The organism is Roseateles sp. GW821-FHT09H11 (genome assembly GCF_059415845.1).
This window is the reverse complement of the sequence record NZ_JBWKOA010000004.1, coordinates 508,853-620,827: the sequence shown is the minus strand read 5'-3', so window position 1 is coordinate 620,827 and position 111,975 is coordinate 508,853. Positions and strand designations below refer to the sequence as shown.

Annotated in this window: 101 protein-coding genes and 1 pseudogene (2 of these 102 only partly in view); 43 read left to right on the top strand and 59 right to left on the bottom strand. The window is 69.4% G+C overall.

Annotated features, from left to right (window positions below):
* On the bottom strand, positions 1–28 hold the beginning of the coding sequence (rsmI, locus tag AC07PR_RS16755) for a 16S rRNA (cytidine(1402)-2'-O)-methyltransferase (RefSeq protein ID WP_495135944.1). 932 nt of this gene lie to the left of the window's left edge; 28 of the gene's 960 nt are visible here — the first part of the coding sequence; it begins with the start codon at positions 26–28; the stop codon falls past the left edge of the window.
* Here rsmI and AC07PR_RS16750 point away from each other — a divergent pair.
* The 4 genes from AC07PR_RS16750 to AC07PR_RS16735 all read left to right on the top strand — a co-directional run bounded on the left by AC07PR_RS16750 (position 27) and on the right by AC07PR_RS16735 (position 3,192).
* A complete protein-coding gene (locus AC07PR_RS16750; RefSeq protein WP_483108890.1) occupies positions 27–470 on the top strand; it encodes a YraN family protein in 444 nt (147 codons plus the stop codon). The genes rsmI and AC07PR_RS16750 overlap by 2 nt on opposite strands.
* A gap of 56 nt (positions 471–526) precedes the next feature.
* Positions 527–1,096, top strand: a complete 570-nt coding sequence (locus tag AC07PR_RS16745; RefSeq protein ID WP_483108891.1) for an SIS domain-containing protein — start codon at positions 527–529, stop codon at positions 1,094–1,096.
* 107 nt (positions 1,097–1,203) lie between these two features.
* Complete coding sequence (locus AC07PR_RS16740; RefSeq protein WP_377161572.1) at positions 1,204–1,851, top strand: BON domain-containing protein; 648 nt, start codon at positions 1,204–1,206, stop codon at positions 1,849–1,851.
* Positions 1,852–2,148: 297 nt separating this feature from the next.
* Positions 2,149–3,192, top strand: a complete 1,044-nt coding sequence (locus AC07PR_RS16735) for a sce7725 family protein (RefSeq protein WP_483108892.1) — start codon at positions 2,149–2,151, stop codon at positions 3,190–3,192.
* Here AC07PR_RS16735 and AC07PR_RS16730 read toward each other — a convergent pair.
* The 4 genes from AC07PR_RS16730 to AC07PR_RS16715 all read right to left on the bottom strand — a co-directional run bounded on the left by AC07PR_RS16730 (position 3,152) and on the right by AC07PR_RS16715 (position 8,590).
* Entirely contained in the window at positions 3,152–5,452 is a 2,301-nt protein-coding gene (locus AC07PR_RS16730) for a molybdopterin-dependent oxidoreductase (protein ID WP_495135943.1), read from the bottom strand. The two genes, AC07PR_RS16735 and AC07PR_RS16730, sit on opposite strands and share 41 nt — an antisense overlap.
* An 80-nt stretch (positions 5,453–5,532) precedes the next feature.
* The gene (locus tag AC07PR_RS16725; RefSeq protein WP_377157594.1) at positions 5,533–6,294 is read right to left on the bottom strand and encodes a LytR/AlgR family response regulator transcription factor; all 762 of its coding nucleotides are present in this window, start codon (positions 6,292–6,294) and stop codon (positions 5,533–5,535) included.
* Positions 6,291–7,400, bottom strand: a complete 1,110-nt coding sequence (locus AC07PR_RS16720) for a histidine kinase (protein WP_431101725.1) — start codon at positions 7,398–7,400, stop codon at positions 6,291–6,293. The genes AC07PR_RS16725 and AC07PR_RS16720 overlap by 4 nt, the downstream gene beginning before the upstream one ends.
* Entirely contained in the window at positions 7,397–8,590 is a 1,194-nt protein-coding gene (locus AC07PR_RS16715) for a sensor histidine kinase (protein WP_495135942.1), read from the bottom strand. The genes AC07PR_RS16720 and AC07PR_RS16715 overlap by 4 nt, the downstream gene beginning before the upstream one ends.
* A 144-nt stretch (positions 8,591–8,734) precedes the next feature.
* Here AC07PR_RS16715 and AC07PR_RS16710 point away from each other — a divergent pair, with 144 nt between their 5' ends.
* Complete coding sequence (locus AC07PR_RS16710; protein ID WP_377157588.1) at positions 8,735–9,583, top strand: alpha/beta fold hydrolase; 849 nt, start codon at positions 8,735–8,737, stop codon at positions 9,581–9,583.
* Between the two features lie 142 nt (positions 9,584–9,725).
* On the opposite strand, the gene AC07PR_RS16705 is transcribed toward AC07PR_RS16710, so the two are convergent.
* On the bottom strand, positions 9,726–10,091 hold the full coding sequence (locus tag AC07PR_RS16705) for a PilZ domain-containing protein (protein ID WP_377157587.1): 366 nt from the start codon (positions 10,089–10,091) through the stop codon (positions 9,726–9,728).
* A 24-nt stretch (positions 10,092–10,115) separates the two neighbouring features.
* A complete protein-coding gene (locus AC07PR_RS16700) occupies positions 10,116–10,544 on the bottom strand; it encodes a hypothetical protein (RefSeq protein ID WP_483108896.1) in 429 nt (142 codons plus the stop codon).
* 254 nt (positions 10,545–10,798) lie between these two features.
* Between AC07PR_RS16700 and AC07PR_RS16695 the strand changes: the two genes are divergently transcribed.
* Entirely contained in the window at positions 10,799–11,449 is a 651-nt protein-coding gene (locus tag AC07PR_RS16695; protein WP_431101731.1) for a DUF1134 domain-containing protein, read from the top strand.
* A 44-nt stretch (positions 11,450–11,493) separates the two neighbouring features.
* Here the strand turns inward: AC07PR_RS16695 and AC07PR_RS16690 are convergent, their stop codons facing one another.
* Positions 11,494–12,144 (bottom strand): hypothetical protein, encoded by a 651-nt coding sequence (locus AC07PR_RS16690; protein WP_377157580.1) that lies wholly within the window; start codon positions 12,142–12,144, stop codon positions 11,494–11,496.
* A 321-nt stretch (positions 12,145–12,465) separates the two neighbouring features.
* Between AC07PR_RS16690 and AC07PR_RS16685 the strand changes: the two genes are divergently transcribed.
* Complete coding sequence (locus tag AC07PR_RS16685) at positions 12,466–15,447, top strand: adenosylcobalamin-dependent ribonucleoside-diphosphate reductase (RefSeq protein ID WP_495135941.1); 2,982 nt, start codon at positions 12,466–12,468, stop codon at positions 15,445–15,447.
* Positions 15,448–15,577: 130 nt separating this feature from the next.
* Here AC07PR_RS16685 and AC07PR_RS16680 read toward each other — a convergent pair whose 3' ends face one another.
* Positions 15,578–16,024, bottom strand: coding sequence for a hypothetical protein (locus AC07PR_RS16680; RefSeq protein WP_431101735.1), 447 nt, complete (start codon positions 16,022–16,024; stop codon positions 15,578–15,580).
* Between the two features lie 257 nt (positions 16,025–16,281).
* On the opposite strand from AC07PR_RS16680, the gene AC07PR_RS16675 reads away from it, so the two are divergent.
* The 4 genes from AC07PR_RS16675 (at position 16,282) to AC07PR_RS16660 (ending at position 19,415) form a co-directional block, all read left to right on the top strand.
* Positions 16,282–16,872 carry a DUF3455 domain-containing protein gene (locus AC07PR_RS16675; RefSeq protein ID WP_377157576.1) on the top strand — a complete coding sequence of 197 codons (591 nt, stop codon included), beginning with the start codon at positions 16,282–16,284 and terminating at the stop codon, positions 16,870–16,872.
* A gap of 114 nt (positions 16,873–16,986) precedes the next feature.
* Positions 16,987–17,673, top strand: a complete 687-nt coding sequence (locus AC07PR_RS16670) for a class I SAM-dependent methyltransferase (RefSeq protein ID WP_377157575.1) — start codon at positions 16,987–16,989, stop codon at positions 17,671–17,673.
* A 61-nt stretch (positions 17,674–17,734) separates the two neighbouring features.
* Positions 17,735–18,784 (top strand): VTT domain-containing protein, encoded by a 1,050-nt coding sequence (locus tag AC07PR_RS16665; protein WP_495135940.1) that lies wholly within the window; start codon positions 17,735–17,737, stop codon positions 18,782–18,784.
* Positions 18,785–18,836: 52 nt separating this feature from the next.
* On the top strand, positions 18,837–19,415 hold the full coding sequence (locus AC07PR_RS16660) for a 3'-5' exonuclease (protein ID WP_377157573.1): 579 nt from the start codon (positions 18,837–18,839) through the stop codon (positions 19,413–19,415).
* Between the two features lie 45 nt (positions 19,416–19,460).
* On the opposite strand, the gene AC07PR_RS16655 is transcribed toward AC07PR_RS16660, so the two are convergent.
* The 5 genes from AC07PR_RS16655 to AC07PR_RS16635 all read right to left on the bottom strand — a co-directional run bounded on the left by AC07PR_RS16655 (position 19,461) and on the right by AC07PR_RS16635 (position 26,246).
* Positions 19,461–21,893, bottom strand: coding sequence for a diguanylate cyclase domain-containing protein (locus AC07PR_RS16655; protein WP_495135939.1), 2,433 nt, complete (start codon positions 21,891–21,893; stop codon positions 19,461–19,463).
* Positions 21,894–21,924: 31 nt separating this feature from the next.
* A complete protein-coding gene (locus AC07PR_RS16650) occupies positions 21,925–22,200 on the bottom strand; it encodes a cysteine-rich CWC family protein (protein WP_377157569.1) in 276 nt (91 codons plus the stop codon).
* Positions 22,201–22,222: 22 nt separating this feature from the next.
* Positions 22,223–23,791, bottom strand: a complete 1,569-nt coding sequence (locus AC07PR_RS16645) for a malonate--CoA ligase (protein WP_495135938.1) — start codon at positions 23,789–23,791, stop codon at positions 22,223–22,225.
* Between the two features lie 48 nt (positions 23,792–23,839).
* Positions 23,840–24,844 (bottom strand): Bug family tripartite tricarboxylate transporter substrate binding protein, encoded by a 1,005-nt coding sequence (locus tag AC07PR_RS16640; RefSeq protein ID WP_483108903.1) that lies wholly within the window; start codon positions 24,842–24,844, stop codon positions 23,840–23,842.
* A gap of 103 nt (positions 24,845–24,947) precedes the next feature.
* Entirely contained in the window at positions 24,948–26,246 is a 1,299-nt protein-coding gene (locus AC07PR_RS16635) for a malonyl-CoA decarboxylase domain-containing protein (RefSeq protein ID WP_495135937.1), read from the bottom strand.
* Between the two features lie 227 nt (positions 26,247–26,473).
* Here AC07PR_RS16635 and AC07PR_RS16630 point away from each other — a divergent pair, with 227 nt between their 5' ends.
* The 9 genes from AC07PR_RS16630 (at position 26,474) to AC07PR_RS16590 (ending at position 37,450) form a co-directional block, all read left to right on the top strand.
* Entirely contained in the window at positions 26,474–28,033 is a 1,560-nt protein-coding gene (locus AC07PR_RS16630) for a sigma-54 interaction domain-containing protein (protein WP_495135936.1), read from the top strand.
* 183 nt (positions 28,034–28,216) lie between these two features.
* A complete protein-coding gene (locus AC07PR_RS16625) occupies positions 28,217–29,842 on the top strand; it encodes a methyl-accepting chemotaxis protein (protein ID WP_495135935.1) in 1,626 nt (541 codons plus the stop codon).
* A gap of 329 nt (positions 29,843–30,171) precedes the next feature.
* Positions 30,172–31,374, top strand: coding sequence for a substrate-binding domain-containing protein (locus AC07PR_RS16620; RefSeq protein ID WP_495135934.1), 1,203 nt, complete (start codon positions 30,172–30,174; stop codon positions 31,372–31,374).
* A 56-nt stretch (positions 31,375–31,430) separates the two neighbouring features.
* Positions 31,431–32,945, top strand: coding sequence for an extracellular catalytic domain type 2 short-chain-length polyhydroxyalkanoate depolymerase (locus AC07PR_RS16615; RefSeq protein ID WP_495135933.1), 1,515 nt, complete (start codon positions 31,431–31,433; stop codon positions 32,943–32,945).
* 34 nt (positions 32,946–32,979) lie between these two features.
* Positions 32,980–33,735 carry an ABC transporter ATP-binding protein gene (locus AC07PR_RS16610; protein WP_377157557.1) on the top strand — a complete coding sequence of 252 codons (756 nt, stop codon included), beginning with the start codon at positions 32,980–32,982 and terminating at the stop codon, positions 33,733–33,735.
* Positions 33,732–34,511, top strand: coding sequence for an ABC transporter ATP-binding protein (locus AC07PR_RS16605; protein ID WP_495135932.1), 780 nt, complete (start codon positions 33,732–33,734; stop codon positions 34,509–34,511). The genes AC07PR_RS16610 and AC07PR_RS16605 overlap by 4 nt, the downstream gene beginning before the upstream one ends.
* A complete protein-coding gene (locus AC07PR_RS16600; protein ID WP_495135931.1) occupies positions 34,508–35,518 on the top strand; it encodes a branched-chain amino acid ABC transporter permease in 1,011 nt (336 codons plus the stop codon). Before AC07PR_RS16605 ends, AC07PR_RS16600 begins: the two co-directional genes overlap by 4 nt.
* A 22-nt stretch (positions 35,519–35,540) precedes the next feature.
* The gene (locus AC07PR_RS16595; RefSeq protein WP_483109336.1) at positions 35,541–36,608 is read left to right on the top strand and encodes a branched-chain amino acid ABC transporter permease; all 1,068 of its coding nucleotides are present in this window, start codon (positions 35,541–35,543) and stop codon (positions 36,606–36,608) included.
* Positions 36,605–37,450: an alpha/beta fold hydrolase gene (locus AC07PR_RS16590; protein ID WP_495135930.1), complete on the top strand. Its 846-nt coding sequence runs from the start codon at positions 36,605–36,607 to the stop codon at positions 37,448–37,450. Before AC07PR_RS16595 ends, AC07PR_RS16590 begins: the two co-directional genes overlap by 4 nt.
* 138 nt (positions 37,451–37,588) lie before the next feature.
* Here AC07PR_RS16590 and AC07PR_RS16585 read toward each other — a convergent pair whose 3' ends face one another.
* Positions 37,589–37,801 carry a hypothetical protein gene (locus tag AC07PR_RS16585; protein ID WP_495135929.1) on the bottom strand — a complete coding sequence of 71 codons (213 nt, stop codon included), beginning with the start codon at positions 37,799–37,801 and terminating at the stop codon, positions 37,589–37,591.
* A gap of 186 nt (positions 37,802–37,987) precedes the next feature.
* Positions 37,988–38,518, bottom strand: coding sequence for a response regulator (locus AC07PR_RS16580; RefSeq protein ID WP_377157548.1), 531 nt, complete (start codon positions 38,516–38,518; stop codon positions 37,988–37,990).
* 336 nt (positions 38,519–38,854) lie between these two features.
* On the opposite strand from AC07PR_RS16580, the gene uvrA reads away from it, so the two are divergent.
* On the top strand, positions 38,855–44,491 hold the full coding sequence (gene uvrA / locus AC07PR_RS16575) for an excinuclease ABC subunit UvrA (protein WP_495135928.1): 5,637 nt from the start codon (positions 38,855–38,857) through the stop codon (positions 44,489–44,491).
* A gap of 93 nt (positions 44,492–44,584) precedes the next feature.
* Here the strand turns inward: uvrA and AC07PR_RS16570 are convergent, their stop codons facing one another.
* Both AC07PR_RS16570 and AC07PR_RS16565 read right to left on the bottom strand, forming a co-directional pair.
* Positions 44,585–44,878 carry a hypothetical protein gene (locus AC07PR_RS16570; protein WP_377157546.1) on the bottom strand — a complete coding sequence of 98 codons (294 nt, stop codon included), beginning with the start codon at positions 44,876–44,878 and terminating at the stop codon, positions 44,585–44,587.
* A gap of 73 nt (positions 44,879–44,951) precedes the next feature.
* On the bottom strand, positions 44,952–45,551 hold the full coding sequence (locus AC07PR_RS16565) for a hypothetical protein (RefSeq protein WP_483108913.1): 600 nt from the start codon (positions 45,549–45,551) through the stop codon (positions 44,952–44,954).
* 213 nt (positions 45,552–45,764) lie between these two features.
* On the opposite strand from AC07PR_RS16565, the gene AC07PR_RS16560 reads away from it, so the two are divergent.
* Complete coding sequence (locus tag AC07PR_RS16560) at positions 45,765–48,446, top strand: S9 family peptidase (protein WP_495135927.1); 2,682 nt, start codon at positions 45,765–45,767, stop codon at positions 48,444–48,446.
* A gap of 170 nt (positions 48,447–48,616) precedes the next feature.
* On the opposite strand, the gene AC07PR_RS16555 is transcribed toward AC07PR_RS16560, so the two are convergent.
* From AC07PR_RS16555 to AC07PR_RS16540, 4 genes are all read right to left on the bottom strand, one after another.
* A complete protein-coding gene (locus tag AC07PR_RS16555; protein WP_495135926.1) occupies positions 48,617–50,116 on the bottom strand; it encodes a M48 family metalloprotease in 1,500 nt (499 codons plus the stop codon).
* Positions 50,117–50,219: 103 nt separating this feature from the next.
* Positions 50,220–50,831: a UPF0149 family protein gene (locus tag AC07PR_RS16550; protein ID WP_377157538.1), complete on the bottom strand. Its 612-nt coding sequence runs from the start codon at positions 50,829–50,831 to the stop codon at positions 50,220–50,222.
* A 68-nt stretch (positions 50,832–50,899) separates the two neighbouring features.
* A complete protein-coding gene (locus AC07PR_RS16545) occupies positions 50,900–51,142 on the bottom strand; it encodes a hypothetical protein (RefSeq protein ID WP_495135925.1) in 243 nt (80 codons plus the stop codon).
* Positions 51,143–51,147: 5 nt separating this feature from the next.
* On the bottom strand, positions 51,148–52,062 hold the full coding sequence (locus tag AC07PR_RS16540) for a DUF808 domain-containing protein (RefSeq protein WP_377157535.1): 915 nt from the start codon (positions 52,060–52,062) through the stop codon (positions 51,148–51,150).
* Positions 52,063–52,207: 145 nt separating this feature from the next.
* Between AC07PR_RS16540 and AC07PR_RS16535 the strand changes: the two genes are divergently transcribed.
* Both AC07PR_RS16535 and AC07PR_RS16530 read left to right on the top strand, forming a co-directional pair.
* The gene (locus AC07PR_RS16535) at positions 52,208–52,690 is read left to right on the top strand and encodes a thioredoxin family protein (protein WP_495135924.1); all 483 of its coding nucleotides are present in this window, start codon (positions 52,208–52,210) and stop codon (positions 52,688–52,690) included.
* A 226-nt stretch (positions 52,691–52,916) separates the two neighbouring features.
* A complete protein-coding gene (locus AC07PR_RS16530) occupies positions 52,917–53,747 on the top strand; it encodes a transposase (RefSeq protein ID WP_431101771.1) in 831 nt (276 codons plus the stop codon).
* Between the two features lie 2 nt (positions 53,748–53,749).
* Here AC07PR_RS16530 and AC07PR_RS16525 read toward each other — a convergent pair whose 3' ends face one another.
* The 7 genes and pseudogenes from AC07PR_RS16525 to AC07PR_RS16495 form a co-directional block, all read right to left on the bottom strand.
* Entirely contained in the window at positions 53,750–54,226 is a 477-nt protein-coding gene (locus AC07PR_RS16525) for a hypothetical protein (RefSeq protein ID WP_377157529.1), read from the bottom strand.
* 195 nt (positions 54,227–54,421) lie between these two features.
* Positions 54,422–55,804 (bottom strand): bifunctional UDP-N-acetylglucosamine diphosphorylase/glucosamine-1-phosphate N-acetyltransferase GlmU, encoded by a 1,383-nt coding sequence (glmU, locus tag AC07PR_RS16520; RefSeq protein WP_377157527.1) that lies wholly within the window; start codon positions 55,802–55,804, stop codon positions 54,422–54,424.
* Between the two features lie 130 nt (positions 55,805–55,934).
* Positions 55,935–56,576, bottom strand: coding sequence for a DUF4136 domain-containing protein (locus AC07PR_RS16515; protein WP_377157526.1), 642 nt, complete (start codon positions 56,574–56,576; stop codon positions 55,935–55,937).
* 255 nt (positions 56,577–56,831) lie between these two features.
* A complete protein-coding gene (gene ttcA / locus AC07PR_RS16510) occupies positions 56,832–57,836 on the bottom strand; it encodes a tRNA 2-thiocytidine(32) synthetase TtcA (RefSeq protein WP_377157524.1) in 1,005 nt (334 codons plus the stop codon).
* Positions 57,837–57,941: 105 nt separating this feature from the next.
* Complete coding sequence (locus AC07PR_RS16505; RefSeq protein WP_377161568.1) at positions 57,942–58,310, bottom strand: dihydroneopterin aldolase; 369 nt, start codon at positions 58,308–58,310, stop codon at positions 57,942–57,944.
* Positions 58,311–58,394: 84 nt separating this feature from the next.
* Positions 58,395–59,366: pseudogene (locus AC07PR_RS16500) on the bottom strand (NAD(P)/FAD-dependent oxidoreductase); the annotation flags it as partial.
* A gap of 71 nt (positions 59,367–59,437) precedes the next feature.
* Complete coding sequence (locus AC07PR_RS16495) at positions 59,438–60,391, bottom strand: LysR family transcriptional regulator (protein WP_483108917.1); 954 nt, start codon at positions 60,389–60,391, stop codon at positions 59,438–59,440.
* A 131-nt stretch (positions 60,392–60,522) separates the two neighbouring features.
* On the opposite strand from AC07PR_RS16495, the gene AC07PR_RS16490 reads away from it, so the two are divergent.
* Positions 60,523–61,299 (top strand): SDR family NAD(P)-dependent oxidoreductase, encoded by a 777-nt coding sequence (locus tag AC07PR_RS16490; RefSeq protein WP_377157521.1) that lies wholly within the window; start codon positions 60,523–60,525, stop codon positions 61,297–61,299.
* Between the two features lie 27 nt (positions 61,300–61,326).
* Here the strand turns inward: AC07PR_RS16490 and AC07PR_RS16485 are convergent, their stop codons facing one another.
* The 7 genes from AC07PR_RS16485 to AC07PR_RS16455 all read right to left on the bottom strand — a co-directional run bounded on the left by AC07PR_RS16485 (position 61,327) and on the right by AC07PR_RS16455 (position 68,950).
* Complete coding sequence (locus tag AC07PR_RS16485) at positions 61,327–62,157, bottom strand: APH(3') family aminoglycoside O-phosphotransferase (RefSeq protein WP_495135923.1); 831 nt, start codon at positions 62,155–62,157, stop codon at positions 61,327–61,329.
* An 82-nt stretch (positions 62,158–62,239) separates the two neighbouring features.
* Complete coding sequence (locus AC07PR_RS16480; RefSeq protein ID WP_483108919.1) at positions 62,240–62,761, bottom strand: GNAT family N-acetyltransferase; 522 nt, start codon at positions 62,759–62,761, stop codon at positions 62,240–62,242.
* A gap of 52 nt (positions 62,762–62,813) precedes the next feature.
* Positions 62,814–63,485: a protein-methionine-sulfoxide reductase heme-binding subunit MsrQ gene (msrQ, locus tag AC07PR_RS16475; protein WP_495135922.1), complete on the bottom strand. Its 672-nt coding sequence runs from the start codon at positions 63,483–63,485 to the stop codon at positions 62,814–62,816.
* A gap of 19 nt (positions 63,486–63,504) precedes the next feature.
* A complete protein-coding gene (msrP, locus tag AC07PR_RS16470; protein WP_495135921.1) occupies positions 63,505–64,497 on the bottom strand; it encodes a protein-methionine-sulfoxide reductase catalytic subunit MsrP in 993 nt (330 codons plus the stop codon).
* A gap of 174 nt (positions 64,498–64,671) precedes the next feature.
* Positions 64,672–66,093, bottom strand: coding sequence for a c-type cytochrome biogenesis protein CcsB (gene ccsB, locus AC07PR_RS16465; RefSeq protein ID WP_377157509.1), 1,422 nt, complete (start codon positions 66,091–66,093; stop codon positions 64,672–64,674).
* 1 nt (position 66,094) lies between these two features.
* Positions 66,095–68,233, bottom strand: coding sequence for a cytochrome c biogenesis protein ResB (locus AC07PR_RS16460; protein ID WP_483108922.1), 2,139 nt, complete (start codon positions 68,231–68,233; stop codon positions 66,095–66,097).
* Between the two features lie 126 nt (positions 68,234–68,359).
* Entirely contained in the window at positions 68,360–68,950 is a 591-nt protein-coding gene (locus AC07PR_RS16455) for a c-type cytochrome (RefSeq protein WP_377157507.1), read from the bottom strand.
* 610 nt (positions 68,951–69,560) lie between these two features.
* Between AC07PR_RS16455 and yihA the strand changes: the two genes are divergently transcribed.
* Positions 69,561–70,211, top strand: a complete 651-nt coding sequence (gene yihA, locus AC07PR_RS16450; protein ID WP_377161566.1) for a ribosome biogenesis GTP-binding protein YihA/YsxC — start codon at positions 69,561–69,563, stop codon at positions 70,209–70,211.
* Here yihA and AC07PR_RS16445 read toward each other — a convergent pair.
* The 15 genes from AC07PR_RS16445 to gspG all read right to left on the bottom strand — a co-directional run bounded on the left by AC07PR_RS16445 (position 70,208) and on the right by gspG (position 87,387).
* The gene (locus AC07PR_RS16445) at positions 70,208–72,568 is read right to left on the bottom strand and encodes a patatin-like phospholipase family protein (RefSeq protein ID WP_495135920.1); all 2,361 of its coding nucleotides are present in this window, start codon (positions 72,566–72,568) and stop codon (positions 70,208–70,210) included. The genes yihA and AC07PR_RS16445 overlap by 4 nt on opposite strands.
* Positions 72,569–72,667: 99 nt before the next feature.
* The gene (locus tag AC07PR_RS16440) at positions 72,668–74,764 is read right to left on the bottom strand and encodes a DUF1631 family protein (RefSeq protein ID WP_495135919.1); all 2,097 of its coding nucleotides are present in this window, start codon (positions 74,762–74,764) and stop codon (positions 72,668–72,670) included.
* Between the two features lie 291 nt (positions 74,765–75,055).
* A complete protein-coding gene (gene groL, locus AC07PR_RS16435) occupies positions 75,056–76,693 on the bottom strand; it encodes a chaperonin GroEL (protein ID WP_377157505.1) in 1,638 nt (545 codons plus the stop codon).
* A gap of 51 nt (positions 76,694–76,744) precedes the next feature.
* A complete protein-coding gene (groES, locus tag AC07PR_RS16430; RefSeq protein ID WP_297524612.1) occupies positions 76,745–77,035 on the bottom strand; it encodes a co-chaperone GroES in 291 nt (96 codons plus the stop codon).
* A gap of 199 nt (positions 77,036–77,234) precedes the next feature.
* Entirely contained in the window at positions 77,235–77,777 is a 543-nt protein-coding gene (locus AC07PR_RS16425; RefSeq protein WP_495135918.1) for a type II secretion system protein, read from the bottom strand.
* A complete protein-coding gene (locus tag AC07PR_RS16420) occupies positions 77,752–78,141 on the bottom strand; it encodes a type II secretion system protein (protein WP_495135917.1) in 390 nt (129 codons plus the stop codon). The genes AC07PR_RS16425 and AC07PR_RS16420 overlap by 26 nt, the downstream gene beginning before the upstream one ends.
* Positions 78,135–78,656 carry a type II secretion system protein gene (locus AC07PR_RS16415; RefSeq protein WP_495135916.1) on the bottom strand — a complete coding sequence of 174 codons (522 nt, stop codon included), beginning with the start codon at positions 78,654–78,656 and terminating at the stop codon, positions 78,135–78,137. The genes AC07PR_RS16420 and AC07PR_RS16415 overlap by 7 nt, the downstream gene beginning before the upstream one ends.
* Before the next feature lie 48 nt (positions 78,657–78,704).
* Positions 78,705–81,185: a secretin GspD/PilQ domain-containing protein gene (locus AC07PR_RS16410; protein ID WP_495135915.1), complete on the bottom strand. Its 2,481-nt coding sequence runs from the start codon at positions 81,183–81,185 to the stop codon at positions 78,705–78,707.
* Between the two features lie 35 nt (positions 81,186–81,220).
* Positions 81,221–81,823, bottom strand: coding sequence for a hypothetical protein (locus AC07PR_RS16405; protein ID WP_495135914.1), 603 nt, complete (start codon positions 81,821–81,823; stop codon positions 81,221–81,223).
* Positions 81,820–82,602, bottom strand: a complete 783-nt coding sequence (locus tag AC07PR_RS16400) for a GspMb/PilO family protein (protein ID WP_495135913.1) — start codon at positions 82,600–82,602, stop codon at positions 81,820–81,822. Before AC07PR_RS16400 ends, AC07PR_RS16405 begins: the two co-directional genes overlap by 4 nt.
* On the bottom strand, positions 82,599–83,189 hold the full coding sequence (locus tag AC07PR_RS16395) for a hypothetical protein (protein WP_495135912.1): 591 nt from the start codon (positions 83,187–83,189) through the stop codon (positions 82,599–82,601). The genes AC07PR_RS16400 and AC07PR_RS16395 overlap by 4 nt, the downstream gene beginning before the upstream one ends.
* Entirely contained in the window at positions 83,179–84,015 is an 837-nt protein-coding gene (locus tag AC07PR_RS16390) for a hypothetical protein (protein WP_495135911.1), read from the bottom strand. The genes AC07PR_RS16395 and AC07PR_RS16390 overlap by 11 nt, the downstream gene beginning before the upstream one ends.
* Positions 83,996–85,699 (bottom strand): GspE/PulE family protein, encoded by a 1,704-nt coding sequence (locus tag AC07PR_RS16385; RefSeq protein WP_495135910.1) that lies wholly within the window; start codon positions 85,697–85,699, stop codon positions 83,996–83,998. The genes AC07PR_RS16390 and AC07PR_RS16385 overlap by 20 nt, the downstream gene beginning before the upstream one ends.
* Positions 85,696–86,871: a type II secretion system F family protein gene (locus AC07PR_RS16380; protein ID WP_495135909.1), complete on the bottom strand. Its 1,176-nt coding sequence runs from the start codon at positions 86,869–86,871 to the stop codon at positions 85,696–85,698. Before AC07PR_RS16380 ends, AC07PR_RS16385 begins: the two co-directional genes overlap by 4 nt.
* A 51-nt stretch (positions 86,872–86,922) precedes the next feature.
* On the bottom strand, positions 86,923–87,387 hold the full coding sequence (gene gspG / locus AC07PR_RS16375; protein WP_495135908.1) for a type II secretion system major pseudopilin GspG: 465 nt from the start codon (positions 87,385–87,387) through the stop codon (positions 86,923–86,925).
* Between the two features lie 639 nt (positions 87,388–88,026).
* Here gspG and AC07PR_RS16370 point away from each other — a divergent pair.
* Complete coding sequence (locus tag AC07PR_RS16370; protein WP_495135907.1) at positions 88,027–88,536, top strand: hypothetical protein; 510 nt, start codon at positions 88,027–88,029, stop codon at positions 88,534–88,536.
* A 13-nt stretch (positions 88,537–88,549) separates the two neighbouring features.
* Here the strand turns inward: AC07PR_RS16370 and AC07PR_RS16365 are convergent, their stop codons facing one another.
* From AC07PR_RS16365 to AC07PR_RS16350, 4 genes are read right to left on the bottom strand one after another with little or no spacing between them, the layout of a single operon-like run.
* Entirely contained in the window at positions 88,550–89,053 is a 504-nt protein-coding gene (locus AC07PR_RS16365) for a DoxX family protein (RefSeq protein ID WP_495135906.1), read from the bottom strand.
* Positions 89,050–89,811, bottom strand: a complete 762-nt coding sequence (locus AC07PR_RS16360; protein ID WP_495135905.1) for an HvfC/BufC family peptide modification chaperone — start codon at positions 89,809–89,811, stop codon at positions 89,050–89,052. Before AC07PR_RS16360 ends, AC07PR_RS16365 begins: the two co-directional genes overlap by 4 nt.
* The gene (gene bufB, locus AC07PR_RS16355; protein WP_495135904.1) at positions 89,808–90,656 is read right to left on the bottom strand and encodes an MNIO family bufferin maturase; all 849 of its coding nucleotides are present in this window, start codon (positions 90,654–90,656) and stop codon (positions 89,808–89,810) included. The genes AC07PR_RS16360 and bufB overlap by 4 nt, the downstream gene beginning before the upstream one ends.
* A 13-nt stretch (positions 90,657–90,669) precedes the next feature.
* Positions 90,670–90,948, bottom strand: coding sequence for a BufA1 family periplasmic bufferin-type metallophore (locus AC07PR_RS16350; protein ID WP_377157499.1), 279 nt, complete (start codon positions 90,946–90,948; stop codon positions 90,670–90,672).
* Between the two features lie 179 nt (positions 90,949–91,127).
* On the opposite strand from AC07PR_RS16350, the gene AC07PR_RS16345 reads away from it, so the two are divergent.
* On the top strand, positions 91,128–91,673 hold the full coding sequence (locus AC07PR_RS16345; RefSeq protein WP_377157498.1) for a sigma-70 family RNA polymerase sigma factor: 546 nt from the start codon (positions 91,128–91,130) through the stop codon (positions 91,671–91,673).
* Entirely contained in the window at positions 91,670–92,311 is a 642-nt protein-coding gene (locus AC07PR_RS16340) for an NrsF family protein (protein WP_483108926.1), read from the top strand. Before AC07PR_RS16345 ends, AC07PR_RS16340 begins: the two co-directional genes overlap by 4 nt.
* Before the next feature lie 12 nt (positions 92,312–92,323).
* Here the strand turns inward: AC07PR_RS16340 and AC07PR_RS16335 are convergent, their stop codons facing one another.
* Positions 92,324–92,785 (bottom strand): Lrp/AsnC family transcriptional regulator, encoded by a 462-nt coding sequence (locus AC07PR_RS16335; protein WP_067283033.1) that lies wholly within the window; start codon positions 92,783–92,785, stop codon positions 92,324–92,326.
* Between the two features lie 103 nt (positions 92,786–92,888).
* Here AC07PR_RS16335 and AC07PR_RS16330 point away from each other — a divergent pair, with 103 nt between their 5' ends.
* Positions 92,889–95,159 (top strand): aminotransferase class V-fold PLP-dependent enzyme, encoded by a 2,271-nt coding sequence (locus AC07PR_RS16330; RefSeq protein ID WP_377157494.1) that lies wholly within the window; start codon positions 92,889–92,891, stop codon positions 95,157–95,159.
* Positions 95,160–95,250: 91 nt separating this feature from the next.
* Here AC07PR_RS16330 and AC07PR_RS16325 read toward each other — a convergent pair whose 3' ends face one another.
* Positions 95,251–96,261, bottom strand: coding sequence for an ArsR/SmtB family transcription factor (locus tag AC07PR_RS16325; RefSeq protein WP_495135903.1), 1,011 nt, complete (start codon positions 96,259–96,261; stop codon positions 95,251–95,253).
* A gap of 140 nt (positions 96,262–96,401) precedes the next feature.
* Between AC07PR_RS16325 and AC07PR_RS16320 the strand changes: the two genes are divergently transcribed.
* The 6 genes from AC07PR_RS16320 to AC07PR_RS16295 all read left to right on the top strand — a co-directional run bounded on the left by AC07PR_RS16320 (position 96,402) and on the right by AC07PR_RS16295 (position 103,515).
* Positions 96,402–97,574, top strand: coding sequence for a UDP-glucose--hexose-1-phosphate uridylyltransferase (locus AC07PR_RS16320; protein WP_495135902.1), 1,173 nt, complete (start codon positions 96,402–96,404; stop codon positions 97,572–97,574).
* The gene (gene galK, locus AC07PR_RS16315) at positions 97,571–98,809 is read left to right on the top strand and encodes a galactokinase (protein WP_495135901.1); all 1,239 of its coding nucleotides are present in this window, start codon (positions 97,571–97,573) and stop codon (positions 98,807–98,809) included. Before AC07PR_RS16320 ends, galK begins: the two co-directional genes overlap by 4 nt.
* A gap of 201 nt (positions 98,810–99,010) precedes the next feature.
* Positions 99,011–100,414, top strand: coding sequence for a glycoside hydrolase family 30 protein (locus AC07PR_RS16310; protein WP_495135900.1), 1,404 nt, complete (start codon positions 99,011–99,013; stop codon positions 100,412–100,414).
* 7 nt (positions 100,415–100,421) lie between these two features.
* On the top strand, positions 100,422–101,318 hold the full coding sequence (locus tag AC07PR_RS16305; RefSeq protein WP_495135899.1) for an MOSC domain-containing protein: 897 nt from the start codon (positions 100,422–100,424) through the stop codon (positions 101,316–101,318).
* Positions 101,315–102,622: an ABC transporter substrate-binding protein gene (locus AC07PR_RS16300; RefSeq protein ID WP_495135898.1), complete on the top strand. Its 1,308-nt coding sequence runs from the start codon at positions 101,315–101,317 to the stop codon at positions 102,620–102,622. The genes AC07PR_RS16305 and AC07PR_RS16300 overlap by 4 nt, the downstream gene beginning before the upstream one ends.
* A gap of 23 nt (positions 102,623–102,645) precedes the next feature.
* On the top strand, positions 102,646–103,515 hold the full coding sequence (locus tag AC07PR_RS16295) for a glycoside hydrolase family 16 protein (RefSeq protein WP_495135897.1): 870 nt from the start codon (positions 102,646–102,648) through the stop codon (positions 103,513–103,515).
* A gap of 7 nt (positions 103,516–103,522) precedes the next feature.
* Here AC07PR_RS16295 and AC07PR_RS16290 read toward each other — a convergent pair whose 3' ends face one another.
* On the bottom strand, positions 103,523–104,287 hold the full coding sequence (locus AC07PR_RS16290) for an SDR family NAD(P)-dependent oxidoreductase (protein WP_495135896.1): 765 nt from the start codon (positions 104,285–104,287) through the stop codon (positions 103,523–103,525).
* Positions 104,288–104,381: 94 nt separating this feature from the next.
* Between AC07PR_RS16290 and AC07PR_RS16285 the strand changes: the two genes are divergently transcribed.
* Together AC07PR_RS16285 and yddG are read left to right on the top strand one after the other, a co-directional pair.
* Entirely contained in the window at positions 104,382–105,323 is a 942-nt protein-coding gene (locus AC07PR_RS16285; protein ID WP_495135895.1) for an AraC family transcriptional regulator, read from the top strand.
* Positions 105,310–106,212, top strand: coding sequence for an aromatic amino acid DMT transporter YddG (gene yddG / locus AC07PR_RS16280; RefSeq protein WP_495135894.1), 903 nt, complete (start codon positions 105,310–105,312; stop codon positions 106,210–106,212). The genes AC07PR_RS16285 and yddG overlap by 14 nt, the downstream gene beginning before the upstream one ends.
* Before the next feature lie 91 nt (positions 106,213–106,303).
* Here yddG and ychF read toward each other — a convergent pair whose 3' ends face one another.
* Positions 106,304–107,395, bottom strand: coding sequence for a redox-regulated ATPase YchF (ychF, locus tag AC07PR_RS16275; protein ID WP_377157477.1), 1,092 nt, complete (start codon positions 107,393–107,395; stop codon positions 106,304–106,306).
* 179 nt (positions 107,396–107,574) lie between these two features.
* Here ychF and AC07PR_RS16270 point away from each other — a divergent pair, with 179 nt between their 5' ends.
* The 5 genes from AC07PR_RS16270 to AC07PR_RS16250 all read left to right on the top strand — a co-directional run.
* On the top strand, positions 107,575–108,687 hold the full coding sequence (locus tag AC07PR_RS16270) for an FAD-dependent monooxygenase (RefSeq protein ID WP_495135893.1): 1,113 nt from the start codon (positions 107,575–107,577) through the stop codon (positions 108,685–108,687).
* Between the two features lie 41 nt (positions 108,688–108,728).
* On the top strand, positions 108,729–109,502 hold the full coding sequence (locus AC07PR_RS16265) for a DsbC family protein (RefSeq protein WP_377157473.1): 774 nt from the start codon (positions 108,729–108,731) through the stop codon (positions 109,500–109,502).
* 35 nt (positions 109,503–109,537) lie between these two features.
* On the top strand, positions 109,538–110,008 hold the full coding sequence (locus AC07PR_RS16260) for a DUF3429 domain-containing protein (protein WP_431101815.1): 471 nt from the start codon (positions 109,538–109,540) through the stop codon (positions 110,006–110,008).
* Positions 110,009–110,120: 112 nt separating this feature from the next.
* On the top strand, positions 110,121–111,887 hold the full coding sequence (locus AC07PR_RS16255) for a M61 family metallopeptidase (protein WP_495135892.1): 1,767 nt from the start codon (positions 110,121–110,123) through the stop codon (positions 111,885–111,887).
* On the top strand, positions 111,872–111,975 hold the 5' portion of the coding sequence (locus AC07PR_RS16250) for a DUF3108 domain-containing protein (protein WP_495135891.1). The gene runs 1,135 nt beyond the window's last position; 104 of the gene's 1,239 nt are visible here — the first part of the coding sequence; its start codon is at positions 111,872–111,874; its stop codon lies beyond the right edge, outside the window. Before AC07PR_RS16255 ends, AC07PR_RS16250 begins: the two co-directional genes overlap by 16 nt.

Here is a 111,975-nt window from a genome sequence, read left to right as displayed (position 1 = left end):
TCAGCGAAGCGGACGGGGACGTCGACATGTTCAAGAAATTCTCCAGGGGAAGCACGGGCGCCACGGACGCCGTGGACAAGCAGGCGCGCGGTGCCGAGGCCGAGCAGCGCGCCCTCGACCATCTGCGGCGGCAGGGTCTGCGGCTGGTGGCGCGCAATTATCGGGTGGCGCGCGGACCGTCCGCGCGCGGCGGCGAGGTCGACCTGATCCTGCGCGACCGCGACGGCACGCTGGTGTTCGTCGAGGTCCGCGCCCGCGAGAGCGATGCGCACGGCGGCGCGGCGGCCAGCGTGACCCGGGTCAAGCAACGGCGTGTGATCTTCGCGGCGGAATGTTTCCTTCGCACGCAGCGCGTCGTGCCGCCGTGTCGGTTCGATGTCGTCGCGATCGACGGCGACCGCATCGAATGGCTGCGCGGCGCGTTCGACGCGGCATCGCCGTGGTCGCGGGACGGCTGGGCGCCCGATTGATGACGGTCGCGCCGGCGCCGGTGGCACCGCCGTCCGCCTTTATCATCCCCGCACCTATGTTGGAACAACGCATACAACAACAATTCTTCGAAAGCGCGGACCTGCTGTACCAGATCGCCGAGGGCCTGTCGCGCCCGCTGGCGGTCGCGGCGCAGATGATGGTGGACGCGCTGACGGGTGGCGGCCGCGTGCTGAGCGCGGGCCTGGGCATCTCGGCCGCGGACGCGACCTACATGGCCTCGCTGCTGTCCGGCCGCTTCGAGCAGGAACGGCCCGGCCTGGCCGCGATGGCGCTGGACGCGCAGGCGCAGGGGTATGCCGATCCGGCGTCGGCGTTGATGCGTCAGATCCAGACCTTCGGCCATCCGGGCGATCTGCTGCTGCTGTTCGAGGCGCAGGCCAGCGGCGCCGCCGCCGCGCTGCTGCAGGTGGCGCACAACCAGGAGATGAGCGTGATCGTGCTCAGCGGCACGCAGGACGACGAGTGGCGCGGCACGCTGCTCGACACCGACGTGCAGCTGCGCGTGCCGCACAGCCGCTTCGCGCGGGTGGCGGAGGCGCACCGTCTGCTCTCCCACTGCCTCAGCGACGCGATCGACCTGCAACTCCTCGGCGCGGGCGAATGATGCGGACGTCGATCCGGCACTCGACCCCGCGCTCGACCCCGATCCTGAACCCGACGGCGATGCCGACGACCCCCTCCGACCTCTCCGACATTTCCAAGGACCTCCGCATGACGACCCAGACCCGTTGGAACCGCCGCCTGATGCTTGCCGCCGCGCTCGGCGCCGCCCTGCTGCAGACCGCGTGCGTCCCGCTCATCGTCGGCGGCGCCGCGGTGAGCGGCGCCCTCGTGGCGACCGACCGCCGCACCTCCGGCACGCAGCTCGAGGACCAGGGCATCGAGCTCAAGACCTCCAACCGCATCCGCGAGCAGCTCGGCGACCGCGTGCACATCAGCGTCAACAGCTACAACCGCATGGTGCTGCTGACCGGCGAGACCCGCAACGACGAGGACAAGGCCGCCGTCGAGCGCATCGCGCAGGGCGTCGAGAACGTCAGCAGCGTGCTCAACGAGGTCGGTGTCGGCATGCTGAGTTCGCTGTCCAGCCGCGCCAACGACGTCGCCATCGCGGCCAAGGTCAAGGCCAGCCTGGTCGATGCGAAAGATCTGATCTCGAACGCGTTCTACGTGGTGGTCGAACGCGGCAACGTGTACATCATGGGCCGCGTGACCGAGCGCGAAGCGACCCGCGTGACCGACATCGCGCGCGGTGTGCGCGGCGTGCAGAAGGTCGTGCGCGCGATGGAGATCATCAGCGAGGCCGAGCTGGCCGCGATGGGTCAGGCGCAGCAGGCCAAGCCCAAGAGCAATCCTTGAACGGCCGCGCTTGAACAGCGCTGCTTGAACGGGACCGGCGGCGCGATCCGCCGACCGTTTTCTCTCCTCGCAGGGACCGCACACGCGGTCCCTTTTTCATGTCCGCGACGCCTCCCCGGAAAAAGGGGCGCATCAGTGTCGCGACCTCCGTGGGCGGTGCGATCTCGACTCGTCGCTTTCGAGCATTTTTGCGAGTCCTTTGACTTGCCTCACACATGAAGGCATTCGCTGCTGACGGATCGGTCAGTGCTCCCCATCATCGCGCCTCCCTCAACAGGCAAATCGGAGGCCGAGTCGATGTACTTTCCCTATCTCCATGGCAAACAGAAGGAGGTGCTGGCCTTGCGGCACCTCGCGCCGCTGCTCGGGTCGGAAGGCCGGGTGCAGCCAGTGCTGGAGCCGGTGCGCCAGGCGGCCACCTCGGTGCGTCACACGCTCGAGGCCTGCGAGACGCACCGGCTCCAGGTCTGGCTGGTGGTCAATCCCGTGCGGCAGGATTTCGAACTGCTGCCGCCGGCGCAATCCTTGGAATGGGGCCGTCAGCTGTTCACGTCGTTGCCGCAGCGGCAATGGATCCATCCGACCCTGATGCTCGGCCCGTCCCTGACACCGGCCGTGATGCGGCGCTTCGTGCAGCTGTTCGGATCGCGGCCGCTGGGCATCGTCGTCGGGCCGGATGCGCCGCCGCTGCCGGACATGATGGCGCTGCTCGGCGGCGCGCAGGTGCGGATGGTGTTCTTCAAGGACATCGAACCCACGTCGGCGGCGCGCGCGGCGGTGGGCGCCGCCGGATGCGTCTGGGTGGAAGACCGCCGGCTGCCGGAGAACCCGGAGCTGCGCGTCAGCGAGCGGCACCTGTTCACCGATCGCGCGCTGACCTTCCGCAGTGACGGGCTGGCCGGGTTCTCGGACTACACGACGCTGCCGTCGCGCCCGGAAGCGCCGGAGCTGCCGTCGCGGCTCGCGGCCTTCCGGCTCAGCTGCCTGCGCACCGCGCCCGCCTCCGGCGAGTTCTGGATCGAGCACTTCATGGGCGGGCGACTCGGTCCCGAGGAGGGCGGCGCGGATGCCCGCTTCCGCCAGGCGCTGCAGGCCTTCCATGCAGCGCTGGACCGGACCGACGTCAGCTTCGGCCCCACGGAGGCCGTGCGGCGCTACCTCACCGGCCTCATCGACGGCATCGTGCCGACGCGGGCGCTGAGCAAGCAGTGGGAGGTGATGCACCACCTCGAACTGGTCAGCGGCGTGCTGGCGGGACGCTTCCCGGCGACACCGGCGGCCGGTGTGCCGGACAGTCTGCTCACGACGCCGCCGCGCTCAGGCGCACTGGAATCCCGCTGAGCACCGAGGTGCCCGAGACCGGGTCCCGGGCCTCGTCGTCCAGCAGCAGATTCATGTTCACGCCCGGGTGCAGGGCCGCGACCGAGAGCCGGCTGCCGGTGAGGTCGTGGCCCCAGCCATGCGGCAGGCTCACGACGCCCGGTCGCATGTCCGCGCTGAGCGTGATCGGCGCGATCAGGCTGCCGCGTGCGTTGCTCAGGCGCGCGGACTGGCCGTCCGTCAGACCGGCGCGGGCGGCGTCGTCGGGGTGGACCAGCAGCGTGCAGCGGTCCCGCCCCTTCGCCAGCACTGGCAGGTTGTGCATCCAGCTGTTGTTGCTGCGGGTCTCGCGGCGGCCGATCAGCAGCAGCTCGTCGCCGGTCGGATGGCGCAGGGCGGCATCCGCGTGGACGAGGTCCGCCAGCAGCGCGGCCGGGGCCAGCTCGATGCGGCCCGAAGCCGTGCGCAGGACTTCGGGGATTCGCGGCTGCAGTTCGCCGAGGTCGATGCCATGCGGCGCGGCGCGCACGCGCTCGAGCGTGAGTCCGTCCGGCTTCGCGCCGAAGCCGTCGCCGTACGGACCTGAGCGAAGGCCCAGGTCAAGCCACCGCGCTGGACCCGAGCCGCCGTCCAGCATCGCGAAGATCGTGTCGGCGTGGTCGCCCGCCTGGCGCTTGAGCTCGCCTCGAAGCGCCGCGTCGTCGAAGGCTTGCAGGTCCGCGTCGGCCGGCTGGCCCGCGGCGATCGCGGCCAGTCGCAGGAGCGTCTGCCACTCGGCGCGGGGCGCCTCGGAGGGTGCGCTCCCGTTGTCGCGTGTGTCTGTATCGGCAGGCATCACCGGGCCGGACCAGCGCGCGTGATTGCGCCAGGACAGCTGAGCGAACACCATGTCGTAGTGCCAGTCCTCCAACGGCGAGGGCGGCGGCAGCACCAGGTCGGCATGACGGCTGGTCTCGTTGATGTACGGATCCAGGCTGACCATGAAGTCCAGGCTTTCGAGCGCGCGCGCGAGCCGTGCGCCGTTCGGCGACGAGAGCACGGGGTTGCAGGCCACGGTGATCAGCGCGTGGACCTGGCCGTCGCCGGGCGTCTCGATCTCTTGCGCGAGGCAACTGATCGGGAACTCGCCCATCACCTCGGGCGCCTTGGCGACGCGGCTCTGGCGGCGGCCGGTCGCGACGCCCTTGCCCTGGCCCGGCCGGCCCATCGTGTTGGCGGCGAAGGCTGCGGCCTTGGGGAACATCAGCCCGCCTTCGGTGTCGAAGTGGCCGGTGACGATGTTGAGCGCGTCGATCAGCCAGCTGTTCAATGAGCCGAAGCGCTGCGTGCAGGTGCCGAAGCGGCCGTAGAGGACGGCCTTGGGCGTCGTGGCGAACTCGCGCGCGAGCCGCCGTTGCGCGTCTGCGGAGATGCCGCAGTGCGCGGCGCCGCGTTCAGGCGGGAAGTCGGCGACGGCGGCGCGCAGCGCGTCCAGGCCCTCGACGTGATCGGCCATCCGGCCCAGGGTCACGAGTCCTTCCTCGAACACCGTGTGCAGCAGGCCGAGCAGCAGGAAGACGTCTCCGCCGGGGCGGATCGCAAGGTGCTCGTCGGCGGCCTGCGCGGTCTCCGTGCGGCGCGGGTCGATGACGATGATCCGCCCGCCGCGCGCGCGCATCGCCTTGGCCTTGCCGCGGTAGTCGGGGCTGGTCCACAGGCTGCCGTTGCTGACCATCGGATTCGCGCCGAGGCAGATGAACAGGTCGGTGCGCGGCAGGTCCGGCACCGGGACGCTGAGCCAGTGGCCGTACATCAGCCCGCAGGCGAGCTGCTTGGGCATCTGGTCCAGCGTCGAGGCCGAGAACAGGTTGCGCGTGCCCAGCGCGCGCGCCAGGTGGGGGAAGTAGCTGAACAGGCCGATCTTGTGCGAAGCCGGATTGCCGATCGTCAGCGCGACCGAGTCGGCGCCGAACTGCGCGCGCAGCGGCGGCAGGCGCTGCGCGATCTCCTCGAAGGCTTCGTCCCAGCCGATCGGGTCGAAGCCCGAGCGGTCCGCGCGGCGCCGCATCGGCTGGCGCAGGCGGTCGGGATCCTCGTGCAGGTCCTTCAGCGCGAAGCCCTTGGGGCAGATGTAGCCGTGGCTGAACGGGTCCGCGTCATTGCCGCGAATGGACACGATGGACGTGCCCTCGGCGGATTGGCGGGTGCGGATCTCGAGGCCGCAGCAGGCCTCGCAGAGCGGGCAGATGCGGGTGTGCGTGTGTTCGGTGGCGGTGGTGTCCGCGGCGGCGTCGATGGCCATGGCTGTCTCCCGTCGTTTGTGGACGATTGTGGGAGTCGTCGTGTGCCCTCGTGGTCATGTACGCGACAGCGGCGTGGCCATCACATCTGCCGGAACAGATGGGTGTAGCTCTCCGCGACGATCAGGGCGTCCTCGCTCTCCTTGAGCTTGACCTGCATGCGGCCGCGGAAGTCGCGCGATACGCCGGCGACCGCCGCCGCGTTGACCAGCGTGGAGCGGTGGATCTGCCAGAACTGCTGCGGATCGAGTTCCTCGACCAGTTCCTTGAGCGGCTTGCGGATCAGCGCCTCGCCCTGGCGCGTGGCGACCCGGGTGTATTTGCTGTCGGATTGGAAGTACAGCACCTCGTCGACGGTGATCAGCTTCAGCGTCTGCCCGACCGACGCGTTGATCCAGCGCAGGTACTGCCGCTTCGTGGTCGCGCCCGCCTGCGCGCCGAGCTGGCTCAGCACCGCGCTGAGGTCGGCGGGCGGACCCGCCAGGCGCTGCTTGATGCGCTGGATCGCGGTGAACAGGCGTGCCGGCTCGAGCGGCTTGAGCAGGTAGTCCACCGCGCCCTCGTCGAAGGCGGCGACGGCGTACTGGTCGTAGGCGGTGACGAACACGACGTGCGAGCGGCCTTGCACCTGGCGCGCCACGTCCAGGCCGGTCGCGCCGGGCATCTCGATGTCGAGGAACAGCACGTCGGGCTTGACCTCGTGCAGCAGGCGCAGCGCCTGCACGCCGTCGGCGGCCTCGCCGAGGATGTCCAGTTCCGGCCAGAGCTGCGAGAGGCGCTCGACGAGTTCATGGCGCAGCGTGGCCTCGTCCTCGGCGACGACGGCGGTCGGGTGCGGGGTCATGCGGGCAGCTCCAGCGTGAATTCGGTGTCGTCGGCATTGCTGCGGCACTGCAGCCGCGGCGGCGGCGTGCCGGGTGCGCGTTCGAGGCGCTCCAGCCGTTCGCCGAGCGCGTGCAGCGCGGCTTCCTCGCCGCCCAGCCCGCCGCGGTCGAAGGATAGTCGCAGCCGCAGGCCGCCGCCGGGCGCTTCCTGTGCGCTCAGCCGGGCCTGCGAGGGCAGCCGCGCGGTGTCGCGCAGCATCAGCTGCGCCAGCGGCAGCAGCAGCATCGGCGGCAACGGCCGCGTGGCGAGCCACGCGGACCACTCGGTCGACAAGGGCAGCAGCCGGCGATGGCGCCCCGCGACCACGGCGAGGTAGCTGTCCAGCAGCGCCGCCTCGGAGGCCAGCGTCACGCCGCGATCGCGCAGCCGGGGCAGGGCCACGCGCAGGTGGCGGATCAGACGCTCCATCTGATCGGGCGCCTCATGGTCGGCGCGTCCGTAGGCGCGTTCGATGTCGACCAGCGTATCGAACAGGAACTGCGGCTCCACCTGCGCCTGCAGCGCGGCCAGCCGCGCGGCGACCGCGTCGCGCTGCATCGCGCTCTGCTCGCGCAGCAGCGCCTCCAGCCGGGCGCGGGTGTGGCGACGCCGCATGACCATCTCGATCCAGGCCACGGACAGCCCGGCGTTCACGCAGATCGACAGGCTCTCGCCGATGAAGTTGAGCGAGCGGATCGGCAGGTACGGCCCCTCGCCCTTGCGTTCGCGCGCCAGTTCGGCGATCGAGGGCAGGTGCAGCAACGGCATCAGCTGGCTGTAGAGCAGCTTGGCCAGCAGCGCGCCGATCACCACCGCGGCGCCCAGTCGCGCAATGCGCCAGCGGTCGTCCAGCGCGCTGCGCGCCGCGGGCAGCCAGGTCAGCAGCAGCGCCAGCGCCACCAGCAGCGGCGTCGCCATCTGGTTGATCAGCGCCGCCGGCCAGCGCGGGTTGTCCATCACGTAGAAGATCGAGGACACGTCCAGCAGGCCGAAGAAGATGCCCATCAGCAGGAACCACGACAGTTCCTCGCGGCGCAGCGAGCGCCACGACCGCCAGACGTGGGGCAGCCAGGCGGCCGCGCTCATGGGGCGGCCCCGGCCGTGGCCGCGGCGCTCGCCAGTGCCGCTTGCGGCGGGTGCGACAGCGGCGACGCGCCGCCCAGCGGCACGCGCACCCGCGCGACCACGCCGCGCGGCGCCGCCGCCTCCAGCTCCAGGCAAGCCTCGCGGCCGTACATCGCCGTCAGCCGCGCCCGGGTGTTGGCCAGGCCCACGCCGCTGCCGCCGCTGGCGGCGAAGCCCTGGCCGGTGTCGCGCACCTCCAGGACCAGGCCCTGGCCGCCGGCGTCGCGCCGTGCGGAGATGTCGATGCGGCCGCCTTCGGGCAGCGGGGACAGGCCGTGCTTGATGGCGTTCTCCACCAGCGTCGGCAGCACCATCGGCGGCAGCGGCGTGGCGAAGAGCGCCGCATCGGCCTCGATGTCGAAGCGCAGCCGCTCGCCCATGCGCATCTGCAGGATGGTGAGGTAGCTGCGGGCGAGCTCGAGTTCCTGGCCGAGCGTGGACATGCCCTGGCGCATGCTGGGCAGGGCGGCCCGCAGGTAGGCGATCAGGCTGCCCATCATGTCGCGGCCGCGTTCGGGCGCGGTCTCGTAGAGACGCTTCACGTTGGCCAGCGTGTTGAACAGGAAGTGCGGCTCGATCTGCGCATTCAACGCGGAAAACTGGGCCTCCATCTGCTGGGCCTGGAGCCGGTCGTGCTGCCGGGCCAGTTCGGCGAGGCGGGCCTGGGCGCTGCGCTCCTCGCGCACGCCGTGCAGCAGCGCGGCGAAGAAACCGCCCAGCACCAGCCACAACAGCGAGGTGGACAACACCCAGTCCCAATGCAGCGGCGCATCGGGAGCACCCAGGTTGGCGACCTTGTAGCGCAGCAGCGTGCCGACGGTGGCGCCCGCGGTGATGGCGACGGCGCGAAAGCCGACCGGCCACTGGGTCCGCCAGCGGGTGAGCAGGGCCTCGGCCAGCGCCAGCGCGGCCAGCACGCTGAGGGCGGTCAGCAGCGTCTGCCGGGTGAAGCGCAGCCACTCCATGAGCCAGTCGGCGATGCCGTCGTCCTGCGTCATCCAGGTGAGCGATCGCGAGCCCGCCATCGCGAGGCAGAAATAGAAGCACGCCGCGATCATGCGCAGGTTGAACAGCTGCAACGCCGCGTCCCGCGCCGAGCGGCGGGGCTCGGACGGTTCACCTGCGGGCGGGACGGAGGACGCATCGGACATGGGCGGGATTCTGGCCGCCGGTCGCGGGAGCCGCCAGCGGGCGTGCGACGAAGCCGCCCAGGGTCGGACGAGTCCGGCATCCGTGGGGCGGACGCGGCGCGGATGAGGGACGGATGAGGGACGGACGCGGCATACTCGCCGCCCATGAAGATCCATATCGGCAATGGCGTCCGCCTGTTCGTGGACGTCGAGGGACCCGGCCTGGTGCCGGACGGGGCACGGATGCGGGAGAAGCCGACGCTGATCTGCATGCATGGCGGGCCGGGTTTCGACCATGCGGCGTTCAAGCCGGCGTTCAGCCAGTTGGCGGACCTCGCGCAGATCGTCTACTACGACCATCGGGGCCATGGCCGCAGCGATCCGCGTCCGTCGTCCGAGTGGACGCTGGACATGTGGGCCGACGACATCGTCCGCCTGTGCGATGCGCTGGGCATCGAGAAGCCGATCGTGCTGGGCCAGTCCTTCGGCGGTTTCGTCGCGCAGCGCTACATCGCGCGGCACCCGGGGCACGCCTCGAAGGTGATCCTGTCCAGCACCTCGCACCACATGGGGCTGGCGCGCAAGCTCGATGCCTTCGAACGGCGCGGCGGCCCCGAGGCCCGCGCCCTGGCCGAGGCCTTCTGGAGCCGTCCGACGCGCGAGACCTTCGAGGCCTACTGGGCCGGCGTGCGCCATCTCTACAACACGCAGCCCGCGGCCGATCCCGAGGCGGGCGGCCGCACGCTGTTGAACCTGGACATCCTGCTGCACTTCGTCAGCGGGGAGAAGCAGGACCTCGGGCTCCTCAAGGGGCTGGAGAAGGCGTTGTGCCCGGTGCTGGTGATGGTGGGCGAGGACGACCCGGTCTGCCCGCTCGAGGATGCGCTGGAGATCCACGACGCGCTGCCCGCGCAGTGGCGTCAGCTGGCGCGTTTCCCGGGTGTCGGGCACGGCGCGTGGCGGGACGACCCGGTCGCGGCCTTCGCGGTGCTGAGGAAGTTCATCGCCGGGTGAACCGGTCTTACTCCCTCTCCCGCTTGCGGGAGAGGGTGGGGGTGAGGGCCAGCGGACTCGGCAGTCAGAAAGAGGGCTTCAGCACTTCCACCGCCGCTGGCCCTCACCCCTGCCCTCTCCCGCAAGCGGGAGAGGGAGTGAATCAGGACGCCACCAGCGCCTTGAGGTCGCGCTCGGCCAGCGTCGCGTCGCCAAGGTTGAGCTCGATGACGCGGCGCAGGTGGGTGATGCTCTCGATGTCGATGCCCAGGCAGAGCAGCCCGGCGCGATCGCCCTCCACGTGCGCGAGCTGGGCCGCCATCGTGATGCGGCCGTCGTGCGGCGCCAGCGGCAGGTCCAGCAGGCACAGCGCGCCGGGCTCGACGTCCGAGCCGGGCGGCAGCAGCAGCAACGCGCCCTTGAGCGACAGGTCCAGCACCTGCACCGGCAGGCGTTGATCGACCGTCACCAGTTGCGCCGGACCGGCGAACGCGATGCGGGAGAAGTGACGGCGTTCGGCGGCGCTCATGGTGTCTTCCGGGTGTGCCGGCGGTCAGAGCTCGGCGTAGATCGTGCTCTTCTCGATCGCCTGGTGCAGGCGCGAGGGCGCGAGCGGTTCCAGGCCCATCGTCTCCAGCAGGTACCACGAGGCGCGCAGCAGCGCGGACGTGGCCTGGCGGAGTTCGGTCGATTCAGGCGTCTCCGCGCGGGACAGCATCGCCTGGAGCTGACGCGGCTGGTTGTGGCCGGCCACCTCCGGCACCTGCGACGGGACATGCGCCTGGGTCAGCCGGCCCAGCAGCTGCTGGACCTCATGGCCATGCTCGGGGGACTGGATCAGCCGCGCGAGGTCGCCCAGCAGGCGCTCGCCGGCGGCGGCCAGCAGCTGAGCGGAATGGTCCGCGCCGCCGCCCACGTAAAGCGCCGACGCCATGTCCAGGTACTCCAGCGCTCGCGCCAGACGGGGCAGATCACTGCTCACTGCATGTCCTCCTTGATGCACTCTTGTCACGACTGCGTTTTGCATGCATCGCCGCTCCTTGTTCTGGAAACCGGTTCCCTCTCGACGGCGTGAAGGGGAGTGTATCGGCGCGCCGCGGCGCTGCGCACACCGTTTGTCACGGCGGCGGGTAGCATCCATCCGTTCGGAGGGCGGGCACTTCCTTTGCCGTCCCACCCGACCCGGCGCGGGCGACGCCATCACCCGACGCCATTCAGACTTACCCGGAGATTCACATGGACCGTCATGACATCCCCACCGAGGGGCTGATCGATCTCAGCGAGGCGCCGTCGATGCGCACGCGCCGCGACGCGCTGGGACGGCTGGGCCGCTATGCCGCCGCGGGGCTGGTGCTGCCGCCTGGACTGGCCGTGCTGCCGGCGCTGGCCGCCGACAACGAGGATGACACCTACGACCAGGACTCGGTCCTGCATGAAGCGACCGAGTTTTTCGGCGAAACGACCGAAGGCCTGGCCAAGGTGATCGAGAAGGCCTTCAAGGACCAAGGGCGCCCGAACGCCTACATCAAGGGCCAGGAAGCCAGCGGCGCGGTGACGGTCGGCCTGCGCTACGGCGATGGCCAGCTGATCATGAAGCGCGGCGGCGGTGGCAAGGTCTACTGGGCGGGGCCGTCGGTGGGGTTCGACGTCGGCGGCAATGCGTCGAAGGTCTTCACGCTGGTCTACAAGCTGCCGAAGGCCAGCGCGATCTATCGCCGCTTCCCCGGCGTGGACGGCAGCCTGTACTACATCGGCGGCGCGGGCGTGAACTACCAGCGCGCCAACGGCATCACGCTGGCGCCGATCCGGCTGGGCGTGGGACTGCGCGCCGGGGCGAGCGTCGGCTACGTCCACTACCGGCGCGAGAAGTCGATCAATCCGTTCTGAGGTCGGAAGGCGGCCGGTGGCGGTCGCCGGCGCTCGGCCGGCGTTCAGCCGGTGCGCAGCGGCGCGCCTTCGCGCTGGCTGCGCGCGAGCGCCTGCTCGGCACGGCCGAGCAGGCCGCTGCCGGTATCGCCAGGGCCGCGCCAGGCCGTGAGGCCCATGCTGAGCGGACCGGCCGCCGGTTGCTGCTGCATCCACACCGCGCGGAAGCGCTCGCAGACCTTGCGGCCGGTGGGCAGGTCGACGTCGTGCAGCAGCATGAGCATGGCCTCGCCCTGCCCGAGCGCGAGCACGTCCTGTGCGCGGCACTGCTGGCGCAGCATGTGCGGCAGCGCGCCGGCGGGCGCGCGTGCCGCGCCCAGCGCCACCAGGCACCAGGCCATGTCCGGGGAGTTCTGCTGCTGGCGCTCGACGAGCCGCGCGAGCAACTGATCGCGCGAAGCCAGCGGCGAGGACGCGCCGGACTCGATGGCCAGCAGATGGAAGCGCTTGAAGTGGGCGAGGGCGACGTTGAAGTCGCCATGCGCCTCGGCCAGGGCGCTGAAGGTTTCCTGCACCGGCGCGTGGTTGTCGCCGTGGATCTTGCGCAGCTCGTCCAGACGAGAGCGCGCTGCGTCGAGTTGGCCGTCCAGGATCAGACGACGGGCATCGGCGCAGCCTTGTTCCAGATCGCCCAACGTGTTGGGGCTGGACCGCAAGACCTTATCGGGAGTCATAACCGAAAAGAATAGCGTCCGCTATCCGACCAAACTATGGGGCCAACCCGGGGAAACGTCGTTGCAGTCGCATCAAATGGTGTGCGCGCCGCAAGTGCGTGCTTACCGGTGGACACGTGGACCACTGCTTGGTGACGAGCGGATGTGGTGATCGCGACGGCTGAAGGATCGGTGCGGCAGGCGGAGCGGATGACGATCACGCGTCGAGGCCATGACGCATTCGTGGATGAGGGACAGGACGCTGGGCAAGGCGGGACTAGGATGGTCCGGGACCCTTGTGTTGACGCTGATGGAGACCCCCGCATGACCCAGCAGACCGTGCCCCCGTCCGTTCCTTCCACCGTGTCCGCGGCCTCGTCGCAACTGCCGTTGCAGGCGACCGCCGAGACGCTCCCGCCGCAGGACATCAGCGCCGAGGTCCTGCTGGAGAAATACGCGAAGGACGGCGAACGCAACCTCGAGGAGGTGCGGGCGCGCGTGGCGCGGGCGCTGGCGGTGGCGGAGTCGCCGGAGCAGCGCGCGCACTGGGAGGCGAAGTTCCTGGCGGCGCAGCGGCGCGGTTTCGTGCCGGCGGGGCGGATCGCCTCGGCGGCGGGGACGGCGCTGTCGGCGACCTTGATCAACTGCTTCGTGCAGCCGGTGGGCGACGCGATCGCGGAGGAGGAGGACGGTCATCCCGGCATCTACACCGCCTTGACCGAGGCGGCCGAGACGATGCGGCGCGGGGGCGGCGTCGGGTACGACTTCTCCCGGATCCGACCCAAGGGCGCGTACGTGAAGTCGACGCAATCGAGCGCGTCGGGGCCGGTGAGCTACATGCGGGTGTTCGACCGCAGCTGCGAGACGGTGGAATCGGCCGGCTCGCGGCGCGGCGCGCAGATGGGCGTCCTGCGCTGCGACCACCCGGACATCGAGGAGTTCATCCACGCCAAGGACCAGGGCGACCTGAAGAACTTCAACATCTCGGTGGGCGTGACGGACGCGTTCATGGAGGCGGTGGAGGCGGACGCGGACATCGAGCTCGTGCACAAGGCGGCGCCGGGCGACAAGCAGCGCGCGGCCGGCGCGACGCAGCGGGCGGACGGCGTGTGGGTCTACCGCCGCCTGCGGGCCCGCAAGCTGTGGGACCAGGTCATGCGGTCCACCTACGACCACGCGGAGCCGGGGGTGCTGTTCCTGGACCGGATCAATGCGGACAACAACCTGCATTACTGCGAGTCGATCAGCGCGACGAATCCTTGCGCGGAGCAACCGCTCCCTTCCTACGGCTGCTGCTGCCTCGGCTCGATCGACCTGACGGTCTTCGTCAAGGACGCGTTCACGGCGAGGACCTCGTTCGACGAGGCCGAGTTCGCCGATGTCTGCAGGACCGCCACCCGCATGCTCGACAACGTGCTGGACGTGACCCCGTGGCCGTTGCCGCAGCAGGCGCGCGAGGCCGCCAACAAGCGGCGCGTGGGGCTCGGCTTCACGGGCCTGGGCGACACGCTGGTGATGCTCGGCCTGCGCTACGACGGTGAGCCCGCCCGCGCGATGGCGCGGCGCATCAGCGAGATCATGCGCGACGCCGCCTATGAGGCGTCCGCCGACCTCGCCATCGAGCGCGGCGCGTTCCCGCTCTTCAACGCCGATCTCTACCTGTCGGGCGGCAACTTCGCGTCGCGGCTGCCGCCGTGGCTGAAGGACAAGATCCGCGCGCAGGGCCTGCGCAACTCGCACCTGCTGTCGATCGCGCCGACCGGCACGATCTCGCTGGCCTTCGCCGACAACGCCAGCAACGGCATCGAGCCCGCGTTCTCGTGGAGCTACACCCGCAGGAAGCGCATGCCCGACAACTCCTTCAAGGAGTACGCCGTCGAGGACCATGCCTGGCGGCTCTACCGCCACCTGTTCGGCGCCGACGCGCCGCTGACCGACGCCTTCGTCACCGCGCTCGAGCTGCAGGCGTCGGACCACGAGGCGATGGTCGCGGCCGTCGCGCCCTACGTCGACACCTCCATCTCCAAGACCGTCAATGTGCCGGCGGACTATCCCTACGCCGACTTCCAGGATCTCTATCGCCTGGCCTGGAAGAGCGGGCTGAAGGGCCTCGCGACCTATCGCCCGAACAGCGTGCTCGGCGCGGTGCTCAGCGTCGAGCCGATCGCCCGGCCGGAGCCGCTCAAGGCCGACATCGGCCCCAACCAGCGCTTGCGCGTCGAGCGCCTGCCCAAGCCGGTGCTTGCGTCGCTGCGCTGGCCGAGCCGGCCCGAGATGCCGGGCGGCAATCCGGCGTGGTCGACCATGATCCGCCACCCGCATGGCGACTTCGCGCTCTTCGTCGGCGAGCTGCCGGCGGAGGGGCCGGACGCGGGCCTCTTCGGCCGCACGCTGCCGTTCGAGGTCTGGGTCAACGGCGCGGAGCAGCCGCGCGGCCTCGGCGCGCTGGCGAAGACGCTGTCGATGGACCTGCGCGCCAATGACGCGGCCTGGCTGCGCCTGAAGCTCGACGCGCTGGCGACCGTCGCCGAGGAGCGCGCGTTCGAGATGCCGATGCCGCCGCTCGGCGAGCCGCGGCTGTTCCCGGGCGTCGTCGCGGCGACGGCGGCGGTGATCCGCTGGCGCTGCGAGCAGCTCGGGGCCTTGCAGGAAGGCGGTCCGACGCCGGTGCTGGACGCGATGTTCTCGCGCGAGGAGCCGCGCACCGGCACGGCCGGGACGCTCGCCTGGGCGGTCGACGTCGACAACCCCGCGACCGGCGAACTCTTCACGCTGACGCTCAAGGAGGTGAGCTTGCCCACGCCCGACGGGGGCAGCGTCACGCGGCCCTGCGCGATGGGGTTCTCGGGCAATTACCCGAAGGCGCTCGATGGACTGGCGCGGCTGCTGTCACTGGACATGCGCGTGCTCGATCCGGGCTGGATCGGCATGAAGCTGCGCAAGCTGCTCAACGTGGGCGAGCCGCTGGGCCACTTCATGGCGCCGGTGCCGACGCTGTCGGGAGAAAGACGGCAGCAGGTGTGGCCGTCGACGGTCGCGTATGTCGCGCGACTGGTCATCCACCGCTACGCGATGCTGGGGGTGCTGGACGAGCACGGTTATCCGCTCGTCGACATGGGATTGATGCAGCAAGCGCCGCTGAAGGCCGCGGGAGCGGCCGCAGGGACGGCGCGCGCTGCCTCGGAAGCCGGCGGCATTGTGGCCATGGCCGGCAAGAAGTGCCCCGAGTGCGGCAACGCCACGCTCATCCACCGCGACGGGTGCGAGTTCTGCACCGCGTGCGGGTTCGTGGGGCAGTGCGGCTGACTGCCCCTTCCCGACCCGACGCCAGGCTCGGGGCCTGGCGCACTGGCGGGCGTCACGCCTGAGGCGGTGCCAAGCGCTTTGCCAGGCGTTGTGCCTGGCGTTTTCTGCCTGGCGTTTTATGCCTGGCGTTTTATGCCTGGCCTTGCGGCTTGTCGTCCGCCGGGGCGTTGCCTCCGGCCGGTGCGCCCTGGGCGTTCGGCTCATCCGCCGGGGCGTCCGAGCCTGCACCGCTGGCCTTGCGATGGGCCTTTTCTTCCTTCTTCTTTTTCTTGGCCAGCTCGCGTTGGCGTTTTTCGTATGAGTAGTTGGGGGTAGCGATATCGGCCTCCGATAGGTTGGGGGTGATCGATGAGCCTGACGTTTCCGCCATTGCGCGAATCCGGGCGAGCTCCTGCCGGTGGACGTTGGTCCCGGTGGTGGTCAATCGAAGGCCGCCGCCATGCCATTCCAGCCAGTCCAGATCGACCAGACGGTCGATCAGCTTCTCCGGGATCTCATTGGCCTGACGCCGCTGGAGCGCGTCGACACTCTGCCGCAACGAAGCACGGAGCTCGTCGAGGGTTTGTGGGACAGGCATGGTGCTCCTCCTCCGAAATCGCCCCGCGACATGCGGTTCGAACAGATTCGCCAAGCAATCAAGGCGAGGACTTGCACGGCTTCCGACAGGAGAGACGAAGCGAAGACTTCGGGATGACAGGCTCACGGTCTATCGGCTGATCGTAGCGCAGACCGTGCGCGAACCTTTTTCGCGGAAAACGAATCCGTTAAGACGGCGTTTGCGTACAGCGTTCCAGTGAGGCCTTCCGGCCTTGCCGCCAACCCTGAGGAGCTGCGATGACCACCTTGTCCCCCCGCGCGAAGTCCCCGACGTCCGTCTTCGTCCTGCTGGCGCCCGTCGCCCTGCTGGGCGCCTGCGCCATGTCCGGCCCGTCGGGCTCGAACGCCCCGGCGTTCTCCCAGGCCGGCCTGCCCGCCGCCGTGCAGGTGCCTGAGGGGCACAAGGTGTCGATGGAGACCGTCGGCGTCGGCAAGATCACCTATGAATGCCGCGCGAAGAAGGACATGGCCGGGCAGTTCGAGTGGGTGTTCGTCGGCCCGGACGCGACCCTGAGCGATCGGCGCAGCACCGTGGTCGGCAAGTACTACGGCCCGCCCGCCACCTGGGAAGCCCGCGACGGCTCCAAGGTCACCGGCACGCAGGTCGCGGTGGCGCCGGCGTCCCCGGGCAGCATCCCGCTGCAGCTGGTGAAGGCCAATCCCGCCGTCGGCATGGGCGCCATGCAGGGCGTGAGCCATATCCAGCGCGTGGCCACCAAGGGCGGCGTCGCGCCGCAGACCGCCTGCGATGCCGCAGGGGTCGGGCAGAAGCAGGTCGTCGACTACCAGGCGGACTACATCTTCTGGGCGCCGGTGGCGATGCGCTGAAGCCGGTCCGTCGGGACTTCCCTGTCCCGTAAGAGAAGGATGTCGAGGGGGGGCGCTCCTGACTATGCTTCGCGCACCGCCGCGGTGCTCGTGGCGGGCGCCGAGGAGGTATCCATGCCGGCTCTCCGTTCCGCCAGTCCCCTGGCCCGATTCGACTATCCGCACGCCGCGCGCCGCGAGATGCTGGCCTTCCTCCCGCAGGACTGCCGGCGCGTGCTGGACGTCGGCTGCAACACTGGCGCCTTCGGAGAGGCCGTCAAGCAGACCCGCCCCGGCACCGAGGTCTGGGGCGTCGAGCCCGACGCGGGGGCCGCGGAACGCGCCGGTGCCCATCTGGACCGGGTGATGCAAGGCTTCTTCGATCCGATGCTGCCGCTGCCCGAAGCCCATTTCGACGCCATCGTCTTCAACGACGTGCTCGAGCACATGCCCGATCCCTGGGCCGCGCTGAACCTGGCCGCGCCGCTGCTCGCACCGGGCGGCGTGGTGCTGGCCTCGCTGCCCAACCTGCTGCACCTGGACACGATCTGGCCGCTCGTCCACGACCGCGACTTCCGCTACGAGCCCTGCGGCGTCCGCGACCGGACGCATCTGCGCTTCTTCACCCGCACCAGTGCGCAGCGCATGTTCGACGAATGCGGCTACGAGGTCGTCAGCGTCCAGGGCATCAACGAGCAGTGGTACACCCCGTCGCTCAAGCGCCGGCTGGCCTTCCGGCTCTTCGGACGGCAGCTCGAGGAGACGAAGTGGGTGCAGTTCGCCTTCGTCGCCCGGCCCAAGGCGCCCCGGCTGGTGTCCTGAACGGCGGAAAGAATCGCCCCACCGCCGACGGGTGACCTCGGCAGCCGCGACAATGCGCCGCATGCGCGCCCTGATCGACCTGCTGATCCAACACGACTTCCTGCTCGTCTTCCTCGTGACGCTGGCCGCGCGCATCGGTGCGCCGGTGCCGGCGGCGCCGCTGCTGGTGGTCGCGGGCGGACTGGCGGCGGCGGGGCGCCTGTCGGCGGTGTCGCTGGTCGTGGCGGCGGTATTGGCCAACGTCCTGGGCGACGCCATCTGGTTCATCGCCGGCCGCAGCTACGGCCACCGGGTGCTGCGGCTGCTGTGCCGCGTCTCGCTGTCCCCCGACGTTTGCGTCCGCCAGAGCGAGAGCCTCATCGCGCGCTGGGGCGGCAGCTCGCTGCTGGCGGCGAAATTCCTGCCCGGCATCTCCGTCGTCGCGGCGCCGATGGCCGGTGCGCTCGGCATGGGGTGGCGCCGTTTCATCGCCTATGACGCCGTCGCCGGACTGGTCTGGACGGCGTGTTTCCTCGGGCTCGGACTGATCTTCAGCGACCAGATCCAGGACGTGCTGGACTTCCTCTCCAACGCCGGCCTGCTGGCGGTCGCGGCGATCGTCGCGGTGCTGGCGCTCCTGATCGGCAACCGCTGGCGGCGTCGCCGCCAGATGGCGAAGCTGCAGGGCGAGGTCGAGCGCATCAGCGTCGAGGACGCCGCGGCGCTCTGCGAGCAGGACATGGCGCCGCTCTTCATCGATGTCCGCAGCGATCCCGGCCGAGCCGCTGATCCGCGCACGCTGCCGGGCGCGCTCAACATCCCGCTGACCCGCCTGCCGGAATACGCCGAGCAGTTGCCCGACGACCGCCTGCTGGTCCTCTACTGCAACTGCCCGAACGAGGTCTCCGCCATCCAGGGCGCGCATGAGCTCATGAAGCGCGGTCATCCGCGCGTGCTGGCGCTGGACGGCGGCCTGGACGGCTGGCACGAACTGCAGCGACGCCAGGGACGGGACCGGGGCGACAGCGGCGACGGTGATGCGGCGGGCCAGACGCCCAAGGTCTCGACGTCACCTGCCGCCGCTCCCGCGGCTCCGGCGGCCCTGCACTCGGCGACGCCCGCCGTCCCCTGATCTGAGGAGGGGCGGCTCCCGCGGCTGGCCCGGCGCTTGCATACTGGCGCCCATGACCGTTGCCGTCCTGCCCGTCGCCTCGCCGGTCCTTGCGCCGACCATCCTCGACCTGGAGGCGTCCGGTTTCGGGCGCGGCAGCTACCCGATCGAGATCGGATTCGTCGAGGCGGGCGGCCTGCCGTTCTGCTCGCTGATCCAGCCGGCGCCGGAGTGGGAGCATTGGGATGAGCAGGCCGAGGCGCTGCACGGCATCTCGCGCGAATTGCTGCTGCGTCACGGCCGCCCCCGTGACTGGGTCGCCGACGAGCTCAACAAGCGCCTGGCGGGCCAGACGGTCTACTCCGACAGCTGGGGTCATGACTACCCGTGGATGAGCAAGCTCTTCGACAGCGTCGGTCGCCTGCCGCGTTTCCGGATCGAGGACCTGCGCCGCCTGCTCAGCGAAGACGAGGCCCAGCGCTGGAACGCGGTCCAGCAGGAGGTCCGTGCCGAGGCGCAACTGCGTCGTCATCGGGCCAGCGCCGACGCCAAGGTCCTGCAGATGACGCTGATGCGCCTGAAGCACGGCGCATCGACGCCGACCGCGTCGCTGGACGGCCGCGACCCGGGCGACTTCGGCAACTGCGGCTGACCCGCACCGGGCCACGACGTCCGCCGATCCCGGATCGTTCCGACGTCAGCTGATCTCCGTGGGGCCGGAATGGGGCTTGGGGGTCCTGGAGGGATCCCCCATGCCCCGTGGAGAGCCCGCGCTTGGCAAGCCGGAGTCGGCTGCCCCGCCCGCTGCACCTGCCGCGCCCACGGCGCCCGCCGCACCCACCGCACCCGACGCAGGCTTGCGCTCCGCGCAGAGGCTCCCGCTCGATCTCCCCCGCCCCGCCCGCTTCGCGCGGTAGAGCTGCTCATCCGCCTGTGTGACGAGATCGTCGATGTCGGCCTGCCGCGCCCACTGGACGCAGAACCCGACGCTGGTGCCGATGTGGAGTTCCAGCGCACCGATGCGGAACGGCATCGTCAGCGCATGCACCAGCTTGTCGGCGACGACCTGCGCGTCCACCGGTTTCGCGACATGGGTGAGGAACACGGCGAACTCGTCGCCGCCGACGCGGGCCACGAGGTCCTGCGGCCGCAGCGCGTGGCGCAGCCTGCCGGAGACGGCCTTCAGCAGCGCGTCGCCGACGGGATGTCCGTACTCGTCGTTGACGGGCTTGAAGCGGTCCAGGTCGAGGTACAGCAGCGCCACCAGTTCGTCGCGGTCCGTCGCGCGCCCGAGCGCGGCGTTGACCTGCGACGCGAAGCCGGCGCGGTTGAGCAGCCCGGTGAGCGGGTCCGTGTTGGAGGCCCGCAGCAGCCGCATCTGTTCCTGCTTGACGTCGGTGACGTCGCGCGCGACGCCGTAGGCGCCGATGATCGCGCCGTCGTCGTTGAGCAGCGGTGCGTAGGTGAGCTCGACGTAGCGCGTCTCGCCGCGGTCGTCGCCGTCCAGCGGCATCGGGCGGCTGACGCCATCGTCGTCGCGCATCTCGACGACGCTGGTCTCGCCCTCGAAGGCGCGCTGGATCAGCGGATGCACGGCCGGGTACAGGTCGTCGAAGACGTCCGCCGCGTGGCGGCCCTGCCAGGACCTTTCCGGGATGTCGAAGCGGCGCTCGAAGGCCTTGTTGCAGAACAGCACGCGTTCATCGGTGTCGACGGCCAGCATCATGACGTTGACGCTCTGCGCCATCGCGCTCATGACGGCCTGGCTGCGCTCGCGCTCGCGTCGGGCGGCGAGCTCGGGCGTGATGTCGGCGATCGTGCCGGCGTGCGCGACGATGCGCCCGCCCAGGCGCATCGGCCGCATCCGCAGACGCACCATCAGTTCCGAGCCGTCGCGGCGCGTCAACTGCCGCACGCGGTCGACCGGTTCCCCCACGGCGACCAGTGCGGCCCATTGCTCGCGCGTCAATTCGCGCTCCGATGGGGAGAGACGGTCCAGCCAGCCCCAGGCCAGGTCCTTGCGGTCGACCTCCATCAGGCGGAGGTAGGTCTCGTTGGCATACACGGTGCGGCCCTGGAGATCACAGCGGAACAGGCCCATCGGCGAGGCGTCGGCGGTGGCTTCGCGTTCGGCCTCGCGCAGCCGGGTGCGCTGCTGCAGCCGCGTGAACCAGGCCATCAGGCCGACGGCGATCGCCGTGACCACCAGCGAGAAGCCCAGCACCGCGCGCCGCTGCTGCAGGTAGCCGGCGAGGATGCGGTCGCGCTCGAAGGACACGAACAGACGCAGCGGGTAGTCCTGCAGCACGCGGTAGGAAACGATGCGATCGCGCCCGTCGGCCGGGCTTTTCGTCACCATGAACTGGCCGCTGGCCGGCGGGCTCGGCGGCAGTACCTCGCCGCCGGGGACCTGTCGCATGTTGGTGCCGACCAGGCCCGGGACTTCGGGCCAGCGGGCCATGGCGACGCCGTCGTCGCGTTCCAGCAGCACGGCCATGCCCGAGCGCATCGACCGCGTGCGGTAGATGCGCAGCAGCACGTCGAGGTCGATGAAGCCCACCGTCGCGGTGAAGGCGCCGGTCGGCGCGCTCAGGCGCGTGGCCATCGGCAGGACGAAGTGGGCGCCCGGCCGCAGCCGGATCGGCGTGCCGAGGATGATGCTCGGTCCGCCGGGGCGGCCCAGTTCGGACAGGAAGCTCTTCGCACCGAGGTCGGCATAGGGTTCGCCGGTCACCGACGGGATGCGCCACAGGCGGCCGTCGGCGCTGGCCAGCATCACGTCGGTGATCCCGCGCGAGTTGTCGCGCAGCGAATCGGCCAGCAGCGACACGGTGGCGTCCAGGTCCTGGCGTTCGTTCCTGCGCGTGAGCAGCAGCAGGTCCAGCGTGCGCAGGCTGCCTTCGGTCTCGCGCAGCAGCTGCTCGGTGTCCTGCGCCGCGTTGAGGGCGATGCTGTGCAGGTCTTCCTGCAGGTCCTCGACCAGCGATTTCGGATAGAGCAGCGCGAACCACAGCACCAGCGCCCACAGCACGAGCAGCACCAGCCCCAGCGCCAGGAACGGGCCGAAGACCACCAGGCGTCTCACCTGGAGACGCTCCGCGACGGACTGGCTGAATGGGGAGGCGGCCATCGGTCGGATTGTGGTCGTCCCGCGTGTGCCTTCAAACGCCCAACAACGGGGGCTCGGGCGGGTTTTTCGGCGGGTCCGGCACGTGGCTGTCCGGATCGTCGCGGGCCAGCTCGGTCAGGCAGCGCAGGCACAGGCACTGGTCGGGCCAGCGGGCGGCGAGTTCGCGCTTGAGGCCCTCGCCCAGCCGCGTGCCGAAACAGGCGCACCAGCCGTCGTCCACGCCGCAATGGAAACCGCCGCCGCAACGCGGGCAGGCGGTGTTGAGGGTGTTGACCGTGTCGGCGGGGAGCGGCGTCGGCGTGCTCATGACGACGGATTGTCGGCGATGCTCAGCCGAACAGTCCGCGATGCCGCTCGCGCAGCAGGTTCTTCTGCACCTTGCCCATCGCGTTGCGCGGCAGCTCGGTCTCGACGAAGACCCGCTTCGGCACCTTGAAGCCGGCGATGCGGTCCTTCAGCGCCGCGACCAGCGTCGCGCCGTCCAGCGCGGCGCCGGATCGCGGCACCACCACGGCGATCACGCCCTCGCCGAAGTCCGGATGCGGCACGCCGACCACGGCCGACTCCGCCACGCCGGGCAGCTCGTTGAGCCAGCCCTCGATCTCCGCCGGGTACACGTTGTAGCCGCCGGTGATGATCAGGTCCTTGCTCCGCCCCACGATCGTCACGTAGCCGCGGTCGTCGCGCCGGCCCACGTCGCCGGTCTTGAACCAGCCGTCGGCGGTGAACTCCTCCTTCGTCTTCTCCGGCATGCGCCAGTAGCCGGCGAACACGTTGGGCCCGCTCACCTGGAGGTGGCCGATCTCGCCGTCGCCCGTGCTGGGGCAGGGCGCGCCCGCGTCGTCGACGACGCGCAGGCCCACGCCCGGCAGCGGATAACCGACCGTGCCGCCGCGGCGCTCGCCGTCCTCGGCCTTGTACGGGTTCGACGTCAGCATGACCGTCTCGCTCATGCCGTAGCGCTCCAGGATCGTGAACCCGGTGCGGCGCTGCCATTCGTGGAAGGTCTCGATCAACAGCGGCGCGGAACCGCTGATGAACAGCCGCATCCGCGCGCATGCGTCCTTCGTCAGCGTCGCCTGCTCGAGCAGCCGCACGTACAGCGTCGGCACGCCCATGAACAGCGTCGCGTCGGCCAGCCGCGCGATCACGCCGCGCGGATCGAAGCGGTTGAACCACAGCATCTTCGCCCCGGCCAGCAGCGCCCCGTGCGACGCGACGAACAGCCCGTGCACGTGGAAGATCGGCAGCGTGTGGATCAGCACGTCGTCCGCCTTCCAGCCCCAGTAGTGCTTGAGCACCTCGGCGTTGGACAGCAGGTTGCCGTGGCTCAGCATCGCGCCCTTGCTGCGACCGGTCGTGCCGCTCGTGTAGAGGATCGCGGCCAGGTCATCGGCCTTCTTCTCGGCCACCTGGTGCGTGTCGGGCATCTGCACCGCGCGATCCAGCAGCGTGCCGCTGCGGTCCTCGTTCAGCGTGAACACCCACGGGACCTTGGCCTGGAACGCCAGCTTGCTGATCCAGCCGAAATTCTTCCCCGCGCAGACGACCACCGCCGGCTCCGCGTTGCCGATGAAGTACTCGAGCTCGGCGGCCTGGTAGGCCGTGTTCAGCGGCAGGTAGACGTAGCCGGCGCGCAGCACCGCGAGGTACAGCAGCAGCGCCTCGACGCTCTTCTCCGTCTGCACCGCGACGCGGCTGCCCGCGGGCAGGTCCAGCGAGTCCAGCAGGTTGGCGATCATCGCCGTGGCGCGGTCGATGTCGCGCCAGCTGTAGCGCTGGCCGGCGTCGGGGCCGTCGGCCAGCTCGATCGCGCAGGCGTCCAGGTCGTCGGAGAAATTCGCGCGCAGCGCGGCGAACAGGTTGACGTTCGCGGTGGCTTTCTGGGGAGCGTTCATGTCGGGAGTCGCAGGCCGGGGTTCAGGCAATCGCTATCGGATCGAGGATCAATCCAGTTTCGCACCGCTGCGCTTGACCACGTCGGCCCAGCGCAGGACCTCGCCGTGCACGAACTTGCCGAACGCGTCGCCGTAGAGCGTCGGCATGTCGGTGCCCAGGCCGGTCCAGATGTTCTTCAGTTCCTCCGTCGCGTAGGCCTTGCGGAGTTCGGCCTGCATCGCGGCGATCACTTCCTTCGGCGTGCCCTTGGGGGCCCACAGGCCGTACCAGGTGGCGACCTGGTACTGCGGGATGCCGGCTTCCACGGCGCTCGGGATGTCCGGGAAACCCGGCGCGCGCTTGGAGGAGGCCACCGCCAGCGCCTTGATGCGGCCGCCGCGGATGTGTGCGGCGGACGAGCCCAGGCCGTCGAACATCAGGTCCACCTGGCCCGCCATCAGGTCCTGCAGCGCCGGGCCGGCGCCGCGGTAGGGGATGTGGGTGATGAAGGTCTGCGTCTGCAGCTTGAAGAGCTCGCCCGCCAGGTGGTGCGAGGTGCCGTTGCCCGCCGAGCCGTAGTTCAGCTTGCCGGGGTTCTTCTTGAGCAGCTCCAGCAGGCCCTTCACGTCGGTGACGGGCACCTTCTGCGGATTGATCACGATGACCTGCGGCACGCTGGAGACCAGGGCGACGGGGATGAAGTCCTCCTCGAGCTTGTAGTCGAGCTTCGGGTACATCGCCGGCGCGATCGCGTGATGCACCGCGCCCATGAAGAAGGTGTAGCCGTCCGGCGCGGCCTTGGACGCGATCGTCGCCCCCACGGTGCCGCCGGCGCCGCCCTTGTTGTCGATGATGAACTGCTTGCCGGTCTGCTTGGTCAGCACGGCGGTCAGCGGCCGCGCGAAGGCGTCGGTGCCGCCGCCGGCCGGGAAGGGCACGACGATGACCACTGGCCGGCTCGGCCAGGTGGCCTGCGCGAACGCCGACGGCGCGATGCCCGCGCCCGCGGCGGACAGGGAAGCCAGGGCGGCGGCGCCCAGCAGGCGGCGGCGGGTCGTGGAACTCTGGGTCATGCGTGTCTCCTGTGGGTCCTGGGGGCCTCTGCGGGCCACGGTGTCGGTAGGCAAGGGTTGCGGAATGGGGATGCGGAAGGGATGCGGAAGGGATGCGGAAGGGTCAGAGCAGACCGCCCACGGCGCGCGCCGTCGCGATCTCTCCCTGGGTGAAGGCTTCGTGGTGTTGCTCGATGCGGTCGAGGTCGTAGAGGTAATTGACCATCATCCCGTGCGACTGTTTCAGTCCTTTGGCCGAGCGGTCGCCGCCGGGATTGAGTCGCTCCAGGCGGGCGCCGTTGTCGAGGTGGAAACGCGCGACCGGATCGCCGCCGGGCAGCGGCGTCTGGGCGATGAGGTAGACGGCGGCCAGGCGGCGCAGGTCGGCCTGCAGGGCCTCGTCGTCGAGGGCTCCCGGGCTGGCGAGCTCGGCCGGTGTGTGGTGCTTCAATCGTGCGAGCGCTTCCGCGATGCGCGCGCGTTGCGCCGGCTTCAGGCCGGAAAGCGCGGAGAGGGTGGCGGACTCGTCGTCCGTCGCCCGGATCGCCTGCAGCCAGGCCGCGAAGCCCGGGATCGGCGACAGCGTGCAGAACTGCTTGAGCCGCGGCAGCTCCTGCCTCAGATGCTCGGCCACGCGCTTGATCAGGAAGTTGCCCAGCGACACGCCGCGCAGCCCCGGCTCGCAGTTGCTGATCGAATAGAAGACGGCGGTCTTGAAGCTGTTCGGCGGCATCGGTTCGCTGCGCTTGCCGATCAGCGGCGCGATCGCGTCCGGCATGTCGGGCAGCAGCGCGATCTCCACGAAGATCAGCGGCTCGTTCGGCAACTGCGGATGGAAGAACGCGAACAGCCGTCGGTCCGGCAGCAGGCGTCGACGCAGGTCGTCCCAGCCGTCGATCGCATGCACGGCCTCGTGGCGGATGATCTGTTCCAGCAAGTGTGCCGGCGAGTGCCAGTCGACCTGTCGCATCTCCAGGAAGCCGGGGTTGAACCACGAGGACAGCAGGTGCAGCAGGTCGGCGTCCACCATGCGCCAGTCCGGGTGCGAGGACAGGCCCTCCAGCAGCCGGCGCCGCATGCGGACCAGCGTGCCCGTGCCGCCGGGCGCGCGGTTCAGGCGGCGGAACAGTTCCTGCCGCGGCGGCTCGCTGACGTCGGTCAGCTGACGCAGCGTCTCGGTGCCGGGCGCGTCGGCATAGGCCTGCGCGGCGCGCAGCACCGCGTCCGGCACGGGATTGAAATCGGCGGCCAGCCTGTCGAAGACCGCCGGCCAGGCGTCCACGGGCAGCGCCCCCATGCGGCCGATCAGGTCATGGGCCAGGCCCAGGCTGTTCGCCTGCCCGCGTTCCGACAGCAGCTTGTGCGCCAACGACAGCACCTGCCTTGCCGCGCGCGCCGAAGTCCAGGAATCCACGATGGCCATGAGGGCGGTTTATAGCCGGATCGCCTCCCGTGCGGCTCGACGACCGCCTCGGGGATTCCCCAGGGCGTTCGCCTCCCGGGACGGCCCTCGCACCGGCGAGGCGGCTGCTACATTGGTCCGCATCAGATCCGAGGCGGCGCCGCGCGGCGGCAGCCCGACCCGGACACCCGCGGGCCGCCCCGACGCGCCCGGGACAAAGGCCAGGACGAACGTCCAGGAGACAAGCCATGAACGACATTCCCCAGGATGCCGAAGCGGTGCTCCGGCTGGCGGCGCAGTCGATGTTCGACGTGCTGGCCAGCACCGCGCAGGGCGCGATGGTGGTCAACCGCGAGCACCGCGTCGTCTGGATCAGCGAGGGCTACAAGCGCTTCCTGCCCGCGCTCGGCTTCCGCGACGAATCCGAGTTCGTCGGCCGCCGCGTCGAGGAGGTCGTCCCCAACACCCTGATGGCGCAGGTCATCGACACCGGCCAGCCCATCCTCGTGGACCTGCTGACCAACAAGGCGGGCACCTTCCTCGTCAGCCGGCTGCCGCTGCGCGGGCCGGGCGGCGACGTCATCGGCGCGATGGGCATGGTCCTGCTGGACCATCCCGAAACGACGATGCAGCCGCTGATGAACAAGTTCGCGTGCCTGCAGGCGGAGCTCGACGACACGCGACGACAGCTCGCCGCCGAGCAGTCCCGCAACCGCCGCGCCAAGCACCGCATCGTCGACTTCGTCGGATCGAGCGCGGCCGCGGTCGAGGTCAAGCGCCATGCGCGCCGCGTCGCGCAGACCGAGGCGACGGTGCTGCTGCTCGGCGAGACGGGCACCGGCAAGGAGCTGCTTGCGCACGCCATCCACGCGGCCTCCCGGCGCGCGGCGAAGCCGCTCGTGTCGGTGAACATCGCCGCCGTGCCGGAGACGCTGCTGGAGGCGGAGTTCTTCGGCGTCGCGCCCGGCGCCTACACCGGCGCCGATCGCAAGGGGCGCGACGGCAAGTTCAGGCTGGCCGACGGCGGCACGCTCTTCCTCGACGAGATCGGCGACATGCCCCCGGCGCTGCAGGCCAAGTTGCTGCGCGTGCTGCAGGAGCAGGAGCTGGAGCCGCTGGGCAGCAACGAGGTCGTGAAGGTCGACGTCCGCGTGATCGCGGCGACCAGCCGCGACCTCGGGGCGATGGTGCAGCGCGGCGAGTTCCGCGCCGATCTCTTCTACCGGCTCAACGTCCTGCCGATCCGCCTGCCCGCGCTGCGCGAGCGGTGCGGGGACATCGAGACGCTGGTCGAGGTCCTGCTGGCGGACATCACGCGGCGCAGCGGCCTGGCGCCGAAGACCTTGAGCGCCGCGGCGCTCCGGGCGCTCGAAGGCAAGACCTGGCCCGGCAACGTGCGCGAGTTGCGCAACGCGCTGGAACAGGCCTTCCTGATGAGCGACGAGGACGAATTGCTCCCGAGACATTTCGGACTCCACGAGACGGCGACCCCGACCACCACCACCGCGCCCACCGCGCCCACGGCGATCACCACGAGCGATGCGGACGTTGCGGAGGCCGGTGCCCCTCCGAGCGACCTTTCGAGCGTGAGGAGAAGTGGGAGCGAGGAGGGGCACCGGCCTCCGCAACGTGGGCTCGGTCCCACGGAGACCTTGCCCGCCCGCAAGGCCGAGCTGGAGCGCGCCGCCATCGCGCAGGCCTTGAGGAGCACCAATGGCAACCGCGTCGCCGCGGCGAGGCTGCTGGCGATCTCCCGCGCCACGCTCTACGAGAAGCTGGCGAAATACCCCGAGCTCGCCTCAGCCTGACGCGTACGACAGCGCACGACCCCTGAATGGAGGGAGTACGCGACGTCACATCGTCACGTTTGGCCTGTGTTCAAGGGCTTCATCGAGGGTTCGAGGGGCTTGCCGCACACCGTGCGACATGCGCATATTCGAGACCAGGGCAGACGACGAGGACCGGATGGACCGGCCCGCCCAGGAGACTTCATGAACACGCTCACCACGACTGCGACCGGCTTGCATGCGGACGCGCCCTCCGGCGCCCGGACGACCTCGAAGGGAACGGCCCCTCGGGCCTGGACGATGGCCACCAAGCTGCGCGTGGCGGTGCTGGCCGCGGTGGTCGGTTTCGTCGTCCTCGTGATGTGGCTCAGCCACCGCTCCGCGATGAGCCTGCTGGACGTCAAGATGATCACGACGGTCGAGCAGGTGAAGAACGCCGAGCAGATCGCGAAGCGCCACTTCGACCGCATCGGCGCCGGCGGCCTCACTGAGGCTGACGCGAAGAAGCAGGCCGCCGCCGAGATCGGCAAGATCCGTTACTCCGGCAACGAGTACATCTGGATCAACGACATGACGCCCAAGATGGTCATGCATCCGATCAAGCCGGAGCTCAACGACAAGGACCTGTCCGGCAACAAGGACCCGAACGGCCTGAAGCTGTTCGTCGCTTTCGTCGACACGGTCAAGGCGCAGGGCAGCGGCTTCGTCGACTACCTGTGGCCCAAGCCCGGCGCCAAGGATCCGGAACCGAAGCGTTCCTACGTCGCCGGCTTCAAGCCCTGGGGCTGGGTGATCGGCTCCGGCGTCTACATCGACGACGTGTCCGGCATCGCCCGTCGCGACGCGACGGTCGCGCTGGTGCTGGTGATCGCCGTGGGCATCGCCGCGCTGGTCGCGGTCGAATGGTTCGCGCGCGGCCTCAAGCGCCGGCTCAACCAGATGCGCGAGGTCGTCGAGGCCGTCGCCAACGGCGATCTGCGCACGCAGGTGATGGGTCGGGAGGATGTGGGCAACGACGAGATCGGCCAGGTGCTGACGCAGGTCGCCGCGATGCAGGGCCGACTCAGCGATCTGGTGCGCGCCATCCGCGACGCCACGGACTCCATCCAGCATGCGTCGCGCGAGGTTGCGATGGGCAGCCAGGACCTGTCGCAGCGCAGCGAGCAGGCGGCCTCCAGCCTGCAGCAGACGGCGGCGTCGATGCATGAGCTGACGCAACAGGTCACGCACTCCGCGCAGGCCGCGCACCAGACCAATCAGCTGGCCATCGGTGCGGCCGATCGCGCCAAGCTCGGCGCCGACGTGATGGGCGAAGTGGTGCAGACCATGGACGGCATCGCCGGCGCCAGCCGCAAGATCGCCGACATCATCTCCGTCATCGACGGCGTGGCCTTCCAGACCAACATCCTCGCCCTGAACGCGGCCGTCGAGGCGGCCCGCGCGGGCGAGCAGGGTCGAGGTTTCGCGGTCGTGGCTTCGGAAGTGCGTGCGCTCGCGCAGCGCAGCGCCAACGCGGCCAAGGAGATCAAGGCGCTGATCAACGACTCGGTCTCGCGCGTCGACGCGGGCGGCGCCCAGGTGGGTCGCGCCGGCGAAGCGATGGGTCAGATCCTGCAGTCGGTGCAGCAGGTCAGCGGCACGGTCGCCGAGATCAGCCAGTCCAGCGCGGGCCAGTCCGACGGTTTGGCCCAGATCAACCAGGCCGTGAAGCACCTGGACGACATGACGCAACAGAACGCGGCATTGGTTGAAGAGACCGCTGCCGCCGCCGAATCGCTGCAGCAGCAGGCCCGGCTGCTCAACGAACACGTGGCGACCTTCCGCACCTGACGCCTACCCAACGGCGCGCCGAACGGCGCTGCTGTCTGGACTCCGGACACTGCCCGATTTCCGGACAAGGTTCTGATCGCCACCGCACGCCGCTGTCTGGAACCCGGACAGCGGCGTTGTCATTCCGGGAGCTGATCCCACCGGTCTCACGGATAGGCGCGAGGTCAGCGAGCCTCGTTGGGGCCGGAATGACTCTGGGGGTTCCCGGAGGGATGCCCCCTGAGTCGTGGAGAGCCCGCGCCTGGCCGACCGACGTCGGCATGGACCTTGCGAAGGAGGCTCCTCGAGACCGGCGCACGACCGATCCGCCCCAACAGGAGACAAGTTCCATGACCCATGGCTTCATCCGCGCCGCGACCGGTGCGGTCTTGGCGCTGTCCGCCGCTTTCGGCGCGACCACAGCGGCGTTTGCGCAAGGCAAGGAAATCCGCATCGCCCATGTCTACAGCCGCACCGGCCCCCTCGAGGCTTACGGCAAGCAGACGCAGACCGGTTTCCTGATGGGCCTGGACTACGCGACCGGCGGCACGATGACGGTGGCGGGCCGCAAGCTCGTCGTCATCGAGAAGGACGACCAGGGCAAGCCCGACGTGGGCAAGAGCCTGCTGGCCGCGGCCTACGGGGACGACAAGGCCGACATCGCCGTCGGCCCGTCCTCGTCCGGCGTCGCGCTTGCATTGCTGCCGGTGGCCGAGGAGTACAAGAAGATCCTGCTGGTCGAGCCCGCGGTCGCCGACTCGATCACCGGCGACAAGTGGAACAAGTACATCTTCCGGACCGGCCGCAACAGCTCGCAGGATGCGATCTCCAACGCGGTCGCGCTCGACAAGCCGGGCACCGTGATCGCGACGCTGGCGCAGGACTATGCCTTCGGCCGTGACGGCGTGAAGGCCTTCAAGGATGCGATCAAGAAGGCCAAGCTGGTCCATGAGGAATACCTGCCGACCACCACGACCGACTTCACCGCCGGTGCGCAGCGGCTCATCGACCGGCTCAAGGACCAGCCCGGCCGCAAGGTGATTTTCATCATCTGGGCCGGCGCGGGGAACCCGTTCAAGATCGCCGATCTCGACCTCAAGCGCTACGGCATCGAGATCGCCACCGGCGGCAACATCCTGCCCGCGATGGCCGCGTACAAGGCGCTGCCCGGCATGGAGGGCGCGACCTACTACTACTTCGGCATCCCGAAGAACCCGGTCAATGAATGGCTGGTCGCCAACCATTACAAGCAGTTCAAGACGCCGCCTGATTTCTTCACCGCCGGCGGCATGAGCGCGGCGATCGCGGTCGTCGAGGCGCTCAAGAAGACCGCGGGCGACACGGCGACCAACAAGCTCATCAAGGCCATGGAGGGCATGAGCTTCGAGACACCCAAGGGCCGCATGACCTTCCGGCCCGAGGACCACCAGGCGATGCAGTCGATGTACCACTTCAGGATCAAGGTGGATCCGGCCTTCGCCTGGGGCGTGCCCGAGCTGGTGCGCGAGATCAAGCCGGAGGAGATGAACATTCCGATTCGCAACAAGCGCTGAGCGCTGAGCGACCAGCATCCAGCGTTGAAGGTCCGTCGACATCCAGGAGGTTTCCGATGAAGTCATCCGTTGTCAGAAGTTCCGCAGTCCGCTTTCTCGTTCCCACCGCCGTGGTGGCCGCGTCGTTCCTGTCGGCGGGCGTCGGTCACGCCGCCGTGCCGCTGCCCTCGCTCAACATCGACAAGACCCAGATCACCGTGTCGGGCCTGTCCTCGGGCGGCTTCATGGCCAACCAGCTCGGTTACGCGCATTCATCGACGTTCAAGGGCGTCGGCGTCTTCGCCGGCGGGCCGTACATGTGCGCCGGCCACAGCAACTACACCGCCTGCATGTACAACGCGACGATCTCGTCGTCCGCGCTGAACACGATGCAGGCCGACCTCAACAACTGGAGCGGCACGGCGATCGACGCCAAGAGCAACGTCGCCTCGCAGAAGGTCTACCTGTTCGTCGGCACGAGCGACACCACGGTCGGTCCCAATCCGATGAACGCGGTGCAGACGCAGTACCTCAACAACGGCGTCATGGCGGCCAACCTCGAGTACGTCCAGCGCAGCGGTACCGCCCACGTGCTGCCCACCGACTTCGACGCCACCGGCAACAACAGCTGCGGCACCAGTGCGTCGCCCTACATCGCCAACTGCGGCTACGACGGGGCGAAGGCGGTGCTCACGAAGCTCTACGGCACGCTGAGCGCGCGCAACAACAGCCCCGCCGCGGCCAACTACATCGAGTTCGACCAGACCGCGTTCAGCACGAATCCCGGCCTCGCCGCGACCGGTTGGGCCTACGTGCCGGCCAACTGCGCGGCCGGCCAGGTCTGCAAGCTGCACGTCGCGCTGCACGGCTGCCAGCAGAACTACGCGACCATCGGCGACAAGTTCGTGAGGAACACCGGCTTCTCGCGCTGGGCCGACACCAACAACATCGTCGTGCTGTTCCCGCAGACCAAGGTCGACAACACCTCGCGATCGACCTCGGCCAGCGGCCTGCTGCCCAACCCGAATGGTTGCTGGGACTGGGTCGGCTGGTACGGCTCCAACTTCGCGCAGAAGGCCGGCACGCAGATCGCGGCGATCAAGGCCATGGTGGACCAGGTGTCCTCGGGCGGCGGCGGCACGCCCGGCACGCTGCCGGCGCCGGCGTCGGTGACGGCCACCGGCGCGACCAACACCACGATGACGATCGGCTGGGCCGCCGTCACCGGCGCGTCGGGCTACAACGTCTACCGCAACGGCACCAAGGTCAACGCGTCGGCCGTGACCGGCACCAGCTACGGCGACACCGGCCTGTCTCCTGCGACCACCTACGGCTGGACCGTGCGTGCGGTCGACGGCGGAGGCTTCGAGGGCGCCGCTTCCGCCCCGGTCAGCGGGACCACGACCGGCGCCGCGGCCACCTGCTTCACCGCGACCAACTATGCCCACACGACGGCGGGGCGCGCCCATCAGAGTGGCGGATATGCCCTGGCCAACGGCTCCAACCAGAACATGGGCTTGTGGAACGTCTTCATCACGACGACGCTGAAGCAGACCGGCCCCAACTACTACGTGATCGGCACCTGCCCCTGAGGGCGGCGATCGCGCCTGGAAGCTTTCCGCACGCATGCTCGAGACCCATGACCTCACCATCCGGTTCGGCGGCCACACGGCGGTGGATCGTGTCAGCTGCGCCTTCCGCCCGGGCACGCTGACCGCCATCGTCGGGCCGAACGGTGCCGGCAAGACGACCTACTTCAACCTGATCTCGGGTCAGCTCGGCGCGAGCGCGGGTCGGGTCCTGCTCGACGGCGAGGACCTGACGCGCCTGGCCGCGCCGCTGCGCACGCGGCGCGGACTGGGGCGCGCCTTCCAGCTGACGCAGCTGTTCCCGACGCTGAGCGTGCTCGAGAACGTGCGCCTCGCCGTGCAATCGCGGCGCGGGGAGGGACTGCGGATGTTCTCCGTGTGGCTGAACCATCGCGAGCTGCTCGACGAGGCGCGCGCGATCGTCGAGCGCGTGCGGCTCGGGCATCGCGTCGACGCGCCGGCCGCGAGCCTGCCGCACGGCGACCAGCGCAAGCTGGAGGTCGCGATGCTGATGGCGCTCAAGCCCAAGGTCTATCTGTTCGACGAACCGACCGCGGGCATGAGCGTCGACGAGGTGCCGGTGATCCTCGACCTGATCCGCGCGCTGAAGGCCGAGGGGACGCACACGATCCTGCTGGTGGAGCACAAGATGGACGTGGTGCGGGAACTGGCCGACCGCATCGTCGTGCTGCACAACGGGCAACTGGTCGCGGACGGCGAACCCGAGGCGGTGATCGCCTCGCCGGTGGTGCAGAGCGCCTACCTGGGACTGGCGATGCCGGAGGCCGCATGAACGTGGCCGCATCGGCGAGCGCGCCGTTGAGAAGGACGCTGCTGCGCCTCGACGGCGTGCATACGCACATCGGGGCGTATCACATCCTGCACGGCGTCGACCTGGCCGTCGCCGAAGGCGAAGTGACGATGCTGCTCGGCCGAAACGGCGCGGGCAAGACCACGACACTGCGCACGGTGATGGGGCTCTGGCGCGCGAGCGCAGGTCGCGTGCTGCTCGACGACCGCGAGATCCAGGCCGTTCCGACGCCGGAGATCGCGCGCCTGGACATCGCCTACGTTCCGGAGAACATGGGCATCTTCGGCGACCTGACGGTCCGCGAGAACCTGCTGCTGGCGGCACGCGGCGCCCGCTCGCTCGACGACCTCGACACCACGCGGCTGGACTGGCTGTTCGGCCTGTTCCCTGCGCTGCGCAAGTTCTGGCTGTATCCAGCCGGCAAGCTGAGCGGCGGGCAGAAGCAGATGCTGGCGATCGCGCGCGCGATGGTCGAGCCGCGCCGGCTGCTGCTGATCGACGAGCCCACCAAGGGGCTGGGGCCGGCGATCATCCGCAACCTCATCGAGGCGCTGCGGGAGATCCAGCGCGGCCGCGACGGCGCACGGACGACCGTGCTGCTGGTGGAGCAGAACTTCATGGTCGCCCAGGCGCTGGGTGACGGCGTCGCGGTCATGGACGACGGCCGCGTCGTGCATGCGGGCCGCATGGCCGACCTGGCGGCCGATGAGGCGCTGCAGCAGCGGCTGCTCGGCCTTTCGCTGGCGGCACATCAATGAACGATACCTCTCCGGTGCCCCAGGCACGTTTCGACGCGATCCCGCTGCTGCTGATCGTCGGACTGGCGCTGGCGGCGCTGCCGCTGATCGGCTCGATGTCGAGCTGGGCGACGCTGACCATCGCCGGCCTCGCGATGGGGCTGATCGTCTTCGTCATCGCTTCGGGCCTGACGCTGATCTTCGGCCTGATGGACGTGCTGAACTTCGGCCACGGCGTGTTCATCGCGCTCGGCGCCTTCGTCGCGACGACGGTGATGGGCGCGATGAACACCTACGGCGGATTCGTGGCGAGTCCGTCGCTGGCGGCCAACCTGATCGCGGTCGCCGTGGCGGCCTTGGCCGGCATCGTCAGCGCCGCGGCGCTGGGCCTGGTCTTCGAACGCGTGCTGGTGCGGCCCGTCTACGGCATGCACCTCAAGCAGATCCTGATCACGATGGGCGGCATGATCATCGGCGAGGAGCTCATCAAGCTGGTCTGGGGCGCGCAGATGATCCCGCTGCAGCCGCCGGAGTCGCTGCGGGGCGCGCTCGTGCTCGGCGACGTGGCGGTCGAGAAGTTCCGGCTGCTGGCCGTCGTCGTGGGCCTGCTGGTCTTCGCGGGACTGCTGTGGCTGCTCAACCGGACCAAGCTGGGCCTGCTGATCCGCGCCGGCGTCCAGGACCGGGAGATGGTCGAGAGCCTGGGTTACCGGATCCGACGTCTGTTCGTGGCCGTGTTCGTCGCCGGCTCGGGCCTGGCGGGGCTGGGCGGCGTGCTGTGGGGGCTCTACCAGCAGAGCGTGGTCCCGCAGATCGGCGCGCAGGTCAACACGCTGATCTTCATCGTGATCATCATCGGCGGGCTGGGCTCGACGCTGGGGTGTTTCGTGGGCGCGGTGCTGGTCGGATTGATGGCCAACTACTGCGGCTTCCTTGCGCCGAAGGCGGCCCTGTTCTCCAACATCGGCCTGATGGTCGCCGTGCTGCTGTGGCGGCCGCAGGGCCTCTATCCGGTCGGACGCCGTTGAACGGAGCGATGCCTTCATGACCCTGATCCGATCCCTGCTGTCGCATGACCTGCCGCGCAGCCGCGTGCTGGCGGCGCTGCTGCTGCTGACCGTGCTCGGACTCGCGCTGGCGCCGTTCGTGTTCCCCGGCACCCGGGCGCTCAACGTGGCGGCCAAGATCCTCGTGTTCATCGTGCTCGTCGGCAGCTACGACCTGCTGCTCGGCTACACCGGCATCGTCAGCTTCGCGCACACGATGTTCTTCGGCATCGGCGCCTACGGCGTCGCCATCGCGAGCTCCCGGATGGAACCGGGCTTCGCCGCGCTCGTCGTCGGCATCGGCGGCGCGCTGGTGCTGTCGCTGCTGCTCGCGCTGGTCATCGGTCTGTTCTCGCTGCGTGTGAAGGCGATCTTCTTCGCCATGATCACGCTGGCCGTCGCGGCGGCTTTCCAGGGATTGGCCTCGCAACTGTCCGACTTCACCGGCGGCGAGGACGGTCTGAACTTCCGGCTGCCCGAGCTGCTGTCGCCGTCGACCGAATTCCTGGAGGAGCCCGTGCTCGGCGTCTCCGTCGACGGCCGGCTGCTGAGCTACTACCTGCTGTTCGTCGTGACCGTCGTGCTGGTGCTCGCGTTGCTGCGCATCGTCAATTCCCCGTTCGGGCGCGTGCTGCAGGCCATTCGCGACAACGACTTCCGCGCCGAGGCGATCGGCTACCGCCTGGTGACCTACCGCACGCTGTCGACGCTGCTGGCGGCGGTCTTCGCGACCCTCGCGGGCGCCTTGCTGGCGATCTGGCTGCGCTACAACGGGCCGGACACCTCGCTATCCTTCGAGATCATGCTGGACATCCTGCTGATCGTCGTGATCGGCGGCATGGGCACGATCTACGGCGCGGTGATCGGCAGCGCGCTGTTCGTGCTCGCGCAGAGCTACCTGCAGGACCTGATGCGCGTCGGCGCGTCGGCGGTGGAAGGCGTGCCGGTGTTGTCGCAGCTGATCGCGCCGGAGCGCTGGCTGCTGTGGCTGGGCGTGCTGTTCGTGCTGGCCGTGTACCACTTCCCGAACGGACTGGTCGGGCGTCTGCGGCAGGCGGGGAGGGGAACTTGAAGTCGACGTCGAACTACCTGCGCTGCGAAGGCCGCGAGATCCATTACCAGGCCTGGGGCGATCCGGCCGGCGAGCCGGTGATCGCGTGGCATGGCCTGGCCCGCACCGGGCGCGACATGGACGAACTGGCCTCCCACCTGGCGGGGTCAGGTCGTTACTTCGTGGTGTGCCCGGACACCCTCGGAAGAGGGTTGTCGCAATGGAGTCCGGATCCGGACAACGAGTACTGCCTCGCGTTCTATGTGAAGCTGGCGGTGGCGCTCGTCGATCAACTGGGGCTGAAGGAGCTTCACTGGATCGGCACCTCGATGGGCGGCGCGATCGGGTTGCTGGCGGCGGCGACATCCTTGCGCGGGCGCATCCGGCGGCTGGTGCTCAACGACATCGGGCCGGAACTCGCGGAACCGGCGATCCAGCGCATCCGCAGCTACGCGGGGGCACCGTCGGCGTTCGACACGGTGACGGCGCTGGAACAGTACTTCCGCCAGATCTATCAGCCCTACGGCTGGATGAGCGACGCGCAGTGGCGCCGGTTGACGGAGACCTCGGTGCGGCGGCTGCCCGACGGGCGCGTGACACCGCATTACGACCCGGCGATGGTGCGCCAGTTCTTCGTCCATCCGGACGATTACAAGCGCTGGACCGAATGGGACTCGCTGAGCCTGCCGGTGCTGTGCCTGCGCGGCGAGACCTCGGATCTTCTGCTGCCGGAGACGGCCGAGGCGATGCGCGTGCGCGGTCCGCAGGCGGAGGTGGTGACGATCCCGGGCTGCGGCCATGCGCCCGCGCTGAACGTGCGGGAGCACTTCGCGATCGTGCAGCGGTTTCTCGAAATCGGGTGAGCGTGGTGCATGGGCGGACTCATCGCTTGATGAGCCAGCCCAGCATGAGTCGCCGGACCTTGCCGTCGGCGGGGGGCTCTGGCGGCTCTATCGACGCCCTGAAGATGGGCTCCGCAATATTGCTGTCGCTCACGGGCATCAGATCTCCACGATCTCTTCGACCAGCAGATCCTTTCGCTCTGGATCGACCAGGCCGATGACGCGTCCTGATCGCACCTGCTGTCGGATCCTGAAGTACAGCTGTGCTGCCTTCGACAGGATCTCGGCGTCGGTCTTGCGATCCTCAAGTGCCGCCAGATGGATCTGTGCCTGGATGATCTCGGAGGGGTGGTAGGAGGGAATCGGGTGCATGCGCAACTCCTGACGTCACACCCGGACATCGGATGCGGATCGAAAGTGGAGCACGCACGCGCCGTTCAATGCCAGTGCTACGACGGGGGATTCCTGGAAGGTTTGCGCGCGATCAATGACCCTCGAAATAACGAGCGTCCACCCGTTGTGGGGACGCCTCAGCCCTCGTCGGGGTGCTCTCGGGGGTCAGTCGTTGAGCTGCGGCAGATCCAGCCAGCGCGCCAGCCGGCGGCGCAGCGTCAGGAAGTCGAGCGGCTTGGTCAGGTGCTCGTCCATGCCGGCCTTCAGGCTGTCCGCGACGTCGCTGTCCAGCGCGTGCGCCGTCAGCGCCAGGATCGGGAAACGGGGCAGCCGTCCCTGCGCCTGCTGCTCCCGCAGCCGGCGCGCGCATTCCAGGCCGTCCATGCCCGGCATCTGGATGTCCATCAGCACGAGGCTCGGCGCCGCCTGTTCGCACAGGTCCAGCGCTTCCTGGCCGTTGCGCGCGAGTTGCGTCTTCAGTCCCATCAGCGCCAGGAATTCCAGCGCGACGACCTGGTTGATCGGGTTGTCCTCGACCAGCAGCACGAAGGGCTCGCCGGGCGCCGGACGCTGGCCGGACACGGAGGCGTCGGCCATCGACGACGGGGGCGAGGGCTTCGCGGACGCGTCCGAGGTCATCAAGACCAGCGTGGTCTCGGGGATCTCGTGAGTGGAATGGCCGTCGTTTCTGTCCATGTCGCTTGTCGCCCGCGATCCGATCGGGATGCGGGTAATCCCTAGGTATGTCGTCCGCCGTTCGGGTGGAACCGGGGACCGGTGTTGCTCGGCGACGACGGGGTCCATTGTTGCCGCAGCCCCCGGAGACTAGCAAGTGTGCGGAAGTCATCATTCGGAGGCCTTGACAAGAGGTAGGGGAAGGCTTGCTGAGCGGTTGCCTGCTTGCATTTGCTTACCACCATGTCGTCACGGTCGTCAGGCGCGCCGGCTTGGCCGCTGCTGCCACTTCGTGGCACCTCCGCTCCCTAGAATCATCGCCCACTGCCTGTTCCGAGGCTCCAAGGCCCACACCACATGTCCGATTCCGATATCCGCATCCGGGGCGCCCGCCAGCACAACCTCAAGAACCTCGACCTGGACATCCGCACAGGGGAATTGACGGTGGTGACCGGGCCCAGCGGGTCGGGCAAGTCCAGCCTGGTCTTCGACACGCTGTATGCCGAGGGCCAGCGCCGCTACGTCGAGACCTTCTCCGCCTACGCGCGCCAGTTCCTGGACCGCATGGACCGGCCAGCGGTCGACAAGGTGGAGGGCGTGCCGCCCGCCATCGCGATCGACCAGACCAACCCGGTCCGCACCAGCCGCTCCACCGTCGGCACGATGACGGAGCTCAACGACCACCTGAAGCTGTTGTTCGCGCGCGGCGCGGACCTGTTCGACCGCGAGACCGCGCTGCCGGTCCGCCATGACTCGCCGCAGACGATCTATGCCGAACTGCTGGCGCGGACGGTGGGCGACGACCCGCGCCTGGTGCTGACCTTCCCGGTCGAGCTGCCCGAGTCGGTCAGCGCGGGCGAGGTCGAGCAGTGGCTGTCCGCCTCCGGATTCACGCGCGTGCAGTCCGAACGCGTCGTCAACGGGCGCAAGGTGCTGGACGTCGTGGCCGACCGCTTCCGCATCCAGGGCGTCGAGCAGGCGCGGGCGATGGAGGCGATCGAGCTGGCGCTCAAGCGCGGCAGCGGCCGCCTGACGGTCCATGTGCTCAGCGCGGTGGAGGGCGTCGAGCCGACGCTGTGGCGCTACTCGACCGGCCTGCATTGCCCGGAGAGCGACATCCGCTACGCCGATCCGCAGCCGGCGCTGTTCTCGTTCAACTCGGCGATGGGCGCGTGCGAGACCTGCCGCGGCTTTGGCCGGGTGATCGGCGTGGACCTGGGCCTGGTCATCCCCGACGAGCGCAAGACGCTGCGCGGCGGCGCGATCAAGCCGATGCAGACGCCGGCCTGGAAGGAAAGCCAGGACGACATGCTGAAGTACGCCGGCGATGCGGGCATCCCGCGCGACACCGCCTGGAACCAGATGACGCAGGCCCAGCGCGACTGGGTCATCGGCGGCAGCCCGAACTGGAACGGCAACTGGAACAAGCAGTGGTACGGCGTGAACCGCTTCTTCGAGTACCTGGAGAGCAAGGCCTACAAGATGCACATCCGGGTGCTGCTGTCGAAGTACCGCAGCTACACCGAGTGCCCGACCTGCCGCGGCGCGCGGCTCAAGACCGAGGCGCTGCTGTGGCGCGTCGGCTCGAAGGCGCTGGCCGACGCGGCGCTCCCGCCCGACCTGCGTTTCATGCCCGAGGGCGTGAAGTGGAACCGCGTCCAGCTCGAGGCGCTGCCGGGCCTGTCCGTCCATGACCTGATGCAGCTGCCGATCCATCGGCTCAGACGCTTCATGGACGAGCTGCAGCTGCCGGGCTCGCTGCTCGACGAGGCGCTCAAGCTGCTGCTCGACGAGATCCGCAACCGGCTCAAGTACCTCGTCGACGTCGGCATCGGCTACCTGACGCTGGACCGGCAGAGCCGCACGCTGTCCGGCGGCGAGGTGCAGCGGATCAACCTGACGACGGCGCTCGGCACCTCGCTGGTCAACACGCTGTTCGTGCTGGACGAGCCCAGCATCGGCCTGCACCCGCGCGACATGAACCGCATCGTCGAGGCGATGCAGCGGCTGCGCGACGCGGGCAACACGCTGGTCGTCGTCGAGCACGACCCCGCCGTGATGCTGGCGGCCGACCGGCTCATCGACATGGGCCCGGGCCCGGGCCAGCAGGGCGGGCAGATCGTCTTCGACGGCACGCCCGCGCAGATCCGTTCGGCCGATACGCTGACCGGCGCCTACCTGGGCGCGCGCAAACACGTGGGCATGGGCCTCAAGCGCGTCGTCGAGGAGAGCACGCCGCGCCTGATCCTCGAAGGCGCGCGCGAGCACAACCTCAAGAACGTCAGCGTCGAGTTCCCGCTGCAGCGCATGGTCACCGTGACCGGCGTGTCGGGCTCGGGCAAGAGCACGCTGATGCAGGACGTGCTGTATCCGGCGCTGGCGCGCTGGTTCGGCCAGGCCACCGAGACGCCCGGCCAGCACGACCGGCTGCTGGGCGCGGACTGGCTGGCCGACGCGGTCTTCGTCGACCAGTCGCCGATCGGCAAGACGGCGCGCTCGAACCCGGCCAGCTACGTCGGTGTCTTCGACGAGATCCGCAAGCGCTTCGCCGATACGCCGATGGCCAGGGAGCGCAGCTACGGCGCGGGCATGTTCAGCTTCAATGCGGGCGACGGCCGCTGCCCGACCTGCGGCGGCTCGGGCTTCGAGCACGTCGAGATGCAGTTCCTGTCCGACGTCTACCTGCGCTGCCCCGATTGCGACGGCAAGCGCTTCCGCGCCGAGCTGCTCGAGGTCAAGCTCGAGCGCGCCGGCCGGCAGTTGAGCGTGTCGGACGTGCTGGAGCTGACGGTGGCCGAGGCGCTCAACGTCTTCAGCGTCGACCGCGAGGTGCTCAACAAGCTGCAGCCGCTGTCGGACGTCGGGCTCGACTACCTGACGCTGGGGCAGCCGGTGCCGACGCTGTCGGGCGGCGAGGCGCAGCGGCTCAAGCTCGCCGGCTACCTGGCCGAGGCGGCGTCCAAGCCGCGCCAGGCGACGGCGACCAAGGGCACGCTGTTCCTGTTCGACGAGCCGACGACAGGCCTGCATTTCGACGACATCGCCAAGCTGATGCGCGCGATGCGCAAGCTGCTGTCGGCGGGGCACTCGCTGGTCCTGATCGAGCACAACCTCGACGTGATCCGCGCGTCGGACTGGGTGATCGACCTCGGCCCCGAGGGCGGCGAGGACGGCGGGCTGGTCGTCGCGACGGGCACGCCTGAGCATCTCAAGGACCATCCGACCTCGCACACCGCGAAGGCCCTGCGCGAGTACGCGCTGGAGATGGACCGCGCGCCGGTCAAGGTCTCGGAAGGCCAGCCGCTGCAGTCGCTGCTGCGGCGGCGCCGCCAGGAAGAGGAGGTGATCCGCATCGTCAACGCGCGCGAGCACAACCTCAAGTCGGTCGACGTCAGCATCCCGCGCGGCAAGTTCAACGTCGTGACCGGCGTGTCGGGATCGGGCAAGAGCACGCTGGCCTTCGACATCCTGTTCAACGAGGGACAGCGCCGCTACCTGGAATCGCTGAACGCCTATGCGCGCTCGATCGTGCAGCCGGCGGGCCGGCCGGAGGTCGACGCGGTGTGGGGCATCCCGCCGACCGTCGCCATCGAGCAGCGCCTGTCCCGCGGCGGGCGCAAGAGCACGGTCGCGACGACGACCGAGGTCTGGCATTTCCTGCGTCTGCTCTACGTGAAGCTGGGCGTCCAGCATTGCGCGAACGACGGCACGCCGGTGAAACCGCAGAGCGTCGAGGCCATCGCCGCGCAGCTGCTGCGAGACTACAAGGGCGTGCACATCGGGCTGCTCGCGCCGCTGGTGGTCAACCGCAAGGGCGTCTATACCGACCTTGCGAAATGGGCGAAGCAGCGCGGCCACACGCACCTGCGCGTGGACGGCGAGTTCCTGCCGACCAGCCCGTGGCCACGCCTGGACCGTTTCAAGGAGCACAGCATCGAATTGCCGGTCGGCGACATGACGATCACGCCGGAGACCGAGGCGGAGCTGCGCGAGCTGCTGGCCAAGGCGCTGGATCACGGCAAGGGCGTGGTGCACGTCCTGTCGCCGCTGGACGGCCTGCACGAGGCGCTGCGCAGCGGGAAGCCGACGCGCGGCATTGGCGAGCTGCGCGTGTTCTCCACCAAGCGGGCGTGCCCGCAGTGCGGCACCAGCTATCCGGAACTCGATCCGCGGCTGTTCAGCTACAACTCCAAGCACGGCTGGTGCACGACCTGCGTCGGCACGGGCCTGGCGCTGACGCGCGAGCAGCGCAAGGCGCTCGACGACACGCAGCAGGACAAGGACAACCGCGGCCGCGAGCAGAGCTTCCCCGCGGAAGAAGCCGAGATCGAGGACCTGAGCGATGCGCCGTGTCCCGATTGCCACGGCGCGCGGCTGAACCCGGTGGCGCGCGCGGTGAGCTTCGAGCACGAGACGATCGGCACGGTCGCGTCGTGGAGCGTGAAGGACGCCCGCGAGTGGATCGCCGGCCTGGTGCTGACCGGTCGCGACGCGGAGATCGCGCGCGACGTGGTCGTCGAGATCAAGGGCCGCCTGGAGTTCCTGGAGGAAGTGGGACTCGGCTACCTGACGCTGGACCGCGCGGCACCGACCCTGTCGGGCGGCGAGGCGCAGCGCATCCGGCTGGCGGCGCAGCTCGGCAGCAACCTGCAGGGCGTCTGCTACGTGCTGGACGAGCCGACCATCGGTCTGCATCCGCGCGACAACCAGATCCTGCTGAAGGCGCTGGCGACGCTGGGCGACAAGGGCAACACGCTGGTGGTCGTCGAGCACGACGAGGACACGATCCGGCGCGCCGATCACATCATCGACATCGGGCCGGGCGCGGGCAAGCGCGGCGGTCGCGTGATCGCCGAAGGCACGGCGGAGCAGATCGCGAAGAACCCGGACTCGCTCACGGGCCGCTTCCTGTCGAGACCGCTGGTGCACCCGCTGAAGGAGCGCCGCGTCATGGAGACCGAAGCGCCGAAGCTGACGGTGCTGAACGCATCGCTGCACAACCTGCGTGGCGTGACGGTGGACGTGCCGCTGCATCGACTGGTGGCGATCACGGGGGTGTCGGGGTCGGGCAAGTCCACGCTGGCGCGGGACGTGCTGCTGGCCAACATGGCCGCGGCCGTGCCGCTGCGTCGGGCGCCGTCGAAGTGGATCGGCTGCGACGCGATCGAGGGGCACGCGCAGGTGGACCGCGTGCTCGAAGTCGACCAGACGCCGATCGGCAAGACGCCGCGCAGTTGCCCGGCGACCTACATCGGCTTCTGGGACGCGATCCGCAAGCTGTTCGCCGAGACGCTGGAAGCGAAGGCCCGCGGCTACGCGCCGGCCCGCTTCAGCTTCAATACCGGCGAGGGCCGTTGCCCGGGCTGCGAGGGTCAGGGCATGCGCACGATCGCCATGAGCTTCCTGCCGGATGTGAAGGTGCTCTGCGACCAGTGCCACGGACAGCGCTTCAATCCGGAGACGCTGGCGGTGAGCTGGCGCGGCAGGAGCATCGGCGAGGTGCTGCAGATGGAGATCGACGAGGCGGTGGAGTTCTTCGCCGCGATGACCTCCATCTCGCACCCGCTGAAGCTGCTGCAGGACGTGGGGCTGGGCTACCTGACGCTGGGGCAGCCGAGCCCGACGCTGTCGGGCGGCGAGGCGCAGCGGATCAAGCTGGTCTCCGAACTGGTGAAGGTGCGCGACGACGTCACGCGCCGAGGCCAGAAGGCGCCGCACACCTTGTACGTGCTGGACGAGCCGACGGTGGGGCTGCACATGGCGGACGTCGAGAAGCTCATCCGCGTGCTGCACCGGTTGGTCGACGGCGGGCACAGCGTGGTCGTCATCGAGCACGACCTCGACGTGATCGCGGAGGCGGACTGGGTGCTGGACCTCGGGCCGGAAGGCGGCTCGGCGGGCGGGCTCGTGGTCTCGCAAGGACGGCCGGAGACGCTGGTGGCGCAGGGGACGCACACCGGGAAGGCGCTGGAGCCGGTCCTGGCGCGGCGCTGAGTGGCCTCTTGCGGCGCGCCACGCGCGCCATGAAAAACGGCCTCGTGAGAGGCCGTTTTCGTGAAGGTCAAGGGCGGTGTCGCAGCGCCGTCATCAATGCGGCTTGCGCCGCTGCCGCTGCTCGAAGTCGTCGCCGTGATAGACGTTGCCGTCCCAGGTGCCCGAGCGGTGCTTCGCACGGGCGATGGCGTCGAGCGCCGCATCGTGCGCCGCGCGGCGACGGTCGCGGGAATTGAAGCGACCACGCAGGCTGAACCCGTTCATGCGGAGGGCGGTCCGCTTCAACCAGCCACGCCAGGCCAGTTGATGCCGGCGCGGCAAGGCCATGTCGATCGCGAGGAACACGCAGGTCAGCAGACCGAGAGCGGCGAGGACTTTTGCGAACATACGTCGGCGCTGTGAATCACACCTTGCTGGTGTGTAAGCCGACCACTATACGCGAGGCCCCGCGGCCCGTCTGTCAGTCGCGATGCCGTCCGTGGCCGTGACCGTGGTCGCCCCGATCACCCCGATCGCCCCGGTCTCCACGATCCCAGCCGCCGCGGTCGCCACCGCGATGGTCATCCCGGCGCTCGTCCCAGCGACGACCTTCCCAGCCGCGGCGGTCGTCACGATGGTCGTGCCAGTCGCGGCGGCCGTCCCAATGGTCGCGGCGCGGCGGATCCCACCGCGGCGGGGGCGGCGCGTACACCGGCATCGGATGCACATGCGGGCGGCCGTAATACGCCGGCGCATAGGCGCGGGAGTACCAGTCCTCCCGCACGAAGTACACCTGCCGGCCGCAGGCCCCGTAGTAGCCGCAATGGCGCGCCCAGGAGCGGTAATGCCCCGGCGGCACGCGCAGGTAGAGCGGCGGGGCGGGCGCGTAGACGCGCTCGATCATCATCGGCTGTGCGTACACCACGTCGGGACGGACGTTGCCCACGTCGATCCGGCCGTAGAAGCCCGGCTGCCCGACGCTGATGGACACGCCCACGTCGCCCGCGAAGGCCACCGGCGCGGCCAGCGCGCCAGCCGTCAGCGCCACGGCGCCGAGGATGCGTTGAATCAGGTGCTTCATCGAATGCCTCTCTTTGGTGCTTTCCGTTCGTCTTGCGACCATCCCCCCTGCCGGAGGTCATGGGCAAAGCGTCCGGAAAGGGCCTGCCTAGGGAAAGTATGGACAGTTAACGCGCGCTTGACGGATGCGGTGGACATCGCAGCGGTAAGCAGTTGTTGAGGGCATCCCTAGAATCCCGCGTCCCTGCCGAACCCGCGGGGCGTGGAGCAACGATTGAAGCAATGGATCCTGACTTCCCTGGTGCTGGCGACCCTGGCCACGGGACTGGGCGCGAGCGAAGGCTCGCTGGCACAGACCACCCCGGCATCCTCGGCCGCGCCCGTGGCCGTGACCAACCGGCCGCTGACGCTGGAACAGCTGTTCCGCGCCGAGCCCTATCGCGGCGAGTCCGCCAAGGACGCGAAGTTCAGCGCGAGCGGCCGTTACGTCGCTTACCTGTGGAACCCGTTCGGGGAACCCGGCAGTGACCTGTACGTGCATGACACGCAGACGGGCAAGACGCTGCGCCTGACGTCGCCGACGTTGATGGCGGCGGTGGAGACCCCCGAGAACCTGGACCGCTACGCGAAGAAGCTCAAGCAGAAGCGCGACGAACTGGCCGAGCGCCAGGCGCGCGAGGAGGCGCAGGCCGCCTACCTGCGCGGCGAGGCGGTCGACCTCGAGCAATGGGAGCGCAAGGCCATCGAGGAGCTGAAGGTCGAGCTGGCCGAGCGCAAGGCCCGCGACGAGGCCCGCAAGGCCGCCGAGAAGGCCGCGTGGGGCGACGCCGCGGTCGCGGCCGCCGCACCCGCCTCCGGCGCTTCTGCGCCCGAGGCGAAGAAGCCGGCCAAGGATCCCAAGGACATGGCGCTGTGGGAGCTCCGCGACGAGTTGAAGAAGAAGCGCGAGCGCGAGAAGCTCAAGCCCGAGGACCTGTACCCCGGCGTGGCGCAGTTCGTGTGGGCGTCCAAGGGCGAGGAACTCGTCCTGGCCTACCGCGGCCAGCTGCTGCGCTGGAAGGCCGGCACCGAGCGCGCCGAGCCGCTGCTCGCGACCGGCCGCACGCTCAAGCCGGTGGCTTATGCGCCGGACGACCAGTTCCTGATCGTCCAGGACGAGACCCGCGTGCTGCGCGTGCGTCTGGCCACGGCCGGCATCGAGGTGATCAACCGCGAGCTGTTCAACCCCGATGACGAGGACCGCAAGTTCAAGATCGCCCAGACCGCGATGAGCGAGGACGGCCGCTGGATGGCGCTGGTCGCCAACGCGCCGCTGGTCGGCGCCGACGGCAAGCCGCTGCCCAAGCCGGGCCGGCAGGTCGAGATCATGAACTTCAACGACCGTTGGGCGACCGCGAAGAAGGTCGACCGCGAGGTCTCCGACGACAAGCGTGGCGTGCCCTCGATGGCGATCTACGTGCGCAAGGTGCCGACACCCGGCGCCGCGCCGGAACGCCAGCCGCAGCCGGTGTTCACGCATCCGGGCGGCGACAGCTGGTTCGAGATCTCGCCGGTCGTGTGGGCCCGCGACGGCAGCTACTACGCGTTCACGACCTTCGAGCGCGAGAAGGACCAGTTCCGCGTCTACCTCGGCAAGCCGGGCGACGCGAAGCCGGAGATGGTGCTGGAGCGTCGCGCGCCGATCCACCACGAGCTGGTCAACGTGATGACGCCGTCGTTCACGCCGGACTCGAAGCAGCTGGTGCTGATCCTGGCGGACAACGGCTGGCGCCAGCCCTACGCGATGAGCCTGGCGGCCGGCGCGGACCGCTCGGTGAATCCGCTGCTGACCGGCGAGTTCGAGGCCTTCCAGGTGCTCGGCTTCACGCCGGATGCGAAGACGATGTTCGTCGTGGCCAACAAGGACGACTACGCGGCGATGAACGTCTGGCGCGTCGACCTGAAGGACGGCCGCATGACGGCGCTGGGCCGCTCGCCGGACTACCACCGCAACGCGGTCGTGGCGCGCAACGGCCAGTGGGCCGCGGCGGTGGCCGGCAACTGGGCCGAGCGTCCGGAGCTCAAGCTGCTGAAGGGCCAGGCGCCTGCAGCCGGCGCGGAAGCGGGCAAGCTGCTGACGCAGAGCCACGATCCCGCCTGGGCGCAGGTCGATGTGCTGCGGCCGGAGCGCTTCAGCTTCAAGAACCGCCATGGCGACACCATCCCCGCCTACGTCTTCAAGCCGCTGGGCTGGGCACCAAGCGACAAGCGCGCGGCGATCGTCTACACCTACGGCGGCCCCCTCAACGACCGCCATTCGGTCGAGACCGACAGCTTCCAGCCGACCGGCTACGTCTTCGCGATGTACATGGCCGCCAAGCACGGCTACGTCACGGTGACGGTGGACCCGCGCGGCCACTCCAACTACGGCGAGAAGTTCGCCGACGCCAACTGGGAGAAGCCGGGCGCGCCGCAGACCGAAGACCTCGAGGATCTGGCCGCCTACATGAAGGCCAACCTGGGCGTCGACGGCGCGCGCATCGGCCTGAACGGCTGGAGCTTCGGCGGCTTCCAGACCCAGTACACGATGTACACGAAGCCCGACCTGTTCGCGGCCGGCATCGCGGGCGCAGGCCCGACGGAATGGGAGAACTACAACAGCTGGTACAGCGGACGCACCATCGGCAAGGTCGACCGGACCAAGCCCGTGCTGCGCAAATACTCGCTGCTGCCGCTGGCCAAGAACCTCAAGAAGCCGCTGCTGCTGGTGCACGGGATGCAGGACCCCAACGTCCTCTACCAGGACACCGTCAACGTGTACCGCGCGCTGCTGGAATCAGGCAAGGAAGGACTCGTGGAACTCTTCCTGGATCCGGACGGCGAGCACGCACTCGGCGGCGCGGTGAAGGCCGTGGGCTGGCATCGGAAGTATGAGCAGTTCTGGTTGCGGAACCTGGGGGCGGCGCAGCAGAAGTGATGCCGTAGCGGGCGGCGGGTCGACGCCTACCTGCAGAGGGCGGGGCGTTGGCCGCCAGGTCGCAGGGCCTTGGCGGCCAGCGCCAAAACCCTGCGACCTGCCGTCCCCCATCAGCCCCGCACTTCATCGGTTTTGCTACCGAGGACTGCGGGGCTTGTCGTTTCTTGGGCTCAGGGTGCTGCGATGACCGTCTTCACGCGTTCGCCGACCTTCGGCAGCGCTTCACCGCCGTAGCGGCCGTTGAGCAGCTTCAACTGCGCCTCGCTGATCACCGAGGTCTTCGCCATCTCGGCGAAGCCGCCGGCCGGGTAGGGCCGCAGTGCAACCTTCCAGGGCCTGGCCAACTTCTTGTCATCGGCGGTCAGCGCGCGGAAGCTCTCCTCCGCCTGCGTGAGCGCGGCTCGCCGCACCTGCAAGGACTGGCCGTCCTTCGACGCATAGACCAGCGCGTACACCGCGCCCTTGGCGCTCGTGATCAGCGTGATCTCGGCATTGCCGCGCTGGCCCTGCGCGTTCTTGCGCACACCGCTGAAGTGCGTGGCCTTCAGGCCGTTGATCGTCTTCGCGTCGGTGCGGCCTTGCTCCGCGCCCCAGCGGCGCAGGATGTCGTCGTGCACCGTGCCGGCCTTCTCCGGCACCGGCTGCAGGATCAGCGCCGCATCGCGCTGCGGACTCATCACCGTCAGCGCCTCGCTGCCGTTCTGCAGCGCCCAGCCCGTGGGCGCGGTCAACGCGATGTCGAGCGTCGGATGCAGGAACTGCTGGCCACGCACCAGCCCTTGCGACGGGCTGTCGCCGAAGACCATGCCGTCGATCGCCTGCAGGAAGGCCGCGCGGTTCTCGTCGACCGGCTGGTCGCCGGTCAGCTGCGCCGCCTCGTCGCGGATGCGTTGCAGGCGCTGCTCGTTGCTCGGGTGCGAGGCCAGCCAGCTGTTGCCGCTCTGCGGCTGCTTGCCTTGTGCCTTGGCCTGGTCGGCCGCGAACTGTTCCTGGTCCTTCAGGACCTGGATCACGTCGACCATGTGCTTGGGGTCGTAGCGGTTGCGCGCCAGGTACTCCGCGCCGAGTTGGTCGGCCTGCAGTTCCTGTTCACGGCTGTACGACGCGACGTAGCCCGCCGCGGCGTTCTGCGAGACCTGACCCGCGATGTCCGTGGCGCCGCTGACGCCGCGCGATTCGAGGACCGCGCCGAGCACCGTCGCCGCCAGCACGCCGATGCCGGCGTTCTGCTGGCGCGTCGCGCGCTGCGCGCCGTGCCGCGCGGTGACGTGGCCGATCTCGTGCCCCATGACGCCGGCGAGGTCGGCCTCGTTCTCCATGTACGCGAGGATGCCCCGCGTGACGTAGACATAGCCGCCCGGCAGCGCGAAGGCGTTGACCTCCGGACTGTCGAGGACGGTGAAGTGCCACTCGAGTTCCGCCCGGTGCGACTGCGCCGCCAGCTTGTTGCCCAGCGCGGTGACGTAGGCCTGCAGCTTCGGGTCGTCGACGACCGAATACTCCTTGAGCACGTCCTGATGCGCCTGACGGCCCGTCGCGACTTCCTGCTGCGGGCTCATCGCGCTGCGTTCGGTGCGGCCGGTGACCGGATTGACGACGTTGGTGCCGCAGCCGGCGATCGTCAGCAAGGCGGCGGTGGCCAGCACCGCGAACGGGAAGTTGCGCTTCATCGGAATCGGCGGCGAAAGAGGAAAAGAGCGCCCGGCCGGTGGCCCGGGCAGGAGGTCAGGTGCTCTTGCGTTCAAGTGCCTTTGCGTTCGGGCGATCAGGCGCTCACTCGGCCTGCGTGCGCAGCGTCCACAGCGTCAGCACGCCTTCCGGCACCTCGCGGCTGAGCGCGTCGCGCCAGTGCAGGTCGGTGAGCTTTTCCTGGTCCTCGGCGCTGAGCTGGCTCTCGTCGCCGCCCAGCAGCGCGATCGGCGCCAGCGCCGCGGCCGTCTTGACGTGGTCGAACAGCGGCGTCCAGGCCTCGCCGTCCTGGTCGACGCCGATCATGAAGCCGGTGCACCAGTCCTCGGCGTCCACCAGCTGCTGTTCGCCTTCCTCGGCGACGCTGAAGATCGGCTCCCATTCGTCCTGCTTGGACGTCCACTGCACCGACAGGCTGTGCACGTGGCGCAGCAGCAGCAGGGCGATCTTCTTGCGCTGCTTGCCGCTCGGGAAAGGATCGCCGCCGCCCCACACCGGGCTCATCCATTCGGCGCCGGGCTTGGCGCTCAGCGGCAGCGGGCTCAGCAGCTGCGCGCTGAGGTAGCCGTCCAGCGCCTCGATGTTCATCGCGGCGTCGTTGTCCAGCTCGGACAGGAAGTCGTCCAGGTCCGACAGCTCGTCGTCGGTCAGCGGGGTGTAGAGCGCCTTGTCGGGCTGGTACTGCGGAAAGTCCATGTCGGATCCTGGAGAGTCGGGCGAGGGGCGGCGAGAAGTGGCGAGGGGGCGGCGAACGGGCGGCGAGGTCAGCCGTGGCGGCCGTGACGGCTCTTGGGCTTGCGGCCGTCCATGTCGGTCAGCTGCGTCTTGAGCAGCGCCATCAGCACGCGGGCGTTGGCCTCGGTCATGACGAGCAGGGTGCTGGGCTCGATGCCGTCGACCGGCTCGCGTTCCTTGACGAGGGCGTCCAGCTTGAAGGTCACCAGGCCGCTGGTGGTCGAATTCGTGGCGGCCCTGAACTTCTGGACTTCGATGTGATGCGTCTTCATGGGCGTCATTCTCGGCGATGACGCAGGCGCTGGAAACCGGTGACCACCGCCACGATGACGATGCCGGCCAGGATGCCGGCGATGGCGTCGCCCAGCACCTCGACGATCGTGCGCGCGAAGCCGCTCACGCCCAAGCCTTCGACGACGTGCTGGATCGCGTGGTGCAGGAAGGGCGCGCCATGCGTCAGGATGCCGCCGCCGACCAGGAACATCGCCGCCGTGCCCGCCACCGACAGCGCCTTCATCAGCCATGGCGCCAGCCACAGCAGGCCGCGGCCCAGCGCCTGCTGCCAGGCGGCGGCCTTGCGGCTCAGCCACAGGCCGGCGTCGTCCAGCTTCACGATGCCGGCGACCAGGCCGTAGACGCCGATCGTCATCACGATGGCGATCCCGGACAGCACCAGCAGCCGCGTCGTGAACGTTGCGTCCGCGACCGTGCCCAGCGTGATCGCGATGATCTCGGCGGACAGGATGAAGTCGGTGCGGATCGCGCCCTTGACCTTGTCGCGCTCCAGCGCGGCGAGGTCGATGGCCGGGTTCTTGACCGCCTCGGACAGCGCCGCCTCGTGGGCGTCGTCCTCGGCGGTGTGCAGCCACTTGTGGGCGAGTTTCTCGACGCCTTCGAAGCAGAGGTAGGCGCCGCCGATCATCAGCAGCGGCGTGACCAGCCAGGGCGCCCAGGCGCTGATCGCCAGCGCGGCCGGGACCAGGATGGCCTTGTTGAGCATCGAGCCCTTGAAGACGCCCCAGACCACCGGCAGTTCACGATCGGCGCTGACGCCGGTGACCTGCTGCGCATTGAGCGCCAGGTCGTCGCCGAGCACGCCGGACGTCTTCTTGGCGGCCATCTTGGAGAGCAGGGCCACGTCGTCCAGGACCGTGGTGATGTCGTCGAGCAGTGCAAGCAGGCTGGAGGCCATGGCGGAAGAGTCCGTTCCCTGAAAGTGATGATTTGTGCGAAGCCCGCCTTTGTACCGCAAGCCATCGGGCTTTCGGTCCATTCGCGGCGGTTTCTGGGCCCTCACGGCCGCCACGGTCTTGCCGCCGGTGGCAAACTCCGCCGTCATGAAACGCCGCACCGCCTCCTTGCTGTTCGCCGCCGCGCTCGCCGCGGTGTCCGTGACCTCGGTTCACGCCGCCGACGCCGTCTGGGGACCTGGTCCCTATGACGAGCAGGCCGATGCCCGCGCGGACATCAACAAGGCCGTCGCCCGCGCCGCGAAGGACGGCAAGCAGGTGCTGGTGGTCTACGGCGCCAACTGGTGCAAGGACTGCCTGGCGCTGAACAAGGGCTTCGGTGACGGCCACCTCGGCACCGCCGTCGACAAGCGCTTCGTGACGGTCAAGGTCAACGTCGGCCGCTTCGACAAGAACGTCGACGTCGCCAACCAGATGGGCGTGACACTGAAGAAGGGCATCCCGACCGTCGCGGTGCTCGGTGCCGACGGCCAGGTGCTGGGCACGACCAAGGGCGGCGAACTCGCCGACGCGCGCAACATGGGCGAGGACGCCGTGATGAAGGTGCTGGAGTCCCTCGGCAAGAGCTGAATCGGCGCCACGGGATCCATGCATAGGCAGCGATTCCGGGTTCCAGGTTTTGCTGTTGAGTCCTGACCCCCGATAGCGCTCCGGCTATCGGAAGGCCTCCACGAGGCGCGCGTCCCGCAGTGCAGCACGCCCTCAGGCCCCGTGATCAGGGGTCAAGTCTTGCGCCCGAGCTCGAATCCCGGCCCGGGCGCTTGTCTTTTGTGCGGTCATCGCCTAGTTATTGGGCATGGCCAGGCCTCTTCGCATCGAATTCCCCGGCGCCGTCTATCACGTGGCCACACGTGCCGACGCGCCCGTCTTCGCCGACGACGAGGATCGTCAGACGCTGCTCGGGCTCATCGAGCAGGCGGCGGACCGATTCGACGCCCAGGTGCTCGCCTACGGGCTGGGTCGTGAGCACTACGAGTTGCTGCTATTCACCCGGCAGGCGAATCTCTCCCGACTGATGCGCCATCTGAACGGCGTGTACACCCAGGCGCACAACCGGCGGCATGGGCAGTTCGGACACGTCTTCCAAGGGCGGTTCAAGGCGGTGCTGGTGGATCGCGAGCATCTGTTGCTGGATGCCTGCCGCTACGTGGAGCTGATCGGGCGGCGGTCCGGGTTGGCGTCGTCGCCGACGGCCTGGCGCTGGAGCAGCCTGCAGGCACACGCCGGGCTGGTGACCGCGCCGGACTGGCTCGAGATCGATGGGCTATGGACGAACGTCCTGGGGCGTGTGCCGCAGAACGCGGCCGACCGCCGCAAGGCGGCGCAGCGTTATCAGGCGATCGTGGAGGCCGAGCCCGACCTCGACATCTGGGGCCAGTTGCGGCACCAGATCTTCCTGGGCGACGCGGCCTTCGTTCAGCGCACCGTGCGGCTGAGCGAGCACCCGCCACGCACGCCGCGCCCACGACGCTGGGGCGATTGGCTCAAGGCCAGCGGCAGTCGGGAAGAGGCGCTGTACCGCGCGCATACCGAAGGCGGTCAGTCGATGACTGAACTTGCGCGGGAATTGGGACTTTCGGTGTCGCGAGTCAGCCGGCTCATTGCCGGCCATGAGCGACAGCGCTGAACTTAATGCAGAGCCCTCGCCGGACCGGCCGGGCACGCCGCCACCGACTCATCCAACTCGGCCGCCTCGTTCCAGGCGGCCGTTGTCATTTCGCGAGCGGCGCTCAGCTGATGACAGAGTTCGGCAACGCCCAGTCCGTCGGCTTCGCCTTCCGGCATCGGCAGCGCGGACACTTCACCCGGCAGATCCGCCAGGGCGCCCAGCAGCTGGAACAGCAGTTCCAGATCCGGCGCGGCGTCGGGCGACTGTTGCTGGCGAGCCAGCCCCAGGCTGCGGCACAGGTAGAAGCAGGCATCCGCCGCCTGGTCGCACATCGCGTGCGACATCGCCAACTGTTCCAGCGCCTCGGCCCGGGCGGTCTGCGCGGCCGGATCGTCCGAGCGGTCCGCCAACGCGTCCAGCGCGGCGGACGCCGGCGGGACGGCGATGAGATCGTCGTCCTGGGGCAGCAGCGGAGAAGCGGTCTTGGAGTTCGCCATGAGAGTTCAGCTGGGGAACAGCGGTTCAACCAATCAACGACACGAATGCTAGGTAACTACCGGCAAATGCGCCTCCCACAGCTCGGGGGGAACATCGCCGGCGCAAGCGCCTAGGGAGCCGGATCACGGGAACTTGTCACACTTCGTGACACGAACAGACCGAGCTTACGGCGTTTCATCGCTGATTTGGGTGAATCACTTCCCCTTCCTGGGCCGGCTCCAGCCGGAAATCACCGTTTGTCGGCCCCGCGCCACAGCCAGCTGGCCGGGAGCGACATCCTTCGTGATGGTCGAGCCGCCGCCGATGGTGGCGCCGTCGCCCAGCGTGACCGGCGCGACCAGCACGCAGTTGGAGCCCACGTGCACGTCCGCGCCGATGGTCGTGCGGTGCTTGTTGGCGCCGTCGTAGTTGGCCGTGATGCTGCCGGCGCCGTAGTTGACGCGTTCGCCGACGGTGGCATCGCCCAGGTAGGCCAGGTGGTTGGCCTTGGCGCCCTTGGCCAGCGTCGAGTTCTTCACCTCGACGAAGTTGCCGATGTGGACCTCGGCGCCCAGTTGCGCGCCCGGGCGCAGCCGCGCGAACGGGCCGATGAGCGCGCCCTCGCCGACGCTGGCGCCGGCGGCTTCACCGTCGATGTGGGTGAATTCGTGGATGCGGGCGTTGGCGCCGATCGTGGCGTTGCGGATCACGCAGTTGGCGCCGATGCGCACGCCGTCGCCCAGCGTCACGTGGCCTTCGAAGACGCAATTGACGTCGATCTCGACGTCCTTGCCGCAGCTCAGCGTGCCGCGCAGGTCGAAGCGCGAGGGGTCGGCCAGGCGCACGCCCGCCGTCATCAGCGTCTCCGCCTGGACCAGTTGGAAGCGTCGCTCCAACTGCGCCAGTTGCGAGGGGCTGTTGACGCCCAGCACCTCGGTCTCGTCCTGCGTCTTCACGCCGACGACGGAGACGCCCTCCGCCACCGCCATCGCGACGATGTCGGTCAGGTAGTACTCGCCCTGCGCGTTGTTGTTGTTCAACTGACCGACCCAGCGCTTCAGCGCCTCGGTCGGCGCGGCCATGATGCCGGTGTAGCACTCGCGCAGGCGACGCTGCGCGTCGCTGGCGTCCTTGTGCTCGACGATCGCCTTGATCTGCTCGCCGCCATCGCCGCCCCGGACGATGCGACCGTAGCCGGTCGGGTCGGCGTATTCGATGGTCAGCAGCACGAGCTTGTCGCCGCCGCAGGCCTCGACCAGCGCACGTGTCGTCGCCGTGCTGATCAGCGGGGTGTCGCCGCTGAGGATCAGCGTGGTGCCGCCGGCGACCAGCGCCGGGACCGTCTGCTGGATCGCGTGGCCGGTGCCGAGCTGCGGCTCCTGGCGCACGAAGCGCAACCCCTCGCCACCCACGGCCGCCTCGACCTGTTCGGCGCCGTGGCCGGTGATGACGATGCGGGCATCGGCATCCAGCGCGGCGGTGTTGCCGAGCACGTGCTGGAGCAGCGCGCGGCCGGCCAGCTTGTGCAGCACCTTGGGCAGGCCGGACTTCATGCGGGTGCCCTTGCCCGCGGCCATGACGACGATGTTCAGCGACATAAGAAGAATCGCGGTTCCCTGTTGGAGAGACCGCGATTATCGGGGTCGCCCGCGACGAACTTCATGGCGTCGCGGTGACCGGTTGTCGCCACTTGTGGGTGCTGGCCGGCGCCCACGGGCGCAGGCCGTCCTACTTCGACGGCGTCAGCTGCACGCTCACGCGGTGCGGCTCGGGGCGGGTCTGCGGGAAGTCGGTCATCGAGGCCTCGAACAGCGCGCCGAACAGCTCCTTGCCGCCCTCGGTCAAGCCGTCGTTGGAGGCCCGCGCCTCATACAGCGGCTCGTTGGTCTTGCGGTCGCGCAGCAGCATGGCGACCTCGCGGTCGTAGCGGCGCTCCATCATCGGATCCATCGGGTACGAGTAGCCCCAGCGGCTGTAGTACGGCCGCCAGGCCGGGCCGTAGCGCCAGCCCCAGTAGCTGCCGTTCCAGCGCCACCACAGCGGGTCGTCCCACGGCGCGGGGCCGGAGCGGGTGACGCGCGCGCCGAGCGACACGACGATGTCGGCGGCCTTCGGATCAGCGGATTCGGTGAAGCCGGCCTTCAGCAGCGCGCCGCGGGCAGCGTCCTCGAGCGAGGCCTGGTTGGCTTCATTGCGCTGCTGCGACGGCAGCCGCTCGAAGGCGAAGCTGCCGGGCTGACGGCCCGCCGGCCAGCTGCCGAAGGTCTGCGCATCCGCGACCACGGTATTCAGGGCGGCGCAGCCGGCGAGCGACAGTGCGGCTGCGGCGCCCAGGCTCAACAGGGCGACTCGACGATTCAAGGTGAACATGGTGACCTCCAGTCGGATACCGCTCGTGGCCGTCGATCGGGGCAGGCGCCGCTCCCGGTGACGTCCCATGGACGCCTCATCTGACGTCGATGCGAGCGTGACAGTGCAACGATTGTGGCCCGAGCCGGTTGACCCGCGCGTTTGAACTGCGTGACAGGGCGGTAAGCGGCGGGTTTCTCTTCGTTGGAAAGCACGAAGCCCGGCGCGGGGCCGGGCTTCCGAGCGTCCATGACGCGTCATCGCGCCGGGCCGACCTCAGTCGTCGGCGGCCGAGTACGCCTCGCCCGCGTCGTCGACGGGGGCCGGGACTTGCCCCTTGGCCCCTGGACGGACGAAGTTGACGACACCGGTGGCCGGCGCCGGGGTGCCGCACTGCTCGTCCTCGTCGAAGGCGATGTCGCCGTCGGCGACCGGGGCGCCGGTGGCCTTGATCGTCTGGAACGGGAACAGCTCGCGGTCCATCATGTGCGAGGTCACGATGTTGCCCATCGCGGTGAACATGTTGTCGACGCGGCCCGGGAAGCGCTTGTCCCAGTCCTGCAGCATGGCCTTGACGGTGGCGCGCTGCAGGTTGGGCTGGCTGCCACAGAGGTTGCACGGAATGATGGGGAACTCGCGGTGCTCGGCCCAGCGCTCGAGGTCGGATTCCTTCACATAGGCCAGCGGTCGGATGACGACGTTCTTGCCGTCGTCGCTGACCAGCTTGGCGGGCATGCCCTTCATGCGGCTGCCGAAGAACATGTTCAGCATCAGCGTGGTGACGATGTCGTCGCGGTGGTGGCCGAGCGCGATCTTGGTCGCGCCGAGCTCGCCCGCCACGCGGTACAGGATGCCGCGACGCAGGCGCGAGCACAGCGAGCAGGTCGTCTTGCCCTCGGGCACGAGTCGCTTGACGATGGAGTAGGTGTCCTGCTCCTCGATGTGGAAGTCCACGCCACGCGACTTCAGGTAGGCGGGCAGGATGTCCTCGGGGAAGCCGGGCTGCTTCTGGTCGAGGTTGACGGCGACGATGCTGAACTTGATCGGCGCGCGGTCGCGCAGGTTGATCAGGATGTCCAGCAGCGAGTAGCTGTCCTTGCCGCCGGACACGCAGACCATGACCTTGTCGCCGTCCTCGATCATGTTGAAGTCGCCGATCGCCTGGCCGACCTGTCGGTGCAGGCGCTTCGAGAGCTTGTTCATCTCGTGCGCATGCTTCTTGGCCGCGGCATCCGCGGCCGCCAGATCAATGCCTTCGATGGCGGTGGTCGAGTCAGTCATGTTCAGTCCTCAATGTCTTCAATCAAGCAGGGCCCGCGGAACCGGCTTTGCCGGGCCGTCAGGCCCACCCCTTGAGGGGGCGCGCGTCAGCGCGTAGGGGGCGGTCTACCAGGTGCCGCATTCGGCGGAGATCGCGACCTGGCAGTCGGGGAAGATTTCGAGCTTGGTCACCTTGATGCGCACGCCCACCACGCCGGGCAGCTTCATCAGCCGGACGCAGAGCTTGCCCAGCAGGGCCTCGAGCAAATCGGTGTGTTCCGCGGTGCACTCGTCGATGATGATCGTGCGCACACGGCGGTAGTCGAGCACGTGGCCGATGTCGGCGTCGCGCGAGACGATGGTCTGGGCGCCGAGGTTGATCTCCGCGTCGACGAGGATCGGCTGCGGGCCTTCGCGCTCGAAGTCGAGCACGCCGAGGTTGGCGCCGAAGCGCAGCCCGTTGATGTGGATGACCTGGCGGTTGTTGCGGCGCAGCGCCGGCGGCGGCTGCGATTCGCGCAGCGGGCGCAGGAAGGACTCGATCTGCTTGGCCGCGACGACGCCGTCGCCCAGCGCCGTCTGCACGCAGGGATGCTGCCGGCCGCTGGCATCGCCGGCGACGAACAGGCCCAGCACGCCGAAGCGCGGTTCGTCGCGGAATGGCTGCGACGGCGCGGTGACGCCGGCACGCTGCAACGCATCGGCGACGAGCAGCCAGGCCGACGGCGCCGGTTCGTAGCCGAGCAGCACGGCAACGTGGTCGAAGCGCTCTTCGCCGTAGGCCTTGGACGTGACGGTCACGCCGTCCGGCGAGGCGGTCACGGCGGTCGGCAGGGACTGCGCGGGCCGGCGACGCAGGCCTGGCGCGCCGTCGAGCTGCTGGATCAGGTGACTCTGCGCGCGCCATTCCGAGCGCGACCACAGCGTGACCGCATGACCGCGACCGGCCAGGTACAGGGCGTTCTCGATGGCGTTGTCGCCGCCGCCCAGCAGCAGCACCTTGCCTGGCGTCAGGCGGTCGCGGACGGCGGTCAGCTCGATGGCATCGAGCACGCGGTCATGGCGATCACGCTCTGGATAAAGCGGCGAGGGATGGCGCGGCGTCAGGCCGGTGGCGAGCAGCAGCGATCGGGCCCGCAGCGGGCGCAGTCCGCCGGTGTCGGCGGGCTCGGCGGTTTCGCCGGCCTGCGCGGCGAAGGCGGGACCGCCGTCGAGGTAGAGCGTCCAGCCTTGTTCGGCCTGCCAGTCGAGGGTGTTGATGGTCTGGCCCAGCACCGTGTGCACGCCGGGTTGCGCGGTGGCGTGGCGGGCGTAGCGCTCGCCCAGCTCGGCCAGCGATTCGCCGGGCGCGCCGAGCAGCCAATCCTGCTTGTAGTCGAGCGGCCGCAGGCTGTCGCACAGGCGCGGGGCGCGCTCGATCAGCGCGACGCTCAAGCCCAGCTGCGTCAGCCAGCTCGCGGCGCTGCAGCCCGCCGGACCGCCGCCGATGATGGCGGCGTCGACGAGCGCGGGCAGGCTGGCGGGCAGTCGGTCGGGCGTGGTCTGGGACATGGGAAGGCGGGCGGACAGGCGGCTGGCGGCGGGCGTTGCGATGGCCGCAAGGCGCCGGAGAAAACCGGCGATTATCCCGGATGGGCGCCGGACAGGGTCGCCGGGGGCCTTGCCGCGCCGGGCTCCGCTGCCAAACCTTCCTGTACGCGTTCCACCACCCAGTCGATGAACACCCGCACGCGCGGCATCATCTGGCGCTGCTTCGGGAACATCACGGAGACCGGCATTGGCGGAGGCGGGGTGTCCGGGAGCAGCTCCACGAGATCGCCCGATGCCAGCAGCGACGCGACGCCGAAGCGTGGGCACTGGATGAGCCCCAATCCCTGCAGGCAGCAGGCGCGGTAGGCCGGCGCCGAAGTCACGCAGACCGGGCCGCGCAGCGTGAGCGTCTGCGTCCGGCCCTCGACAAGGAACTCGAACGGCGCGACGCGGCCCGTGGCGCTGGACTGGAAGTTCACCGCCTGATGCTGGCGCAACGCGTCGATGCTCGTCGGCACGCCGTGCGTGGCGAGGTAGTCGCGGCTGGCGCAGGTGATGGACGGCAGGTCCGCGATGCGCCGTGCCACCAGTCCCGACTCCTGCGGCGTGCCGCCGCGCAGCACGCAGTCGACGCCCTCTCGGACCAGATCGACCAGTCGGTCCCCGGTGCCGACGATGAGTTCGATGCCGGGATAACGCCGGCAGAAGTCGCCAAGATGCGGGAACACGAAAGCCGCAGCCAGCCCGGCCTGCAGGTCGACGCGCAGCCGGCCACGCGGTTGCTGCGCGGCCTCGCCGAGCACGGCCTCCGCCTGTTCGACCTCTTCGAGCACGCGGCGGCAGCGCTCGTAGTAGAGGTGACCTTCCGGTGTCGGGCTCACATGGCGCGTCGAACGCGTCAGCAGCCGCGCGCCGAGCCGCTTTTCCAGGGCCTGGACGGCGTAGGTCACGTTGGAGCGCGGCAGGTCCAGCTCCTCGGCGGCGGCGGTGAAGCTGCCGAGGTCCACGATGCGCGTGAACAGGTGCATGGCGTCGATGCGGTCCATGGGCTCTCCGGGCTCAATGCCTCGAATTGTGCAATTCAATTGGACAGTGATGTCGATATTGAGCGATTTATCTGTCGGATCGAAGCGCTCAGCATTCGGGCTTCTTCTTCACCGCACACCAGGAGCCCGACATGACCCGCATCCCGACCACGACGTCCCGCATCGCCCTGATCACGGGCGCCAACCGCGGTATCGGCCGCGCCACCGCCCTCCGGCTCGCCCGCGACGGCTTCGACGTGATCGTGACCTACCGCTCGCACCGCGAAGAGGCCGAGGAGGTCATCCGCGAGATCGGTGCGCTCGGGCGCATCGCGGTGGCGCTGCCGCTGGACGTCTCTCGCGTCCAAGACTTCGGTGCGTTCGTCGACGGTGTCCGCGACGTGCTGGGCAAGACCTGGCACCGCGAGCGATTCGACGTCCTGATCAACAACGGCGGCGTGCAGGTGGCGCAGCCGACGCTGCAGGCGACGCCCGAGGCCTTCGACCAACTGGTCGACGTGCACTTCAAGGGTGTGTTCTTCCTGACGCAGCAGTTGGTGCCGCTGATCGCGAATCCCGGGGCGATCGTCAACATCTCCAGCGGCACCGCGCGCTTCTACGTGCCGGAACGCGCGATCTACAGCGCGGTGAAGGGGGCGGTGGAGGTGCTGTCGCGCTACCTGGCGACCGAGCTGGGACCGCGCGGCATCACGGTGAATGTCATCGCGCCGGGCGCCGTGGCGACCGACTTCAGCGGCGGCCTGCTGCGCTCGAACGAGCAGCTGCAGAAGCACATCGCGTCGCTGACGCCGCTGGGCCGGTTCGGCGTCGCCGAAGACGTCGCCGGCGCGATCGCCGCCCTGGTCAGCGAGGGCAACCGCTTCGTCACCGGGCAGCGGATCGAGGTGTCGGGCGGCGTGCACCTCTGAAGCGGACGGGGCCACTGAGGAGCGGCCTCAGAAGCACTCGTCGAGCAGCAGGTGGAAGTCGAGCTTGCGCAGGTCCGGCTCGACGATGCCGTAGGCGCTGAACAGCGTATCGCGCAGCGTCGGGCCGAACTCATCGAGGCAGTTCGCCAGGATCGCGAGGTCGCGGTAGCGATCCGCGATGCCTGCGCGGCCCAGGTCGATGACGCCGACGACCTCGCCATCCTCGTTCATGAGGATGTTGTCGAGCGAGAAGTCGCCGTGGCTCACCACCGGCTCCTCGGAGAGCGGCAGCATCGCACCGAGCGCCTCCCACACCTGTTGCGGCGTCCAGCCCTGACGCGCGTCGTCGAAGTCGTCGGCATCGATGAGGCCGGCGTCGAGGCGCTGCCGGGCGAGGTCGAGCTGCAGCCGGTGATTCGCGTTGAACGGGCAGTTGTGGACCGGCAGGTCGTGCAGCCCGCGAAGGAAGCGACCGGCGGACGTCACGATCGCTGCGGCGCGTGACGGATCGTCGTCGAGCCATTCGTAGACCGTGCGACCGGGGAGAGCGCGGGTGAGCAACCAGGCGGTGCCGCCCGACCATTCGAAATGCTCGGTGCGAGGCACCGGCCAACGCTCGGCGAACCACTGCAGGCGGGCGAACTCGTCGGCGATGGCGATCGCCGCATCGCCGTCACCGTGCTTGAGGTAGAGCGCCCGTGCATCGGCCCGATGCAGGCGATGCACGATCGCACCGGCCTCGCCGACGAGGTTGCGGTGCCAGTCGTAGCCGGCCAGTTTGGTCGCGATGGCGGGTGGCAACTCGGGCGCGCGGCTGGGGACTTCTCTTGGATGGTCGGTCTCGTCGGGGTCAGTCATGAAACGCGATGAGGCGATGAAGACCGCGCGAGTATCGACGGCAGACAATCGCCGCCCATGACGCCTGAAGCCGCTTCCCTTGCTAGCGTCCTGGCGCGCGGCACTCGAAATACACCATGTCCTCCCACTCGTCACGGAGCTGGAAGCTGCGCGTCGAGCGCCCGAACTCGGTGAAGCCGTTGCGGTGCAGGACCTTGATCGAGCCGGCGTTGCCGGCGCGCGCCTTGGCCTCGACGCGGATCAGGCCCAGTTCGCCGAACGCCTTCTCAAGCACAAGGCGCACTGCTTCCTTCGCATGGCCCTTGCCGTTCTCGCTCTCCGCGATGCGGTAGCCGAGCTCGCATGAGTGATAGTGCTTGCGCTTGATCTGGCTCAGGTTGATGCGGCCGATCAGCGCGCCCGCGGTGCCGCGGATCAGGAACTGATGGCCTGTGTCCGCGTCAGCCTCGCGACGCGCGGTCGCGATCGCGGACTCGATGCCACCGTCGGCGTAGTACGACGTGGCCCTCGCATTGATGTGGGCCTCGAAGAACGCGCGGTTGTCGAATTCGAAGCGGCGCAGGTCCGCGAGGTCACGCTCGGAGACGGGATGAAGACTCAGCATGGGCGTCGAGCATAGCGGCGCGTTGGCGGCCGCTCGATCAGCTCAGCTCAGCTCAGCGTCTCACGCGCTTCCACACCCGCCACCCCAGCAGCACCGCCAGGATCGTCCCGTACACGATGGGCTCGGCGAAGTTGTTCTTCCCCGCGCGCATCCAGATGAAGTGCATCAACCCGACGATCGCGATCGCGTAGACGAGCTTGTGCAGCATCTGCCAGCGCGCCGCGCCCAGCGCCTTGATCGCCCGGTTGAACGAGGTCGCCGCCAGCGGCACCAGCAGCAGCCACGCGACGAAGCCCATCAGGATGAAGGGCCGCTTGGCGATGTCGCGCAGGATGTCGGCCAGGTCCAGGCTCTTGTCGAGCCAGCCGTAGGCCAGCAGATGCAGGCTCGCGTAGAAGAAGGTGAACAGCCCCAGCATCCGTCGGAAGCGCGCCAGCGCCGGCTGGTTCGTCCAGGTGCGCACGGGCGTCACCGCCAGCGTGATCCACAGGAAACGCAAGGTCCAGTCGCCCAGGCCACGGATCAGCGTCTCCGCGGGATTCGCGCCGAGCAGATCCGGCTGCGCGATCGCGCCGAAGACGTACCAGCTCAGCGGCAGCAGGCACAGCACGAACAGCACGACCTTCGCCGCCGGGTGCAGCAGCGGATGGCGTTTCGCAGGTGCGCGCCGAGGCGTGGGCGGGGCGGGCTGCGTCCTGGGCGGCGCGGCGGGCGAGGCACTCATGATCGGAGACGCGGCGGTGTCAGAAGTTCTTCTTCAGGTCCATGCCGGCGTAGAGCTGACCGACCTGCGCTTCGTAGCCGTTGAACATCAGCGTCGGGCGACGCTTGGCGAAGAGGCCGTCCTCCCCGATGCGGCGCTCGGAGGCCTGGCTCCAGCGCGGGTGGTCGACCTGCGGGTTCACGTTGGAGAAGAAACCGTATTCCTGCTGCGCCGCCTTGGTCCAGCTGCTCACCGGCTGCTTCTCGACGAAGCGGATCTTGACGATGGACTTGGCCGACTTGAAGCCGTACTTCCACGGCACCACCAGGCGCAGCGGGGCGCCGTTCTGGTTGGGCAGCACCTCGCCGTAGAGGCCGAAGGCCATCAGCGTGAGCGGATGCATCGCCTCGTCCAGGCGCAGGCCTTCGACATAGGGCCAGTCCAGCACGCCCGAGCGCACGCCCGGCATCTGGGCCTTGTCGGCCAGCGTCGTGAACTCGACGTACTTCGCCTTGCCTGTCGGCTCCGCCTTCTTCAGCAGCTCGGCCAGCGAGTAGCCCACCCAGGGGATCACCATCGACCAGCCTTCGACGCAACGCAGGCGGTAGACGCGTTCCTCCATCGGCGCGACCTTCAGCAGGTCGTCCAGGCCGAAGCGGCCCGGCTTGGCGCACTCGCCCTCGATGACGACGGACCAGGGCCGGGGCTTGAGGGTGTGCGCGTTCTCGGCGGGGTCGGACTTGTCGGTGCCGAACTCGTAGAAGTTGTTGTACGAGGTGACGTCCTTGTAGGCCGTCAACTTCTCCATCACGGTCGCGCCGGCCACCGTGCTCTTGACCCCCGGCAGCTTCGCCAGCTTGCCGGGGCCGGCGGTCTGCGCGCTCGCCGCGCCGGACATGCCGCTCAGGCCCAGCCCGGTCAGTCCGAGCGCGCCGGCCGACTTCAACCAGTCGCGGCGGCTGTCGTAGACCTCTCGGGAGGTGATCTCGGAGGACGGGATGCGATGGCCGTCGCGGGGCTTGTGGAAATGCATGGCGGACCTCGGGGGAAGGAAGGTTCGAACCTTACGCGTTTGGCTGGAGGTTTTCATGAGGGTGCGCTTAAGGCCCCCCGGTTCGAGGCGGCCGCCGCGGTCGTGCCCCATTCCAGATGAAACAGGGCGGCGCCCGGTTCGAACCCGGCGCCGCCCTGTCGAGGGACGAAGGCCTTACAGCGTGCCGTACGAGTGCAGCCCCGACAGGAACATGTTCACCCCCAGGAACGCGAAGGTCGTGACCAGCAGCCCGATCAGCGCCCACCATGCGCCGACCACGCCGCGCAGGCCCTTGATCAGCCGCATGTGCAGCCAGGCCGCGTAGTTCAGCCAGACGATCAGCGCCCAGGTTTCCTTCGGGTCCCAGCTCCAGTAGCCGCCCCAGGCTTCCGCCGCCCAGAACGCGCCCAGGATGGTCGCGATCGTGAAGAAGGCGAAGCCCAGCGCGATCGACTTGTAGGTCAGGTCGTCCAGCACCGGCAGCGCCGGCAGCCGCGCCGTCAGCGGGCCGCGCAGCGCGACGCTGGCCGCCAGGAACACCGCCACGCCGGCCATCTTGCCGGCCCAGCCGTTCAGGCCGGTCGCGATCTCCGGCGAGACGTTCGCGCCGAAGCGGAAGCCCACCAGCACCAGCACCAGCCCCACCGGCACGCCGATCAGGCCGATCACCAGCGCGCGCGGCGTCGCCGTCTTCAGCAGCGTCGCCAGCGCCACCATCGCGGCCATCGCGAAGCTGCCGTAGCCGATGAAGTTCGCCGGGACGTGGATCTTCATCCACCAGCTCTGCAGCGCCGGGACCAGCGGCTGGATCTCGTGGGCCTCGCGCGCCATCGTGTACCAGAGCAGGAAACCGACCGCCGCGCTCACCACCAGCATCACGTACGCACCCAGCGCCCGCGTCGCGAAACGCTGCTCGTAGTACAGGTACATCAGCGTCGTCAGCCAGGTGAAGAGGACGAACACCTCGTACAGGTTGCTGACCGGGATGTGGCCGATGTCGGGCGCGATCTGGTGGCTCTCGAACCAGCGCACCATCGTGCCGATCAGCGCCATGCCCACGGCGCCCCACGCCAGGCGCGTGCCGATCGCCTCCGCCGCGCTGTGGCCCGACTTCTGCAGGAAGCCCAGCCAGTAGAACAGCGTGCTCATCCACACCAGCACGCTCATCCACAGGATCGCGCTCTGGCTGGACAGCATGTACTTCAGGAAGAAGACCTTCTCGCCCGCGGCGAGGTCGGCGCCGAAGCCGTCGGTCTGGCGCAGGTAGAGCTGGATGGCGAAGAGGCTGGCCGCGCCCACGATCAGGCACAGCAGGCGCAGCGGCCGCCAGAACCAGCCCAGCGCGATCAGCGCGGGTGCGGCGCCGGCGAGGATGCCCTTCTCGTAGACATCCATCGACGCGCTGTAGCGGCTGAACGCGAAGCCGGCGCCGATCAGCACCAGCGCCGCGAAGATCCAGTCGAAGGCGTTGCGTCCCTGGAAGTAGCCGCGCTTGCCGATGACCAGCGAGCGTGTCGGGGTCGCCTCGCCGGAACCCGGCAACTGGGACGGCAGTTGCGAGGGCAGGTGGGACGAGTCCGCGGTGGTGGTGTTCATGTCAGGCCTCCTCATGCAGCAGGCGCTGCTTGAGTGATTCGAATTCGACGGGCAGGTCGGCGGTATCGCGGTTGCTGGACAGCGCCATGCGGACGCGGGTCTGTTCGGAGCGGCCCGGCGCGGCTTCCAGCCACAGCCACAGGCGACGTTCCTTGATGTAGAGCATCGCAAACACGCCGATGATCAGCAATACCGCTCCGAGGTAGACCAGGGTCTGCCCCGGCGCGCGCGTCACCTGGAACACGCTGGCCTGCACCTGCTGGAAGTCGTCCAGCTGGATGATGACCGGCGACGGGTAGAACATCGCGTCCGACAGCGACATCACCGACTGCGTCATGAAGGCCTGCGTGGCCTCGCCCGGCTGGGGCGCCGGATGGCCGAGCTGCGCCTCGGCCTGCTTGTGGAGCTCGAACAGGCTGCCGTTGAGGATGCGCAGCAGCACCTCGGACACGCGGGCGCGTTCGGCCTCGGGGACCTCGCGCTCGATGAACTGCGACAGCGCCGGCAGGCCGCCCACCGCCGCGCCCTGCGCGGGCGCGTCGGCCTTCAGGCCCTCGGCGCCGGCGAACAGCGTCAGCGTGCGCAGCGCGGTCGCTTCCAGCTGCGCCTGCATCGCCGGCTTGTCCGGCGGGCTGGCGCCCAGCGCGTACTGCCTGGCCGCCTGCAGCCGCTGCGCCGGATCGGCCAGCCCGCGCCGCAGCGCCAGCCAGCCTTCCATGCTGTCCTTGCCGTCCACGGGGATGCGCAGGTAGCGGAAGCTGTCCGACAGCGTGTCGCGCACGCCGAGCAGGATCACGCGGTGGCCGTCCAGCTCCAGCGGCAGCATGTAGTTGTTGTACTCGCGCGCCTGGCCGCTGGCATCGCGCAGCTTGTAGCTGAACGAAGGGCCGACGTTGCGCAGCGTCTTCTTGCCTTCGAGGTTGGCGCCCGAGCCCAGGTGCTGTTCCAGCCGCCCGACCAGGTCCACCTTGCGCACGTCGGTGCCGTTCTTGTCCTTGCCGTCGTCGGCGAAGTTCTCGACGTTGATGACGCGCAGGCCGGTGAATTCGAGCCCGAACTTCTCGCCGTCCGCCGTCAGCGTCGTCGTGCCGTTGACCTTGCCGTCCAGCGGCGTGTCGTGCGCCGCCTGCAGCGCGCGCAGCTTCAGCTTCAGCGAGGAGCCGCCGTCCTCGAAGCTGCTCTGGTAGAGCGTCACGCCGCGGTAGGTCACCGGTTCGTTGACCTTGACGGTCGCCTTGGTCGACGTGCCGTCGCGGCGGTCGTGCAGGACGACGTCGCTGGCGAACAGCTTGGGCATGCCGGTCGCGTAGTACTCGACGATGAACTTCTTCAGCTCCACGTCGAAGGGCAGGTCCTGCACCACGACGCCGCTGGGCATCGAGATCAGCGCCGTCGACGAGCGGCTGCCCTCGGGGACGTACAGGTTGCCGCGGAAGCTCGGATTGGCCGGCGTCAGGCGGTTGATGTCGGTGACCTGGGTGAGGTCGTCGCCCTGGTAGATCTGCTTGCCCTGCGCCCACATCATGACGCGCACGACCAGATCGCCGTCGAACAGCCCGCCCAGGCAGATCAGCACGATGGCCGAATGCGCCGCCAGGTAGCCGATCTTGTGCGCCGAGCCCTTGCGCGCGCCGATCATGACGCCGCCGTTGCGCACCTGCGCGCGGGCCTTCCAGCCCTCGGCGCTCAGCCACGCGTTGATCTGGCCCAGCGCGGCTTCCGGATTCATGTGCAGGTAACCCAGCGCCTTGTGCTTGAAAGCCTGGATCGACTGCTCGCGCATCGTCTCCTTGTAGGTCTTCAGGTCGCGCAGGATCTTGGGCGTATGGCGCGCAATGCACAGGCTGGTCGACACGACCAGGAAACCCAGCATCAGCAGGAACCACCACGCGCTGTAGACGGTGTACAGGTCGAACTTGCCGAACAGCTCCGACCAGAACGGTCCGAACTGGTTGACGTAGTTGGGCATCGGCTGGCGCTGCTGCACGACGGTGCCGATCACGGAGGCGATGCACAGCACCGTCAGCAGCGCGATGGCGAAGCGCATCGACGCCACCAGCTCCATCGCGTCGTCGAGCGCGACGCGCGCGGCCGCCTGGGCTGTCTGCCTGGAGGGACTCTCGGGGGACTTCTCGGTCATGGCCGGCATTCTCGTTGCGCCCGGCGACGAATCGGGCGAGGGCCGGCAAATGCGAAGGCCGGTGATCGGATCACCGGCCTCGTTCGTCGGAACCTTCCCCGAAAGGTGCGCCCCGCGGGCGATCGCTCAGCGCAGGCCGGCGATGTAGTCCGAGACCGCCTTGATCTCGCGGTCGCTCATCTTGGCGGCGATGGCCAGCATCTGCGGACTGTTCGGGCGGCCGCCGGCGCGGAACGCCGTCAGCTGGGCCTCGGTGTAGTCGCTGTGCTGGCCGCCCAGGCGCGGGTACTGCGCCGGGATGCCGGCGCCGTTCGGGCTGTGACAGCCGGCGCAGGCGGGCACCTGCTTGTCCGCGATGCCGCCCCGGTAGATCTTCTCGCCCAGGGTGATCAGCTCCTTGTTCTTCGCGAAGCCGGGCTTGGAGCCCTTGCTGGCGTAGAACGCGGAGACGTTGCGGATGTCGTCGTCCGTCAGCGGCGCGGCCATGCCCGACATCACCGGGTTCTTGCGCTTGCCCGACTTGAACTCGTGCAGCTGCTTGGCCAGGTAGTCGGCGTGCTGGCCGGCGATGATGGGGTTGGCGGGACTGCCGCGGGTACCGTCGGCCGTATGGCAGGCGGCACAGACTTGCGAACTGATGGCCTGGCCCTTGGTCAGATCGGGCTTGGCCGCCGCAGCGGGTTCATTGGCGTTGGCGGCGCCGGACATCAAAACCATGCTCGACAACAAGAAAGCGGCAGTCTTCATGAATGTTGAGGGTTGGGTGAGCGCAACCGCGGGATCTTACAATGCACCTCTTTAGAGCCCGCGCAGCCCGATGACCGATTCCAACAAGAAACCCGCCCCTGCGGCCCCAGGGAAACCCGCAGGCCGTGGCGCGGGACGCGCGGGAGCATCAAAGAAGAAGCAGGGCCCCGGGAAAACGGGTATGCGCGCGGCCGCCAAGGCCCGCGCGAAGAACGCCGAAAAGGCCAGGGCGCAAGGCCTGCCCCCGCCGGTGAAGAAGGCCGCCAGCACCGAGCCGATGACCCCGGGCAAGCGCGCGCTGGCCTGGACGCACACCGCCCGATTCCTGACCACGGCCAGCCAGCTCAAGCACCTGCCGGTCGACGGCGTGCTGCCGGGGGAGGCGCTGGCGCGCGCGGAGGCGGCGCTGGCCGAGGCCGAAGCCGCCGAGTTCGACGAGGCGTTGCTTGACGACGACGCCGCTGACGTCGGCGCGCCGCATGCCGACTCGGGAGACGACTCGGGTGACGACCCGGAAGACGACCCGGGATCCGAAGCCACAGGCGAGGAAGTCGGCGAGGGCGAGGCGCGCGCGCAAGACCTGGCCCCGCGCGGCCTGCCGGAGATCGCCTTCGTCGGTCGTTCCAACGCCGGCAAGTCGACGGCGGTCAACACGCTGGCCCAGCAGAAGCGCCTGGCCTTCGCGTCGAAGACGCCGGGCCGCACGCAGCACATCAACCTGTTCGCGGTGGGCCCGCGCGACGCGCCCAATGCGCTGTTCGCCGACCTGCCCGGCTACGGTTATGCCGCGGTGGCCCGCGACGCCAAGCTGCGCTGGCAGCGCGTCATGGCCGACTATCTCGGCCAGCGCGAGGAGCTGTCGGGCGTAGTGCTGATGGTCGACTCCCGCCTGGGATTGACCGACCTCGACAAGCAGCTGCTCGAATACGTGTCCGACCGCGTCACCGCGGGCGAGGTCAGCCTGCTGGTCGTGCTGACCAAGGCCGACAAGCTCAACCGCAAGGAAGGCGCCGCCATCCTGGCGCAGGTCCAGAAGGACCTGGGCGTGCTGGCGACGGAGGATTCCGACATCGGCGTCACGCTGTTCTCGGCGCTGAGCAAGCAGGGCCTGGAAGACGTCGCCGAGGTGATCTACGACTGGGCGCACGCCGAGCCGCGCGCGCCGTACGGCGAGGACGAGGAAGACGACGAGCCGTCCGACGACGCGGAAGACGACTCGGCGCCGGCTTAAGGCCGGCCGATGAACACGTAGAACGCGGTCCCGCCGCGTGGCGCGTAGCCGATGCCCACGTACAGCGGCCCCAGTCCCGTGTCCGAGCCCAGGAAGATGCTGCTCGCGTAGCGCATGTCCTTGATGCTGATGTCTCGGCGCGAGAGCCAGGTGTTGCCTGCCTCCAGCGTGCCGCCGATGAAGAACCCGCGCGAGAGGAAGGGCTGGTCGTTCAGGCGCCGGTAGTAGGTCGCCCGCGTGAACAGCAGCGAGTTGCCGCTGAGCTGGTTCGGGTTGTAGCCCGACAGCTGGTGGAAACCGCCCAGCGTGTAGCCGCCCAGGCCCGTGTCGTCCGGCTGCTGCGACGCCACGGCGCGCGCGTACAGGCTGACCGTGTGCCCGCCGAAGCTGCGCACCACGTTTCCGTCCGTGTTCAGCCGCAGGAAGCGGCCGCTGCTGAGGTTGCGGTTGTCCTGGCGGCCGCCTTGCGCCTCGACGGTGAAGCGATAGCCGTGCTGCGGGAAGTTCGCGTAGTCCAGCTGATCGACGACGGTACGGAACCGGAAGCCGCGCTCGTAGCTGGTCCAGCGCAGCTTGCCCATCTCGGGCGTCGCCACCGTGATCAGGTCGGGCTTGGCGTGCCGGATCTGGCTGATCACGCCCAGCCGGACCTCGCCCCAGCGTCCCCACGGCTGACCGACATCCAGTCCCACGGAAGCGTCGCGACGCACCAGCCGCGCCTGGCCCAGGCTGGCGTTGTCCGGATCGTTGTCGTCATAGACGATCTGCTTGCGCTGGTTGGCCTCGCCCCAGGCGCTGACGAACCAGTCGTCGGCCACGCCCAGCTTCAGGCCCAGCGGGTGGTACAGCTCGGTATAGAGCCGCGGCGTCTCGCCGATCGTGATCTGGTTGCGCCACTCGGTGCCCTTGTCGGTCAGCCAGTGGCGGTTGTGGCTCAGGCGCAGGTTGAAGAAGCTGTCGCCGCCCGAGTCGGTCGACAGGTCCATGCCCACGCGGAAGTAGTTCGGCCCCCAGGGCTTGTCTTCCATGTTGAAGACCAGCGTCTCGCCCTCGGCGCGCTGCTCGACGTGATAGTCGACGCGGTTGTAGTCGCCGCTGGAGGACAGGAAGCGCATGTCGCGCTCCGCCGTCTCGTTGTTGAAGGGCTGGCCCGGCTTCGATTCGAGCTGGCTGCGGAAGCGCTCCGGGTTGGTGTTGTCGGAGCCTTCCAGCTTCACCGCGGCGATGAACACGCCCGGCGCCTTGGTGCCGATGCGCGCGATCTGCCAGTCCGTGTAGGTCCGTTCGTCGACGGCGTAGGCGCGCAGCTGCGGCAGCATCGCCTCGGCGGCTTCCTCGCCGGCGCGGATCAGGTCGCGGACCTTGTCGAAGTCGCCCGACGTCAGCTTGCCCAGCTTCGGCGTGATCAGCAGGTCCTCGCCGGCGGACATGCTGGCAATGGAGCGCTGCACGTTCTGCTCGGTGAGGATGTTGATCATCTGCGCGGTCAGCCCGAGCAGCGAGTTCAGCGTGTCGCGTCCGCCCACCGGCGTGCCGACGTTCACCGCGATCAGGCGCGTCGCGCCCATCTCGCGAGCGACGTCGACCGGCAGGTTGTTGACCAGGCCGCCGTCGCCGAGGATGCGGTCCTCCCATTCGACCGGCGCGAACACGCCGGGCACGCTCATGCTGGAGCGCAGCGCCAGCGCGAGGTCGCCTTCGGCCAGGATGCGCTCGTGGCCGTTCTCCATGTCGGTGGCGACGGCGCGGAAGGGCGTCGGCAGGCGGTCGAACTGGTGCACGTCGCGCACCGGCAGCGTCAGCCGGCGCAGCAGCGCCTCGAGCCCGCGGCTGGAGAGCGTGCCGGTGGGGACGCGGACCTCGCCGTCGCGCAGGCCGAACTCGATCGTCGCGGAGAACTCGAAGTCCTCCTCCTTGCGGCGTTGCGACAGGTCCTGGCGGTCGACGCGGCTCGCGAACAGCCGGTCCCAGGCGATCCGCGACAGCTCGCGGTCGAGGTCGTCGGCCGACATGCCGCTGGCGTAGAGCCCGCCGATGATCGCGCCCATCGAGGTGCCGGTGACGATGTCGACGGGGATGCGTTCGCGTTCGAGCACCTTCAGGATGCCGACGTGCGCCAGACCGCGCGCGCCGCCGCCCGAGAGCACCAGCCCGAGCTTGGGCCGCTGGGCCTGGTCGGCCGCGGGCGTCGCCACCGGCCCGGGCGGGGGGTTGGGCGGCACCGTCTGGGCGAGGCCGGCGACCGGCGCGGCGAGCGCGATCAGGGCGACCGCCAGCGCCAGGCGGCACTGGCCACTCAGGCGCAGAAGGCGACGAACGCGGGGAAGGACGCGGGGATCTCGGGACAGGGCGGACATCGGGCTGCGGGACAAGCTCGCGGCGACGGCGCGAGGCGGGCGCATTGTGACCCGAACCTGGCCCGCGGGCAGGCCCCGGCGGCGTCCCGACGGTGTCCGTCAGTGATCGTTGCCGTTGGGCGGGGCGCGGTCCAGGTCCAGCATCAGCGTGCCGATCGCGCGCTGCAGCAGCGGCTCGTCTTCCAGCTGCGTGATCAGCCCGTTGGCGACCAGCTGTTCCAGCGCGCCGCGCGTGACCGAGTGGCGCTCCTCCGACGCCTGGCCGACGAACAGGAACATCTGGCGGCTGTCGCTGATCCACGCGATCTGCGCGGTGATCCACTCGCTCTGGTGGAAGAAGTGGTACCAGCCGCCGATGTGCACGCCGGCGATCCAGTCCTGCAGCGCCGCGTGCGCGTGGGGCGAGTGCTCCTCGCTGTAGAGCGCCACCGGCACCGTCGGCAACTGGCCGCGGTCGACGCGCTCGTAGGCCCAGCGCGAGGGGAGTTGCGACTCGCGTTCGTCGAGCAGTTGCTGGAGCAGTTCCTCGGACGTCTGCGCCGGGCGTCGCGGCGACGGGGCGGCCGGGGCGGCCTCCTCCACGGCCGGCAGTCCGCGCAGCACCCTGCCGTGCTGGCGCATCAGCTCGTCGAGGAAGGTCTGCCGTTGCATCTGCGGCAGCGCGATGGCATCCATGCCGCGGTCCAGCGCGCGGACGAGGTCCGGCAACTGGGCGCGCAGGCGCGTGCGCCCCGCCTCGTCCGGCTGCGGCGACACGCTGTGCAGCAGCGCGTCCACGAGCTCGATGTAGGTCTGCGGTTCCGAGGCATCCCGGCCGTGCTGGACCATCGCCTGCGCGATGACCTCGACCCAGGGACCGAGCAGGAAACGACGCATCAGCTTGCCCGCCTGGGCATCGTCGAGCTGGTGCTGCAACTGGTCGCGCAGCATCCGTTGCCATTCCTGGCGGCGCTGCTCGCGGTCCAGGCGCTCGAGCGCCACCGCGCTGCGCTGGCCGCGGGCCTCGGCCTGCGCGCGGATGTGGGTGTCGACCTCGGTCAATGCCTGCTGGAACTGCAACGCGGAGGGATGCGCGCTGTCCAGCAGCGGTTGGATCACGCGTTCCAGGAATTGCAGGAAGGCCTTCAGTTCCGCGTCGTCGCTGCGCTGGAAGCCCGCGCCGTGCGCGGCCAGGCGGTTCAGCAACTGCCAGGTCGGATGGTCCTGGCGACGCAGCAGCGAGGGATCGGTCTTGGACAGGCGCACGATCGCGACCTGCAGTCGACCCATCAGGACCTTCAGCGGCGGCTGCAGGCTGTCGTCGGCCAGGATCTGGTCATACAGACGCGACAGCAGGTCCGTGCCCGGCGCGCCGATGCCCGGCCCCAGCTTGGGCGGCGGGGCGGACAGGGCGCCCGCCGGCGGAGTGGGCGAACCAGGGACCGCGGCGCGCGCCGATCCGAGCTCGGCGGCGCGCGTGTTCATCAGGTCCAGCTTCATCGCGACCTGGTCCAGCGTTGCGTTCTGCGTCGGCGTGTCGGTCAAGGTCTTGAACTGGCGCAGGCGCAGTTCCGACTCTTTGAGCGCCGACCCGTGGCTGGTCAGCATGCCGCTCAACTGCGCCTGTCTCAGGCTCTGGCAGAGCAGGGTGTAGATCGGCTGCAGCTTGGTCGCCAGCGGATGCGCGGCCATGCGCATCAGCGCATAGCGGCCGTCGGCGTCGAGGTCCACGCCTTCGATGGCGCGTGCCAGCGCCTGTGCGAACAGCGCGGCCCGCAACGGGTTGTCGTTCTTCAACGGCCGCGCGATGCCGCGCAGCGCGGCGAAGAAGTTGCCCAGCTGATGCAGCTCGGCCCGGGACTGGTCTTCGATCGCAGTGATCACGTGCGCGATCGCGACGTCCTTCAGGGCCTGGCTCTCATCGACGAGGCTGAAGGACAGTTCGCCGCCGCGTGAGACGGGGCGCTCCCGCTGCAGCGGATCGCCGCCGTCGCGGGCCGTCTTCAGCAGGAGGTTGAGCGAGCCTTCGAAGTCGGACGCGAAGCTCGCGCGCCGCTTGGACCATCCGGCCAGCAACTGGTGATGTTCGAGCCTGCTCTTGAGCTCATCCTGCAGGCCGTTGTAGACCGCGTGCGCCAACGCGGGCACATGCGCGAGGGTGTCGTCGAGCAGGGACTGCAGGGAGGGCGAAGACGCTTGGACCATCATTTGTGACAAGTTGTCAGCTGCATTATGGTCGCCCCTGATTCAGGTGACATCCCCTGGGGCACGGGGACGTGCGGCCTGGGGAAAGCCTGATGGCCGCGCGACCTGGCGGCCGGCGGTGACCATGATGCTGAGCGGATGCTGCAGCGGATATTGGCAATGGTCGAGCCTACGTCGTATCGAAGCGCAACCGACTCATCTTGCACGAACGAAAAAAGGGGTCGCCGAAGCGACCCCTTTCGAGAGCGTGGGTCCCGAGCGTGACGCGCGGTGGGACCACCGCGCGCCGTGCTCAGGCGGACATCACATGTCCATGCCCATGCCGCCCATGCCGCCAGGCATGGCCGGGCCGGCGGACTCGTCCTTCGGCGCTTCGGCGACCATGCACTCGGTCGTCAGCATCAGCGAGGCCACGGACGCGGCGTTCTGCAGCGCGGTGCGGGTCACCTTGGTCGGATCCAGGATGCCCATCTCGATCATGTCGCCGTAGGTGCCGTTGGCCGCGTTGTAGCCGTGGTTGCCGGAGCCGGCCAGCACGGTGTTGACGACGACGGAGCTTTCTTCACCGGCGTTGTAGACGATCTCGCGCAGCGGGGCTTCGATGGCCTTCAGGATCAGCTTGATGCCGGCGTCCTGGTCGGCGTTGTCGCCCTTGATCGTGCCAGCGGCCTGACGGGCGCGCAGCAGCGCGACGCCGCCGCCGGCCACGATGCCTTCTTCAACGGCGGCACGGGTGGCGTGCAGCGCGTCTTCGACACGGGCCTTCTTTTCCTTCATCTCGACTTCGGTGGCGGCACCGACCTTGATGACGGCGACGCCGCCGGCCAGCTTGGCCACGCGTTCCTGCAGCTTCTCGCGGTCGTAGTCGCTGGTGGCTTCCTCGATCTGGACGCGGATCTGCTTGACGCGCGCTTCGATGTCGGCGCCGGCACCGTTGCCGTCGATGACGGTGGTGTTTTCCTTGCCCACTTCGACGCGCTTGGCCTGACCCAGGTCAGCCAGCGTGACCTTCTCGAGCGACATGCCGACTTCCTCGGCGATCACCTTGCCGCCGGTCAGGATGGCGATGTCTTCCAGCATGGCCTTGCGGCGGTCGCCGAAGCCCGGGGCCTTCACGGCGACGACCTTCAGGATGCCGCGGATCGTGTTGACGACCAGGGTCGCCAGCGCTTCGCCGTCGACTTCTTCGGCAATGATCAGCAGCGGACGGCCCGACTTCGCGACGGCTTCCAGCGTCGGCAGCAGGTCGCGGATGTTGGAGATCTTCTTGTCGTAGAGCAGGACGAACGGGTTGTCCAGGATCGCCGACTGCTTTTCCGGGTTGTTGATGAAGTACGGCGACAGGTAGCCGCGGTCGAACTGCATGCCTTCGACGATGTCGAGCTCGTTGTCCAGGCTCTTGCCGTCTTCGACGGTGATCACGCCTTCCTTGCCGACCTTGTCCATCGCCTTGGCGATGATCTCGCCGACGTCGGCGTCGGAGTTGGCGGAGATGGTGCCGACCTGGGCGATTTCCTTGGAGGTCGTGGTGGCCTTGGAGGCCGCCTTCAGCTGCGTGACCAGGGCGGTGACCGCCTTGTCGATGCCGCGCTTCAGGTCCATCGGGTTCATGCCGGCGGCCACGTACTTCATGCCTTCGCGGACGATGGCCTGGGCCAGGACCGTGGCGGTGGTGGTGCCGTCACCGGCGTTGTCCGAGGTCTTGGAAGCGACTTCCTTGACCATCTGGGCGCCCATGTTCTGCAGCTTGTCCTTGAGCTCGATCTCCTTGGCGACCGAGACACCGTCCTTCGTGACGGTGGGGGCGCCGAACGAGCGCTCCAGCACCACGTTACGGCCCTTGGGGCCCAGCGTGACCTTGACCGCGTTGGCCAGGATGTTCACGCCTTCGACCATGCGGGCACGGGCCTCGCCGCCGAAGACAACGTCTTTTGCTGCCATGTGTATCTCTCCGAAATCTTTATCTGGATGAAAGTCTGTCGCGGTCGCCGATTACTTGGCGATGACGGCGAACAGGTCTTCCTCGCGCATGACGAGCAGCTCGTCGCCGTCGACCTTGACGGTCTGGCCGCTGTACTTGCCGAACAGGACGCGGTCGCCGACGGCGACGTTCAGGGCGATGAATTCACCCTTGTCGTTGCGCTTGCCCGGGCCGACGGCCAGCACTTCGCCCTGGTCGGGCTTCTCGGCGGCGTTGTCGGGGATGACGATGCCGGAGGCCGTCTTGGTTTCGTTTTCCAGGCGCTTAACGATCACGCGATCGTGCAGAGGACGCAGTTTCATCAGATCTCCTTGACTAATGCAGACTTGCTTCAAGGACCCGCCGTGCGCTCAGCGCACAAGCCAGTCCATCACAAGAAGTAAGCCCCTCAGCCAGGGCCTCGGGGCTTGTTAGCACTCGACCATCGCGAGTGCTAGCAGGGAGATTATATGGACGGCTTGCGACGTTTCAAGGGGCCCGGTCCCTCCCGGTCCCTTTGTCTCACCAGCCCTGACCCGGTCGCGGCGGGTCGGCCGCCCGGTGCTGCGCGAACCAGTCCGGCGGCGGGCCGAAGACCCACTCGCGGTAGGACAGGGCCGGGGTTAGGCCTTGCGGGGTCGAGATCTGCAGGCGGGCCACCGGCTCGCGGGTCGAGCGGCTGTGCAGGCCCAGGATGCGGCCGTCGGCGTCGCGCACCAGCATCCAGTCGTCGGCGCCGGTGACCGGGTCGGCGTAGCGCTGGCGCAGGAAGCGCCGCTTGTGCGGCACCCGCGGGTCCAGCAGCAGTTCCTTCAGGTCCTTCGGGCCCTCGCCGCGTCCGGCGGCGCGATAGGCCTCGAGGGCGCGCCGGTATTCGTGGCCGACGCGCAGGAGCTCGTCCTCGGCGCGGTGCTGTTCCCACGCGCTGCCGAGCCGTACCGACCACAGCGCCCCCACGCCCACGACCGCGAGCGTGATCAGCAGCAGCACGTAGGCGAAACCGCGCGCCGCCGGAGGGCGGGCGCGGGCGCCGCGCCGCTCACCACTCGGAGAAGGCCGAGCCATTGCGCGCCCGCAGCGGGGATCCGCTGCGCACGTTGAACACCGCGCCCTGGTAGCCCTGCGGTGCCGGCTCCACGATCCAGGTGGTGCTGGACTCGGTCATCGGATCCAGCGGCAGGGTCGGCAGGTAGCGCGTCTCGACGAGTTCCTCCAGCCGTTCCGGGTAGCGTCCCCGGTCGCCGTAGAAGCGGTCCAGCGTCTGCCGGATCGTGCGCAGGTTCTCGCGCAGCACTGTCTCCTTGGCGGCATCGAGTTGGGCGTAGTAGCGCGGCACGGCGATCGCCGACAGCAGCGCGACGATCGCCAGGACCACCAGCAGCTCGATGAGCGTGAAGCCGCGCGCGCGGCGCATCGGTCTCGTCACCATCGTGCCAGCGGAATGCCGTTGAGGCCCGTCAGCGCGGAGCCGGACGACACGTCGTAGACGTCGTCGCCCGGCTCGGGGGCTTCGGGGCCGGATTGGTAGCTGCGCTTCATCCAGGTGTCCTCGTCGCTCAGCGAAGGATCGTCGGCGAACGGATCGCGCGGCACACGCCGCAGGAAGAAGAGGCGACGGCGCTTCGGATCGGTCCTGTCCTCCACGCCCTCGACCAGCACGGTCAGCGAGGGCGGATAACCCGTCTGTCCGGCCTTGACGGCGACGCGGCCCTGTTCCGCCGCGCGCTTGTAGGCGTCCACCGCGTCGCGGATCTCCCAGAGCGCGCGCCGCAGCTCGAGCTCCTTCTGCCGCTGTACCTGCGTCTGGACCAGCGGGACCGCCAGCGCCGCCAGCAGGGACAGCAGAGCCAAGGTCACCATCAGTTCGATCAACGTGAAGCCGCGCCTCTTCGTGCGTGCCGCAGGTGCGGCTCGGGCGATGACGGGGCGGAGGGGCGAAGTCATGGCGGAAGGACGCTGGCGACGATGGTCAGGTGCAGCTCGTGCCGAGGTTCAGCGCGCGACCGTCAGTTGCAGCGGGGCCGGCAGCGGCACGGGCGCGGACTGGCCGTCCGCGCGCTGTCCCGCCGCGCTGAGCACGCGCAGCGAGGTCGTCACCGGCGCGTCGGCCGCCGGGGCCTGGGCGCCGGACTGGACCGCCGGACGGGCGGGCGCCAGCGCGCGGAAGGTCAGCGTGGTCAGCACGCCGGGGCCGTTGCTGCCGCCCGTGCCGGAACGCGCAGCGGTGATCGCCACCTGGCCCGGCGTGACGACGCGTGACGTGAAGCGCCCGGCCGCGCCGCCTTCCTTCATGAAACCGCCTTCGCTGGCGGAGACGAACTGAAGCACTGCCGCGTCGTAGCCGATGACGACGGGCAGGCTGTTCAGCGCCTGCTCGCTTTGCAGGCCGAGCTGGAGCGTCACCGTCTCGCCGGGCGCGACCCGCGTCGGGCCTTCCCAACGCATCGCGGTGGCACCGGCCACGGTCCCTGCCGCCGACGTGGTCGGCAGCGTGGACGGTGGCGGCAGGGCGGCCGCGCCGGGCGCCAGGACCGGGGCGACGGTCGGCGTCGCACCGAGCGACGGCGTCGGTGCAATCTGGGGCGCGCCGCCGACGAGAGGTTGCGCCGACAGCCCCGGCACCGGAGGCGCAGCGGGCGCCGTCGGCGTCGCGGACTGCGCGACCGCTGCGATCTCGGCCGGCCAGGGGCGCAAAGTGGTCTCGGTGCCGGAGCCGAACTCCTGGGTCTGCAGGTCCGGACGCGTCACGTTGCGGATGATGCGCGGCGTGATCGACAGGACAATCTCGGTCTTGCTCGCATCCTGGGCCTGATTGCCGAACAGCAGCCCGAGGATTGGGATCTCCCCGATCAGGGGCACCTTGTTGGCGGAGCGGCGGTCCTCATTGTTGATCAGGCCGGCCAGGACCTGGTTCTCCCCATCCTTGAGCCGCAGCACCGTCTGCGCCGAGCGCGTGCCGAGCTGGTACGCCAGCGAGCCCGACTTGGTCTGCTGCTGGCTGGTGATGTTGCTCACTTCGAGAGCCACCTTGATCGCGACTTCGCCGTCCATGTAGACGGTGGGCTCCACCTCGAGCTTGATGCCGACGTCCACGTAGTTGACGGATTCCGCGACGAAGCCGGTCGAGGTGGACGTGGTGGTGATGTTGGGCACGCGCTCGCCGATGAGGATGCGGGCCTTCTCGCGGTTGCGCGCGCGGATGCGCGGATTGGCCAGGATATTGGTGTCAGAGTCCTGGTTCTTGACCTTGACGACGGTCGCGCCCACGGAGACGCCGATGTCGTCGCGCGTCACGCCGCGGAAGTCGGCCAGGGTCAGCGTCGAGCCGTTGCCCTTGGGCAGCAGGCTCAGCGAGGCCTGGTCCGGCCATTGCACACCGAGGTCGGTCAGCTTGCCGCGCTTGACCTCCAGCACCTCGACCTCGAGCATGACCTCGGACTCCGTGGCGTCGTGCACCGTCACCAGCTTTTCCGCGAGCCGCACCGCCTCGGGCGCGTCGCGCACGATGACCAGGTTGAGCCGTTCGTCCACCACCACGTTCTTCAGCTTGAGCAGCGTCTTGAGCGTGTTGGCGACGTTTTTGGCGTCGGCGTTCACGAGGTAGAAGCTCTTCACCACCAGCGGCTGGTACTCGCTCTGCTTGGCGGCGGTGGCGGGGTAGACGAGCACCGTGTTGGCGTCGAGCGCGCGCAGCTCCAGCTGGTTGGTCAGCAGGATCCAGTTCAGCGCCGCTTCGACGGTGCTGTTGCGCAGGTAGATCGAGGTCCGCTGATCGGTTTTGACCTCCTTGTCGAACAGGAAGTTCAGGCGCGAGGTGCGCGACAGCACCTCGAAGATGGTACGCAGCGGCACCTCGCGGAACTCGATGTTGATCGGCCGGCGATAGGCCTCGGCAAGGCTGGGCTCCAGGCGCGGCGGCTCCTGGCGCTCGTCCAGGCGCTTCTGCAGCGCCTGCGCGCCGGCGTGGGTCGGCTCCTCCATCCGGATCGCGGCCAACCGCGTCTGTGCGCCGGGCCAGTCCTTGCGATCGAAGGCGGTCTGCGCTTCGGCGAGCCAGGCGTCGTGGCGGCGCATGCGGTCAACCCGCCGCAGGCCGGCCTCGGCGCGGTCGATGGCCACGCGGGCCGTCAGCGCGCGGCGGTAGGCCGCGGCGGCCTCGTCGTAACGCTGCTGCGCGAGCGCGCCGTCGCCCTGCGCGATCAGGGCCTGGGCGTACTGCTCACGCAGCCGCACGTAGTCGACGCGGTAGTCGGCGGCGGCCGGATCGAGCCGCGCGGCCTCCTCCAGTCGGGCCAACCCCTGCTCGGTCTGTCCGGTGCCGATCAGCGCCATGCCGTCGCGATGGGCCATCTGCGCAGCACAGCCTGCCAGCAGCCAGGCCGCGCCGAGCGCCGCCAGGGCCATCAAGCGGCGCACGCCCGTTGCCGACAGCGGCGCCGATGGCGGCGTCGACTCCAAGGGCCTGCGGCGCATCTCGCGGAGGCATCCTCCGCCCTTCACTCTGCCTGTCACTCTGCTTCTCCAATCGGCAGCGTCTGCTCAATGCCCAGCGGCTGGTATTTCAGGGTCAACACGGGCGGCTTGATCGACACGACGCCGTAGGCGCCGTCGAAGCTGCTGCCTTCGCGAACGATGTGCACGGTGTCGCCGCGCATCAGATAGACCTCCCACTGCGGGCCGTCCTGCCGCTTGCCGGCATAGGTGAACGGCAGCGGAGGCGCGGTCGGCGCCTGCGCCACGAGGGGCGGCGGGGGCGGGGGCTGCGGCGTCCAGTCGCGGCGCCCGAACGGATCGGACGCAGGCGAGAACGGCGCGGGCACGGCGGCGGTACCCGGCGACCGGGCGCTGTCGCCCATTAACTGCTGCCGCGGCAGCAGCGCGACAGGCAATGCGTCCATGCCCGGCAGCGCGCGGACGGGCGGCGCGCGATCGGAAGCGCTCACGGCGGGCGCCGGCGTCGACGGTGCCGCGGTCGTACGTGCGTGGCGTTCAGTCGGACGCGAGACCGGACCGGGGCCCGACGGATCCGTCACGAAAGCCAGATAGGCGGTCACCCCGAGGACGCCGAACAGCGCCAGCAGGCGGACCGGGATCGAACGGCGCGGCCTCATCGCGAGGCTCCCGGAGCGGCGGCGGACGCCGCGGTCGGCGCTTTCTCGGGGTGGTCGTCCGCGTCGTGGATCGTGTCGCTGCCCGGTGCGGCGTCCTCGCCCTCTCGCAGCCACAGCGACAGATGCAGCGCGCTCTCCAACTGCTCCTGCCCGACCTGGTTGCGCTTAAAGGTCACCCGGTCCAGAGACAGGTTCGGAAACGCGCGCAGCGCGTCGTCGATGAAGCTGCGCAATTGCGGATATCCGCCCTTGATCGGCATCACCACCTGCAGCCGGCCGATGCCGCCGCGCGGGCGGGGCTGGCTGAACTCGGCCTGACGGACCGCCAGCTGGCGCGCCTCGGCCAGTTGATAGAGGCGGATCAGGACCGCCGTCGTTTCGCGCGGATCGCCGAGCACTTGCCGCAACGCGGCGGCGCGCGCGCCGGGATCGAGATCGGCGCCCGATGCGGACGGGGCAGTCGCGAGGCCGGTGTCCGAAGCGGCATTGGCCGCCGCGGCGGCGACCTCCAGGCGCACGACGTCCGCGGCCAGGCGCTGCAGCTGGTCTTCCTCGGACCGGGCCCGTCCCGCCACGACCACGGCCCAGGTGACCAGCACGGCGATCATGAGTGCCATCGCGCCCCAGCCGGCGCCGAAGCGCCACTGCGCAACCTCTGCGCGCAAGCGCAGGCCGTGCCACCAGGGGCGACCGGGCCGGGCGGCCGTTTCGTCGGACCGGGCGGAGGGCGTCGCGGCCGGTGCCGAACCTCGAGCGCGCGACCAGAAGCTGCGGGTCATGGCGTGTGCTCCGATGAGCCGGTCCAGGCCGCGGACGACAGTCGAAGCCGGAAGCTCAGGCGCGCCGGCAGATTCGCGTCCTGTTCGTTGGTCTCGTGCTGCTGGAGCAGCATCTGCTCGACGCCCGGCCCGCGGCTCAGCGCCTCGGCATACCCCAGCAGCGTCGGGATGCGCAGTGCCTCGGCCTGGACCTGGACCAGCTGCTTGCGGCCGTCGGGCTCCAGCAGGGTCAGCGCCAGATCGGGACTGGACTGCCGCTCGAAAGTGTCCAGCAGCATCGGCCAGGGCAGATTGAGTTGGCGTGCCGCTTCGTTGTGCGCGGTGATCTGGTCAGCGCTCAGCGGCGCCACGATGCGCGGCTTGCCCACGGGACGCTGGGCGAGCGCCGTATGGCGGCGCTCCAGCGCCTGGCGGCGTTGCTGACGCTCCGCGCCGGCGCGCTGATCCAGGTCCACCAGCGCCGCGCAGGCGCCCGCCGCGGCCAGCGCCAGCACGAGCAAGGCGGCGCCCCGGGTCCGATGACCCGGCGCATGACCGAGCCACCAGGTCCGCAGGTTGTCCGTCGGCGACCACACGCTAGTGCGCATCGCGCGCTCCCGTTGGCGGCGTGCCGCGCGCCAGGAGGGCGGCGAAGGCGGCCGGATCCAGCGCCGGATCGGCGGCAAGACCCGCAAGGCCGTCGTAGGGCCGGCGTTCCAGGATCAGGTCCGCCGCGGCGATCCGCTGCGGACCCGAGGCCGCGGTGTCGAACCAGGGCAGCGCCGCGTCTGTGAGCATGACGCCGTCTCGCAAGGCCGCGCGATGCAGTTCCTCGACGATCTGCCGCTCGCGCTCGTGGACGTCCGCCGCCAGTTGCAGCGGACGGGCGGCCCGCACCCGGCCCGCGCGCAGGCTCAGCACCACGGCGTCGTCGGCGCAGACCAGGCAGGCCAGCGGTGCGCGCGCGACGACGCTGGCGTGTCGCAGCTGGCGGCCGAGCAACGTGTCGACGTCGCCCGCGCCGGCGCTGCGGGCGGCGTCGACGATCCAGCCCGGCGTGGCGACGCAGAGGAAGTCTCCCGCCGCCTGCCAGTCGCCGGCGATGCGCCAGCGACCCGGCGTGCCGCCAAACAGCTGGGCACAGCGCGACTCAGTCACCGCGCGAAGTTCCGACAGCGAGCGCGCGCCGTCCGGCACAGCCTGGGTCCACCAGCGCAGCCACCGGTTGTCGACGACCAGCGCCGGTTTCGCGCGTCCCCAGGGCGCCTGCTCGCGCAGGATGCGCAGGGCCTCGGCCAGGGCCGCGGCGCGACGCTCGTCGCCCGCGTCGGGCGCCAGCACCAGCGGCACCGACGTCGTGCGCGCGCCGTATCGCAGGACGAGGCGGTCGACGCCCAGGCCCAGGCCCGCGGGTTCAGGCCGCCACTGACACACGGGTCACCTCCTCGAGCGTCGTCAGGCCCTGGCGGGCGAGGTCCTGCGCTGCCTCGGCGAGGCTGCGCGTGCCCTTGAGCCGGGCCGCTTCCTTGATGCGGCGGATGGGCTGGCGCTCGACAATCAGCTCGCGCAGTTCGTCATCCAGCCGCAGGATCTCGGCGATCGCGCGGCGTCCTTTGTAGCCCGTGCCACGGCAGTCGCCGCAGCCGCGGCCCTGCATGAACACGTGCGCGCCGGCCTCCCCGGGAGGGAGCCCGGCCAGGCGCAGTTCCTCGGCGGTCGGCGTCGTCGGCACGCTGCAATGGGGACAGTTCAGTCGCATCAGGCGCTGCGCCCAGACCCCGTTGAGCGCCGACACCAGCGCGAATGGGTCCAGCCCCATGTGCAGGAAGCGGCCGAAGACGTCATAGACGTTGTTGGCGTGGACCGTGGTCAGGACCAGGTGACCGGTCAGCGCGGACTGCACGGCGATCTCGGCGGTTTCGCTGTCGCGGATCTCGCCGATCATGATCGTGTCCGGATCGTGGCGCAGGATCGAGCGCAGGCCGCGCGCGAAACTGAGCCCCTTGCGCTCGTTTACCGGGATCTGCAGCACGCCGGGCAACTGGTACTCGACCGGATCCTCGATGGTCACGATCTTGTCGCGGCCGGTGTGCGTCTCGGAGAGCGCGCCGTACAGCGTCGTCGTCTTGCCCGACCCCGTCGGCCCGGTCACCAGCAGCATGCCGTAGGGCGCGCGCATGAGCTCGCGCAGCGAGCGCAGCGAGCCGGCGTCGAAGCCCAACGCGTCCAGCGTCAGCGCGCCTCGTGCGGCGAGCAGCGCCTGCTTGTCCAGGATCCGGATCACCGCGTCCTCCCCGTGCACGCTGGGCATGATGGACACGCGCAGGTCGATCTCGCGGCCCTGCGCGGAGACGCGAAAGCTGCCGTCCTGCGGCACGCGCCGTTCGGCGATGTCGAGCTCCGCCATCACCTTGAGCCGCGACATCACCTGCTCGGCCGCCATCACGCCGGGTACGGTGGTAATCGCGTCGAGCGCGCCGTCGACGCGGTACTTGACCGCCAGGCCCTCGGGCGTGCTTTCGAAGTGGACGTCGCTGGCGCCGACGCGCAGCGCGTCGTACAGCGTGGAGTTGACGACGCGCACCGTCTGGCTGCCGGCTTCCGACAACGCGGCGAAGGACAGGACCTCCAGCACGTCCGCGCCGTCCGCGCCGTCCGCGGACGCCGGTGTCGCGCCGGCGCCCGTCAGCCCGTCGACTGCGCGCGACTGCGCTTCCTGTTGGCTGAACCACGCGTGCAGGTCGGAGACCGTGGCAAGCACCAGGCGCAGCGGCGCCGCTGCCAGATGCTCCAGATGCAGCTGCTGGTCCAGGTCGAAGGGGTTGACGAGGACCGCGACGAGGCCGTCCCGCCCCTCCATGATCGCGGCGCCGATCTGCTGGCCGCGCGCCAGTGCCAGCAGATCGAAGCGCGGCCGGCATTCCAGCATCGGTGCCGTCTCCCAGTGCGGCAGTCCGAACGCCGCGGCCAGGCGCTGCGCGGCGTCCCGCTCGTCGATGACGAGCTCGGCGGCGAGCGCCGCAATCGGGTGGCGCGCCGCGCGAGCCCGGGCCAGGGCCGACGGGGACAGTTCGGAGGCGGTCGTGTCCGTCTTGGTCGGTGGGGCGGTGCCGCTCATTGCAGACTCCCGGCGAGCTCGAAGATGGGCATGTACAGCAGCAGCACGATCAGGCCGATGACCAGGCCGATCGCTGCCATCAGAAGGGGCTCGAAGGCCTTGGTGAAGCGTTCGATCCAGCGTGTGGTCTCGCCTTCGTAGAACTCGGCGGAGCGGATCAGCATCAGGCCGAGCTGGCCGGAGCGCTCGCCGACCTTGAGCAGGCCTTCCGCGACGGTGGTACTCAGGCCCGCGGCGGCGAAGGAGTGGGAGAGCGGCTCGCCCTGCGCCACGCGGCGCGCCACCTCGGCGACGGCGGGGCGCCGGTCGGCCGCCAGCACCGACGCGGCCAACGACAGCGCTGTGCCGATCGGCAGTCCGCCGGCGAGCAGGGTGCCCAGGCTCAGGTACAGGCGGGAGAGTTCCAGCAGCTCCAGGCGGCCGCGGGTGCCGGGCAGCACTGACAGCAGGCGCCACCAGGCGCCCTGGCTCAACTGCCGGCGCACCCACCAGGCGATGGCGGCGACCACGGCAGCCAGACCGAGGGCCAGTGGCGCGAGGTGCGCGGAGGCGAAGGCGCCCCAGTCCATCAACAGCTGCGAGGCCCAGGGCAGGGTGCGGCCGCCGCTCTTGTAGACGAGCGAGAACTTCGGCACCACGTAGCCCAGCAGGAAGACGCTGACCGCGCCGCCGACGCCCATCAGGATGACCGGATAGATCGCGGCGGACACGATCTTCTGGCGCATCGTGCCCAGGCGGGTTTCGTAGTCGATGTAGCGCGCCAGGGCCACGGGCAGGTCGCTGCTGCCTTCGGCGGCCTGCAGGATGCCGACGAACAGCGGCGGGAACTCGCGTGGTTCCCGCGCCATCACCTGCGACAGGCGCAAGCCTTCGCGCAGGCCCTGCGACAGGCGCGTCAACACCTGGCGCGCGGCGGCCGATTCCTCCTTGCGCACCAGGACGTCCAGCGACTCCATCACGCTGAGTCCGGCGACCAGCAGCGCATGCAGCTCCTGCGCGAACAGCAGCAGCGGGAAGCGTGCGCGACCGCCCGGGCCATCCCCGGCGCGGAAGCGCACGAGCGTCAGCCCGCGCTGCTGCAGCTGCAGGCGCAGGCCGGCCTCGTCGAGGGCGTCGATGACGACGTCGACCAGTTGCTGGGTGGGGTCCAAGGCACGGACCTGGAAGCGCACGACGGGAGTCCTTGGCAGCTCATCCGCGCGGCAGTGGCGGATGCGGGTTCATCAGTTGCGGACGTCCGCGTTCTCGCCCTCGCCGCCGGGCGCGCCGTCCTTGCCCAGCGAGTCGAGGTCGAAGTCGCCGCCGCGCGTCGACGGCCAGCGGTAGGCGTAGGGGCGGCCCCAGGGATCGAGCGGGATGTCCTTGTCCAGGTAGGGGCCGGTCCACTTCGCGCCGACGCCGGACGGGGCGGTGCGCAGCGCGGCCAGGCCTTCCTCGGTGGTCGGGAAACGGCCGACGTCGATGCGGAACGCGCCCAGCGCGCGGGCGAAGGACTCGACCTGCGACTTGGCCAGGCTCTGCTCGGACTTGCCGATCTGGGCGTAGTACTTGGGACCGACATAGGCGGCGAGCAGCCCGATGATCGCCACGACCACCAGCAGTTCCAGCAGCGTGAAACCACGGCTGCGCGCGCGCGGACGGACCGCTGCGGAACCCGCGTCGACGGCGGGGGGCTTGACTACCAACATGACACTCCCTCGAAGACATCCGGGCGCGAGACCTCGCTGCGCGCCGGACCGTGGACTTCCGCAGACGGCGGCGAGGTCCAGGACGCCGTGCGGCGCCGGTCCCTTTTTTAGGTCCGCGTTTATACCGCACGGCGGCGGCGGACCCGTGAAGGCGGGCTCCGCCGAGGGGGCTCTGCGCGGGCGTTTGCCGCATCCGATGGATGTTTGCCTGGTGTTTGTGTGGCGTTAAGTTAATGTGAATTTGTTGTTTAATCCGTCCCCGGCGCGGAAGGCAGGATCCGCCGCGTCGAGATGACGCCTTTCAGGGGCCGCAAAGAAAACACAACCGCGGACGGTCACAGGCGTCCGCGCGAGGGAGAGGGAAGAAATGACCAAGCTACGAAGCGCCGGCTGGGCGCTGCGGGGAGTTCTCTTGGCCGTCGTTTGCGTCGCGCAGCCGGCGCTGGGTGGGATCGGCGCGGATGGTCATGTGTACGAACCGACGCTGCTCAACCCGAGGTTGACGGAACAGCCGATGCCGTCGGAATTCGACGCCATCGACACGCACAAGGGTGCCTTGCGCATCACCCATCGCGACGTGTTCATTCCCGGTGCGGGAGCGTTGGACGTGACCGTGCATCGGCGTGCGCGACTGCCGAGGTGCTGCCGGACCAGTTGGCGGTCGACGATCTCGGCACCTTCCGGTTTCGTCGCGCCGACGCCTCTTGGGCGAACCTGCTGCTGCTGGGGGCGAACGACTACTACGCGACGCAGGACCTGCCGGCGCTGCAGATCTTCCCCGACGAGCGGCATTGGACGTGCGACGTTCCGGACATGAGCGTGGCCTTCGACCCTTCCTCGGCAGGCGCATGGCGCTGGCTGCGCGAGGCCTGGCCCTATCCAGTGCCTGAGCGGTCCGAAGCCATGACGAACCTCGCCGCCCTTCGCGGCGAACGCCTCACGCATGCCGTGCGCTGGGAAGACGACTACTGCGAGTTGTTCGCCGACCCTGGAGACGAAGTGCGGAACGAGGACGCCCGCCTCGTCCCGCTGGGGGTCCTGCTTACCGCCGATCCATCGCTGGTTGCCGTCACGCTGCTGGAGATCGGCAGATCGCTGGCGCGTGATGAGTCGCCCGAAGCGCGCCCCCAAGGCGGGCTGCAAACCTAGACGTCCTTCACGATCATCGCGACATGCCACCGCTGCGCTCGCTCGACCGCCCCCAGCCCAGCAGATGGTCCAGCGACCATCGCCCCGGTCCCCGGCCCACGAGGTACAGCATCGGCGCCGCCCAGCTCAGGTGGGTCGGCCAGCCCGACGGATAGACGAAGAACTGGATCACCGCCGTCATGCCCAGCACGCCGAGCGCGGCGAAGCGCGTAAACAGGCCCAGCACCAGCAGGACGGGCAGCACATGCTCCGCGGTGGTGGCCATGTGGGCTGCCATCTCCGGCGGGATCAGCGGCAGCGCGTAGTCCTGGCGGAACAGCAGGAAGGTCGAGTCGGTCAGCGTGAACCAGCCTTCGACCTTGGTGCGGCCGGAAAGCCAGAACACGCCGGCGATGCTGAAGCGGCTGGCCAGCGCGATGAGGTCGTCGGAGACCAGCGCCTCCAGGCGCTGCCGCAGCGAGGCCGGGGACCACGGCGAGCCGGATCCGGAGCGGGAAGTCGAGGTCATGGTGTTCATGCGGGAATCTCCGTGAGCGCGGCGAACGCGCCTTGATTGAGCAGTCGACCCAGCGCGGCGCCGGGATCGAAGGCAGGGAATCGGGCCTGGGCCGCGTCCAGGGCGGTGGACAGCGGTTCGCCCGCGGCACAGGCATCGAGCAGCGCGCACTCGGCGGCGTCGATCTCGAGCGCGAGCACGGCACCCGACGGCCGTGTGAGGAGCGCCCCCTGTCCGCGCCAGTGGGGCGGGTTCGGATCGGCGGCGTGCGAGCGTGCGGCATCCCAGAGGCTGAACGCAGGCCAGTCGGCGCACCAGCGCCACCGCGCCGCGGGATGCGGAATCAGTCGTGAGGCGGCGAGCTGTTCGGGATCGATCCCGGCGATCGTCGCCACGCCGAGCACCGGGGCGTCGGCGGCGACATGGCTCTCACTCCAGAGCCGATCGAGCCGTGCGGCCTCGGCGAGCCAGGGCAGTTCGCCGCCAGCGAGCGCCGTGTCGAGGAACGCCGGAAAAAACGCGCCGTAGTGCTGAAGCTCGCCGCTGGACGGCGGGTGCGCGCGCACCGCATCGAGCGAGACCGCCTGCATCCATGCTTCGCCGGTCAGTCGATGCACGGCGGGATACAGGGAGATCAGCGCATCCGCACAGGCCTTCAGCACGGTGTTGCGATAGACGGCCAAGCCCGGCCGCATCGTCGCGGCGCCTGAGGCGAGGCGGGGATCCGGCTCGGTCCAGAGGTCCCGCCAGAAGCCTGCCTGGAATTCGACGAGCGTCATGCGAGCACCTCCCGTCGGACGCGCGCGGCGGCGTCGATGACGGATTGGGCCTGGCGTCGCTCGACGATCACTTCGTCGAACGGCGGCAGATTGCCGTCGCGCTCCACCAATGTCGGTCTGGGACCGATGCGCGCGGTGAGTCGCTCCAGCAACGCCCAGACCGGCGCTGCAACCGCCGCGTCGTGGCTGTCGATCAGCAGTCCGGTCGAGGCGCCGGCGTCGGGACAATGGCCGGCAACGTGGATTTCCATCACTGCATCGCCGTCGACCGCATCGATCCACGCCGAGGCGCCGATGCCGAGGTTGCTCGCGGACACGAACACGTTGTTCACGTCGACCAGCAACCCGCAGCCGCTGCGGCGGACGAGTTCATGCAGGAAATCGACCTCGCCCCATTCGTGGGAGAGGGACAGGTAATGCGTGGGGTTCTCGATGGCGACACGGCGCTGCAGCGCGTCCTGCATGCGGGAGAGGTTCGCGGCGACATGACGCAAGGCCTCCGTCGTGCGCGGCACCGGCAGCAGGTCCGGTGCATACGCGCCGCCGAAGCGGCTCCACGCCAGATGCTCCGACACCAGCGCCGGCTGCAGCCGGTCCGCCAACGCGGCGAGGCGCCTCAGATGCTCGGGCTCTGGCGGCGCCGTGCCGCCCAGGGACATCGACACCCCGTGCAGCGACAGCGGATGTGTCGCCCGCAGGGCCTCGAGCAGCGCCAGACGCGGGCCGCCCGCGACGAGGTAGTTCTCGGGGTGGACCTCGAACCAGAGTCCCGGATCACGCGCCGCCAGCGCGTCTTCAGCGAACTCCGGTTTGAAGCCCAGGCCGGCGCCCAGCGCGTGTGTCATGAGGGTCTGCCGCTCAGGACTTGATCGCGGAGAGCGAGCCCATGCCCTTGGGGGTCTTGATCGTCGTGCAGGTGCCGGCGGGGACGTACTTCCACGCGTTGGCCTGGTAGTCCATCTTGGCCGTGCCGGCGCAGGTGGTGCCGGGGCCGGCGGCGCAGTCGTTCTTGCCGGCCATGGCGACGCCGTAGCAGCGTTCCTTCTCCGCGGCGGCAGGCTTGGCGTCCTGTGCCATGGCGGAGGCGGACAGGGCGGTCAGGGTGACCAGGGCGAGGCTCAGGGTGGTCGACTTCATGGGGGCACTCCTTGTGCGGGTGGATGGTGTGTTTGCGTGATGAACGCGCCGATTGGTCCGTCGCATCCGAGGGTTAGTTCGTGCCATTTGCGCCGGGGGTTACAGCGCCGCCCGGAAAATTCCAGGTTTCTTTTTTCGAGCCCCTGTAACCTTCCGGCCCCATGACGCGAATAGATCCCGTGATCGCGACAGAACATGAGTTGCACGACCTCTTCCTGGCCGGGCTGGACGGGGATGCGGGGGCTTACCACCGCTTCCTCCAGCGCCTGGGGGCGCTGCTGCGCGGCTACTTCCGGCGGCGGCTGCAGCAGCTGCCGGACGAGGTCGAGGATCTGGTGCAGGAGACGCTGATGGCCGTGCACGCGCAACGTCAGACCTACCGCCGCGGCGAGCCGCTGACGGCATGGGTGCATGCGGTCGCGCGTTACAAGCTGGTCGACCTCTGGCGTCGTCGCGAGCGGCACGACGCGCTGAACGAGCCGCTCGACGACGACCTCGCGGTGTTCGCGGCCGCCGACCACGAGGCCGGCGATTCGCGCCGCGACCTGAGCCGGCTGCTGGATCGATTGCCGACCAACCAGCGCCTGCCGATCCTGCACACCAAGGTCGAGGGACTGTCGGTCCAGGAGACCGCCCAGCTCACCGGGCTGAGCGAGTCGGCGGTGAAGGTCGGCGTGCACCGGGGATTGAAGACGCTGGCGCGACTGTGGAAGGACATGACATGAAGACCGACGACCTGATCGGATTGCTGGCGCAGGACGCCGGCCCGGTGCCGACGCGCACCGGCGAACGGCGCTTCGCCGTCGCGCTGCTGGTGGGTGTGGCGCTGGCGCTGGCGTGGGTGCAGGGCGCCTTCGGCATCCGCGCCGACCTGGCCGAAGTGATGGGCACGGCGGTGTTCTGGCAGAAGGTGGCGATGCCGCTGGCGGTGGCCGCGACCGGCCTGGTCGTGGTGTTCCGTCTCGGCCACCCCGGGGCACGGATGAACGGCTGGTGGCTGGGCGTGTGGCTGCCGGTGTCGCTGCTGTGGATCTGGGCGGCGGTGGTGCTGTGGATGGCTGAACCCGCCGCGCGCGTGCCGCTGGTGCTGGGCACGACGTGGCGGGTCTGCGTGTTCAACGTGACGGCGACGGCGCTGCCGATCGGCGTCGGCCTGTTGTGGGCGCTTCGCGGTCTGGCGCCGACGCGGCCGGTGCTGACCGGGGCGGCGGCAGGCTGGCTTGCGGGCGCGGTGGGCGCGTGCGTCTACTCGCTGCACTGCCCCGAGATGGGCGCCCCATTCGTCGCGATCTGGTACGTGCTCGGGATGGGCATGTCGGCGGCGCTGGGAGCGCTCGCTGGGCGACATTGGCTGAGATGGTGAGCGGACCAGCCGTCACGCGATATACGACAACGGCAACGCCGTCGTGAACTTCAGCTCCTCCATCGCGAAGCTGGAGCTGACGTCCGACAGCTGCGTCCCCGCGATCAGCCGGCGATAGACCTGGTCGTAGGCCGCGATGTCCGGCACCACCACGCGCAGCAGGTAGTCCACGTCGCCGCTCATCCGGTAGAACTCGACGACCTCCGGGATCGCCTCGATCGCCGCGCGGAACTGGTCGAACCAGGCCTGCGAGTGCACGTTCGTCCGCACCGACACGAACACCGTCACCCCGACGTTCACCTTCTTCGGGTCCACCAGCATCACGTTGCGGGTGATCACCCCCGACTCCTTCAGCCGCTGCACCCGGCGCCAGCACGGCGTCGTCGACAGCCCGACCTCCGCCGCCAGCTCACTCACCTGCACGGACGCGTCCCGCTGCAGGACATCGAGAATCTTTCGGTCGATGGAATCCAGTTTCGTCATGTTGGCCAACCTTGGAATTCAATTGCCGAAATCGGCCAAGGAAAGATGGATTTTGCACGTTGATTCCAAGCGTGAATTCTGACAATCGACCACCATGGAAATCTACCTCGACGCCAACGCCACCACCCCCGTCCTGCCGCAGGCCCGCGACGCCGCGCTCTCCGTGATGGCGGACGCGTTCGGGAACCCGAGCAGCATCCACGGCAGTGGTCTCAAGGCCCGGGCGCGGCTTGACGCGGTCCGCGCCACCGCGCGGCGCGTGCTGGGCGCACCGGGCGGCCGGCTGGTCTTCACCAGCGGTGCGACCGAGGGCATCCAGACCGCCGTGCTGTCCGCGCTGACCGCGCTGCGACAACGGCGCGAGGCCGGCCAGGCCATCCCGCCGCAACTGCTCTACGGCGCCACCGAGCACAAGGCCGTGCCCGAGGCGCTCCGGCACTGGAACACGCTGCTGGGCCTGGACCTGGACGTCGTCGCGATCCCTGTCGGCATCGACGGCCGCCATGACCTTGCCTGGCTGCGCGCGAACGCTTCCTCGGCCGGCCTGGTCTGCACGATGGCCGCCAACAACGAGACCGGCGTCATCAGCGACCTCGACGGCATTGCCGATGCGCTGCGCGGCTCCGGCGCGCTCTGGCTGGTGGACGGCGTGCAGGCGCTCGGCAAGCTGCCGCTGCAACTCGGCGAACGCGCGATCGACTACGCGCCGTTCTCCGGCCACAAGCTCTACGCGCCCAAGGGCGTCGGCATGCTCTACGTCCGCGAGGGCGCCCCGTTCACGCCGTTGATGGCCGGCGGCGGGCAGGAGGGCGCGCAGCGCTCCGGCACCGAGAACATGGCCGGCATCGCCGCGCTGGGTGCGGTGCTGGAGGCGCTCGAAGGCGGCGGCGTGTTTGCGTCGCTCGGCCAGTTGCTGGACCGTCGCCAACGCCTGGCCGACGCGCTGCGCGAGGCCTTCCCCGGCGTCGTGTTCAACGCGCCGTTCGACATCAGCCTGCCGACGACGCTCAACGTCTCGGTCCCCGGGCTGAGTGCGAAGCTGCTGCTCGACCTGTTCGACGCCGCCGGCCTGCGCGTCAGCGGGGGCTCTGCTTGCGGCGCGGCGAAGGCGGCGCCGAGCTACGTGCTGCAGGCGATGGGCCTGCCGGCGTGGCGAGCCGGCGCCGCGGTGCGCCTGTCCTTCGGCGCGGCCGATGCCGAGTCGACCATCGATGAAGCCTGCAGACGCCTGCGCGCCTGTGGCGAGTCGCTGCGCGCGACCTGCCAGACGCCGGCACCGAACGAGACCCCGCAGGCACCGGAGCTGCTCACACGCTTCGCCGTCGATGGCGCCTGCTGCTACGTCGTCGCCGATGTGTCGAGCCGCCGCTGCGTGGTCGTCGACCCGCTGCCCGAACTCACCGGCACGCTGGCGCAGTGGATGCGATGTCGCGGGCTGACCTTGGCCGCGGTGCTGGACACGCACAGCCATGGCGACCATGCCTCGTCCGCGCAGGCGCTGCGCGACGCGATGACGAGCCTGCTCGCCGAGGAAGCGCTGGCCGATCGCGTCGACGCCCTGGGCTGGCCGAAGGGCAACGAGGTGATCGCGCTTGGCGCGCATCGGCTGTCGCGTCTCGCGATCCCCGGCCATACGGAGGATTCCACCGCCTACCTGCTGCACGCGGGCGGCGAGCTGATCTCGGCCTTCGTCGGCGACATGGTGATGGCGGGCGCGCTGGGCCGTAGCGATTTCGAGCAGAGCGCGCCGGCCGCCTTCGGCCCGTCGTTGAAGACGCTGGAGCGCAATGTCGGCCTGAACGGCCTGCTGCTGCCCGGACACGACTACGACGACCGCTTTGCGACGACGCTTGCCGTGGAATGCGGCGCGCAGCCGCTGCTCGACGGCGTGCTGAAGGGGCGCCTGAGCGCTGAGGCTTTCGCGATCGGCAAGGGCGTGCTGGAGCGCGACCTCGCGCCCACCGAGTACCAGACGATGGCCTGCGGCGCGCGCGTGGATTGCGCGCGGGCGACGGAGCGCGTCGAACTCGACGTCGGGAGCCTGCAGTCGATGCTGGGCGACGGCGTCGGACCGAAGCCGGTGCTGGTCGACGTGCGCGAGGCCTACGAGGCGCGCATGAGCCCCACCGACGAACTGGCGCCCGAGGCGGTGCCGCTGTCGGCGCTGATCAACGCACTGCCGCGCTGGCGTGCGCTGCCGGAGCAGACGCCGGTGATCTTCTTCTGCCGCAGCGGTAACCGCAGCGCGCAGGCGGCGCGGGCGTTGCGCCGACTCGGCCACGGGCAGGCGTGGAGCCTGGCCGGTGGCCTGGCGCTGTGGCCGACCACCCGGACAGCCACGACGCTTGACGCCATCGCGATCTGAGCGCGGTGTCGTCGATAACAAGTGTGCTTGTTGCTGACGGGCCGCGTCAGACGCCGCGAGCGCGTCAGTGGCGCCGTGAACCCTGGGCCGCTCAGCGCATCTCGCGCGGCGGTCGAGACGACACCGAGGCGTCCGCGGCGACCGCATCGGGGCCGTGCCCGCGCGGGAAGTCGAACGCGATCCGCATGACGATGTCCTGCGGGTAGTTGCCGAACTTGCGGCCGAACAGGTTGAGACCGCCGCGGTTGCGGGCGTCGTCCTTGACGCCCAGTCGCACCTTGATGTGATTCGTCTGCGGCAGGTCCAGGTCGCCGATCTTCACCGCGCCCAGCGCGACGCCGTCGATCATCGAGCCCTGCTCCCCCACGCTCCACTGCTTGAGCAGCCCGTGCGTCGTGCGGTCGACCTGCCACCAGCCCGGCATCAGCAGCGAGGGCTTGCCGCCGTAGTCGCCGGGGCTGGTCCAGGTGCCGATCTCCTTGTCGTTGATCCAGAGCGTGATGTCGGAGGGCCAGTCCTCGTTGAACTGCGGCGCCTCGGAGCAGATCTCCATCGACAGTTCGAGGTGATTGGGCACCGCGCCGTAGGGCAGGTTGTTGGGGAAGGCGTAGTCCACGTAGCCCGAGCCGCCGAACCACAGCAGCTGCGCGTAGACATGCTCGGGCTCGAAGAACGAGCGCGAGTCGTCCAGCATGCCGATGATCTTGCTCTCGCTGACCAGGCCGCAGGTGGGCTTGGCCTCGACCTGACGGTAGCTGCCGATCGGCATGCTGATCGAGATGACGTTGGGCTGCGACTCGATCGCCGCGCCGGGCAGGCGCAGACGCACCTCGTCGTAGCGCTTGGAGCAGAGCTTCTGCCGACCGCGCGTGCCGGGTTCCACCTCCACCGAGACGAGGCCCACGGCCTGCAGCTGGTTGATGTTGAAGCTCACCGTCGAATGCGGGAGGTTCATCGCCGACGCCAGCTCCGACACGTTCAGCACCTGGTGCGTGAGCAGGCCCAGCATCGCCTGCCGCGTGTCCGAGGCGAGGGCCTTGGCGACGGCCAGCGCCGCGTCTCCCTCCACCGTCAAGACCCGGCTGCCCGAGACCTCCACCATCGCGCGTTCCCTGTTGTCTTGTTGCGGCCCATCGCTTTGGACCCAATGAATTGGCGAGTTTATGAGATGGGCCCTGTTGCTCTGGGGACCCGGGTGAAGTTCTGCCATTAATAACAAATAAATTCGTGATAATCGCCGGCATGAACCCGGTACACCACGACGGGCGAGTCGCCGACATCGCCACCCCCGCTGAGTCCCCCGAGGGCGTTGCGTTGCGGGCCGACCGGCCTGGCCGCGTCCACCGTCGGCGCAATCCGCTGAACGGCCGTCACGTGCTGGTCTCGCCACACCGCACGTTGCGTCCTTGGCAGGGCGCACAGGAGTCGATCGACGACGCGCCCCTGCCGAGCCACGACCCGACCTGCTACCTGTGCGCCGGCAACGTCCGGGCGAACGGTCAGCGCAATCCGGACTACACGGGGACCTTCGTCTTCACGAACGACTTCGCGGCGCTGCAGCCGCCGCAGGGGGACGAGGCGGCCCTTGCTGTCCCGGACGAGGCGGGTGCCGACCTGCTGCAGTCGACACCGGTCGCCGGCGAGTGCCGCGTGCTGTGCTTCTCCCCCGATCACGCCCGCACGCTGCCGGAACTCGAGTTGCCTGAACTGCGCGCCGTCGTGCGGGCCTGGATGGATCAGTCCGCGGACATGGGCGCGCGCCATCGCTGGGTGCAGGTCTTCGAGAACAAGGGCGCGGCGATGGGCTGCTCCAACCCGCATCCGCATGGACAGGCCTGGGGCCTGGATCAGTGGCCCGACGAGGCCGTGCTCGCAGACGCGCATCAGCGCGAGTACCTCGACCGGCACGGCGAACCGCTGCTGGTCCGCTACGTCCGCGATGAGCTGGCCGCGGGCGAGCGCTTGGTCGTCGAGACCGGGCACTGGGTCGCCGTCGTGCCGTACTGGGCCGCGTGGCCGTTCGAGACGCTGCTGCTGCCCAAGGCCCACACCTTGCGGCTCGACGCGATGACGACGGCGCAGGCGGACGATCTCGCCGTCGCCTTGCGCCGCCTGACGACGCGCTACGACAACCTGTTCCAGTGTTCGTTCCCGTATTCGATGGGCTGGCACGGCGCGCCGCACGGCGCCGGACAGCCGGACGACGACGCCAACCGCCACTGGCAACTGCACGCGCATTTCTATCCGCCGCTGCTGCGCTCGGCGACGGTGCGCAAGTTCATGGTCGGCTTCGAGATGCTCGGCGAGGCGCAGCGCGACCTCACGCCGGAGGCCGCCGCGCAGCGGCTGCGCGGGGTCAGCGACACCGTGCATTACCGGCAGGCGCGCCGCGCCGCGCAGTCGGAGGGCGCATGAGCCAGGACCGTCCAGCGACACCGCGCGAGCGCGCGGTGCAAGGCTTCGAACGCGCATTCGGCCGGTCGCCCGAGCGCCTGACCCGCGCCCCGGCGCGCGTCAACCTGATCGGCGAGCACACCGATTACAACGAGGGTTTCGCGATGCCCTGCGCGATCGACCGCGACACGGTCGTGGCGGCGGCGCGGCGCGATGACGACATCGTCGAAGTCATCGCCTGCGACCTGCCGGCCGAGCCTGGCGGGTCGAGTGGCATCACCGGCGAGGCGAGCGTGGGCGTTGCGGGTCGGGATGCCCAGGGGGCGCGCGGTCGCTTCCGCATCGGCGACGCGGCGGACGTCTCCGCCAGTCCCCAATGGCTGCGCTACGTGCAAGGCATGGTCGCCGTGCTGCGCGAGCAGGGCCATGCCGTCGGCGGCGCGACGCTGTCGATCGCGGGCAACGTGCCGCAGGGCGCGGGGCTGAGCTCGTCGGCGTCGCTGGAGATGGCGATCGGTCACGCGTTCTCCGCGCTCAACGGCTGGACGCTGCCGCCGACGACGATGGCGCTCGCCGGCCAACGCGCCGAGAACGTCTACGCCGGCTGCCGCTGCGGCGTGCTGGACCAGCTGTCCTCGTCGCTCGGTGTGAAGGGCCAGGCGTTGCTGATGGACTGCCGCAGCCTGGAGGTCCGTCCGATCCCGATGCCCGAGGACATCGCGGTGCTGGTCGTCGATTCGAAGATCCAGCGCGGCCTCGTCGACAGCGAATACAACCTGCGCCGCCAGCAATGCGAGGCCGCGGCGAAGGGGCTCGGCGTGAAGGCGCTGCGCGACGTCGACGACGCGTTGTGGTCCCGGCTGGGCGGGCAGCTCGACCCCGTGGTGCGTCGCCGCGCGCGCCACATCATTTCCGACAGCCAGCGCTGCGCCGGCCTGGCCGACGCGCTGTCGCGCGGCGACCTCGCCGCGATCGGCCACCTGATGCGCGAGTCCCACGAGTCCATGCGCGACGACTTCGAGATCACCGTCCCGCCGATCGATGCGCTCGCCGCGCTGATGCAGGACGTCATCGGCGAGCACGGCGGTGCGCGCATGACCGGCGGCGGCTTCGGCGGCTGTGTCATCGCACTCGCACCGCGCGCGATGGTCGACGAGATCCGCGTTGCGGTCGAACGCGGCTACCGCTCGCCGGATGGCCGCGCCGCGGAGTTCCACGTCTGCGCCGCGTCCGACGGCGCGGGCGTGCTGGCATGAGCGCCGCGGACGCGACCAGCGTCGCGACCGATACGACCGACACCACTCGCGCCGTCAGGGCTTGCGGGAGAAGGTGAGGGCCTGCCACCGCGTGAGGCCTCCGGGCCATCCCTGAATTGACCGTCACGCCGACTGCCTCTATGCTCGGGTTATGAAAGCGCTTTCAAGCGCCGTTCAGAACACGACAACAAAGGTAGTTCGATGACGGAGACAACTTCAGCGGGTGCGCGTGCGTCCCTGCGATGGACGCTGTCCGCAAAAGGCGCGGACCTGGCGAGCTCGACGCGCCTGGCGGCGCAGCCCGAGCTGGCGCTTCAGCCGGTGGCGCAACTGATGGCCGATGCCGCGATCGCGGGCATGCCCAAACTGGTGGTGAACAGCGCACGTCGCTTCCAGCGCATCGAGGGCTTCGGCGGCGCGTTCACCGAAGCTGCCGCGACGACGTGGCAGAAGCTTCCGCCCGCCGAGGCGAACGCGCTGCTGCGCGCCTACTTCGACGCGAACGCGGGGCACGGCTACACCTTCAACCGCGTGCACATGAACAGCTGCGACTTCTCGCTGGGCAACTACGCGCATGCGGACGTGCCGGGCGACGAGGCGCTGACGCACTTCAACATCGACCGCGACCGCCGCGCGCTGCTGCCGATGATCCAGGCCGCGATGAAGGTCGCGCCGGGCCCGATGAAGCTGCTGGTGTCGCCGTGGAGTCCTCCGGCGTGGATGAAGACCAACGGGCAGATGAACAACGGCGGCAAGCTGCTGCCGCAGTACGCGAAGGCCTGGGCGCAGTGCTACGTGAAGTTCATCCAGGCCTATGAGGCCGAAGGGGTGCCCGTCTGGGGCGTGTCCGTGCAGAACGAGCCCGACGCGGTGCAGCGCTGGGACTCGTGCGTCTACACCGCGGAGGAGGAACGCGACTTCGTCCGCGACCATCTCGGCCCGGCGCTGCACGCGGCGGGGCTGCAGCGCATCAAGGTCGTCATCTGGGACCACAACCGCGACCAGATGGTGCAACGCGCGGACGTCGTGTACTCGGATCCCGAGGCCGCGAAGTACGTGTGGGGCTGCGGTTTCCACTGGTACGTCGAGGACCACTTCGACCACGTCGGCCTGCTGCATGACGCCTATCCCGACAAGCAGCTGCTGTTCACCGAAGGCTGCCAGGAAGGCGGACCGCACATCGGCTCGTGGAACACCGGCGAGCGCTACGGGCGCAGCATCCTTAACGACCTGAACCGCTGGACGGTGGGCTGGATCGACTGGAACCTGCTGCTCGACGAGACGGGCGGACCGAACCACGTCGGCAACCTGTGCAGCGCGCCGATGCTCGCGGACCGCGAGCAGAACCGGCTGATGCCGCAGAGCTCGTACGACTACCTCGGCCACTTCAGCCGCTTCATCAAACCGGGCGCATTCCGCGTGCTGTGTTCGGCGAGCAGCCAGGACCTCGAATGCACCGCCGCGGTCAACGAGGACGGCAGCATCGCCGTCGTCGTGATGAACCGCAGCGAGCGGGAGCATCGCTTCACGCTGCGCATCGACGGCCAGGCGGGCGTCGCGGCGCTGCCGCCGCGCTGCATCGCGACCTACGTGCTGCCGCGCTGAGGTCGACGTGGACCGGACCTCCGTCATTGCCGCCATGGCCGCCATCGACGGCGATCCCGCGGCGGTGTCGTCCACGGCCTATGCCTGCGTCGACGCGTTGTACGTGTATCCGGTGAAGTCCTGTGCCGGGGTGCGCGTCTCCGATGTGCGCTTCGACGAGGACGGCCGGATCGTCGGCGACCGCGAGTGGATCGTCGTCGACGCGCGCGGCGAGCTGGCGTGGCTCGGTTCGCACCCGAAGCTGGCGCTGCTGCAGCCCAAGCTGCTGGCTGATGCGCTGTTGCTGTGCGCGCAGGGACAGCAGCCGCTGCGGCTGTCGCGCGAGGCGGAGGGCGCGGCGACGTATGCCCTGATCTGGCATCCGGAGGAACGCCGCATGGTGAGCCATCGCGGTCGGGATGCCGGCGCCCTGGCGGCGCAGTTCCTGCGCGAGGTCACCGGCCACGACCTCCGGCTCGTGAAGCTCGATCGGCACGCGGCGCTGGCGACGGCGCCGAACGCGCTGCACGCGGTTTCCACGGGATCGGTGGTCGAGCTCAACGAGCATCTGGCCGCGGAAGGACTCGCCCGCGTCGACGTGCGGCGGCTGCGGCCCAACCTCGTGCTGCGCGGCATGCAGGAGGCGCTGGTGCCGTTCATCGAGGAACACCTGATGCAGTTGGTCTGGCGGGACGGCGAGGGCTGGTGGCGCCGCATGATGCATGCGGCGGCTTGCGAGCGCTGCGTCGTGCCCAACGTCGATCCGGACACCGGCGAGGCGCAATCCGGCATCGACACGGCCATGGCGGCGCTGAGCGCTCAGCGCTGGCCCGGACAGGCGTCGCGCTTCGGCGTCTATCTGCGACCGCCGCCCGGTGGCTCGCTGGGTGAAGGCACGATCATGACGATGGAGCTCGACTTTTGAGCGCGAAGAACGGACGCGACGGGCGCGTGCGCCAGGGCCTCACCCGACGCGGGATGCTCGCGGCGATGACGGCGCCGGCGTGGTCGGGCGTGCTGGTCGTTCCCGCCTTGGCGCAGGCGCGCGAGGTGCTGACGATCGCGGCCTTCCCGCTGATGGACGAGATCGCCAAGGCGGCGATCCCGGCGTGGCAGGCCATGCATCCGGACGTGGAGCTGCGCATCCTGATGCGCCAGTACACCGACCATCACACGGCGATGACGACCGCGTTGTCGACGGCGGTGGGGCTGCCGGACGTGATGGCGCTGGAGTCGAGCTTCGTCGGTCGATTCGCGCAGGGCGGCGGGCTGGAGGATCTGCGACAGCCGCCGTTCGGCATCGAGGCCTACCGCCCGCGGATCGTGCCGTATGCGTATGACCAGGCGATCGCACGCAGCGGCGCGGTGGTCGCGATGCCCGCGGACATCGGGCCCGGCACGATGCTGTACCGCAAGGACATCCTCGAGCGCGCAGGCGTTCCCCCGGAGGAACTGACGCGCAGCTGGGACAGCTATGTCGCCGCGGGCGAGCGCATCAAGGCGCGCACCGGCGTGTACCTGATCGCCAACGTGCAGGAGATCAAGGACATCCTGATCGCCGACGGGCTGCAGCCGGGCGAGGGCATCTACTTCGACACCGAGTCGCGCGTGCTGGTGAATTCGCCGCGCTTCGAGCGCGCGTTCGAGGTGTCGCTGCGTGCGCGGCAGAAGGGTCTCGACGCGAAGGTGCCGGCGTGGTCCAACGACTGGGGCGCCGGCTTCAAGCAGGGACGCCTGGCGACGGAGTTGTCGGGGGCGTGGCTCGTGGGGCAGCTCAACGCGTTCGTCGCGCCGGAGACCAAGGGACTGTGGCGCGCGGCGTCGCTGCCCGGTGGATCTCATGCGCCGTATGGCGGCACCTTCTATGCGATCGCGCGCAAGTCCGCGCCGTCGCGCAAGCTGCTCGCGTGGCGCTTCATCCAGATGATGACGCTGGACCCGAAGCAGCAGTTGCAGGCGTTCAAGTCCTACGACGCCTTCCCGGCGCTGCGCGACGTCCACGACGACCCGTTCTTCAGCGAGCCGGTGGACTTCCTCGGCGGGCAGCGCGCGCGGCTGCTGTGGCGCGACGACGCGTTGCGCATCACCGCGCTGCCGGTGCACAAGCAGGCCAAGTTCGCGGAGGAGGTCGTGCAGACCGAGCTCGACAAGGTGCTGCGCGGACAGAAGACGATCAAGGCGGCGCTCGCGGATGCCGAGCAGCTGCTGCAGCGGCGCGCGAAGCGCTGAATACCAATACGGAGACCTCGTTCATGAAGCAACGACTGACGCGGCGCTGGGCCGCCTTGCCCTTGCTGGCGGCACTGGCGATCGACGGCGGCGCGGCGCTCGCGCAGGCGCAGACGGCGACGGGGAAGGGCGGCGCGGCGACCGGCCCGATCGGACTGCCGGCGGGGTACACGCTGGTGTGGTCCGATGAATTCGACAAGGGCGCGTTGCCCGACGAGTCGAAGTGGGCCTACGACACGGGCATGAACAAGCAAGGCTGGCACAACCGCGAGAAGCAGTACTACGCCGGCCCGCGCGCGGAGAACGCCGCGCTGAAGGACGGCCGGCTGGTGATCACGGCGCGCAAGGAATCGCTGTCGTCGCAGCCCGACTGGGGCGGCCAGAAGTACACGTCGACGCGCCTGATCACGAAGGGCAAGGCTGAGTGGACCTACGGCTACTTCGAGATCCGCGCGAAGCTGCCTTGCGGGCAGGGCACCTGGCCGGCGATCTGGATGCTCGGCAGCCAGGGCGACTGGCCCGCATCGGGGGAGCTCGACATCCTGGAGCACATGGGCCAGAAGCCCGACTGGGTGTTCAGCACGGTGCACACGACGTCGGGCCACGGCGGGCATGGCGTCGGCGACGGCAGGAAGCTCGCCACGGCCTGCGGCGAGTTCCACAACTACCAGATGCTGTGGACGCCGAAGGAGATCCGTTTCGGCATCGACGGCCAGGTGCACGCGGCGTATCCGAACCTGGGCAAGGGAACGGCGCAGTGGCCGTTCGACAAGCCGCAGTTCCTGATCCTCAACCTCGCGATCGGCGGCGACCTCGGCGGGGAGATCGACGACGGCATCTTTCCGATCGGGTACGAGGTCGAGTATGTGAAGGTGTATCAGGCGGGGAAGTGATCTCGCGTCAGTTCGTTGCCAACGAGGTCGCCAACGCCACCGCATCCGCCCCCGCCGGAATCCGCATCGGCGCCTGCGGATCCGTGACCGCTCGCCAGACGGCCTCGGCCACGTCCTGCGCGTGGGTCACCGGCGTGGACGCGTCGCGCACCGCGGCGAAGACGCGATCGCGGAATTCCACGTAGGCCTCCGGCATGTCGGGGCTCGTCAGCTTGCGCGCGTTGTCGCCGAAGCTCGTGCCCGGCGAGCGGCCCGGCAGCACGAGCCGCGCGCGGATGTTGAAAGCCTCGAGCTCCAGCGCGAGCGACTCGGTGAACGCATTCACCGCCGCCTTGCTGCCGGTGTAGACCGAGAGCAGCGGCAGCGACATCAGCGTCACGCTCGACGTGACGTTCACCACCACACCCGCTCGGCGCTCGCGGAACTGCGGCAGCACCGCCTGCGTCATCGCGATCGTGCCCAGCACGTTGGTCTCGTAGAGCGCGCGCGCGTTGGCCATGTCGACGGCCTCCAGCGGCGACAGCAGGCCGACGCCGGCGTTGTTGACCAGCGCATCGATCGGGCCGGCATCCCGGAGGCATTGGCGGATGCTCTCGGCATCGGTGACGTCGAGCGGCAGCACGCGCAGCAGCTCGGAGCGCGGCAACAGGTCCTCGCGCGGCGTGCGCATCGTCGCGACGACGCGCCCGCCCTTGTCGAGGAAGAAGCGCGCGGTCTCGAGGCCGAAGCCGGACGAGCAGCCGGTGATCAGGACGGTGGAAGTGCGGGACATCGGGAACTCCTTCGATTGGGGATGTCCGCACGATAGAGGGCGCAATCCGGACTGACTACACTGCGCAATCCATTACTTTGTCGAGATCGTCCAGATGGTCGACCCGTTGGCCGAAGTCGTATCCCTGTTGCGGCCGCAGGCGCCGTTCTCGAAGCTCGTCGTCGCTTCCGCGCCCTGGGCGGTGCGCCGCAGCGAAACAGGCCGTCCGTTCTACTTCGTCGCGCTCGAGGGTTCGTGCCACGTGACGATCGACGGGCCGTCGCACAGCGACACGATCACGATCCATCCGGGCGACTTCGTGCTGATTCCGGCCGCGCGCAACTTCTCGACCTCGAGCCTGGATCGCCCGCCGCCGCGCGAGGGCGAGCCCGTCACGACCCCGATCGCGCCGATGCCGGGCGGCGCGCGCATCGGAGATCCGAACGGGAAGGTTGACATGAGGATGCTCGTCGGCAACTGCGTGCTCGGCTCGCCGGACGCGGAACTGCTGGTGTCGCTGCTGCCGCAGTGGGTCCACGTGCGCGGCGAAAGTCGCCTGTCGACGCTGGTCCAGCTCGTCGGCGACGAATCCCGCGCCCATCGGCCGGCGCGCGAAATCGTGATGTCGCGGCTGCTGGAGGTGCTCCTCATCGAAGCCTTCCGCTCGACGGCGAGCACGGCGCAGACGCCGGGCCTGGTGCGCGGCCTGGCCGATCCGAAGCTGGCGTCGGCGCTGCGGCGCATGCACGAATCGCCCGCGATGCCATGGACGGTCGTCGAGCTCGCGAAGGAGTCGTCGATGTCGCGCTCCGCCTTCTTCGAGCGCTTCAGCCGTGCGGTGGGCATTGCGCCGATGGCCTACCTGCTCGCGTGGCGCATGGCGCTCGCCAAACAATGGCTGCGGCAGCGCGAGCTGTCGATCGCGGAGATCGCCGAGCGCGTCGGCTACAGCGCCGTCGGCCCGTTCGGCGTGGCGTTCACGCGGCACGTGGGCATGCCTCCCGGAAGATTCGCCAGAAACGTCGCCCTGAACGAAAGCATGAATGTCGAAGTTTGACCTGTCGAAGGGCGCCACGCTGCTGGGCCTCGTGGCCATTCTGTTCTGGAGCACCTCCGTCGGCGTCACGCGCAGCACGATCGAATTCCTCGGCCGGACCGGCGCGCCCGCGGTGCTGTTCACCGTGTCCGCGCTGCTGCTCCTGCCGACGCGCACTTCGCTGCGCGAGCTGCCGCGTCGTTATCTCTGGCTCGGCGCCGCACTGTTCGTGGGGTACGAGCTCTGCTTCGTGCTGGCGCTCGGGTTCGCGCGCACGCGCCACGAGGCCATCGAGGTCGGCATGGTCAACTACCTCTGGCCCAGCCTCACCGTGCTGTGCTCCGCGATCGCCGACCGCAAGCGGCTGAACGCGCTGATGCTCGCCGGGCTGGCGCTCGCCTTCATTGGGGTGATCACGGCGTCCTCGCCGCCGGAGGGACTGTCGCTCAGCCGCTTCTTCCACAACGCCGCGTCGAATCCGCTCAGCTATGGCCTCGCCTTCATCGGCGCCATCGTGTGGGCGCTCTACAGCACCTGCACGAAGCACATGGCCAAAGGCAAGAACGCGCTCTGGTTCTTCATGGCGCTGAGCGCGGCGGGCTTCTGGATCGTGCACGCGCTCAACGCGGAGCGCCCGCCGATGAACTGGACGATGCACATCGTCATCCAGGTCGCGCTCGCGAGCGCGGCGGTGACGCTCGCCTACACGCTCTGGAACATCGGCGTGCTGCGCGGGAACATCCATGTCCTCGGCCTCGCCGCGAACGGCACGCCGCTGATGTCGGCGCTGTTCGCGTCGGTGCTGCTGAGCGCGCCCCTGCCGCTGATCTTCTGGGCTGGGGCGGGCTTGGTGGCGATCGGGTCGTTGATTGCGGGAGTGGGGCTTCGGTCGGCGCGCCCGGGCGCCTGAGCGCGGTGCTCCGCGGCCGATCCGCATTGGCTGCATGTGAAATGAAAGACGCCCGCAGTTGCGGGCGTCTTGGGGTCCGGCGAAAGGGCGGTCAGACGTTGAACAGGAAGTTCAGCACATCCCCGTCCTTGACGACGTAGTCCTTGCCTTCCGCGCGCATCTTGCCGGCGTCCTTGGCCGCCTGTTCACCCTTGTACTGGATGAAGTCGTCGAAGGCGATCGTCTGCGCGCGGATGAAGCCGCGCTCGAAGTCGGTGTGGATCACGCCGGCCGCCTGCGGCGCCGTGTCGCCGACGTGGATCGTCCACGCCCGCACTTCCTTCACGCCCGCCGTGAAGTAGGTCTGCAGACCCAGCAGCTTGAAGCCCGCGCGGATCAGGCGGTTCAAGCCCGGCTCGTCCTGGCCCATCTCGGCCAGGAACATCGCGCGGTCCTCGTCTTCCATCTCCGACAGCTCGGCTTCAGTCTTCGCGCAGATCGCCACGACCGGCGCGTTCTGGCCCGCGGCGTATTCCTTCAGGCGGTCCAGGAAGGGGTTGTTCTCGAAACCGTCTTCCGCCACGTTGCCCACGAACATCGCCGGCTTGGCCGTGATCAGGCACAGCGGCTTCAGGATGACCAGCTCTTCCTTGCTGAAGTCGATCGACCGCACCGGCCTGGCCTGGTCCAGCGCGACCTGGCACTTCTCCAGCACCTTCACCAGCGCCGCCGCTTCCTTGTCGCCCGCGCGCGCCACCTTGTTGTAGCGGTGCAGGCTCTTCTCCACCGTCCCCAGGTCCGCCAGGCACAGCTCGGTCTGGATCACCTCGATGTCGGAGATCGGATCCACCTTGCCGTTGACGTGGATCACGTTCGGATCCTCGAAGCAGCGCACCACGTTCACGATCGCGTCGGTCTCGCGGATGTGCGACAGGAACTGGTTGCCCAAGCCTTCACCCTTGGACGCCCCCGCCACCAGCCCCGCGATGTCCACGAACTCGACGATCGCCGGCACGATGCGTTCCGGCTTCACGATCTCCGCCAGCTTCCCCAGACGCGGATCGGGCAGCTCGACGATGCCGACGTTCGGCTCGATCGTGCAGAAGGGGTAGTTCTCGGCGGCGATGCCGGCCTTGGTCAGCGCGTTGAAGAGGGTGGACTTGCCGACATTGGGCAGGCCCACGATGCCGCATTTGAGGCTCATGGTTGGCTTTCGGGGGAAATGCTGGGAATGCTGGTGTGGGCCTGCGGCAGCGCGCGGGCGAAACCGGCATTTTAGTCAACCGCGGCTTCCGCCGCCGTGGCGGTCGCCCGTCGGCCCGTCCGCGCCGTCTGGAAGCCCGCCCGGGACCGCCCCATCGCCCCTGCCTACAATCGCCGTCCATGGAAAAGTTCGACGTCCTGGTGCGCGGCAACGGCTGCGTCGGTCGCAGCCTGGCGCTGGCGCTCGGCGCCCGCGGTCTGCGCGTGGCCCTGATGGCCCGCCCGACCGCCGCCCCCTCGTCCTCCGCGGACGTGCGCGCCTACGCGCTCAACGCCGCCTCCGTCGCGCTGCTCACCCGGCTGCGCGTGTGGGAGGGCCTCGCCGAGGACGCCCGCACCCCCGTGCACGACATGCGCATCCACGGCGACCGCGCCGGCGCGGAGCTGCACTTCAGCGCCTGGCAGCAGGGCGCGGGCGAGCTCGCCCACATCGTCGACGCCGCCGCGCTGGAGGACCAGCTGGACGCCGCGCTGCGCTTCGCCCCGCACGTGCAGCGCGTGACCGAACCGGTTCCCGCCACGCTGCAGGCCCTGTGCGAGGGCCGCGACACCGGCGCCGCCCAGGAATTCGGCGTGCACTACGAGCGGCACGACTACGGCCACATGGGCGTCGCCACCCGGCTGACCGCCAGCAAGCCGCACCAGGGCCAGGCCTGGCAATGGTTCAGATCGCCGGATGTCCTGGCGCTGCTGCCTTTCGACCGCCCCGAGCCCGGTCACAGCTACGGGCTGGTCTGGTCGCTGCCCAAGGACGAGGCCCGCCGTCTGATGGCCGCCGGCCCGGCCGAATTCGAATCCGCCCTGCTGGAAGCCACCGGCGGAGCCGCCGGCACGCTGAAGCTGGCCGGCGAGCGCCAGGCCTGGCCGCTGCAGCTGTGCCGCGCCGACGCGCTGTGCGGCCCGGGCTGGGTGCTGCTCGGCGACGCCGCCCACCTCGTCCACCCGCTGGCGGGGCAGGGCCTGAACCTCGGCCTGGCCGACGTCGAGGCGCTGGTCGACGTCATCGTCCGCCGCGAATCCTGGCGCAGCCTCGGCGACGAGAAGCTGCTGCGCCGCTACGCCCGCGCCCGCATCGCCCCGACCTGGGCGATGGGTGAATTGACCGACGGCCTGCTGCGCGGCTTCGCCAGCCAGGCGCCCGTGCTCGCCCGGCTCCGCAATGAAGGCCTGCGCCTGGTCGATCGCGCCGGCCCGCTCAAGAAATGGCTCACGGCCCGCGCGCTCGGCCACTGAACGGTCCTGTCCGTTCAACCTGCAAGTTCTCGAAAGTCCCCATGATTTCCACGCTGTCCAAGACCTTCTCCCGCAAGACCCTGGCCCTGGTCGCCTCGCTGGCCGCGCTCGGCCTGTACGGCTGCACGGCCCAGGCCAACGAGGACACCATCCGCAAGAACCTCGCCGCGGTGATGCCCAAGGAGATCAAGATCGACGAGGTCCGCCCCAGCCCCATCGCCGGCCTGTGGGAGGTCCGCATCGGCAGCGAGATCCGCTACACCGACGCCGCCGGCCAGTACCTCGTCGAGGGGGAGATCCTCGACCTGAAGAACCGCAAGAACCTCACCCAGGAGCGCGTCGACAAGATCACCGCGATCGACTTCGCCGCGCTGCCGCTCAAGGACGCGATCGTCTGGAAGAAGGGCGACGGCAAGCGCCGCATCGCCGTCTTCGCCGATCCGAACTGCGGCTACTGCAAGCGCTTCGAGAAGTCGCTGCAGGAAGTCGACAACATCACCGTCTACACCTTCGTCATCCCCATCCTCGGCGGCGATTCGCCGGAGAAGTCGCGCACGATGTGGTGCGCCAAGGACAACACCACCGCCTGGCGCAACTGGATGATCGACGGCGCGATGGCCGGCCCGGCCGACCCGAAATGCGACAGCTCGGCCATCCAGCGCAACCTGGCCCTCAGCCAGAAGATCCGCGTCAACGGCACGCCGGCCATCCTGTTCGAGAACGGCACCCGCGCCCCGGGCGCGATCAGCCCGCAGCAGCTCGAGCAACGCTTCCAGGCGATCCAGGAAGCGGACAAGACGCAGAAGAAGTCCTGATCCCGTTTGATTTCGCCTGATCCCGATTGAGCCCCATGAGCGACCGCACGCCCCACCATGCCGCCCCGGTGCATGCCGCCTCGGCCTCCGTCAACCCGATCGCCGCGCGACTGGGTTACGCCGGCCTGATCCCGTTCGTGCTCGGCGCGGCGCTGGTCTGGCTGGTGCGGGAGGACGCGCACCCCTACGTCACCGACGGCCTGTCGCGCTACGCGGCCATCGTCATCACCTTCCTCGGGGCGATCCATTGGGGCCTGGGCATGCGCCAGACCGTCCCCTCGCCCGCGCCCTTCATCTGGGGTGTCGTGCCGGCGCTGCTGGCCTGGATCGCCTCGACGATGCCCCCGTACGCCGGCCTGGTGATCGAAGGCTTCCTGCTGATCGCCTGCTACGTCGCCGACCGCAAGCTGTATCCGTCGCTGGGCGCCTCGCCGTGGCTGACGCTGCGCTTCCGGCTGAGCGCCGTGGCGGCGCTCAGCTGCTTCATCGCCGCCCAGGGGACCTGAGCCCCTCCGAACCCGCACAGGCGTCGATCCGGGCGAACCCTCGCCGGGTCCGCTGAACGAGAACCGCCCAATCGCGCACCACGCATGGGCCAGGCTTGGTAGGCTGTTCCTCATGACCGCTCGCCCCACGATCCATTACCGCATCGCCGTCGCCGACCCGCATGCGCATCGCTTCGAGGTCACGCTGACCGTGCCGGCGCCCGAACCGTGCCAGGCCTTGAGCCTGCCGGTCTGGATCCCGGGCAGCTACCTGGTGCGGGAGTTCTCCCGCCACCTCGGCGCCGTGACGGCGCGCCAGGGCCAGCGCGAGGTCCTCGTCACCCAGACGGCGAAGAACCGCTGGGAGTTCGAGTGCGCCGGCCGCGGCGCGCTGGTCATCAGCTACCCGGTCTACGCCTTCGACACCTCCGTGCGCGCCGCCTTCCTGGACGCGCAGCGGGGCTTCTTCAACGCGACCAGCCTCTGCCTGCGCGCGCACGGCAAGGACGACCTGCCGCATCGCGTCGAGCTCGTCGGCCTGCCCGAGGGCTGGGAGGTCGCCACCGCGATGGCCCCGGTCGAGGACGCGCCGCTGCAGTTCGAGGCCGCCGACTACGACGAACTGGCCGACCATCCCTTCGAGCTCGGCCCGTTCTGGCGCGGCGAATTCGTCGCCGGCGGCGTGCCGCACGAGTTCGTCGTGTCCGGCGCGCTGCCGATCTTCGACGGCGAGCGGCTGCTGCGCGACGCACAGAAGATCTGCGAGACGCAGATCGCCTTCTGGCACTGCGGCAAGAGCAAGCCGCCGATGTCGCGCTACGTGTTCCTGCTGAACTGCACTGACGACGGCTACGGCGGCCTGGAGCACCGCGCCAGCACCGCGCTGATCGCCGCGAGGCGCGACCTGCCGCGCCTGGGGCAGTCCGAGACCAGCGACGGCTACGTGAAGCTGCTCGGCCTGATCAGCCACGAGTACTTCCACACCTGGAACGTGAAGCGGCTGCGTCCGGACGTGTTCGAGCGTTACGACTACGAGCAGGAGAACTACACCGAGCTGCTGTGGTTCTTCGAAGGCTTCACCTCGTACTACGACGACCTGTTCCTGGTCCGCGCCGGCCTGATCGACGAGGCCCGCTACCTGAAGCTGATCGCCAACACCCTCACGCAGGTGCTGGGCGCACCGGGGCGCAAGCACCAGAGCGTGGCGCGCTCCAGCCTCGAGGCCTGGACCAAGTACTACCGCCAGGACGAGAACACGCCCAACGCGGTGGTCAGCTACTACGCCAAGGGCTCGCTGGTGGCGCTGGCGCTGGACCTGTCGCTGCGCGGCGCCGAGAAGTGCGAGAAGCCGCAGTCGGTGGACGACCTGATGCGCGGCCTGTGGAAGGACACCGGCGGCGGTCCGGTCAGCGAGGCGAAGATCCTGCAGAAGCTGGTCGACCTCGGCGGCGAGGCGATCGCGCAGACGCTGTCGACCTGGGTGCATGGCACCGAGGACCTGCCGCTGCCGCAGCTGCTGGAGCGCGTCGGCGTGCGCTGGTGCCTGGACAAGCCGACGCTGGCGCAGCGCCTGGGGCTGCGGGTGTCGGAGAACGACGGCATCGTGACGGTCAAGAACGTGCTGCTCGACAGCGCCGGCCTGGCCGCCGGGCTGAGCGCGGGTGACGAGATCGTCGCCTGCAACGGCTGGCGCGTGCGCAAGCTCGAAGACCTGCCGCTGACGCTGAACCACATCGACCCGCAACGGCTGGAACTGCTGGTGACGCGCGACCAGCGGATGCTGACGCTGGCCCTGACGCTGCCGATGCAGGACAGCGCCGCGCGGCCGGTCTGCCTGGGCCTGCTCGAGAAGGCGCCCGCGCGTGCGCAAAGCCTGCGGCGCGCATGGCTGGGTGGCTGAGACGGCGGCTCGCCCTCGAGATCCGGCAGATCCAGGATGCCGGTCGGGCCGTCGGTCGAGCGTTGTCCGCCGCGGCGACCGGCATGGC

What these genes read in the sequence shown, in the direction of transcription:
- AC07PR_RS16750 (WP_483108890.1), top strand. Translation starts at nt 27, where the DNA reads ATGTTCAAGAAATTCTCCAGGGGAAGCACGGGCGCCACGGACGCCGTG.
- AC07PR_RS16745 (WP_483108891.1), top strand. Translation starts at nt 527, where the DNA reads ATGTTGGAACAACGCATACAACAACAATTCTTCGAAAGCGCGGACCTG.
- AC07PR_RS16740 (WP_377161572.1), top strand. Translation starts at nt 1,204, where the DNA reads ATGACGACCCAGACCCGTTGGAACCGCCGCCTGATGCTTGCCGCCGCG.
- AC07PR_RS16735 (WP_483108892.1), top strand. Translation starts at nt 2,149, where the DNA reads ATGTACTTTCCCTATCTCCATGGCAAACAGAAGGAGGTGCTGGCCTTG.
- AC07PR_RS16730 (WP_495135943.1), bottom strand. Translation starts at nt 5,452, where the DNA reads ATGGCCATCGACGCCGCCGCGGACACCACCGCCACCGAACACACGCAC.
- AC07PR_RS16725 (WP_377157594.1), bottom strand. Translation starts at nt 6,294, where the DNA reads ATGACCCCGCACCCGACCGCCGTCGTCGCCGAGGACGAGGCCACGCTG.
- AC07PR_RS16720 (WP_431101725.1), bottom strand. Translation starts at nt 7,400, where the DNA reads ATGAGCGCGGCCGCCTGGCTGCCCCACGTCTGGCGGTCGTGGCGCTCG.
- AC07PR_RS16715 (WP_495135942.1), bottom strand. Translation starts at nt 8,590, where the DNA reads ATGTCCGATGCGTCCTCCGTCCCGCCCGCAGGTGAACCGTCCGAGCCC.
- AC07PR_RS16710 (WP_377157588.1), top strand. Translation starts at nt 8,735, where the DNA reads ATGAAGATCCATATCGGCAATGGCGTCCGCCTGTTCGTGGACGTCGAG.
- AC07PR_RS16705 (WP_377157587.1), bottom strand. Translation starts at nt 10,091, where the DNA reads ATGAGCGCCGCCGAACGCCGTCACTTCTCCCGCATCGCGTTCGCCGGT.
- AC07PR_RS16695 (WP_431101731.1), top strand. Translation starts at nt 10,799, where the DNA reads ATGGACCGTCATGACATCCCCACCGAGGGGCTGATCGATCTCAGCGAG.
- AC07PR_RS16685 (WP_495135941.1), top strand. Translation starts at nt 12,466, where the DNA reads ATGACCCAGCAGACCGTGCCCCCGTCCGTTCCTTCCACCGTGTCCGCG.
- AC07PR_RS16680 (WP_431101735.1), bottom strand. Translation starts at nt 16,024, where the DNA reads ATGCCTGTCCCACAAACCCTCGACGAGCTCCGTGCTTCGTTGCGGCAG.
- AC07PR_RS16675 (WP_377157576.1), top strand. Translation starts at nt 16,282, where the DNA reads ATGACCACCTTGTCCCCCCGCGCGAAGTCCCCGACGTCCGTCTTCGTC.
- AC07PR_RS16670 (WP_377157575.1), top strand. Translation starts at nt 16,987, where the DNA reads ATGCCGGCTCTCCGTTCCGCCAGTCCCCTGGCCCGATTCGACTATCCG.
- AC07PR_RS16665 (WP_495135940.1), top strand. Translation starts at nt 17,735, where the DNA reads ATGCGCGCCCTGATCGACCTGCTGATCCAACACGACTTCCTGCTCGTC.
- AC07PR_RS16660 (WP_377157573.1), top strand. Translation starts at nt 18,837, where the DNA reads ATGACCGTTGCCGTCCTGCCCGTCGCCTCGCCGGTCCTTGCGCCGACC.
- AC07PR_RS16655 (WP_495135939.1), bottom strand. Translation starts at nt 21,893, where the DNA reads ATGGCCGCCTCCCCATTCAGCCAGTCCGTCGCGGAGCGTCTCCAGGTG.
- AC07PR_RS16650 (WP_377157569.1), bottom strand. Translation starts at nt 22,200, where the DNA reads ATGAGCACGCCGACGCCGCTCCCCGCCGACACGGTCAACACCCTCAAC.
- AC07PR_RS16645 (WP_495135938.1), bottom strand. Translation starts at nt 23,791, where the DNA reads ATGAACGCTCCCCAGAAAGCCACCGCGAACGTCAACCTGTTCGCCGCG.
- AC07PR_RS16640 (WP_483108903.1), bottom strand. Translation starts at nt 24,844, where the DNA reads ATGACCCAGAGTTCCACGACCCGCCGCCGCCTGCTGGGCGCCGCCGCC.
- AC07PR_RS16635 (WP_495135937.1), bottom strand. Translation starts at nt 26,246, where the DNA reads ATGGCCATCGTGGATTCCTGGACTTCGGCGCGCGCGGCAAGGCAGGTG.
- AC07PR_RS16630 (WP_495135936.1), top strand. Translation starts at nt 26,474, where the DNA reads ATGAACGACATTCCCCAGGATGCCGAAGCGGTGCTCCGGCTGGCGGCG.
- AC07PR_RS16625 (WP_495135935.1), top strand. Translation starts at nt 28,217, where the DNA reads ATGAACACGCTCACCACGACTGCGACCGGCTTGCATGCGGACGCGCCC.
- AC07PR_RS16620 (WP_495135934.1), top strand. Translation starts at nt 30,172, where the DNA reads ATGACCCATGGCTTCATCCGCGCCGCGACCGGTGCGGTCTTGGCGCTG.
- AC07PR_RS16615 (WP_495135933.1), top strand. Translation starts at nt 31,431, where the DNA reads ATGAAGTCATCCGTTGTCAGAAGTTCCGCAGTCCGCTTTCTCGTTCCC.
- AC07PR_RS16610 (WP_377157557.1), top strand. Translation starts at nt 32,980, where the DNA reads ATGCTCGAGACCCATGACCTCACCATCCGGTTCGGCGGCCACACGGCG.
- AC07PR_RS16605 (WP_495135932.1), top strand. Translation starts at nt 33,732, where the DNA reads ATGAACGTGGCCGCATCGGCGAGCGCGCCGTTGAGAAGGACGCTGCTG.
- AC07PR_RS16600 (WP_495135931.1), top strand. Translation starts at nt 34,508, where the DNA reads ATGAACGATACCTCTCCGGTGCCCCAGGCACGTTTCGACGCGATCCCG.
- AC07PR_RS16585 (WP_495135929.1), bottom strand. Translation starts at nt 37,801, where the DNA reads ATGCACCCGATTCCCTCCTACCACCCCTCCGAGATCATCCAGGCACAG.
- AC07PR_RS16580 (WP_377157548.1), bottom strand. Translation starts at nt 38,518, where the DNA reads ATGGACAGAAACGACGGCCATTCCACTCACGAGATCCCCGAGACCACG.
- uvrA (WP_495135928.1), top strand. Translation starts at nt 38,855, where the DNA reads ATGTCCGATTCCGATATCCGCATCCGGGGCGCCCGCCAGCACAACCTC.
- AC07PR_RS16570 (WP_377157546.1), bottom strand. Translation starts at nt 44,878, where the DNA reads ATGTTCGCAAAAGTCCTCGCCGCTCTCGGTCTGCTGACCTGCGTGTTC.
- AC07PR_RS16565 (WP_483108913.1), bottom strand. Translation starts at nt 45,551, where the DNA reads ATGAAGCACCTGATTCAACGCATCCTCGGCGCCGTGGCGCTGACGGCT.
- AC07PR_RS16555 (WP_495135926.1), bottom strand. Translation starts at nt 50,116, where the DNA reads ATGAAGCGCAACTTCCCGTTCGCGGTGCTGGCCACCGCCGCCTTGCTG.
- AC07PR_RS16550 (WP_377157538.1), bottom strand. Translation starts at nt 50,831, where the DNA reads ATGGACTTTCCGCAGTACCAGCCCGACAAGGCGCTCTACACCCCGCTG.
- AC07PR_RS16545 (WP_495135925.1), bottom strand. Translation starts at nt 51,142, where the DNA reads ATGAAGACGCATCACATCGAAGTCCAGAAGTTCAGGGCCGCCACGAAT.
- AC07PR_RS16540 (WP_377157535.1), bottom strand. Translation starts at nt 52,062, where the DNA reads ATGGCCTCCAGCCTGCTTGCACTGCTCGACGACATCACCACGGTCCTG.
- AC07PR_RS16535 (WP_495135924.1), top strand. Translation starts at nt 52,208, where the DNA reads ATGAAACGCCGCACCGCCTCCTTGCTGTTCGCCGCCGCGCTCGCCGCG.
- AC07PR_RS16530 (WP_431101771.1), top strand. Translation starts at nt 52,917, where the DNA reads ATGGCCAGGCCTCTTCGCATCGAATTCCCCGGCGCCGTCTATCACGTG.
- AC07PR_RS16525 (WP_377157529.1), bottom strand. Translation starts at nt 54,226, where the DNA reads ATGGCGAACTCCAAGACCGCTTCTCCGCTGCTGCCCCAGGACGACGAT.
- glmU (WP_377157527.1), bottom strand. Translation starts at nt 55,804, where the DNA reads ATGTCGCTGAACATCGTCGTCATGGCCGCGGGCAAGGGCACCCGCATG.
- AC07PR_RS16515 (WP_377157526.1), bottom strand. Translation starts at nt 56,576, where the DNA reads ATGTTCACCTTGAATCGTCGAGTCGCCCTGTTGAGCCTGGGCGCCGCA.
- ttcA (WP_377157524.1), bottom strand. Translation starts at nt 57,836, where the DNA reads ATGACTGACTCGACCACCGCCATCGAAGGCATTGATCTGGCGGCCGCG.
- AC07PR_RS16495 (WP_483108917.1), bottom strand. Translation starts at nt 60,391, where the DNA reads ATGGACCGCATCGACGCCATGCACCTGTTCACGCGCATCGTGGACCTC.
- AC07PR_RS16490 (WP_377157521.1), top strand. Translation starts at nt 60,523, where the DNA reads ATGACCCGCATCCCGACCACGACGTCCCGCATCGCCCTGATCACGGGC.
- AC07PR_RS16485 (WP_495135923.1), bottom strand. Translation starts at nt 62,157, where the DNA reads ATGACTGACCCCGACGAGACCGACCATCCAAGAGAAGTCCCCAGCCGC.
- AC07PR_RS16480 (WP_483108919.1), bottom strand. Translation starts at nt 62,761, where the DNA reads ATGCTGAGTCTTCATCCCGTCTCCGAGCGTGACCTCGCGGACCTGCGC.
- msrQ (WP_495135922.1), bottom strand. Translation starts at nt 63,485, where the DNA reads ATGAGTGCCTCGCCCGCCGCGCCGCCCAGGACGCAGCCCGCCCCGCCC.
- msrP (WP_495135921.1), bottom strand. Translation starts at nt 64,497, where the DNA reads ATGCATTTCCACAAGCCCCGCGACGGCCATCGCATCCCGTCCTCCGAG.
- ccsB (WP_377157509.1), bottom strand. Translation starts at nt 66,093, where the DNA reads ATGAACACCACCACCGCGGACTCGTCCCACCTGCCCTCGCAACTGCCG.
- AC07PR_RS16460 (WP_483108922.1), bottom strand. Translation starts at nt 68,233, where the DNA reads ATGACCGAGAAGTCCCCCGAGAGTCCCTCCAGGCAGACAGCCCAGGCG.
- AC07PR_RS16455 (WP_377157507.1), bottom strand. Translation starts at nt 68,950, where the DNA reads ATGGTTTTGATGTCCGGCGCCGCCAACGCCAATGAACCCGCTGCGGCG.
- AC07PR_RS16445 (WP_495135920.1), bottom strand. Translation starts at nt 72,568, where the DNA reads ATGTCCGCCCTGTCCCGAGATCCCCGCGTCCTTCCCCGCGTTCGTCGC.
- groL (WP_377157505.1), bottom strand. Translation starts at nt 76,693, where the DNA reads ATGGCAGCAAAAGACGTTGTCTTCGGCGGCGAGGCCCGTGCCCGCATG.
- groES (WP_297524612.1), bottom strand. Translation starts at nt 77,035, where the DNA reads ATGAAACTGCGTCCTCTGCACGATCGCGTGATCGTTAAGCGCCTGGAA.
- AC07PR_RS16425 (WP_495135918.1), bottom strand. Translation starts at nt 77,777, where the DNA reads ATGGCTCGGCCTTCTCCGAGTGGTGAGCGGCGCGGCGCCCGCGCCCGC.
- AC07PR_RS16420 (WP_495135917.1), bottom strand. Translation starts at nt 78,141, where the DNA reads ATGGTGACGAGACCGATGCGCCGCGCGCGCGGCTTCACGCTCATCGAG.
- AC07PR_RS16415 (WP_495135916.1), bottom strand. Translation starts at nt 78,656, where the DNA reads ATGACTTCGCCCCTCCGCCCCGTCATCGCCCGAGCCGCACCTGCGGCA.
- AC07PR_RS16410 (WP_495135915.1), bottom strand. Translation starts at nt 81,185, where the DNA reads ATGCGCCGCAGGCCCTTGGAGTCGACGCCGCCATCGGCGCCGCTGTCG.
- AC07PR_RS16405 (WP_495135914.1), bottom strand. Translation starts at nt 81,823, where the DNA reads ATGAGGCCGCGCCGTTCGATCCCGGTCCGCCTGCTGGCGCTGTTCGGC.
- AC07PR_RS16400 (WP_495135913.1), bottom strand. Translation starts at nt 82,602, where the DNA reads ATGACCCGCAGCTTCTGGTCGCGCGCTCGAGGTTCGGCACCGGCCGCG.
- AC07PR_RS16395 (WP_495135912.1), bottom strand. Translation starts at nt 83,189, where the DNA reads ATGCGCACTAGCGTGTGGTCGCCGACGGACAACCTGCGGACCTGGTGG.
- AC07PR_RS16385 (WP_495135910.1), bottom strand. Translation starts at nt 85,699, where the DNA reads ATGAGCGGCACCGCCCCACCGACCAAGACGGACACGACCGCCTCCGAA.
- gspG (WP_495135908.1), bottom strand. Translation starts at nt 87,387, where the DNA reads ATGTTGGTAGTCAAGCCCCCCGCCGTCGACGCGGGTTCCGCAGCGGTC.
- AC07PR_RS16365 (WP_495135906.1), bottom strand. Translation starts at nt 89,053, where the DNA reads ATGAACACCATGACCTCGACTTCCCGCTCCGGATCCGGCTCGCCGTGG.
- AC07PR_RS16360 (WP_495135905.1), bottom strand. Translation starts at nt 89,811, where the DNA reads ATGACGCTCGTCGAATTCCAGGCAGGCTTCTGGCGGGACCTCTGGACC.
- bufB (WP_495135904.1), bottom strand. Translation starts at nt 90,656, where the DNA reads ATGACACACGCGCTGGGCGCCGGCCTGGGCTTCAAACCGGAGTTCGCT.
- AC07PR_RS16350 (WP_377157499.1), bottom strand. Translation starts at nt 90,948, where the DNA reads ATGAAGTCGACCACCCTGAGCCTCGCCCTGGTCACCCTGACCGCCCTG.
- AC07PR_RS16340 (WP_483108926.1), top strand. Translation starts at nt 91,670, where the DNA reads ATGAAGACCGACGACCTGATCGGATTGCTGGCGCAGGACGCCGGCCCG.
- AC07PR_RS16330 (WP_377157494.1), top strand. Translation starts at nt 92,889, where the DNA reads ATGGAAATCTACCTCGACGCCAACGCCACCACCCCCGTCCTGCCGCAG.
- AC07PR_RS16325 (WP_495135903.1), bottom strand. Translation starts at nt 96,261, where the DNA reads ATGGTGGAGGTCTCGGGCAGCCGGGTCTTGACGGTGGAGGGAGACGCG.
- AC07PR_RS16320 (WP_495135902.1), top strand. Translation starts at nt 96,402, where the DNA reads ATGAACCCGGTACACCACGACGGGCGAGTCGCCGACATCGCCACCCCC.
- galK (WP_495135901.1), top strand. Translation starts at nt 97,571, where the DNA reads ATGAGCCAGGACCGTCCAGCGACACCGCGCGAGCGCGCGGTGCAAGGC.
- AC07PR_RS16310 (WP_495135900.1), top strand. Translation starts at nt 99,011, where the DNA reads ATGACGGAGACAACTTCAGCGGGTGCGCGTGCGTCCCTGCGATGGACG.
- AC07PR_RS16295 (WP_495135897.1), top strand. Translation starts at nt 102,646, where the DNA reads ATGAAGCAACGACTGACGCGGCGCTGGGCCGCCTTGCCCTTGCTGGCG.
- AC07PR_RS16290 (WP_495135896.1), bottom strand. Translation starts at nt 104,287, where the DNA reads ATGTCCCGCACTTCCACCGTCCTGATCACCGGCTGCTCGTCCGGCTTC.
- AC07PR_RS16285 (WP_495135895.1), top strand. Translation starts at nt 104,382, where the DNA reads ATGGTCGACCCGTTGGCCGAAGTCGTATCCCTGTTGCGGCCGCAGGCG.
- yddG (WP_495135894.1), top strand. Translation starts at nt 105,310, where the DNA reads ATGTCGAAGTTTGACCTGTCGAAGGGCGCCACGCTGCTGGGCCTCGTG.
- ychF (WP_377157477.1), bottom strand. Translation starts at nt 107,395, where the DNA reads ATGAGCCTCAAATGCGGCATCGTGGGCCTGCCCAATGTCGGCAAGTCC.
- AC07PR_RS16270 (WP_495135893.1), top strand. Translation starts at nt 107,575, where the DNA reads ATGGAAAAGTTCGACGTCCTGGTGCGCGGCAACGGCTGCGTCGGTCGC.
- AC07PR_RS16265 (WP_377157473.1), top strand. Translation starts at nt 108,729, where the DNA reads ATGATTTCCACGCTGTCCAAGACCTTCTCCCGCAAGACCCTGGCCCTG.
- AC07PR_RS16260 (WP_431101815.1), top strand. Translation starts at nt 109,538, where the DNA reads ATGAGCGACCGCACGCCCCACCATGCCGCCCCGGTGCATGCCGCCTCG.
- AC07PR_RS16255 (WP_495135892.1), top strand. Translation starts at nt 110,121, where the DNA reads ATGACCGCTCGCCCCACGATCCATTACCGCATCGCCGTCGCCGACCCG.